Genomic DNA, 115343 nt, shown 5'->3' on the forward strand with positions numbered 1-115343 from the left:
GAGTGCGGTCTGGTAAGGCGCATTGTCCAGGCTGTACAAGGACTGGCCTTGCTTCACACGCCCCCCTTCGGTGAATAAACGCTTTTCGATAATGCCGCTCACCCGGGCGCGAATTTCCACTTCGCGAATGCCGCTGATCTGGGCAGGGTATTCATAGGTCAGGCTCAAGTCTTTGGGTTGCACTTCCACCACAGGAACGGGCATGGCCTGGCCACCAGGGCCGGCCGCTGGGCCTTGCTGTCCGCCCTTGCCGCAAGCGGCCAATGCCAGTGCCATGGTTGTGATCAATACCCAATGTTTGTTTTTATTCAGTGACTTGCTATGCATGTGAGCCCCGTCTGTGGAGAAAAGAAGCCTTGCCCTCTTGTGAATGGCATGCTCCAAAATTCATGTTGCCTTAATGACCAAGAAGTCAGATAATACATACATACACGAGTGTATGTAAACAATTTTGCAATGTTGCGTCGGAAAAATTGTGGTCAGAAAAACCAAGGAAGAAGCCCAGGAAACACGCCACCAAATTCTGGATGCGGCTGAAACAGTGTTCTCGGAAAAAGGCGTTTCCCGCACCACGCTGAACGACATCGCCCAAGCTGCGGAGCTGACGCGGGGTGCGATTTATTGGCACTTCAAGAACAAGGCTGATCTGCTGGATGCCATGATGCGCCGGGTCACGCTGCCCATGGATGAATTTTTGGCGACAGCCGATGCCGACCCGGAAGTGTCTCCGCTGAACTACATTCGCGAACGCACCCTGCATGTGGTTCGCGTGTTGGCTGAAAGCCCGCAAACCCAGCGGGTGTTCGACATCGTGATGCACAAAACAGAACTGGTGGACGACATGCTGCCCATTCGGGATCAGCATCTGGAGGCCCGTCAGGGTTGTATTTCAGACATTCAGGGTGATATTGAACGGGCCATTCGCAAAGGTGAACTGCCAGCTGCATTGAACGCCTTGCAGGCCGCCATTGGCATTCACTCGCTGATTGACGGTCTGTTTGCCAATTGGGTACTCAATCCCAATTTTGACCTGGTTCAACAAGCGATGTTTGACATCGACAACTACCTGCACGGCTTGAAACATCGATGTTAGCGGCACCCGCCCGACCAGCGCGGGTCATTGATGTTAAACACCCGGGGCTTCATGTAATCCATGGGGTCGGTGAGGTAATCCAGCGCAGGTGGGCTGGGTAGGCTGGCCACCGCCTCACGCCAGGTTTGCTCATACGCCTTTGCTCCACCGCCAATGCCGGGTGCCCAAGCATCGTGGTGTGTGGGCAAGGCCAGCTTGGGGTGGGCTGCAGCCACATAGGCCAAGGCATCGCGGTAGGCGCTGGTCACCATGCCAAACCCCACGATCGCATTCAGCTGAACGTCCACACAACCGGGCAAGCGTGCTATCGCTTGTTGAATGGCCAGGCTGTCTGGGTTGCCGGCCTTCATGACCCCGGCTGAGTCGTGCCAAAACAGGGTGAAATCACCAAACTGAAAGTGGTAAGCCCAGGTGCCGCCATCCGGCTGGCCCACACCGCCATCGTCGCGCAGGCTGCCCAAAAATGCAGCCGTCTCTTGGGGGCTGGTGTTGAGATAGGTGGGGTAAGTCAGCACATCGGGAATGAATACCAAGGGGCGCCCGCCACTTAACAGATCCGTCGGCTCTGCCGCCGAATGGGTGTGGCGCAGAATGGTCACCTCCGGCAGGTCTTCCCACAATTTTAGGCTTTGTAAACTGCCAGGCTGGGTATTGGTGTCATCGCCCAGGTTCACGCAAGGGAAGGTGGCATTCAAGCCAGCATCGGCTGCGCGCTGGCGCGCCAGGTCACACACCGTGCTGCCCGCCACCACCACCGCACCGCTGTGCCCCGCCACGTAGCCCACATCGGCCGCATGGTCAAAATGGCCATGGCCCACCAAAATTGCTTCCGGCTTGATCGCAGCCAACTCCTCGCGCCCGATCGGCACATAGTTGGCATGCAGCCCCACAATTTCCCAGGCGTCGAGCAAAAATACATGGCCCTGCCCCGCCACAATAAAGCTGGAAACCCCCACCCACCACAATTTCACAGTGCTTTGATCGACAGCATTGGGGCCTAGAATGCGGTCGCGGGCAGCCTGCGTGACAGGGTCCACCTGGGGCGCTGCGGGCAAGGGTTTGAAGTTGTTCACCCCAAACACCTGTGGACGGGTTTCTGCGGGCTGAATATTGGCAGACGGCTGCTGCGCGCCCGGCGTTGTGCTGCCGTCCATGCAAGCAGAAACAGACCAGAGCGCCATGGCAGCGAAACAGGACAAAGCGAGGCGGGCGAGAAGCATGGTTGGATTGGCCAGGTGAATTGGATGTTGTACCCGACAGACCCGATAACGGATGTTGCCAAGCCAGCGCAGGGACCGCCCCCTTCAGATTCGACAGGCTACCTCAAACCCGCCCCACCACCGGAATACCGGCGCCGTGAATATCACGTGCGGCATTGGACAACAGAAACGCGATGACTTCGGCCAATGATTGGGGCTGCACCCAGGTTTCAGGATCAGCATCGGGCATGCTGTCGCGGTTGGCGGGGGTGTCGATGATGCTAGGCAGCACCGCATTCACACGGATGCCCAGTGCCTTGTTTTCTGCGGCCAGGCTCTCAGTCAGGCGCAACACAGCCGACTTGGCGGCCGCGTACGCAGCCATGCCCACGCCACCCTGTGCGGCAGCGGCCGAGCCCACATTCACAATGACTCCGCTTTGCTGAGCCTGGAATTGTGGCAATACGGCTTGGCACAGGTTGACGGCTGTGTGCACATTGGTTGCAAACAGGCTGCTCCAGGTGTCGAGGCTGCCCTCCGCCTGGGTTTCCCAGGCGAAACCTCCCGCAATATTCACCACCGCATCAATTTGACCGAAGTATTCCCAAGCCTGACTCACCACTTCCTGAGCATGCTCCGGCAAGGTCAAGTCCACATTGCCGATCGACACGGCATCGGTCTCGCCATCCCAATCGGGTTGGTTCAGGTCCACCAGCAGCAGCCGGTAGCCCGCCTGTCCCAGGTGGGTGGCAACGGCCTGTCCCAAGTTACCGGCCGCACCGGTGATGATGGCCACGGGGTTGTTCACAGTCCTCTCCTTGTCGTCTGAATGGGGTGCGCTCACAGGCGCGATGGGCTGAATTGTGACACGTCTGCCCACCCAGCAGCGGTTACGAAATCCCTTCATGCCCCCTCAGACGGGCCTCCCCATTCCGGGGCCACACCGCTTCGGGCAATGCGCCTGGCCAAGCGCCCCGCCGATGAACCTTCATGAGGAACGAATGTGGGGACCGACCATGTGGAGCGGATTATTTTTTGGATTGATCAGCCTGTTTACACCCCAGGCCTCGTTGCCCGACACCCAAGCCCTGCAAGGCGAGTTGCAGCAATTTGCACAGTACTTCCAGATTGATGCCCAACGGGTGAAGTTTCGGGACAGCCTGCTGAAAAACCCATCGCCGTTTCTGACTTATGGCGGCAGCAAAGCCTGTGTGGTCCACATCAACCACAACGACGATGCCAAGCGCGTGTGGTCTCACTTCGTGAACGCGGGGGCGGAAGGGGCCAGCCAGGCTTTTCTCGCCTTCTCCAGCGGGCATGAACTCACCCATTGCATGCTGGCAGAGCCCGGTCGCCGAGCCAGCGCCCGGCAAGCGCTGGAACAGCAATTGGGGGTGATGTTTTCCAGCAATACCCAGTTTGAAGAAACCCTGGCTGACTTGGTAGGCCTGGCTTATGTGGCCAAGGTCATGCCCGAGCAATACGCCGCCGTGCTGGACCGGTTGAGAGACATCCGCCAGGATTTCTCCGCCAGCGACCCGGAGCACAACAGCAGCAACAGCCTGCGTGGCGACCATGTGGCCTTTGCCGAGCAGTTGGTCGCACGGTCTGCAGCCAAGGGGCTTCAAGTGGCCCAGGCTCAACCCTAGAGCCCGAATCTGACAGCGTTGTCGGTAACTTTACCCTCCACCATTTGAAGGAAGCCCAAGGCGTTGAATTTGCTTCATACTGTTTCCACAATAAAAGGAGAGAGGGATGGAGCACACATTCACACGCTTGCTGCTGGCCACTTGCGCTGCAGCAGCTTTTGGCCATGCACAGGCAGACGACACCGGCCTGCTGCTCACCACCAGTTTTGACAGCCTGAAAGGCAAATTTGGTCAGGCCCGCGAAACCAAGGCCAGGTCATTCACGGTGGCTGCGACCTACGTGGGCGACGACTACCGGGCATCGGTGTATGTACCTTACATTTCCCTGGAAGGCCCCGGTACTTTTGTGGGCGGCACAGTGACTGGCAATGCTGGCAACGCCACTCGCAAGGTGAGCGGTGTCGGCGACATGCTGGTGAGCTTGTCCAAAGACCTGGTCGGCGGCATTTCTTCAAAAGGCTATGCATTGGCTGCCACGGGCCTGGTGAAATTGCCCACGGGCAACGAACAGGAAGGCCTGGGCACCGGCAAAACGGACTATGCCATTCAGGCAGACAACACCTACCGGTTCGACAGTGGTGTGGCCATCACTGGCACACTGGGCCGCCAGTATTATGGGCAAACGCCCACGCTGCCCCTGCAAGACGGCAACTACCTGACCCTGGGCACCAGCTTCCCACTGACCAACAGCGTAATTTTCAACCTGAATGCCAGCCGGCGAGACCGCTTGCTCAAAACCTCGGAAGAACGTCGCGAACGGTCGGCCTCCTTGATTTTTGCTGCCGGGAAAACCTCCGCATTCCAGTTGGGTTACACCACAGGCAGCACCACCGCCAGCCCGGACAGCGTGTATTCCTTCAGCTACATCGGTCAAATCGATTAAACAGGCTTTTGCACAGCACCGCCCAGTGTTGCACTGCGCTACACTGGGCACACTTCACCTTCGACGAGTGCCCTGTGCCCAAAGACCTCAATCACCTCTTGGCGTCCAACGCCGAATGGGCCACCGCCCAGGTTGACCGCGATCCCGATTTCTTCAAGCGTCTGCAAGACCAACAATTTCCCGAGTATTACTGGATTGGCTGTTCAGATAGCCGAGTGCCAGCCAACACCATTGTGAACCTGCAACCTGGCGAAGTGTTTGTTCACCGCAATGTGGCCAACCAGGTATTCCACGGCGACCTCAACGGGCAGTCCGCCACCCAGTTTGCCGTGGAAGTACTGCAGGTAAAGCACATCATCATTTGTGGCCATTACGGCTGCTCCGGGGTACGCATGGCACTGCGGGGTGACCGCATTGGCCTGGCGGATGCCTGGATTCGCCCCATCCACCAAATTGCACGGCACCATGGCCTGACCACCAACACCCCTGCCGACGAGCAGCGCCGTTTCGACCAGTTGTGTGAACTCAACGTGATTGAGCAAGTCAAGCGCATGTGCGAAAGCACCCTGATTGAAGACGCCTGGGAGCGTGGACAAGACTTGACCGTGCACGGCTGGGTTTACAGCTTGAAAGACGGGTTGGTGCGCAATCTCCACATCTCGATCGATTCCAGCACCAGCATTGACCAGGCGCACGCAAATTCCCTCGAAGCACTCAAAAAACGTTACAGCTGAGCAATTCTTCGACTAGAATGGGCTGAATAATTCAATCGTTTGTTTGAATTGTTGTTCATTCCAATTTCTAGGAGACAAGACTCATGGCATTTTCTACCCAATCCAAACTGGGCGACCTGCTGGACAACGACGCGACCAAAGCCATTCTGGAAAAGCACATGCCCGGCATTTCCACACACCCCCAGATCGGCATGGGCAAAGGTTTTCCATTGGCCGTGGTGGCCAACTTCTCTGGCGGCATGATCACCCCTGAAATGCTGGAAAAAGTCGACGCTGACCTGGCAGCACTCGGCTAATTCATGCGCCGATGGCCGACACGCCATGCTCAGAATTGACTGCGCAGGCTGGGACATCAACGGCGAGTGGGCCAAGCCCATTCGCCGTTCTGTTTTTATTGACGAGCAAGGCATCCCCGAACACGAGGAGTGGGATGACAGCGATGGAGTGAGCATGCATGCCATTGCTTGGATCAACGGACAGGCGGTGGGCACTGCACGCTTGTTGCCCGAGGGCAAAATTGGCCGCATGGCCGTGTTGCGCGAACACCGAAAGCACGGCATTGGCGCAGCGTTGTTGAACACATTGATCGGGAAGGCCCGGGCACAGGGTCACCCCACGGTGCGCCTGAGTGCGCAAGCACATGCTGTTGCCTTTTATGCACGGCATGGGTTTGTCACCAGTGGCGCACCACACGAGGAAGTGGGCATCCCCCACCAATGGATGGAATTGAATTTAAAACCTCAAAGGCATTGAACGTGGCAAAAACCAGCAAAGAACAGAAAGGCGATGACGGGCGTCGGGGCGAAATTGTTCGCGCCGCTGCCAAGTTGTTTCGGGACAAGGGTTACGATGGTGCCAGCATGCGCGCCATCGCCAACGCAGTGGGCATGCAGTGCGGCAGCCCCTTTTACCACTTTGCCAGCAAGCAGGACATTCTGGTGGCCGTGGTGGAGGAAGGCCTTCGGCAAGGCCTGGAAAAAACACGGGCGGTGGTGGACCCTTCGCTGCGAGCAGAGGCTCAATTCGCAGCCTTGGTCAAGGTGCACCTCAGTATCATTCTGGAACCGGGCAATGATTTCATTCCGGTAATGCTATACAACTGGCGCTGCCTGGACGCCGTGCACCAACGCCGGTTGATTGCCACCAAGGACGAATACGATGCCATTTGGCAATCGGCTGTCAACGGCTTGAGCGAGGCGGGACACTTGGGTGCTGACACCAAGTTCGCACGCCTGATGGTTCTGGGTGCGATGAACTTCATGGTGACCTGGTTCAAACCCCGCAAGGGTGAGAACCTTGACACACTCACCACCAAAGTGGTGGAGTTTTTCCTGTCTACTTGAATGAAAAAACCCGGCACACAGGCCGGGCTTTCTCAGGGTGCTCTGCATCTCAGCGCAACAAACCAACCAGCGATGTGGGGCGGGATGCCACCACGTTCTGGATCACGCTCGACGTTACGGCAGTCAGCGCGCTCAACTGACCAGCGCTCATCAGGCTGGCTGTGGTGCTGAGGTTGCCAGCGGCATTCAGGTTGGCCAAACCAGCCACATCCAGTGAACCGCTGCCAGCCGCATTGGCAGCCAAGTTCATGCCGCCCATTTGGTCGGCCAAGCCTTGTGCAGCACCCAATACTTTGTTGGTCACACCCTCAACCATGGCACCGCCTGTTTGGTAAGCTTGATCCAGCTTTGCCGCAGCAGCGTTCATGCCATCGCCATTCAATTCCAGGCTGGCGGTCAGGTTGGCTGCTGCAGAGGCGGAAGCCTGTTTTGCGGAATCTTGACCAGCATCCGAAGCCTGCTTGGTGCCCTGCTCTGTTTTTGCAGAGTCGGGGGTGCTGGGCGAATCGGTTTTGGCGGGTGTTGAATCCGCTGTGGGTGCAGGCGCTGGTTTGGCCTCAGGGGCTGGGGCGGGCTTTGCATCGCTGGTTGGCGCCGGTGCGGCTGGGGCACGAACAAAACTTACTTTGAATTCTGCATTGCCAGAACCTTGTGCAGCCGCCTGCTGACCTTGTGCATAGGCATTGGCAAAGGCGCTGCCCCAGCCCATCAGGCTGGCTTCAGCGGCGTAGGACACGGTGGGCAGTGTGAAAGCAGAAATGGCGGCAACCAAAGCGATTTTCTTGAAAGTCATGATGTGATCTCCGTTGAGTGGTGGTTCAGGCCCTGCGTTTGGCCCTACAGACACTTCAACGGAACCACTGTGTAGGAAAAAGATAACTAAGCTGAGGGGGCGCACATCCGGGGCTCTCCCCCCAACTGCGGGAGGATGCCCCCGAGAAATTCAATTACCGCGAATTCATTGTATGGGCATGGTGAGCACCACCTGTGCCATGGCCTTGCCCAATGGGTCGTTTCGCATGGAGGCCATGCCACCACCGTCCAGTGCACCTTCTATAACGAGGTTAATGGCCTGAACTTGAGGACACTCATAGAGGTGAATGGGTCCACCGACCCAATGCGCGAGATAAGCCTGTACACGGTCTGGGCGTGCCACGTATTTCAGCAGTTCATACCAAGCTGGTTTTCGGGCCACCAAACCCACGTTGCTGGTGTTGCCCTTGTCGCCGCTACGACCATGGGCAATCATGATCAGCGGCTTGCCCTTCAATTCCGCTGGAATGTCCACGGATTTGAATGTTGGGCTCACAGCATGAGCCTGTATACCAGCGACGCTGTTGACGGGATGATCGGGTTCTTGATAGTCCAACACCACATCACCAACGCTCACCTTGGGTACTTGCAAATGCTTGGGAACGAAGGTGCTGAACAGTTTCACCAAAGGCACCACATTGGGCCGACCCATGCCAAAGTTTCCGCTGGTACCGGGTGCATAACTGGTGCCTGCCGGAGCCACTTCGCGCGAAAAAATGGACAAGGCTTTTTTGTCCATGTGAGTCACTGCCACACGCAATACAGCTTCATGCCCCGCTGGTGTCTTGCTGTGGGGGCCGAGATCTGTCTCGGTGCCCAGCACTTCAATGTGAGCGCGGGTATAGTCTGCCAGGCCTTGTCGCTTGAACATGGCACGGGTACGTTCCAGAATCGCTTCGCCGGTGCGTCGCGCTTTGGCTGCGGCATCAAAACCCGATACAGACAGCAATCCGATGCAACGAAAACCCTCGGGATAGGTGGCGCACACTTTGTACAATTCACTCGGTGCAATGCCTTTGGCACCGGCAATCCGCACCCGGTTTTCGGCAGTCTGTGTCATGTGGACCGACGTGAAATCGCACACCACATCCGGCAACGCGTAGCGGGCTGGATCGTGAATTTCATACAACATTTGCTCGGTCGCCACAGCCACATTCACCAAGCCACCGGTGTTGTCCGGTTTGCTCAATTCAAAGCTGCCGTCCGCTTGCACATCCACCACCGGGTAACCAATATTCGCCCAATCAGGCACTTGTTCCCAGTCGGTGAACAGACCACCGGTTGCCTGCGCACCGCATTCCACCATATGCCCAGCCAGGCTGCCCTGCGCCAGCTGATCCAAATCCTGTGGCGTCCAATTGAATTCATGCACCAAAGCACCCAGCACCATGGCACTGTCGACCACCCGACCCGTAATCACGATGTCAGCGCCGGCTTTCAATGCTGCCGAAATCGGAAACGCACCCAGGTAGGCGTTGGCTGTCAAAAAAAATGGCGGCGCTGCCTGCCCAGTGTGCTGATCACGCAGTTCTGCGCCATCCCTGCGCAACTGTGCCAGTGTGGTGGATGCATCGTCGCCACTCACAACGCCAATCGTGACCTCGCAACCGGCGTCGCTCAGCGCCTGTTTCAGTGCACCGGCACAAGCCAGCGGATTCAATCCACCGGCATTGGCGATGATACGAATACCGCGAGCCTTGGCAACCGGTAGCGCTTTCTTCATCAACTCGACAAAGTCCAGCGCATACCCATGTTCCGGGTTTTTCATGCGCATGCCCGCCATGATGGCCAGGGTCAATTCCGCCAAATAGTCGTACGTGATGTACTGAATACCAGGCACGTTCAGCAACTGCTCGGTGCCCAGGCTGCTGTCACCCCAAAAGCCGCAGGCGCCGCCAATCTTGATGGTTCGGGTCATGGTGATTCCGAAAAAGTGCAAACAATGAAATCGGGAAGTTGTATCCTCAGCAAGGCATCCCCGTTGAATCGTGGTTAGAATAACAATCAAACGTTCGTTTGAATAGTTGTTTGCTGTTTCCTCAAACGATATTCCCGCACACCGCATCCACTCATGCATTCATTGAGGCCACTGTGAATCAATTTCAATCCGTCTTCAGACCCGGACTTTTTGAAAGTCAAACCATTCTAGTGACTGGCGCCGGCTCCGGCATTGGCCGCTGTACGGCTCATGAGCTGGCCAGCCTGGGGGCCAACCTGGCACTGGTGGGCCGTAAAATTGAAAAGCTGGAAACAGTGAAAACGGAAATTGCACGAACTTGCAAAGTCAAAGTGAGCATTCACAGTTGCGACATCCGTGAGGAAGAGCGCGTCAAGGAGACCGTGGCAGCCGTGCTGGCCGAGCATGGCAAAATCAACCACCTCATCAACAATGCTGGTGGCCAGTTTCCGTCACCGCTAAACATGATCAGCGGCAAAGGCTGGGAAACTGTCGTGCGCAACAACCTAACCGGTGGCTTTTACATGGCCCGCGAGGTGTTCAATCAGTACATGATGCTGCACCTGGGTGAGGTGGACATGTCCATCACCAACATCATCGCCGACATGTGGAATGGCATGCCCGGCATGGGGCACTCTGGCGCTGCCAGGGCCGGCATGTTGAATTTTTCCGAAACAGCATCCAACGAATGGGCGCCTGTGCGCGTTAATGCCGTTGCGCCTGGCTTCATTGCCTCCAGCGGGATGGACACCTATCCTGAACCCATGAAGCAAACCATCATGCAGCTGGACAAAACCATCCCGCTGCAACGCCTGGGTCTGGAGGATGAAGTGTCCTCGGTGCTCACATTTCTGTGCAGCCCGGCAGCGGCATTCATCTCGGGCAGTTGCATTCGCGTAGACGGTGCAGCACCGAATGCACGCCGCATATGGCAAGTGGGTACTGGAAAACCCAACCCGCCATTCCAAAGCTTTCATCTGGGCGGTATTCCAGAGGTGATTCAGCGGCGGGATGCGGCACGTCAAGTCAAGTCCTAACACTTTGATCAACGCGGTCCAAGCGAATTGACTTTCAATCGGACTGCCTTGAAAATCAAACAAACGTTTGATTTTTTTCGGAACTCCCCATGCCCATTCTCGAATCCAGTATTTCAACCAACACGCCCGCTTTTCAGGCCAATGCAAACACGATGCAAGCGGCCATCGCCGAATTGCGCGCACTGGAGCAACGCACCCGCGATGCCTCGGCCAAAGCCGCACCCGCATTTGCCAAACGCGGGCAGCTGTTGCCACGCGACCGGGTGGCCTTGCTGCTGGATGCTGGCTCCCCCTTTTTGGAATTGAGCACCTTGGCGGGCTACCAGCAAGACGGACAGAAAGCGGAGAAAAGCATTCCGGGTGGCGGCATTATTGCGGGGTTGGGCTTTGTGGCCCAAACCCTGTGCATGGTGGTGGCCAGCGATTCGGGCATCGAAGCCGGCGCCTTGCAAGCCATGGGCATCGAAAAGATGCAACGCGCGCAAGACATTGCACTGGAAAACAAACTGCCCTTTGTCAACCTGGGTGAATCGGCTGGTGCGAACCTGCTGAAATACAAAGTGGAACATTTTGTATTGGGCGGCGGCAATTTTTACCGGCTGGCCAAGCTCAGTGCGGCGGGTCTACCCGTCATCAATGTATTGCACGGCTCATCCACGGCGGGGGGCGCCTACATTCCCGGCTTGAGCGACGTGGTGATCATGGTGCGTGACAGGGCCCGTGCGTTTCTGGCTGGGCCGCCATTGCTCAAAGCCGCCACGGGTGAAATAGCGACTGACGAGGAGCTGGGCGGGGCAGACATGCACTGCTCGGTGTCCGGTCTGGGTGAGTACATCGCCGAAGACGACCGGCATGCGATTGCCATCGCCCGTGAAGTGATGCAAAAAATGGACTGGCAGTCCAGCAACCGAACGGCCATGCCAGCGCTGGATGCTTGCGCTCCCCCGCCTCGGTATCCCGGTGAAGAATTGCTGGGCGTCATGCCTTCAGACATTAAAACACCAGTGGACATGCGTGAAGTCATTGCCCGAGTTGTGGATGATTCCGATTTCCTCGAATTCAAAGCCAACTATGGCAGTGCCACCCTGTGCGGCAACGCCAAAATCATGGGTCTGGCCATCGGCATCATTTCCAACCTGGGGCCCATCGACACGGCGGGTGCCACCAAAGCAACGCACTTTATTCAACACTGCTGCCAAACCCGCACCCCGATCGTGTATTTGCAAAACACCACCGGCTACATGGTGGGCAAAGATGCCGAGCAGGGCGGCATTATTAAGCACGGCTCCAAAATGATCCAGGCTGTGAGCAATGCCACAGTGCCCCAGATTACGCTGCTCTGCGGCGCCAGTTTCGGCGCTGGCAACTACGGAATGTGCGGCCGCGCCTTTGGTCCGCGTTTTGTGTTTGCATGGCCCAACAGCAAGACAGCCGTGATGGGGGCCGAACAAGCCGCAGGCACCATGGCAACAGTGATGCAGGCCAGCGCGGCACGCAAGGGCATGGAAGTGCCGGAATTCATGCTGGACAATATGAAAAAGCAGATTGTGGACACCTTTGAGTCCCAAACCAGCGCGTTCTACACCAGTGGACTGTTGCTGGACGACGGCGTGATCGACCCTCGAGATACCCGACAAGTATTGGCCTTGGCTCTGATGGCCTGCCTGCAACAGGAGCGCAGCGTTCAAACCATGCAGTTCGGCGTGGCGCGCATGTAAATCCACAACAAAGCAAAAAGGCACCCCTGGTGGGGTGCCTTCTCGCATCGAAGCGGGGGTCGGAGCCCCGCACGATTGAGGTCGATCAGATGGGCAAACCGCCGGCGGGCAACTGGCTGGTCAACGCATCCAGTGGGTTGGCGTCGGTCGAGATCGGCAGGTTGGCCGGGTTCAACAAGGCGGTCACATCATCCAACGGCGTTCCAGTGCTGGGGAAGCTTGGCAAGCCGCCAGCGCCACCGCCCAGGGCGTCAGCCACGGGGCCCAATACCGCATCCAAAGGTGTTCCAGTAGGGCCATCCGAAGCGCCACCGGAGGGCAGCGAAGGCAGGCTGGAAGGATCCAGCAATGCAGTCACCTGATCCAAGGGGGTGCCAGTCTCGGGGAAGCTGGGCAATCCACCTGCTCCACCGCTGGGCAGGGAAGGCAGGCTGGAGGGGTCCAGCAGTGAAGTCAGCTGATCCAGCGGGGTACCCGTGGTTGGGAAGCTGGGCAAACCACCGCCAGCGCCACCACCCAAGCCACCATTGAGTCCGTCAATCAACGGGGTGGTTGCTGGTTCCAGTGCAGTGAACAACTGGTCAATGCCACCAGCCAGGGGTTCAGACACCATGGGCAACGCATCAGTCGCCTGGCCCAGACCATCAAACAGGGGCTGAGCAGCACTCGCCAACTGGGCCAAACCATCATGCAGAGGCCCAAGTGCAGGGTCCAGTGCGGCAACCGCCTGTCCAAGCCCATCGGCCAGCTGTGGCGTGATCATGTCCAAACCGCCACCCAACTGCTCAGCAATCACACGCAAATTCACGGGCAGGGTATCGGCAGCAGCCGTCACCATGCCACTCTCATCACCAGCCAACACATTGGTCAATGGCGACAGTGCAGTGTCCAGTGCATCGGTAATGGGCGACACATTTTGATCCAGCGCGGTGGTCACCGGCGCAAGGCCAGTCAGTGCATCCGTACCAACGGTATTGACCGGGTCGAGAATGGGCGACACAGCGTCCGTTACTGGGGCCAGCTCGCCGGTCACCGGCTCCAGGGCATTGGTCACGGGTGCCAACGCTTGCAGTGAAGACTCAGCGGGGGTCGCCACTGGATCCAACACGCCGGTATACACGCCAGTCACTGTGGGGTCTAGCGGGCCAGTGGTGCTGGCCACGGTTTCAACAGGGGCGGGAACACCCACCACATCACCATTGGAGCCAGAACCGCCGGTGGAGCCGCCATCACCATTGTCGTTGTTGCCGGCAATCACGAATGCAGCGCCAGCCGCAGCGGCCAAGGGGCCAGCCAGTCCACCCGCCAACATGCTGGCGCCAAACAGGCCCATCATGCCACCGGTACCAGCAACAGCCACCACTGGATTGTTGGTTTCGTCAGACGTCACTTCAAAGTCGCCCTGCGCCACTTCAAACTGCGCACCGGCGTCGGTGTCTTTCAATGTGGCCTTGGAATTGGCCTGCAAAATGCCTTCCGTGGCGTTCTTGCCATCGGCGGCGGGAAATTCGATGTAGGCAGAACCTTCCGCGCCCGTGGTGATGGTGTCACCGGCCGCAATGATATCGCCTTCTTTCAGTGCAACTTGTTCGCCATCAGCGCGGGTAACAGTGACCTCGCCCAGTACGCTTTTGATAATTCCAGTGATGTTAGCCACAGTACATTCTCCGACAATGGTGTGTGATTGCACGGCGAAAATCGCCGCGTTGTATGGGTTTTACTGAACCAAGCAGCGAAACAGATGCGATTTTTACCTACAATTTAACTATTGTTAACAATTATTGAAGGGAAAAGTTTTCGCAGGCAAATCCAGTGCTGCGCTGTCAATGTTTGCTGCACACCAGCGATTCACTGGCGTGACATTACCGTGCGTAAAGTGTACCTCTTTCGAGGGATCAATGCGGCCCCACTGACACCATCAAACCACCCATTCACCACCCCAACTGGCGAATAGCCAACTCCTTCATGATTTCTTCTGCGCCACCCCCAATGCACATCACTTTGACCTCCCGGTAGATGCGCTCAATGGCGCAGCCACGCATGAAGCCCATCCCCCCCAAAATCTGGACAGCCTCATTGGCACAGTGCTGCAAGGTCTGGGTGGCCTGGTTTTTCAGCAAGCAAATGTCGGCCACCAGGGTTTGGTCAATGTCGCCGCGGTCAATCCGCGCAATCGTTTCATCAAACCACGCTTCGGTCGCACGCACCTTCATGCGCATGTCAGTCAGCTTGTGGGCAATCACCTGATGATTGATCAAATGTTTACCAAAGGTTTCACGATGTTGTGCCCAATCCAGTGCGTCTCTCAAACAGACTTTGGCAAATCCCACACAAGCGCCAGCCAGCATCAACCGCTCGGTATTGAAGTTCTCCATCACAATGCGGAAGCCCTTGTTTTCCTGGCCAACCAGATGGCTGGCGGGCACCTGTACACGGTCAAAATGGATGGCAGCGGTGTCACTCATCCACCAGCCGGTTTTCTTCAAGGGGGTTCGGGTCAAACCCTGGGCAGTGCCGGGCACCATCAACACCGAGATGCCTTTGGCCCCAGCCTCACCTGTGCGTACAGCGACAGTCAGCCAATCCGCCCGAATACCACTGGTGATGAACACCTTATCGCCGGTGATTTCATAGTGGGGCTCACCATTGACCATCACCAAGCTGGCCCGGGTTTTAAGATTGGCCACATCAGATCCGCCAGACGGTTCAGTAATGGCCAACGCACTGATGGCCTCACCCTTCAAGACCGCCGGTGCAATCATGGACACCAATTCATCTGAACCGTGGTTGATCAGCGGCGGCAAACCGATGTTGTGGGAAAACAGCCCCGCCAGTAGTCCGCCCGAACCCGCATCACAAATCAGGTTGGACAGGCGCAAGCGATCAGACAGGCTGCACTCAAAGCCGCCGTATTCTTCGGGATACCCCAGGCCCAACAGGCCCAGGGCACCGGCCTCACGATACAGGTCACGTGGAAACTCGCCAGCCTCATCCCAGTCATTGATGTTGGGCCGAATCCGCTCATTGACAAACCGCTCTACACTGCGAAAGAAATCATCCATCCCGGTCTCCAAAAGAATTCAGGCTCATCGGATGAGCCTGAATTATGTTTGCACTGCATCGCGGTTTTTATTGAACAGGTTTTAATAGCACCAGGGTCTGGTTCAAACCCATCTGGTCACCCACCTGCACAACAACCTGGTCTACCACTGCAACCACTTTGGCTGCAATCCGGTGTTCCATCTTCATGGCTTCCAGGCACACCAACACCTGACCAGGCTCTACAGTTTGTCCAGGCTGAACCAACACTTGGGTAATTTTTCCGTTCATCGGACTTTTCACCAAGGGCTGAAATACACCATCGCTGGCGCTCGCCGTGCTCACCAAGGTGTTGTCCTGCACACACAAGGCCTGCGGATTCAAATGACGCTTCACCCAGAGCGCCGTTGCCTGCTTTAAGAGCAGGAAACGATTGAACTGCCCATTGATCAGGCAACGAACATCCACGCCATCTGCCACTGGTGTGGCCACCCAATTGCTGACCACCAGGGGATCACCATCGATCAATCCAGACAAGGAAAAGGCCCCCGCATCCGACAGTGGCGCCACACGCACCTGCAACACCCGACCTTGCGTCTCTAGTCGCAATGGTCGAACCAAGGCGCGGGTGCTGGAAAAGCCAGCCATGCTGGCTGGCCAACACTGTTCAGTCCCGCTGCCTTGGGCCAGATACACGGCCGCCACAACCTGTTCCTCCAGCAACGCCTGAGGAGCCAGCAAATCATCGGCATGCTCGGCCAGAAACCCGGTGCCAAACTCACCCGCCTGAAAAACCGGGTGACTGCAAATGCGCTGCAAATACAACGCATTGTGTTCAAAACCAACCAGCACAGTGCGGTTCAAGGCATCGGCCAGGCGTTCACAGGCCTCCAACCGGCTGGTTGCGTGCACAATCACCTTTGCCAACAGGCTGTCATACCAGGGGCTTACCTCCCCCCCCACCGTCACGGCATGGTCAGTGCGAGCGTGATCATCGGGCTGCCAAGCCAGCACCGGTCCAGTTTGTGGCATGAAATCCCGCGCAGGGTCTTCTGCACAGAGTCGGCCTTGAATCGAATGCCCGGTGAACCTGACATCGTCTTGCTGCAGGCTCAAGCGCTCACCCGCTGCAATGCGCAACTGCCACTGCACAATGTCCAGCCCGGTAATCGCCTCGGTCACACCGTGCTCCACTTGCAATCGGGTGTTCATCTCGATGAAGTAAAACGCACCGGAGGCGTCCAGCAAAAACTCCACCGTGCCCGCACCCACATACTGTGTTGCTTTCACCAACTTCAATGCGGCCTCGCCCATGCGTGCTCGCAACTCGGCATTCACAGCTGGGCTGGGGGCTTCTTCCACAATCTTCTGGTGACGGCGTTGCACCGAGCAGTCCCGCTCACCCAAGTGAATGGCATGACCATGCGTATCGGCCAACACCTGGATTTCAATGTGCCGTGGGTTGAGAATTGCCTTTTCCAGCATCACGCGGTCATCGTTGAAGGCATTTTTGGCCTCCAGTTGGGCTGAATGCAATTGCGATGCAAATTCGCCTGCGGTCAACACCAAGCGCATACCGCGCCCACCACCCCCGGCCAACGCCTTGATCATCACTGGATAACCGATGCGTTCTGCAGCCTGCATCAACGCTTCCACCGAAGCGGTTGGGTCGCTAAATCCTGGAATGCACGGCAAACCAGCAGCTTGGGCAATCTGCTTGGCTCGGGCCTTGTCGGCCATGTCTGCAATCGCCTGGGCTGTGGGGCCCACCAACGTGATGCCCGCCTCGGCGCATGCAGTGGCCAGCATCGGGTTTTCCGACACAAAGCCATAACCTGGGTGAATGGCGTCAGCCCCACAGGCTTTGGCAACCTCAATCAGCTTGTCAATGCGCAGGTACGAGTCCAGAGACGGCGCAGGGCCAAGGCAATAGGCCTCATCGGCCTCCTGCACATGGAGTGCCTTCGCATCGGCTTCGGAATAGACGGCCACGGTGGTCATGCCCAGCGGGCGGGCAGCGCGCAATATGCGGCGCGCAATTTCGTTGCGGTTGGCAACCAGCAGTTTGCGGATTCTAGGCATTCTTTTTCTTGCCCGGCAAAATGCCCATGAATTTGCAAATGATGCCCAGCATCACTTCGTCTGCACCGCCGCCAATCGAAATCAAGCGACCATCGCGATACAACTGCGACGCTGGGTTTTCCCAGGTAAAGCCCATGCCCCCCCAAAACTGCAGGCATTTGTCGGCCACTTCGCGCACCAGACGACCGCTTTTCAACTTGCACATGCTGGCCAGCTCGGTCACATCACTGCCAGCCACATAGGTTTCTGTGGCCTGCCACACCAATGCACGAAGCGCCTCAATTTCGGTTTTCAGCTCGGCCAGGGTGAAATGCACCACTTGCTGATCCAGCACGGTGCTCCCAAACAACTGACGTTGCCGGGTGTAATGGATGGTCTCATTGAGCACATGCATCATGCCTTCAATGCTGTTGGCAGCGCCCCACAGGCGCTCCTCTTGGAACTGGATCATCTGATACATGAACCCAGCCCCTTCCACGCCAATCAGGTTGCGCTGCGGCACCCGCACATTGTCAAAATGGATGAGCCCAGTGTCAGAGGCCCACATGCCGATTTTGTGAATTTTTTTCTCAATCGTGATGCCGGGCGTCTTCATCGGCACGATAATCAGACTTTTGTTCTGGTGGGGCTTGCCATCGCTGGTGTTGGCCAGCAAACAAATCCAGTCAGCCTGCAGGCTATTGGTAATCCACATCTTGCTGCCGTTGATCACATAATCACCACCATCCTTGCGGGCCGTGGTTTTTACACCCGCCACATCCGAGCCTGCACCAGGTTCCGACACGCCAATACAAGCCACCATGTCCCCGGCAACTGCCGGGGCCAGAAACTCTCGGCGCAGCTCATCTGAGCCAAAGCGGGCCAGTGCCGGTGTGGCCATGTCCGTTTGTACACCAATGGCCATGGGCACCCCACCACAATGTATTTTCCCCAAGGCCTGTGCAGCCACCACCGAATAGCTGTAATCCAGTCCCATGCCACCAAACTCCACCGGTTTGGTCAGCCCCAGCAAACCCAGATTACCCATCTTCTTGAAAAGATCATGCGCCGGAAACATCTGTTCCCGCTCCCAGGTTGGGATGTGTGGGTTGATCTCGTTCTCGACGAAGCGCTCAATGGTGCGCTGCAGTTCCTTGTGTTCCTGGGTGATGATCATTCAAGTGGCTCCGTGGTGCTCGAGGCTGGGTATTTTCACCGCAGCAAATAAATCAAACGTTCGTTTGAAATTAAAGCATAACACAGACCATTAATTTGTCACTCATTTGGGAACTGGTGCAGCAGCATTGCCGAAAAAAATCCCCTACGCCTCATAAATTGAGAGTAGGGGACTCATACAATGAACAGGAACTAACGCAGCGATCTATGGCTAACAGTCACTGCCGCTTGATGTGAATTTCACAGAAAACGTTAAACATGCTTTCGACTGCAACCCTTGGGTATTACGACTGCATAATCTTTTGGCTGCTCTGTGCAGCAACCGAAATAACTTTATCAAAAGCCCCCGTGTTGCTCTGCATCACCATGCCTAATCTACTTAGCGAAGCCTGCAATGTCATCAAGCCAGCCAAATCCGAAGTTGATGTCGCTGCTGCTAAGTTATAGTCACCCTCACAAAGCTGCACATTGACTCCGATTCTCTGCATCGCTCCAAGCAATCCAGTTTCGCTGACTTGCTGATACAACGCATTTCGCAGTGCAAGATCGCCTGAAGAAAACTCGTTAGCATCTGCCCTGAATCCCGTAATACCGGAACTTTGTTGATTGATTACTAGATCTCCAGAGTGCGTTGTGAGCTGCCCATTCGCACCCAGATTAAAACCATCACCGTCGGCCAAAGCCGCATCAATCGACGCAGCCTGACCTGTGAACATGGTGTGTTTCAAGTCACCCAAACGATTCTGACTAATTCCATCGACCAACATGGCGTCGTTACCATAAGTCACAAGAATACGGCGCACCACAAACATGTTGGCATTGCCCTGCCATGGCTCGGTTTCAAATGTGATTTTACCGCCACCTTCCAAATTGAAAGTGGTCTGGTTCCAGAAGTCAAAATCATTGGTACCGTCGTTGTTCAAGTCGACGTGTGGATCGCCCCAAATTCGCGTCGAACGTCCACCCGTCAAGTTGTTCTGAATGATGATCTGAGAGTTCTTTTCATCAATGAATAAAGTCCACTGACTCCCAAGATTTATGGTCAGCATATTAGGGTCTGTTGCTGAAGGCACTGCGCTGATTGAATTGATTCCCATGGTTTCCCCCATATATGCACTTGTCATTATCAAGAGGCCATCAAAGCTTGATGCAATGTTTGGCTTAAATTTTGAGCCGAGTCCTTGGTCCGCTGAATTTCATCCAGTATTGCCTTGAGGGAACTGGAAAGGCCCTCTACATTCTGTCCATGCATCACCGCGTTACGGACGTCCAGAAAATAATTTTTCATCCGCATGATGTCACCTTGGCTCATCTTGTCACCATTTAAATACCGGTTGATGTAGTCAATACCCTCATCTTGCGCATAGTCGAATGCAACGCGAATGTCCCTTCGGTAGCCGCCGGAGCCTCGGCCTGCGGAATACACCGACCACGACCCGTTGGATACAATGCGCGCACGCCCAGCTCTAATTTCAGCCTGCACATTTGCGGGCACTAAGGACATTGCATCGGATGGCCTTTGTGCAGAAGACCCTGGCCCTCTGTAAACTGTAAAAGTTTGCTCTCTCGGAGTGGATAAGCGCTGACGTCCATTCCACACATATCGGGCCACATCAGGATCGACTGCATTACTGCCCAATCCCAACACCAGACCGAGTATTTTATTGATATCCGTCATTTCGGATACATTTTGGTCCTTGTTGGACAATGCCGCCAACGCGTTATCAATGTTCTTCAACATGGTGTCCAAGGCACCGTACCACTTCACCTTGTTGTTCATGTTCGTCTGGTCCTGTTGCAAATAAAGCAACTTCAGAATCAGACAGGCTTTAACCATGCCCATGGTGTCGCCGTTGGCAGCGGCAGTGAATACATCAATCAGTTTTTGTCTAATTTGGTCAGCGGGAGGAGAAGGATCAACATCTGGCGGGCGCGATACAGCAGTACCACCGACATCCACTGTTTGGGTAGAAAAGATTGAAATGGTCATGGCCTACACTCCTTTTTATTCAAGCAGAAATTGCACCGTTTACCACACTGCCCAAACCATAGTTTTTCTGATAGGCCTCTAAAATGGCCTGATACGCCCGGGTGACAAATTGCGCATCGGCTTCTTGATCTGCAGCCTTTCGTTCCATGATTGCAGTGGGTACCTGACCAGCAGACTGACCCAAGCCTGCAAACAAGTTTGCAATCTGAATCGTGGCGGTGCCGTTGGATACATAGCTATCCCCGTCTTTACCCAAACGACCGCCTTTCATCAAGTTCCAATAACCGTAGCTACCAAACCCTAAGGCCGCAGTGGAAATCACCAAACTACAGATTGCTCCTGCTATCTGTCCCCACATGCGATCCCGATTTGCATCCTTTTGAACCCGCATAATCTCCAGATTTAACTTGTCAAGAAAGTGCTGCATGTTGACACCGCTACGCTCCATGAACCCCAAAATCTCATACAGCAAAGCCATGTCTGGGCGGAATGACAAAGCAGATACAAAAATGCGAAACTCCTGTACAGAGCCAAAACCTTGAGCTGGCAGGCTCGCTGTGCCTGCATTGTTGTTTGCTCCAACTGAGGGTACAGACATCATGACTCCTTTAAGCATGGATGGGGTTGAGTTGGCCAAGGGTTGAGTCAATTTGACCAAGGCGCTCATACTCACGCTTCAACCCGTTTTTAATTTGCTCGCAAAGATTGGCCACAAAATCCGCCTCGGCAGACAGATCCTCAACTATCTTCATTAATTTCGCGATATCGATTTGATTGACAGAGCCAGCAATGTCTACGCCAGACTTGGCCGCAAAGCAGGTGTACTCCAAAAGATCGATAAAATACGGCAGGCTTTTACCACTCAGAAGTTCTTTAACAGCAGCACACATTTTGTCGCAAGACTCTGCGATGGCTGTTGTGATTTCCTTCATCTTGTCACCCAAGGCAGATTGGAGCTTGGCCAAATTGCCCAAGTTAGATGCGGCCGCTTCTGCGGCACCTCCAGCTTCTGCTGCAACCTTCGCAGTATCTTTTGCAACCTCTGCCACTTTGGAGGCCGTATTGGTTGCGGCCGATGCGCTTCTGCAAATAACCACAGATAACACCAGAATGATGACCAAAATCACAGCGCCCATCGCAGCGCCAAGCTTCTCACCCATTGCGCCAATCAGTGACTTCATCAGTGCATTAATAGCTTGCATCATCAACGGGTCTTTTCCACAAGCTTCAGAAATATACATATCCATCGCAACGGCGATGGTGACCGCCAGCAGTACAATTGCAGTGGGATTGCAAGTCACCAAGGCCCCAATAAAGCCCAGCGCAACCCCAATCGCCATGAAGATTTTCATCAACAAGCCCAGCAGCCCGCCTTTCTTCTTTTTATGCATCTGATCCAGTTGCTTCTCAGTCTCCTTGATTAAGGTGTCTGCTTTAATTTGATCAACTTGCGCCAAAACCTTGGAAATGGTCTTGATCAAATTGCGCACGTAATGCTGAAGAATCAGAATCGACTCATCGGTCAAAATGTCCAGACGAATATCCTCGAACTCTCCAGTAGCCATTAACATGGATGCTTGGTCTACCGACAATGTCGCAGAATGGCCAGTGGTTGTACTGAGGGTGATCAAACCGCTTTGTCCCATCGAATTCTCCTTCAATGCTCTAGCGCGATTGGCGATTAAACCAAGAGCACTAGAGCCGAGTACAGTTAAGCGCTGGCCAAAGCCTTGTTAACAGCCGCATCCTTTTTGTTCAAGAAAGCCATCAATACCTGATATAACTCCGAAAGGTTTTGATTAAGATCCTTAATCCGTTGATCGATCTCACTCAAACGCGAGCTGATCTCACTTTTGCGCTCTTCGGTTGTACCTCGTTGGGTCGATTCATTTCTGAGGAGAGTTTGCTCCGACACCAGAACCGCAATTTGCTGGTTCATCCGAGAAAATGATGACAATTGACGAGCCCAGAATTCGTTGTAGTACAGATTGGCGTTGCCCAATTCGGACAGTTGGTTCAGGTTTTCGGCTGCATTACTATCGATTCCATCGAATACGGTATTGAACTCAACAAGACCTAAACCAATCACAAGCGGGTTGGACGAATTGTTGGTTAGAGCCAGCGAGATGGCAAACATGTCTATTTCAGACTGTCGGTTTGTAGCGCTACGGTATGTGGATAAACGATCCCGCGCGATTTTATTAGGCAAACCGGGCTCATTAATGACGGTAGCTGCGTAATTTCCCAACACTCGAATCAGCAAAGTTGCTGGCACATACAAGTCGGATTGATTTAACAGGTTCTGCATCAAGACCAATGCCGAGTATGCATTCGACGGGACCACCATCAAGTCATTACTGGGGTCTGCATCGCCCGTTTTGGTGGGATCATCCACATCAAAAAAATAAGTGAAATAAATTTTGAATGAATCAACCTGGGGGGAACTGTGTAGTTCGTTCAAATTGGCATTTAAGGTACCAACCAGTGCGCGCTCGAATGCATCCAAGCGTCCGCTGGGGTTCAGACCCGTTACATTAAGGCCAGCCAAACTGCCGGTGACACTTGGTAGCTCGCGACCAGTCCGCTTTGTGATCAGTGCGGCCACTGTTTCCAAACGTTCCTGGGCACCCATTTCCATGCCAGGAATTCCATTGGCCAGCCATGCTTGTTCAGATGATGTGCCATACGCAGCAATAAACCCAGAAAGCGTCGCGTTGTAGAGCACCTTACCAATTTCTGTTGCCTCGGCAGGTTGCAATACACCCTGCCCCTGTAGGCTGTAAACCATAGATGCCAAAGCCTGTATGGAGGATGGGAAACTACCTGGCCTATTTGCGATTAAGGCCAGGCGGGCAGTGAACTCTGCGACGTTCAAGCCGTCAGTGGCACTGAAAGTGGCCAACAAGTTGATTTTATCCAGCTGCGAAATTGAGCCGTTTCTGACCAAACTTGACAGCTCGTAGTTGAATCTTACAAATTGAACCAAGCGACTGTGATCACTGTCAGACAAGGCAGTCGGGTATTGCGCGTGAATCACATTCAGCAGCGCAATCATGGCATCGCGGTCGGCAGTAGATGCCACATAACCCGTGCTACCCGGGTTCGTTAACAGTTCTCGCAAAGCCTGGATATTTGGCGGAGTTTGGCCAAGCGCGGAAATCATGGAATTCAACTGGCTGGCGTTAATACCACCTCCACGCAGCACAGAAAACATTGCCGACAACACTGCCACCAATGGGCGTAGGTTATTGAGCTGATTACTTAAATTCAAGTTGCCACTGGTCGCCTGAGCAAGCAAAACCAGCAGCTGGCCAATTTGGGCCACCAGAGAAGAATCTGTACTAGACCAACTCCGCTTCTGCAACCATGCGGTCAACGAAGCCAGAATATCGTTAGAAGACCCTGCCCCACCATTGGCCAATAAAAAAGCGAGCAATGCCTGTGGATTGTTGTCAAATTGTGCCAGCAACTTGGACACAGTCTCTTCATCCCAACCTTCAATTGAATGCTTATTTGCCTGAAGGCCCGCCTGAGCAAGACCAAATATGGCCTCCACCGTGCTTGATCCCATGGTATACCCCAATAAGTTTTACGAATGGTTGCAGCCCGATTCAATGTGTTAAGCCACCGGGCTGCAAAGCCAACACCCGACGTATTAAGACTGCATAATTTTTTGTGCGGCTTGCTGCTGTGTCGAAATAATTTTGTCCACTGTGGCGGTACAAGCCTGCATTTTCATGCCCAACAAACTGAGACCCGCCTGCAGCTTCATTAAACCTGCCAAATCCGTGGTCGCCTCACCTGCTTTATCGTTGTACTCTTTCTCGATTTTGCCGAGACTTTCAATACCCTTATTAATTGCTGAATTCATATTTACTGGATCTGCCATGGTAAATCTCCTGAATAATTAAACTGAAAAACGATTCACAACATCCTGCAGGTTTCTCATGGTGTCCCGCACCACCGTTTCTCCAAAGTTACAACTGATTTTTGCGATGTCTCCTTCTGAAGGGGGGTCATTGGGATCTATTGTTAAAGTACCAAAATCCACTGGCGGTATTCCATAGTCTTGAAGCTTGTTTTTCCAGTACGCTTCGTATTCCGCACGGTGTTGTGTACGGTCTGGTTCTGGGCCTGTTACTGGCATTGCGCTCTCCCAACAATGAATGTTTAAGGGGGTTAACGATTCACGATTGTTTTTAGCGGCGCAGTGAGATCGTCCACAATTTTCCCAGCCGCACTCCAGGAAATTCCAACCACACTCATTTGAAACTGGGTGGCCAACAAATCACCAATATCGCTTCCAAAATCCGGGCTGGTCATCTTTTCGCTGATGAGTGCCATTTTTTTATCCGCCTGGGAAACAGTGGCTGTTGCAATTTCATAACCATTCATGATGTAGCTCCATGACATTCCTTTACTGTTGACGAATCAATCCTTCAAATGCCTCAGCCGACTTGGACCCGACTTTGGAGGCAAGCTGGAGGCCCACCGCGGCATTCGCACCTTCATACTGAGCAATCAATAAGTTGCGAATATCTTGAGCATCCTGAACTTTGCTGACACTTGCTTTGAGGTGATCTGTTTGGGCGACGTATTTTTCTTCAGCCGAACCAACCAATTGGTTGAGCGCAGAAAATTCATTGGATTTGATAGGAGACACACTCGGAGTACTGCTGCTCTGCAAGAGCTGATTGAATTGCAACACATCTGAGCTGTGAGGCCGACTTGGCTGCGAGAAGCCACTGTCTTGAAACGTACTTTGACTGGGTTTCGCTGATATCGACTGGATGATTTCATTCATTTTTTGATCCGGTTTCGACTTCTCCTGTAAATTAAGTGGATCAAAAAAAGAATTAGTTCGTTGAGTTCAACTTATTTGGATTCTTAGATCAACGCTGAGTCGCGTTTTAAGGCCTGCCTCAATGATGGATGCGAATTGCTGAATGCCTTTTTTTTGAGCCATTGATTCCGTCACCAACTCCAAAATCCAGCAGCTATCCTGTTTTTTAACGCGAATGGTCAGTTGGCCATATTGAGGGTCTGTCAGTTGAAACTCTTCAAGAGTCGCATTGGATTGTTTGTCTGCATGAATCGTGCTTTCCTCAGCCAAGTACCTTGTTGGTTCTCTCCCGCCAATCGATTCACCATGCTCACGTGGCTGCTCAGCACCCTTGTTGTCGGCGCTCCATATCAAGCGCTTTCGCATTTCAATCACCGCATCAACTGATTCCTCTCCGCCATTACCATGGCTATCATGAGATGAGCTGCTTTGAAACAACAGCGACTGGAACAAACCGGCTGCAGATAAAGCCTCTGCATGGTTATGGGTAGATCCATCCGGTCGATCATTGACTTGAGAAATTTTCACATTTCTCTTCTCACCCTTGGACCAATCAACACACGGTCGGTCAAGTCTTTTGCGCTCTTTCAGTCCCCAAACGTCACTTTCAACGATAGAGTCTCGCTGGTCTGACACCTGCTGAGCCTCTGTTTCAAGTGCTTTGTTCAAGCGCTTGTTACCCATGACCGATAACCTTTGATTTGGATTGATTGAACTCATCGATACCCCTGCTCTAGCTCAAACCCAAAAGTGTTAAGAGCCTGCTCAGCACTTTTTTTTGCATCGCTGGGCTGGGCAAATAGCCATCGTGATTAAACCTCAAAAGCAACGTTGGTGGGTTGGATTCGTACCATGATAAGAACGTCAATTCATCAATCATATCAATACAATCTGCACCAAATTTTTCAACACTCAGACGTGCATCATCTGGTAGCGAAGTGGCTTCGGGATCGTATATCAGCAAATACGAACGCTCATGGAGAGAAGAATTAGCGTCATAAAAATGAGCGTCAAAAAGCGCCCAGTCTGCAACATGGCACACCACATCCGGTAGGTGAGGGCCCTCACGATTCATGTAACGAAACCTTAAAAACTTCCGGAATGCACATATGCTTGCTGGGCAAGTCCCATCATTTCAGTCAGCACCAGCAATCGTGAGCTGTTCTCTTTCCACCTCGACGGTGAAACTTGCCGAAGTGCATTTGTGGTCATGGTCAAGTAGACAGCGCGCATTTTCGGCTTTGATATTGAACGGGCGAAGTCCCGAACTGGCGATGAAGATGGCGAATCTTCTTGGTCAATCAGTCTGCAGGCTGCGGCGAGCTCATGGGCATCCGCTGGCAAGCGATCTGCCCCCTTTTTTCGGAGAAGTTCTTTAGATTTTCTCGCTGCATGATTTAATTTTCCAATATCAGCCAACACTTCAATTTGCGATAAAAATTGGTTGATGAGAATGGGATTGCTGAACTGTCGGGATAGCTTCCGATCTCTTTTGAATGCTGATTGCAAAACTTGGATCAATACATGGATGTTCTCTGTAATTCTTTTTGAATCCATCTTCACGACCTGATCAACCAAAGGAGACATTCGATTTATATCCGTTAGCATTTTTGAATAGATAGCAGCAAAGTTTCTAGGGCTCATGTTTAACCTGCTACCTACCTCAGTGGCCATCAAAGCGGCTGTTATCTTCGCCTGCAGATCCACAGGGTCAGCTTGAAGGCGCATCGACATGGCCCCCTCTATTTTGGCGAATTGCTCTGAATCTAGACTCAGAACACTCTCCGAACTCGCTGCAAGGGCGTACTGCTCGGCAAGAAAGTACCTTAGATTTCGTTGAGCCTCGCTTTCATCGCGATACCCATCGGACTCATCGCGCTGATTGAAATCATCATTTCGGATGATTTTGCTGAGTGTGTAATGTAGAACCACGTCATCATCGACAATCAGCTGCTTAAATAAATCTGCAATTTGCTTTCTATTCAGCCTGTGTCCAAAAATGGCACCAGCAACGCCAGCTTGTTGTTGTGCGAAAGCCTGATGCGTCATCACCTCCACATCATTGGATGCCAAGGCCTCTGCATTTCCATACGGACGAGTACTTACCGAGGGTTGAGCCTGCGAATCGACTCCTTTGCCAACAAGCCCTGCCAGCATTCGCTTTGCAGCCAAGCGCTGGGCGACATGGGCGTTTTCGACACTGGGCTGAGCCGCCGCAATAGACGGCACTGACTGAAGGTGAATATGGTCTGTCATGGATTTGCAATGATTTTCATCGACGGGTTGTACTTAAGCCCATTGGTACCGCTCGCCCCCTCGAGCAAGCGCCTTTGACGCATTGGCAATACTCTTGGCGCATCGCCTGTGGCAGTTGGCTCTTGGTTTGAATTTTCAGGAAGTACCACCCTTGGCGTAATCATGAATAGCCGAGATACCTTTTGCGATCGATTCTCATTGGACTGCATTAGTTTTCCGATCAACGGTAGATCCCCAAGCAACGGTACTTTGTATTCATTTTTTTGAGTGGTTTCCCGGTTATAACCCCCAATCAAAATCGCTTGATTCTGAAGAATGACGGCCTGAGTACTAATTGAACTGTTTTCAACTTGTGGCAGCTCAATTCCTTGTGAGTTTTTGAGTGAGCCGTCTTGAATATCAACTTGCAGGAAAATTTTCCGATCACCATTTTCCTCAATGACTCGCGGCAACACTTTCAAAAGGCTACCGGCTGTCACCGGCACTACATCAGCAACCCTTTCGCCCACCACCCTGACATACAACGTTTGCGTTAAATCAATAAACGCACCCAAATTGTCCTGGGTTAGAATGGTGGGTCGCGCCAATACTTTGGCGTCTTGGTTGCCTTCCAAAGCACGAATTTGGGCCAAGAACTTGCCTTTGTTGTTGATCACCGCACCATTGGCGATGCTGTTGTTATTGAAGGTAGAAGGGCGGCCTGCACCTTCCCCAGGAAAATCGTAAGCCAGCGAGTTGTTGCGAAACCCAAATTCAAAACCCAATTCATCCAATTTTTTTTGATCAATATCGATCAGCATGGCTTCGATTTCGATCATTGCCAGCGGGACATCCAATTGATCGATCAAGGTTTTGTACTGTGTGTATCGACTTCGATCATCACGAATAATGATTGTGTTGCTTCGGGGATCCCCTTGTACGATGGGGGACCGATTGGCCTGCCCGCTTTCCGGGATGACTGAAGAGCCTGGCTGTCGAAGCATAGTAGGACTTCCCGGAGGCTCATCACGGCCTGCGTTGCCGCCACGGGAGTCGTTTGATTGCATTGCACTCGCTTTACCCAATAAACCGCGCTGCGATTGGTTTTGAGGCTGATTTACTTTGCTTGCAGTGCCTTTGTTCTCGATAACACCCCGAAGCACACTTAAAACACCTGGTGTTACCACTTTCTGATCGCGGAAATTAAATTCACGATCATCAACGCTCGCGTGCTTTAGCTTGAATACCATGAGGTCGAGAGACTCATTCCGGCCTCCAAATCTCGACAGATCCTCGGGATTGGCTTGGAAAGCTTGACGGAACAAATGGATGTAGGACCGCGGCGCCGTAACCAGGACGGCCTGCCCACCCGGCTGTTCAATCACTTTAAATTTCTCAATCGAAAGATCAGCAGATTTAAGCTGCTCATCCCAACCAGCAGACGGCTTGACAACCGGAATTGATTCGGTTGTCCAATCGGATGATTTGTAGATGTATAAAACCCCGGCGCTGATGTACCAGTCGAAGCGATAAGCACGTGATAGGTCCTGCAATGCCTCAGTTAGACCTCGGCCTGATATTCTGGATGATATGGGGTCTCTGTAACCCGTACTGCCGCTGACTCTATAACCAAATGAGGAAGCAATACTACGAATGACATCGTCTGGCATTTCCTGTCGAGCAACATACAGGAACGGTGTTTTATCGCCACTGGCGTCTGCCGACATAGCACCGCCGGAGTTAAGGATCAAGCTCAGGCCAATCACCGCTGCCAGTGTATTTAATGGCAACTTGATGAATGTTATCCACTCACGCTTCATTTCATTCATCGTGCCATTTCCTGGTTGACTCAATCAGATTCTCAACGAATTCAGCGGCATCGACTGAAATTCGAGCTCCGCCAGGAAACTCCAGCGCGACCTCAGAGGCCTTGATTTCAGATGTTTCCACGACATTCAATTGGGCGAGATGCCCTGCTATCCGACTATTGGCTATTGCCTGCTGTAATCCATCGGACTGACCGTTGCATACCAGCCATTTGATTGCAAACCGATTAGACTGTGTTTTAGCCATCTGTGTAACCGCATGGTTTAACTGGTTCCATTGATCAGTCTGCAAGGAGAAACTTTCAAGTGCATCGCCCAACATCTGCATGACAATTTTTTGGAGATTCCCTTCCAAATCGCAACGGTAGTTTTCGATTTTCTGGATCGCGTCAAAAAATGCCGACTTCACATCTTGATAGGCTTCGATACGGGCTTGCTTCCGAAGATGGTTTGCCTCTTGATGCGCAATTTCGAGCGCCGCTTGACATTTGGCTTTTACCTGGGTTGTGTAGTCTTCCAGACGATGTAATTGATTTAGGTCCTCACAAGAAAAATAAGGAATTGACAAATCAATGTCAGCTTTCTGGGGTATGTGTCTAAGTAAGGGACTCATCAAACTTCCTCACCTTCCAGGGCCGCATCACCTGAGTGAGCAGAGCTCATCAATTCCTCCGAGAAGCTTTTGATTAAAAAATCAAAATCATGAGGAGATACATCCTTTGAAAACGTATCAAACTCGGCCAAAGTCGCCAACTCTTCTACCGCTTCTAAGAATCCGTCGACAAACTCAGGGGTGTTTATGTTATCGATATGCGGCCTTTCCTCAAGCCCGAACTCAACATGTAACCGACGCGCCAAATTCGGATATTTCTGCTCCAGGTGGTGATGAATAATCAACCCCATATTCAATCCTTTGACCACCTGCTTTCTCAGTGATTGAAGGAAGTCGGTTTTCTTGGCTCGCCAAAATAGCAATGATCGAACCTGGTCAGCCCCCACATTTGGAGCGATCGTTCTCCATCGCCGTAGGGGCCACGAATTCACAGAACCATCAGTACTGAGCGCCGTGAGTAGCGATACCAATCCCACCCGAAGTGGTTGATTAAGACAAAACCCCAAAATCCAATTGGGGTAATTACAGCGATCTGGATATTCAGGCCAGTCGGTTAGGTTGCACAATACTCGGGCTGGGCACCCGTCACCAGAGTCATGACTTGACGGAACTGCCCCCCACCATTGCCACCAAGAAATCCAGCGATAGGTGTCTGGGCTGAATACAAAACCAGTGTTGTGCATCATCAGCGCCTCTGATTGCTCGATGGACTCGCAATTCACTATTTTTTCAAGGCTGTCTTCCATTCGCTCATCCTCGCTAGAAACCATTGAGGTTTTCTCAAGTAGATGTAAAGAACCGATGGCAATAACAGGATCCCGGCGCAAAGTACAGCCAATAATATTTTGAAGAGCACCACGGATTGGCGAAGAATCCCCACACCGAAGACCCACTCCACGTCTTGCTGGGGCGTAACGATGGCCTGTGAAGGTAAGGCAATGACGCTCACTGAATCGGGTGAATCTGTCGGTAAACCAGGTATGCTGTTAAACACCAACTGGCGAACCTTGGACACATACAAGCCAAAGTCAGTATCAGCCCTGTGCTTGATAAACACTGCGGCCGAAGACGGGGTGAGCGGCCGCCCAGGGGCCGGCTGATCGGGCAGCACGACATGTACCCGGGCTGATATCACCCCATCAATTGTCAGTAAGGTTTTTTCCAACTCTTGTGACAATGCGTACAAGTACCGGGCCCGCTCTTCAAGCGGAGAAGAGATCATGTTCTCTTTTTTGAATACCTGTCCTAAGCTGTCAGTACGCGTTTTTGGCAGACCCTCCTCCCGCAGTACCTCAAAAGACTTCTGCGATTCATCTTGCGACACCGTGACGCTATAGCCCTCCTTATTGGAAATTTTTCGAGGCGCCAAGCCACGGCTTAATAAGGCGGAGTAAATTTCATTGGCCTCTGGCTCCGATAATTTTTCGTAAAGCGTGACTTGTGATTCACAGGCCACCAGCAGCATGCTTAAAGCAACAGCGGTGGCAAATCGAAGCGTTTTTCTTTTCATTGCCCATGCCCGGTTAGAGTCGGCAGTTCACCGTGATTGATACAGTTTCGCAATCTCTTCTCCAGATGAATCGGCCTTACGGCCAATGGATGACTCCAGAATATTCAACTGTATTGAGTGAAACGACATGCTGGTTAGCTCGGAAACCGTGAGATCCCCCTCAGTTTGAGCAAACTGCCGAATGGGCAGATGTAGTTTTTCCAGCGTTTTGCTTGCAGCATCGAGACCAGTGACCAGCTTTTCCCACGCGGTGCCATCTGTTTCTTCAATTGATTGGCGGGAGAACACAGGCTCACTTGATCGATTGGCGTGATGTGCACCATCCACCAAACTCGAAAAGAGCTGGACATCCAATGCATCGGGCTGCACGTATTGGTTGGGGGCAGGGCCAGACATGCGCTCTGGCTGTTGTATGAACGAGATCGACAGTGTGGACATGGGGACTTTAACCTGAACCGGGTATAAGCTGAGTACCTCCCTATTGTCAAAAGTTCTTTTAATTCGGGCTATGGCTCTTGCGGGTTAGAGCGGAGAGCCATCAATTCCCTAAACACCTCTGCAGCCATCTCCAAATGCCCTCGTTTGAGGTATTGATCAACATCACAGTCTCTGTATATCGCTCTTGCGAGTCGAACGTTGCGCACAATGGGGACACCCAATTTCACGGCTTCCCTTCGGAGTTCGGCGGCATCAAGATCCTCAGTGATGGCAAGGATATATGGCAGATCATGCTTGCCCGGTTCATAATCAAGCGCCACGGCAATGTGGGTGGGATTCGTCACCAATACCTTGGCCGAAGGTAATCGGGTCAGCGCACTGTCCAGCAAACTCTTGTGCATTCCTTTTCGATGACTTTTCATCTCCGGATTGCCTTCCATCTGTTTGTACTCTTCCTTGACCTCGTGCTTGCTCATTCGGAGGCTCTTCATATGAAACCGATGAGTCACAAACCAATCGATGGCCACCAAGGCGATAAAGACCAACAATGTTGGCCAGATCAGTTTTTTGGCAAGCTCCAGCCAAAGGTTGTAAGCACCAGAAAGTCCGCCTCGTGGTGCATGCAAAATTTCACTCCAGTGATCTTTTAAAACATAGTATCCAACTACAATAAAAATGATCACTTTTAGCAGGGACAATAGAATTTGTGAAATGGACTTCCAAGAAAGCATATTTTTGAAATTACTGATGGGGTCCATTTTTTTAAATGACGGTTTAACCGCTTCTGGGGCAAACAAGATGCCAACCTGAACCCACACTGAGATGATCGCTGCGATCGCGCCCCCCCCCACAGTGATGACCATCATCAGCAAAAAGTCAGAGGCAATCGTTCTGAGCAAATGTTCTACAGGTACGTCTCCGGAAATAAATACTTGGGCCAAAGCATTTTCCATCAGAGACAATGCTGAATGGCTCACTACAGAAGATGCTCCGAAAAAAAATCCAAAAAAGAGAATAAGCTTTACAAGAACGGTGACGTCCTTACTCTGTGAAACTTGACCCTTCTCTCGAGCATCATCGAGTTTTTTTCGTGTGGGCTCTTCCGTTTTTTCTTGACTCATTAAACACCTGCCAATGATTTATTGAGCCACTGCAATTGGATATTGAATGATCTGATCATTTCATCCGATGCATACTCCAGCACTAAATAAAGCACAGCAATCACAATGAGACTGCGCAACGCATATTGCAGGGAGTAGACCTGAAGGTTTGGTGCAAATGCGCTGATGACCGACATTGCCAATTCGGACAACATCGTCACAATCAGCAGTGGAGCACTCAGCAGTAAAGCCAACGAAAAAAAATTGGCAAAAAGTCTGATGAGACCATCACCCCATTGACTCAAGGAATCACTATGAATCATTCCAGGGGGCATCACAATAAAACTCTGATACAAGGCTGTGATACTCAATATCAGCATCGGGCCCGATACGAAAAGAATCATGTAGAAATAGCCCATCAGTTCTTGGGCGGGCAATACTTCCTCACTTTGTACTGGGCTGCTCATCGCAGCAAAAGTTGCGCCTCGATACACATCGGCGAGGGCACCCAAAGTCATTAGTGCGTGGTAGGGCAGGGATAATGTCAACCCCATGAATAGACCCAGACACGCTTCCGAAAAGGCTGTCAAAACCAAGATGCCTGGCTGATTAAATACGTGGCCGGCAATGTGAAAATAAAATTGGGCTGGGACAAAGCTCAACGCAGAGGCGATCGCAATACGCGACATCGTGGACGAATAATTTTTGGAAAACAGTGGAATAAAACCAATAAAAACCATGGTGCGTGGCATGAACCACATAATTGCTGCGATTAAGTCACCAATCGCACCGGTTTGACTGTTTAGCTCTTGAAGCATAACTACAAGGTTGGCATTGATGGAATGGAAGCAAAGAGTGACTCTGCAAATTGAACCAGCAATTGGCTCATCCAGCCGCCCAATATCAAGAAAATGAAAACAGTGCCTACCAACTTTACGGCGAACGGTAGTGCCTGGTCTTGAAGTTGCATAACAGCTTGCAAAATTCCAAGTACGAGGCCGACGATGACCGTCATTAGAACAACAGGTGCACTGATGTATAACGTAATTAACAGTGCCTGTTTGATGTAATAGCTGAGCATGATCGTCCTACATGTATGAGCCCACAAGGCCTTGCAGGATTTTCAACCAACCTTCGATGGCCACAAAAAGCACCAATTTGACAGGTAGCGTGATCGACATGGGTGAAACCATCATCATACCCAAGGCCATCAAAATGGAGGATACGACCAGATCAACGACGACAAACGGCAGAAATATGGCCAAACCAATTTTGAAGGCTGCTGATAATTCAGAGATCACGAAGGCAGGCATAACAACCGACCAGTCATCTCGAAGGGGTGGGGGACCACCATACTTCGTTTGAAATTGCTTTGCTGTGTCATGAATTTGATCAACATAACCAGGCTGTGAATGGCGAGTCATAAACTCCTTGAAAGCTGGGGCCGCTCGTTCAACACCAGCCAAGATTTCTGTTCCTTTTGATGGCCATTCGTCCTGTGATTTGAATGCATCTGCGGCTTTTCCAAAGATTGGGCCCATGACCAGTAAAGTCATCACCATGGATACGCCATAGATAGCCATATTGGCTGGCACCTGCTGAAGACCGAGTGCAGTGCGCAGGATCAATAACACCGACGATATCTTCAAGAATGCGGTGGACGTAATCGCCAGAAAAGGAATAAATGACAGTGCGGCGATTGTGACGATTAAGCCGATCGGATCATACGACTGCATGATTACTTTCGCTGTTCCTGTCAGATGGATTGGACTCTCTACCGAGCATGGAAATCTGAACTGCAACTTCTCCGTTGAAGACGACCAACTCACCACGCCCGATCATTTCATGTCCACTCAAAATATCCACCATGGGCCAGTCTGGTGAACTGATACACAGCCGGTCACCGGGTCTCAATGTCGCCAAATCTGCCAGAGAGATGTTTTCACCTGCTAACCTAAAAGACAGGCTGTGAGTAGAACTCAGTAATTCTTCTGTGATACGAACATTTTCTGAATCTTTGATAAATTCCACTTCGTGTTCCTTGACTTTGATTTCAACATGGCTGGCTACTTGATGCTGGGCATTCAGAACCGCCTTTAAAATGGGTTGGTCAAATTCAGTTCGCTGGATGAGTCGAAGCAAACCGCCTGTTTCCAAATGTTCTTTATCACTGGGCCGTAAGGGCCAAGAAAACAAGCGAAGCTCATACTGCAAGCGCAAAAGTGGAGCCAGTGCAGCACAGTTCCGCGACCATTCAAGTGACTTACGATTGATTGAATGCCAAATACGATCCAGTCCTTCTCGAGAAATTCGGAAGTTTAAAATTGGATCAGACAAGAGTGAATCAACAGGGTCGAAAACGGATAATTCCAAAAAACTGCAATCCGTCTGCGAATCCACATCGCTAGATTCATCGTCCAGTTCAACGCCTTCTATACCAATGTAAGACGGATCAATGATCTTTAAAAATGGCTGCAAGAAATCTCCGACCAACATATTCAGTGCTGAGAAATGATCCCCTGTATCGCTTGAGATTAGTGTGGACGGTAATGAAATACCCACTTGCTGAAAAAACCAGTCACGAGACACAGTGCATGACAATCGGCTTGAAATTCCAAAAACAAGCTCAGCCTTGCACGGATTCATGGGCTTGGGGCATGCAGTGTCTACAACCAGTTTGAATGACGTTCCGCTTTCCTCGAAAGTTAAAGTCCTCGGACCATAATCTGTCGTATGAATTTTTCGCAGATGATCAATGACTGAGCACATGTCGTCACCACAATGATTGTGTTGATTTTGCATACCTTAATCCCTATCACCATGCTGAGGTGAAAGGTCTACAGGCTCAACACCGACTTGGGTTAACTCGTTTGCTGGAGTTTCATCAAAACCTGGATTCGCCATTGATCCACTCTTCAATTTTCATTTCTTTTTTCTGAAACTCACACAATTTGACCTCTTCCTGGATAACGCTCGCTTTCGCCTGCAGGAGAGACTCACGGGCCCCGCGCAACTCGACATACATTCCGTGCTGTTTTTTCAGCCAGTTGTGGGAGTTCTGTTGATAGCGAAGCATGTCCAATCCGGTGGCCAATCCCAGTTTTAACTCGCCAAACATATTTTTTTTGTGCTCAAGGCGTTTCTCTTGAATCTCGTGAAGCCTTGTCTGGCATTGATCGACTTGCAATTCCACTGCATCGTGCTTCACGCGCTCAATGTGAAGCGTCCGTCGTTGAATACGGGTTCGTAGCCTACGAAGTTCGAGAATCTGATCGATTTGTGTATCCATGCTCACAGGTAATGTTCAAAAGGTGCGACCAGATTTATGAGCTTTGATTTCATGGCAGAAAATGCCTCCAGGTTCGAACGCGATTGCTTGAAAAAGTGATCCAATTTGGGTTTAAGATCAATCGCAAGATCTGTTTTGGGATCAGAGCCTGTCTTGTATTCATTGAGCCGCAGCAGCAATTCAACCTGTTCGTATTCATCATAAATACTGCGAACACAGGCGCTAGCAGTCTGATGATCCTGATCAGTGATGTGGTTCATGACCCTGGACAAGCTGCTCAACGGATCAACAGCAGGAAACTGATTCCGATTGACCAGCTTTGGGTTCAAGATCAAATGGCCATCCAAAAGGGACTTTGATTCGCTGGCCACCGGATCGGTGTCAATTTTTGAGCCCTCCATCAATACGGTATAAATAGCGGTTATGTTTCCAGAAGGCGTACGGCCCGCACGTTCGATCAATTCCGGAAGAATGGTGTACACCGAGGGTGTAAAACCGGCCTGGGTACTTGGCTCTCCTGCCATGAGTCCTATCTCGCGCTGTGCGCGGGCAAGCCTTGTGATGGAATCAATCAACAGAAGGACATTTTTGCCCTCATCCCGAAATTGCTCAGCCAAAGCCGTCGCTGTGAAAGCAGCCCTCACCCGCTCGTATGGAGACCGGTCAGATGTTGCGCAAACGAATAGGCTGCGGCTTCGGATGGATTGGTCAATCTCCCGATCCATGAACTCACGAAGCTCACGACCTCGTTCACCCACCAAACCGAATACGATCACGTCAGCCTCGCAGCCCCTGGCGATTTGGGCAATCAAGGTACTTTTCCCACAGCCGGGTGGGGCGAATACACCGACCCTTTGACCAATACCCAAGGTATTCAGGCCATCGATCACGCGGACTCCTGTCGAAAATATATGTTCAATGGGTGGACGCTGCGTTGCCAATGGCGCTCTGCTGATGACGGGTTTCGCTTCGATTGAAAAATCGAGTGCGGAAGGGGCCTTAGGGTCCAGGTAATCCAGGGGTCTACCCAGACCATCAAGCACACTCCCAAAAAGCTTTTCACTGGCCAATACCCGGTGATTGGTTCCGAGCGGATAAACTCGAGCGCCTCTGTTGATGCCTTGCAGAGGCTCTAAACAGGAGACGTGCACTTGCTCGCCCTCGAATGCAAAAACTTCTCCCAACACTCTATGGTTTTGATCACCTTCAGACTGGATTTCCACCATTTCGCCAATTTCCGCCGCGGGTAGACGACATTCCACCTGATTAATGAGTACCCGATCCACCAGCCCACTGCGACGTGGTTGCTGCAGTCGATCTAGCGTCTTTTTCCAACGAGTTTGGAGAACCTGGAATTCCAAAAAAGCCCCTTAGATCAAGCTGACATACATTTGCTCACCCTTAAACTCCAGTTTGTCAAAATTAATCGAACTGAGCGTAAGGCCGTGATAACTGCTTCCTGCAAACAGCGTAGTCCCATCATTCAAGATGACAAATGGCATATTGCCCATAACGACCTGTCTAACTTCGATTTCATCGACGATCTGTTGCTCTGTATTCAGAGAGACTGTGGCTTTGATCTGCAATCGATCACCAAAATCTGAGCTGAGCTGCGCGATAGATTTTTCTAAAATCTGAATTTGCCGCCGACTTAATCGGGCCTCAATGGTTAGCTGATTGCCCTGAATAGTGCTCTCGAATAATTCTGCTTTGTTGAGCTTCCTCTGCGTATCTTGCAATACTTCGTTGATGGATTGAATCACTCGAGTGGATGGCTCCTGCACACTCATAACACCCGAAATAACCGGGGGACCGTTGTCGGGAAGCTGATCAACGCCCAGCTGATTCTTCATATCCATTCTTTGATACTCAGCCAGCTCAGCCTTGCTTAGATTGCGAGCTGACACAAAACTGCTTGCCATAAAGAACACTGTGATCGCCAACCCTATAGCGATGGACGCCATCACATAAATATTCTTTTTCCGACCACCATCATTCAAATCAGATTTTTTTTGACCTTTTTCCTGATGAAGCAAATTCAGGAATTCATCAGACCCTTGTAATTCATTGTTGTTGGTTTCCAGTACCAATGACATGCGTAGCGATGGATGTTCAAAATACAGACGCCCCGGAACCAGGTCATCAACCTCCAGTAATTTTTGATTGTCAGCCTTCAAACATGAATCATCGTCAAGATAAGTAACCTTCCAGTGTTCCGCTTGTTTTTCTAAAATCAAAACCTCGTCAGGTACCCCAGAATCACTGATAAATACATCAGCATGCTCACTCGATCCAATCTTCAGGCAATTGCCGTGTATGAGATGCTCTGCACCCTGGTGAAGTCCAGACTCAATGTGAACCTTGATGTTCATGCGGCCTCCTGTTCCTCAGCATATTCAAGGGTAATTTCACCCAATGTTTCAAATCTAATAAAACTGGAGATTTCATTGAATGACAGAACGGGCAACCAGAACATGTTGTCTTCAAGCAGACGGCGCAAATGTCTACGGCAATCGGCACTGCAGACAATCACAGAACCTTGTTCTCCACGACGTTTTGCATCGATGACCGGAGAAATTGCCTTAATCATGGATTCAGCACCCGTGGTGTCAAAATCTAGGATCACCCCAGTTGCGGTTTGACGGATAGCCATGCGGATGGTCTCCTCAAACTCCGTATCGAGCAGGTACCCCCTGACGATCCCGTGATCGGACATCGAGTGGCTGATTTGATCCCGCAGAATCCAGCGAATTTGCTCTGCAATTTGAACAGGGTCGCGTTCTTTTTGAGCCCATTCAATCAGGCCAGTCAAAATGGTTTTGAAGTTTTTTATTGAGACGCGCTCTTGCAATAGACGCTGAATAATTTCCAATACTTTCAGGTTAGGCATTAGCCGCTCAAGCTCTTTAAATTGTTCAGCGAGTACGCTTGCCAGCTGTGTACTGTGACTGGAATACTCAGCCAAGGAATACAAATCCTTGATCTTTTTCAGCACGAGCGATTGGAGCATCACAATCAGCCGTTCTTGAACTCCCTCGGGCGCAAGTCCAATCTGAATCAGCTGTTCCCGAAATTGGTAATCCACCGCAAGCAGTGGAACACCGGAAATCGCTTCATTGACTGCTTTAAAAGGAATTTTTTCCTTGTTTAAAATAGCCTCTGAACAACACACCCATAATTGATTCATTTCTTCTTTCAGTTCAATGAATGGGACACCAAAAATCTCAATGGATAAATGTTTTTGTTCTTTGGATTTTCGAAATTGAATAGGTGGTATGACTGCACCAAGTTCCGATATCAATTGATTTCGGGCATACCGGGCTGCATATTGAATACCTGAGCAAAATTCTTCTGTCTGATCAGCAGGCAAAACGACACAGAGGGGTTGGGCAAGCTCTGTGGTCATGATGTCCTCTAGAACAGCCATGCTGGGTGCGTCGAACTGCGGTTTTAAATTGGCAAACGGATCTTTTTCCACCTTGATCAGCTGATCTTTACCACCTCGGAGATACCAGATCGCGGCCAAACCGACCGCCATGCACATAAAAGCGATTGAAGGCATTCCAGGCACCGCAGCGAAGAGTATTGCCACGCAAGCACTAATCAGCAGTGCTTTTGGATTTCCACCTAGCTCATTTAACAAATCCCTCGCAATACTGGAGTCGTTACCCGCCTCTTTTGTAACGCGCGTGACAATAAAGCCAGATGAGATGGAGATGAGTAGAGCGGATATTTGACCCATCAATCCGTCACCAACGGTGAGGATGGCGTAGCGGTGACCCGCCTCACTGAAAGTCATGTCGTGTTGAGCCATTCCAATGGCCAGACCTCCAATCAGGTTGACTAGCGCAATGATGAGCCCTGCGATTGCATCACCCTTGACAAACTTGATCGCACCATCCATCGCACCATATAGCTGCGTCTCTCGTTCCAGAACACTCCGGCGCTTTTTTGCTGTTGCTTGATCAATCAGACCTGCGCGAAGGTCTGAGTCAATTGACAGCTGTTTCCCAGGCATCCCATCAAGACAAAATCGCGCGGCAACTTCAGCGACGCGCTCCGATCCTTTGGTGATGACGATAAAGTTAACAATCGAAATAATCGTGAATAGAATCAAACCAACCGCAACGTTGCCGCCAACCACAAATTCTCCGAAAGCTTCGATAATGTGACCCGCGAAACCATCCAGCAAAATGAGCCGTGTTGTTGATATGGTCAATGACAATCGGAATAGTGTCGAAATCAGCAGAATGGCGGGAAACGAGGAGAACGACAGTGGTGATGACAGCAGGATGGAACTGATGACCAGCAACACCGAAATTGTGATGTTCAAAGCAATCAGTACATCCAAAATTCGGCTATCGATTGGGATGATCATCATGGCCACGATGAAAAACAACATCACCGCTGCAAAAATATCTGATCGCTTGGAGGCAATACTTCCCAAGTGTTCAAATAGTTTAAGCATGGTCTGGCCCCTTCACTTTGATTGCTGTCGATAGAACGCCCAGTATTGCTTGGTGGCAAGGTTGGTTTCAGGGTTCCATAGACAGGCCACTTTATTGCGGGATTTTCTAATCCAGACAGGTTTGGGAACAGTCAGGCGGCAATGTTCAAGACTGAACATTGACAGGTAAAATAAAGGCGCTTCCCTCGAGAGAGGTAAGCGCCTGTGTGACCCCCTACAAGAATAGGGGGTATCTCGGATTCAGTCGGATTGTGACTGTACTGCTATCCCATCACTGGAGACAACGCCTTTTTCAACTCCGCCTCATCTCGTCCTGAGAATTGCCGAAGGGCTTGAACCTGATCCTCGCCAATCGTCCCCACATTGAAGTAATCACTTTCAGGGTTACTGAAGTAAAAGCCACTCACACTGGCCGCTGGGCTCATGGCCAGGCTTTCAGTCAAGGTCATGCCAATTTCACTGGCCTGAAGCACTTCAAACATGGCCCGTTTGATGGTGTGCTCGGGGCAGGCGGGGTAGCCGGGTGCCGGGCGAATACCCTGGTATTTCTCGGCGATCAAATCGTCATTGCTAAGGGCTTCGGATGGCACATAACCCCACAGGTCGGTGCGCACGCGGTGGTGAAGGCATTCGGCAAAGGCCTCGGCCATGCGGTCAGCGATGGCCTTGAACATGATGCTGCTGTAGTCGTCGTGCGCTTTGAGAAATTCTTGTTCTTTCTTGTCCACGCCGATACCAGCCGTGACTGCAAACAAACCGATGTAGTCATCGCCTTGCCCTTTCGGGGCGATGAAATCGGCCAGTGATTTGTTGGCCACGCCTTCGCGCTTTTCACCCTGTTGGCGAAGTGGGCTGTAGGTAAACAATACCTTGCTGCGCGTGTCGTCTTCATACACTTCAATGTGGTCGTCGCCCACGGTGTTGGCAGGGTAAAAGGCCACGGCCGCGTTGGCTTGCAGCCAGCGGCCCTCGATGCATTTTTTCAGCATGGCTTGGCCGTCTTCAAACACGCGGCGTGCCGCTTCGCCCACCACCTCGTCTTGCAAAATGCGGGGGTACCCGCCGTGCAAATCCCAGGTTTGGAAAAACGGAGTCCAATCAATGTACTGGGCCAGGTCGGCCAAGTCGTAATTCTTGAAGTGACGGCGACCAATGAACTTGGGCTTGGGTGGTGTGTAGTTGGCCCAATCCACTTTCAGCTTGTTGGCGCGCGCGGCTTCCAGGCTGATGAGGGGCTGTGCCTTTTTGTTGGCGTGTTGTTCGCGAACACGTTGGTATTCTGCCTGCAGATCGGCCTTGAACTGGTCGGCTGCTTCTTCAGACAGCAGGTTGGAGGCCACGCCCACCGATCGACTGGCATCACTCACATACACCGTGGGGCCATCGTAATGGGGTGCAATTTTCACCGCCGTGTGAACACGGCTGGTGGTGGCACCGCCGATCAGCAAGGGGATGCCACGGTCGCGGAAATAGGGGTCGCGCTGCATTTCACTGGCCACATAGGCCATTTCTTCCAAAGACGGGGTAATGAGGCCCGACAAGCCAATGATGTCGGCGTTGATTTCCTTGGCCTTGGCGAGAATTTGCTCGGCAGGCACCATCACACCCATGTTTTCCACTTCAAAGTTGTTGCACTGAAGCACCACGGTGACGATGTTTTTGCCGATGTCGTGCACGTCACCTTTCACGGTGGCAATCAAGATTTTGCCTTTCGCTTTGGCGTCGCCACCAGCAGCCACCAATTGCTTTTTCTCTTCTTCAATGAAGGGGATGAGGTGGGCCACGGCTTGCTTCATGACACGGGCGCTTTTCACAACCTGGGGCAAAAACATTTTGCCAGCGCCAAACAGGTCGCCAACCACGTTCATGCCGTCCATCAATGGGCCTTCGATCACATGCAGTGGGCGACCGCCTTTGGCGGCAATGGCTGCTCGGCATTCTTCGGTGTCTTCGGTAATGAACGTGGTAATGCCATGCACCAGCGCATGGGCTAACCGCTTTTCAACCGGCTGGTTGCGCCATTCCAGGTTTTCTTCCGCTTTTTTGCCACCGGCTTTCAGCGTGGCGGCAAATTCAATCATGCGCTCGGTGGCAGTTTTGCCAAAGTCAGGGTCGTTGACCGGCAGCTCGGGCTGGCGGTTGAGCACAATGTCTTCCACCCGCCTTTTGAGTTCAGGCTCCAGCTCATCGTACACGCCCATCATACCGGCGTTCACAATACCCATGGTCATGCCATTTTTAATGGCGTGGTAGAGGAATACGGTGTGAATGGCTTCACGCGCAGGTTCATTGCCACGGAATGAAAAACTGACGTTGGACACGCCCCCGGAAATCTTGGCATGGGGCAGGTTTTTCTTGATCCAGCCCGTGGCCTCGATGAAGTCGTTGCCGTAGTTGTCGTGTTCTTCAATGCCAGTGGCAATGGCAAAAATGTTGGGGTCGAAAATAATGTCTTCTGCGGGGAAACCCACTTCATTCACGAGGATGTTGTATGCCCGTTCGCAAATTTCAATTTTGCGCGCATAGGTGTCGGCCTGGCCTTTTTCATCGAAGGCCATCACGATGACCGCAGCGCCGTAGCGCTTGCACAACTTGGCCTGGCGCTTGAATTCCTCAACGCCTTCCTTCATGGAAATGGAGTTGACCACGGCCTTGCCTTGCACGCACTTCAAGCCCGCCTCAATCACCTCCCACTTGGAAGAGTCGATCATGACCGGCACGCGGGAGATGTCGGGCTCGGAGGCCATGAGGTTCAGGAAGCGCACCATGGCGGCTTTGGAATCCAACATGGCTTCGTCCATGTTGACATCCACAATTTGCGCACCGTTTTCCACTTGCTGACGGGCCACACTGAGCGCCTCGTCGTATTGCTCGTTCAAAATCATGCGGGCAAAGGCTTTGGAACCGGTGACGTTGGTTCGCTCGCCCACGTTGATGAACAGGCTGTTGTCGTCGATGTTCAAAGGCTCGAGCCCTGACAAACGGCACTTGGGCTCGGCCACCGGAATGACGCGGGGCTTTTGACCTTCCAGCGCCTTGGCAATGGCGGCAATGTGGTCGGGCGTGGTGCCACAACATCCACCGGCAATGTTCAGGAACCCTGCTTGCGCGAATTCCTTCACCAGGCTGCTGGTGATGTCGGGCGTTTCATCAAAGCCCGTGTCGCTCATCGGGTTGGGCAAGCCGGCGTTGGGGTACACACAAATCGGTGCATCGCAAATTTTGGACAACTCGGCCACGTAGGGGCGCATGAGGGTGGCGCCCAGGGCGCAATTCAGGCCGATGGTGATGGGCTTGGCATGGCGCACAGAGTTCCAGAAGGCTTCCACGGTTTGACCCGACAAAATACGGCCCGAGGCGTCCGTCACCGTGCCAGAAATCATGATGGGCAGGCGGTTGCCGGAATCTTCGAAATACTGGTCAATCGCAAACAACGCAGCCTTGGCATTCAGCGTGTCGAAAATGGTTTCGACCAGCAGAAGGTCAACGCCGCCTTCCACCAAGCCTTGGGTTTGCTGGTAGTAGGTGGCCACCAGTTCATCAAAGGTGATATTGCGCGCACCCGGGTCGTTCACATCGGGGCTGATGGAGGCGGTTTTGGGCGTGGGGCCCAGGGCACCGGCGGCAAAACGGGGTTTGTCGGGCGTGGAGTATTTCACGCAAGCGGCCTTGCAGAGGCGAGCCGCTTCGCGGTTCATTTCGTCCACGAGGTGTTCCATCTCGTAGTCGGCCTGGGCCACGGTGGTGGCACCGAAGGTGTTGGTTTCCAGAATGTCGGCACCCGCAGCCAGGTACTGCTCGTGAATTTCAGTCATGATCTGCGGCTGCGTGAGCACCAGCAGTTCATTGTTGCCCTTGATGTCGCGATGAAAATCGGCAAAGCGGTCGCCCCGATACTGGGCCTCGGTGAGCTTGTAGCGCTGGATCATGGTGCCGGTTGCGCCGTCCAGAATCAAAATGCGCTTTGCGAGCAGGTCACGGAGTTGGGCTTCGACTGCAGGGCCGTTGGCAGGCGAAGAAGCGGGGCGCGTGTTCATCGCGGGGCCTCTTGAATGTGCGTTGGAAAATGCGTTACTTCAGGTAAGCCCTGATTTTAACAGGGTTTACACCCAAACCAGGGACTGCTGCGGCGGCCGCGGCGGGTGTCTTGTCAACACCCTTGGCAACACCTATTCCCGGCGCAGCCGCCACAAACCCACCACAGTGGCCCCGGTCAGCACCAGCATGGTGATGCACAGCTCCCAGGAGTTGAACAGAAAACCATGCAAACCCCACATGAGGTTGCTCACCAGAGTGGCTTTCCGCATACCCACATTGCTGAGGACAAAAAATGACCAGGTGCCAATGAGTGTGGCAACCAGAGGGAGGCTGCTGGACACCCAACCTTGCCAGGTGAGCGCAGTGACGATACAAGCCAATGCGGTGAAAAACCATGACAACCGAAGACGGCACTTGAAAGGCCAGTGAAAGGTGTAGGCGCTGAGCGCTTGACGGATGGCCGCCAGCACCATGATGCCCATGCCAGTGTGTACGCCGTTGAAGCCGTACTGAACAGCCCAACCGGCCGATGAGGCCGCCAGCAAGAGTTTGGTGCGCCGTTCATCAATAACAACGAAGCCCAAGAGGTTGAGGATGAGGGCAAGTGCGCCAGCCAGGCGAGGCGCAAACTCAAGAGCCCAGGAAGTCATGCGTGCGTGCAATCCGGATCAATGTAGCGTGAGGATACCGCTTGAATGTGACAACCCGACAGTGTTTAGTGCGCAGTCAGCGCTTGAACAACCTGTTTTTTTCGGCTCAGTTCGGGTTTGCCCATGGGAGATTGATTTGTTAAATTGGGTGGAATTGCCACTTCAACCGAGGGCGGGCTTGCCCATGCTCAAATACATCCGCCAGTCCAGCCTGTCCACGCGCCTGGTACTGGGCAGTCTACTGTCGCTGGTTGTGTTGTCGATTCCGCTGACACTGACTGGCTATTCCGTGCTGAAAAAGCAAACCATTGAACAAGCCGGCCTTGCGGCCAAGGCTCAAGCCGAGCAAATATCCTGGTCGGTGGATCGCCATCTGAAACAACACCTGAAGAGCCTGGTGTACACGGCCCAGGTGCAGGAGGCGATCGGGGACTTCGCACCAGTGCAGCTGCAGCGCATGATCGACTTGATGCGCAAAAACACCCCAGGCTATCTGTGGGTGGGCGTGGCAGCACCAGATGGCAGCGTGCTGGCTTCGGTGGACAATTTGTTGGTTGGAAAGAATGTCGGCAAGCGACCCTGGTTCCAAAAAGGATTGACCAAATCGGCAATCATGGACCTGCACGAGGCGGCCATGCTGGCGGCGCTGCTGCCCGAGCGGGCTTACGACAAGTACCAGTTCATTGATTTCACCACCCCCCTGCACAACCCGGACGGGACGACCTTCGCGGTGATTGGCATTCATTTGGACTGGAAATATTTTATCAATGAGGTGGAGCAGGACATTTTCAGTCAACGCAAGGTGTCCATGCCCACAGTGATTTTGGCGGGCGATGGCAGCGTTCGATTGGGAAACCGGGCTGAGCTTGCAGACCTTCACGAGAAAACGCAATGGAGTCAGTTCTCCGGCTTCAAGCTTGCACAAGCTGGCACCACGAATTGGTCGATTGAACGCTTGGCCGACGGAAAACAGTATTTGTTGGCTTTCTCCCCAGCCAACCAGTCGGTTGAAGTTCAAGGCTTGGGTTGGGTGGCTGCAACAGTGACACCCCTGACACTGGTTGAAAAACCGATTTCGGACGCCTTGCTGTATGCAGTGGTCGCCCTGCTGCTGGGCACTGCAGCCACACTGACCCTGGTTGGGGTGTTGGGCCGAAGTGTTTCGAAATCGGCCACACGCTATGTGGACATGGTTCGCAAAGGCGATTCTCCGGCCGTCAGGGCATCCATGGCCGATCTGCCAAAAGAACTTCAACCACTGTCCCGCGAAATTTTCAACCTCACCCAAGACCTTCAGGCTCAAAGTATGAGCCTGACAAAGGCATTGACACAAGCCAAGGAAAGTTACTGGGTGGTGGAGGCACTGATTCGCCAGGCACCACTGCCCATTGCCATGTTTGACATGAACATGTGCTATGTCGCAGCCTCTGGCCAATGGGAGCTAACCTTTTGCCAAAACTCGGGCAGCCTGACAGGACGCTCACACTACGATGTCGTACCCAATATTCCCGAAAACTGGAGAGCAGCACACCGCGCTGGCATGGAGGGCCGCAGCCTGATGGCCATGGCCGATGCGTGGACGGCACCAGACGGGACCCAACTGCTGCTGGACTGGGTCATTGAGCCCTGGAACCGGCCCGATGGCGAACGCGGCGGTATCATCATCATGTGTCGCGATGTGACCGAGGACGCGCGCTTGCGCGGCGAGTTGGCTGAAAGTGAAGAGCGTTTCAAGTTGGCGATGGAGGGATCGTACGACGGGCTGTGGGACTGGAAAGTGGGCGAGGAATCCATTTACTTCTCACCCAGCTGGAAGCGCTTGCTGGGCTATGAAGACCATGAGCTGGAGAACCTGTTTTCGACCTGGGAACGTTTGACGGTTCCAGAAGATGCACAGCGCGCCAAGCAGGAACTGCAAGCCAGCTTGGACGACGCGTCTTCATCCGCATTTGAAAGTGCGTTCCGGATGGTGCACAAATCCGGGCAGTTGGTGGATATTCTTTCCAGGGCATTGATTGTTCGAGACGCCCATGGGAAAGCACTTCGCGTGGTGGGTACCCATTTTGACCGCACCAAGGAGTTGGCACTGGAGCAACGCGCGCGCGATGCGTCTGTGGCTGCGGAAGTGGAACGCGAGGCCAACGCGGCCAAGAGTCGGTTCCTGGCAACCATTAGCCATGAGATTCGTACCCCCCTGAATGGTGTGATTGGTTTTGCCAAGCTGCTTCAAATGGACTTGCCCGATGGGCCGCAGCGTGAGCATGCCGGCTATTTGGTGCAAACAGCGGAAACACTGTCAACCATATTGAATGACATTCTGGATTTCTCAAAACTGGAATCGGGCATGCTGGCGTTGTCCAACAACCCGTTCTCGCTGGATGACGTGTTGAAGAGCAGCTCGGAGCTAAGCCGCCTGAACTGCGCAGCCAAGCAGATCGACTTTGAATTGGTGACGGCCATGGAGCCCGGTTTGGTGTATCTGGGCGATGCCGGGCGACTGCGCCAAATCATCCAGAACCTGCTGTCCAATGCGATCAAGTTCACCGAGCAGGGCAAAGTTCAGCTGGTGGTTCGCATCGAATCGACCGGGCCAACATCCGACGCCATTGCATTCGAAGTACGGGACACTGGCCGTGGCGTGCCAGCCGACAAACTGCCCCTGCTGTTCAAGCCCTTTGTTCAGGTTCACAGCGATGGTGAAAACAGGCTGGGTGGCACAGGATTGGGTTTGTCGATCGTGAAAAACCTAGTCCAGGCCATGGGTGGCGACATTCACATGGAATCGACCGTGGGTGAAGGCACCGTGGTGAAATTCCACATTCCGCTATCCCGGGTGGACAAGCAAGCCCAAGCGATTGTGGAGCGCATTCAACCTGCCCGAAGTCTCAACCTGCTGGTGGCTGATGACACCCCGTTGAACCTGAAGTTGCTGACGCTGTTTCTGGAAAAAGATGGTCATGTGGTACACAGCGCCACAGACGGGATGGAAGCCCTGAGACTGGCGGAGCAATCGCGGTTTGATTTCATATTGCTCGACATTGACATGCCAAAACTGTCTGGCCTGGACGTGGCTCGCAGAATTCGCGCTGGCAGCGGACCGAACGAACACACCCCGATTGCCGCATTGACCGGTTATGCCTTTGAAAGCGACCGGATTGAATCTGAACAAGCCGGCATGAATTATCACTTTGCCAAGCCCATTCAGTTCGATGCCTTGCTCAACCAATTGGCCCTGCATAGCGGCGCAGGGCAAACCACGTAACAAGCCCAGCGGATGTGTTTACAGGTGACCGGGCTGGGCCACTGGAATCCAGTGCCCGTCCTTTTTGACCACCTCGTAGCGGGCCCACCGCTTGAAAGATTCCGCGGAGCTTAAGCCTGTGTCATAGAGGTTGGCGCCCGCGACATTTTTGTAAATCACCTGCTGCGTGGCGGCATCTTTGTAGGGGGTCACGAGGGACATGTCCAGCAGTTCCCGAACACACCACCGATAACCCACTTGACCATTGCTGTAGAAAGAACCGACGGTGAGTGTTTGTGGGTGCAGCCCCTCTTTTTCTGAATGCTGGACCGCATGCTCAAAAAGCTCGGACAAGACATCCGTGCTAACGTCGACAAACGACTTCATGTGAGAGATGGCGTATGCAAAATCCTCATGGGTGAGCGAAACCCCGGCTTCATCGGCTGTTTCAATGTGGACCTTCTTCGCCCGTGAAAAATGGTGAGGATACCGCCGCCAGGGAAACAGCGCGTTGAACAACACCCCCACGGTGAACAGTGCAGCCACATTGAACCAGACCGGGTTGAATACATACCCGTAACCCAGGTGAGTAACTGCAGGGCCGCCGATCACTGCGGCCAGTGCTGTTGCACCACCCGGTGGGTGGATGCAACGGGCAAAGTACATGGCCGAGACCGACAGACCCACTGCCAGCGCAGCAGCCAACAACACGTGGGGAACCCACCGGGCACAGGTGACACCGATGATGGCCGCCAGGGTATGACTGCCCCAGACCGCCCAGGGCTGCGACAGTGGACCATGCGGAACCGCGAAGATGAGCACAGCCGACGCGCCCATGGAGGCCACCACCAACAGGTTGGGCGTACCCCCCATGAGCAGGCTGGAAGTTAGCACCACCGCCAAAATACCCAAAAATGCCCCCAAACCGGATATGAGCTTCTCGAGGTGGCCAGTGGTGTTGGATTCCAAACCGACGACGGACCGGAACAGTCGAACCGCGGGTTGCTGCTTGAAGGCAGAAATTTTCATGACGACAGGATTTTTTTACAGTGTTTGACATTGTGGCGCATTGTGCACCGAATGGGTGCATTACGGAACTGGTTGATTCCCGAACGGTGGGGGAATCACCCGGCTTGGCTTGCGGCACAATGGCGGTTTACTTGTACCCCTCGCTGGAGACGCCATGGAATTGTTGATGGACCCGAATGTGTGGATCGCTTTTGCGATTCTGACGAGTCTGGAAATTGTGTTGGGCATTGACAACGTGATTTTCATCACGGTGCTGGTGTCGAAGTTGCCAGCCGATATTCAGGACCGAGTACGTCGGTTCGGGTTGATGTTTGCCATGGTTACCCGGGTGGGACTGCTGTTCTCACTGTCGTGGATCATCGGGCTGACAGAGCCGCTGTTTCAGGCTTTTGGCAAGGCTGTCACCGGCAGGGATTTGGTGTTGTTCTTTGGCGGACTGTTCTTGCTTTGGAAAGCATCCAAAGAAATCTACCTGCAAGTGGAGGTGCCCAACCACACGGAAGAGTCGGCCGGAACAGCCAAAGTGGCCGGGAAAACCGGTGCAGCATTGTTTTGGGGCTCAATTGTACAAATCGGCATTCTCGACATCGTGTTTAGCCTGGACTCCGTGATCACGGCAGTCGGCATGGTGGACCAGATTGAAGTGATGATTGCCGCGGTGATGGTGGCGGTCGGTGTGATGATGGTTGCCGCCAAACCGATTGGCGAGTTTGTGGAAAAGCACGCCTCGGTGAAGGTGCTCGCCCTGTCGTTTCTGATGATGGTTGGCATGCTGTTGATTGCTGAAAGCTTTGGGGTGCATGTGCCCAAGGCATACCTCTACAGCGCCATGGGTTTCTCGCTGCTGGTGGAGTTGCTCAACTTGCGGTCTCGGAGCAAAACCAGCGGCACTTGAGCACCCCGATTGATATACACTGTGCAAAAGAAATTCAGGGGCTTGTATGCGGTGGTTGTTGGGTGCGCTGGGATCATTGCTGGGTACCTTGGCCATACTCCTGATTGCCATGGGTGTGTCTGCCGCCTTGGGTACCAGCCACTCCAGTGAATCGACCCAGAAATTTGCGCCGGGTGTGCATGCCATCATGCGGCATGCCTCGTCACCCGGTGCTGGCGACCCAGCCGCGTTTACTTTGCAGCGCTGTGACACCCAACGCAATTTGAATGTCCGGGGTCGAGACCAGGCGGTCTTGGTCGGAAAATATTTCAGGGATCATCCGTTTTATTTCACTGCGGTGTATTCCAGTCAATGGTGTCGCTGCAAGGACACAGCCCTGCTCATGGGCTTGGGAGCCTCAACGAATTTGCCGGCGCTCAACTCGTTTTTCAATAATGAGGGGGCCGGGGGACCGCAAACACAGGCATTGCGACAGTTCCTGATTCAACTGGGTCCGCGGGACAAAGTGCTGCTCGTCACCCATCAATTGAACATCAAGGCCCTCACGGGGGTGTACCCACAACCCGGTGAAATCGTTTTCTTCACCATACAGCCCACCGGAAAGGTGACCGTGGTAGAGCGCCTTAAACCCCAGGCGATGGTTCAACACGGGTAACCAGCGCTATGCCCAACACCACAGGTACAATCCCGATGAAATCAAGCGGGTGCAGCGGCTCATCCAGCAGCAGGTAGCCTGCCACCAAACCCAGGGGAGGCGTTAAAAACAGCCACACGCTGGCGGCGCTGGCGCTGCCTTTCTCCAGCATGTTGAACCACAGCAAATAACCAGCGATCGACACCACCAACACCATCCACGCCAGCGACACCAAAAACCGGGGGGTGACCTGTACAGCCGACCAGGGTTCCATCCAGATGGCCAACGGCAGCAGGGTTAAACCAGACAACACAATCTGGAAACCCGTGGCGGCAACCACCCCCATGCTAACCGGGTACTTTTTGTAGAACACCGTCCCGCTGGCCAAAGTAAACAGGGCCAGAAGCACCAGAACAAAACCGTGCAGTGAATCGGCTGGCCCACCCACCCGACTTCGAACAATGAAGGCCACCCCGGCAAAACCCAAACACAATCCCAGCCATTTGGTTCGAGACAACGGTTCTTTGAGCCACAGGGCCGACAGTGCAGCCACCACAATTGGGTTGGCACTGATGAGAATGGTCGCCAACCCGGAGCTGAGCGAGCCCATGCCAGTCCAGCTCAAGCCCAGATACAGCGAATGATTGCACCAGCCCAGCACCAGCAAAATCAACCACTCCCGGCCTTTGGGCCACCGCAAATCACCGCGCAGGGCTGACCACGCCATCAGCAAAGCGCCCGCAATCAGAAAGCGCACACTGAGAAAGAGCAGCGGTGGACTGTCCATTAAACCAAGCTTGGCGGCGGGAAATGCACTGGTCCAGATGAGGACAAAGGGCAACGCGAGAACAACGATTGGCATGGGATTAAATTCTCAACAGAAATAGACCGAGGGTGACCAAGCCGGCGGCACACAGTCGCCGGCGCGAATGGGCTCGCTCCTTGAACACCCCAATAGACAACAGCGTTGCGAAGACAATACCCGCATTGCTGAACGCCACCGCCACCGCCGCTGGCAAAACCCGCATGGCATGAATAACCAACACATAGGCCAAACCAATGCACAGGCCGCCCACGGCAATCATCCAGAGGGGAGGCCGTGCGGCGGGAGACCATCGACCAGTGCGGTGCTTCAGATCAACGCTGAGCACCAGCCAACCACAGGCATAGCCAAATGACACATAGCCCAGAAGAGCGGAGAATGAGTGCAGGTGTTGTGTGGCTTGCTGGTCACTGAGGGAGTAAATGCTGGTGCACAGCATGGACAAGAGCGCCCATGGAACGGCACCCTGCTGACCTGTGGAGCGAATGCCCACCGTGAGCAGCAGCAAGCCGGCAACCCCCACCAAGAGCGCAAACCAGGCGTGCCCGGGCAACTGTTGGTCAAGCAGCAGACTTGCCCAAACGGCGATCAACAGTGGAGAACTGCGCACCAGTGGGTAAACCAGCGCCACGGGCGCCTGGCGATAGGCACGGGTCAGCCCCAGGAAATACACGGCATTGGACGATGCCGAGAGCAGCAGACAGCCCACCAAATGACCTGACCATTGAACTGTCTTGAACCATTCGATGAGCCCCCAAGGCGCGAGCAGAACGCCATGGCCCAACAGGACCCACCACAGCAAACCACGCGCAGGGGGCTGCTGACGGGCCATGAGGTTCCACCCCACGTGCATGAACACCGACAGGGCCACCCACAACAAGGCTTGATCAAATTCAGACAACAAGACAACAACCCGCTGGGAAAACCAACAGCTATAGCCCAAGCAAGGCGACAGAACAACTGGGGTTTGTGTGGGGGCGCGCCACTGCGTACGTGGATTGGCTATGATGCAGCTTGGTGCTTTCGATCAGGCGCAGCAGATTGTCATGGGTAAATCCTCCAACGCCGGGGACGGCAAAGCAGTTCCGTCCGGACGCCTGGCCCGTCTGTCGAAATTCGGTGCGTTGGCCACCACAGTGGCCGGGTCCGTGGTCAAGAACGGGACCAAGCAACTGGTGCAGGGCAAGCGCCCCAAACTCAGCGACCTCCTGTTGACCCCAAAAAATGCAATGCGTGTGGCCAACCAATTGGCCCAGCTTCGGGGTGCCGCCATGAAATTGGGTCAACTGATTTCCATGGACGCCGGAGACATCCTGCCGCCGCAACTGGCCGATATTTTGGCCCGGCTGCGGTCAGATGCACACCACATGCCCAAGGCCCAGCTTTATCAAATGTTGTCACAGGAGTGGGGCGACAATTGGCAAAGTCGCGTCGCGCGATTCGATGAAAACCCTGTGGCGGCGGCTTCGATTGGTCAGGTACACCGCGCCATCTCGCTGGATGGCCAACCCCTGGCTGTCAAGATTCAATACCCCGGCGTTCGAGAAAGTATCGACAGCGACATTGACAATGTGGCGTCCATTTTGCGATTCACCGGATTGGTACCGGACACTCTGGACATTCGAGAACTGTTGCAGGAAGCCAAAAAGCAGTTGCATGAAGAGGCTGATTACCAACGGGAAGCCGATTGCCTCGAACAATTCAGAATGGCCATGGGCGATTGGCCGCACTGTGCCATCCCCGGCATTCACCGCGACCTGAGCACCCGCCGCATACTGGCCATGGACTTTGTGGAAGGCGAGCCGATTGAAAGCTTGACAACGGCCCCGCAAAGCGTTCGGGATGGGGTGTTGAGCACCCTGTTCACCCTGATGTTTTGTGAACTGTTCCACATGCGCCTGATGCAGACAGACCCCAACTTTGCCAACTATTTGGCAAGGCCGACAACACAGACCGTGGTGCTGCTTGACTTTGGCGCGACGCGGCCATTCACACCCGAGTTGGTGGCGGGTTATCAGGCTGTGGTGGCGGCAGCTTTGGCTGGCAGCCGACCGGGGCTTGAAGCAGCAGCCCTGCAAATTGGTTACTTCGACGACACCACGCAGCGCCACCACCGCGAATTGGTGCTGGACCTCATGGAACTGGCCTGTGAACCCCTGTGCAGCGCAGAGGCTTATGATTTTGGCCAGGCAAACCTGGCTGAGCGCTTGCGAGACAAAGGCCTCCGCTTGGCGGAGGATTGGCAGTTTTGGCACACCCCACCGGTGGACTGCCTATTTTTACACCGCAAAATGGGTGGCCTGTTTTTGCTGGCCACTCGGCTGAAAGCACGCGTGAATATTCAGCGCTGCCTTCAGACGGCAGCGGGTGTCAACGCCCCTTAGTCCACCAGGATTGACACTTGCTGGACTGCATTTCAAAGGCCATGCTCATGACACAAAACAGGTCATCATGGCTCAAAGGCACATCCTTGTAGCGCCTCAATTCATCCTGCGACAATTGAAAGTGCTGACCAGTCCAGACAATGGCCGGCACATGGACTTGCGCCCGAGGAGCGATTGCCTTGGGTGCCCCATGCAGGTACATGCCAAATTCACCCAGGCTTTCACCGTGGTCGCTCACGTACAGCATGGCTGTTTCATGCGAGTGGTCGTGACGTTTCAGAAAACCGATCACCTGGGCCAGAAAGTGATCGGTGTAGAGGATGGCATTGTCATAGGCATTGATGATTTGTTCATTGCTGCAGTTGGACAATTCATTGGTTTCACACACTGGCTTGAAGCGCTCAAAAGCTTTGGGATAACGCTTGTAATAAGCAGGCCCGTGGTTGCCCATTTGGTGAAGCACAATCAAGATGTCTTTGTCAGCATGCTGCTTCACATAAGCATCCAGGCCATCCAGCATGCCAACATCGCGACATTCATCGTCGCATTGCTTGTTGGTGGCCGGCGTTTTGAAGTCTTCATAATCTACCCGCAGGGCCACACCCTTGGAGTCCGAATTGTTGTCACGCCACAGCACCTGAACACCGGCGGCTTTCAAGGTGTCCAGCAGGTTGGTGTGCTTCAGCCCCTCGTTGCTGGAGTACTGGTCCGCACCCAAGCCGGAAAACATGCAGGGCACGGACACCGCGGTCGAAGTGCCGCACGAGGTGACGTCTGAAAAACTCAACACATTCAGCATGGACAATTCTGGATTGGTGTTGCGTGCATAACCATTCAGTGAAAAGTGGTCAGCCCGGGCTGTTTCCCCCACCACCAGAATCACCAACTCCTTGTGGTCGGCTTCCTCAACGATTTTTGCATCGGGTGCAATGGCCGCACGAACAGCCGGTGCAGTCGAATTCAACGTTTGCGCGGCAAACTTCATCAGCGAGGTGACTGGATAACCCGGATTGGCGTAATAACGGATGCTTTTGTGTTCGCGCAGGAACGACGCATACTGACTGGAAAACGGGGCCACCGCCAACAGCACCGTCAACACGACACCGATCAGCGTCACACCCAATGATTTGAAGTGACCTTTCCATGTTGGCGGCGTTGACATGGTGCGAACAAGCCAAGCCGCGGGAAGCAAGCCCAACAGCAGATACCCCAACATGCGCAGGTTCAACAGGTCGGAGGCTTCGGACACATTCGTCTGTATCAGGTTCTCCAGCATGGAGGTGTCAATCACCGTACCGTAGTGGTCCATGAAATACGCCGATGAAGCGCCGGCAAGTAATACCGCAGCCAGCCACCAGCGCGCCGCACGGCCGTGCGCAAACACTGCCAGCAGCAACACGTGCAGGGCAGTGAAAAAAACAGCCACAGAGACCAGAAAACCCAGCTGCGACAAACCAGGATAGACTTTGAGCAGGGCCTTGAAAAAAGCCAGATTCATGAACAGCGTCATGAAGACAGCGATTGCAATCAATCGCCGGTGCAGCGCGCTTACATGCTTGAACATCCGTGAAGGCTCGAGAAATGTTGAGAACAGAGTACTGAAATGTACCATGCGTTGAAATTCAGCAAGGTCGATGATGGCAGGTCGATCTTAACGAAACATTAAGGCCTGTTCACCAGCACAGGCCGAGAGACTGCAGGAGAGCTGGGCTGGGCACCCAGTTCATGGAACGCCCCACCATGAGGGCAAGCCCCAGTAGAATCATCACACCGCTGGCCCGGTTCAGGCTGTGCTCGGGGATGCGGGTTGCCGACAGTTGACGCAACCGGGCCACGGCCTGCATGCCCACACTGGAAACACCGGCAAAAACCGCCATCAACAGCGCGCCCTGCAAGGGGCTGCCACCCAGAAATGCCAGCATGAGCGCCGACCACAGCACAGCACAGGGAAGCAGTGGCCACGCCAGCCCAGCCAACCATGCAGCAGCCCCTGTGCGGGGCCGAGGTTTCAACAATCGGGCCAGTGCTGGCGACAACTGAATGACGGCACTGCCAGCTTGCACTGTTAACGGTGTTCCACGCAGCACCAGTGCAATGGCCGACATGGCCACCACCGCCATCAACATGCCATGGAAAGCTTTGAATATGAAAGAAACCTGCCAGGCCAACTGCACCAGCGCCATGGATATACCACCAGCCAGCGCCCCAGCGACGGAGTAAGACACCAAGCGGCCAGCCAGGTATCGCCAGGCCAAGCCAGGCTGTCCCATCCAGGAACGGGCCAAACCACACGCACACATGGTGACGCAATGCGGGCTGGACAGCAGCCCCAGTGCAAGCGCAGACAGGGTGAGGGAGAGACTGACCATGTCAGAGGAGCTTGCTGCGCTCAATCTGCGGTCGACCCGCATAGGCGTCGAAACACATGGCCATGGGCCGAATGAACAGCCAGCCCAAATCCGTGACGCGAACGCCGTCTGGACCAAGCATTAGCAAGCCAGCATCCTCAAACGGGCGCAGCAAGCCCAGTTCGAGGGCGAAGTGCTGGGGGAAGTCAATCCAGAACGCTTGGGAAAAATCACTGAAATGGATTTCGCCTTGACACAGCAATGCCATGATGGCTGCGTGACGCAAGCTGTCTTCGCGTGTTCCCTCGTGTCCCCGAAAAACCGCCAGCTCACCGCGCCCGATTCGGTCTTCATACTCAGGCAATTCACGCACATTCTGCACCAGCAGATTGCCCACCTTGCTGATGGCACTCACACCCAAGCCGATCAGATCTGCATCCGGCTGGGTGGTGTAGCCCTGAAAATTTCGGTGCAAACGGCCTTGGCGTTTGGCCACAGCCAGGGGGTCCTGCGGCTTGGCAAAATGGTCCATGCCGATGTATTCATAGCCCGCCGCCTGCATGCGCTCGATGGCCATCCGGAGGAGCATCACCCGCGTGGCTGCATCGGGCAAATCTGCGTCGTGAATGCGCCGTTGTGGTTTGAAACGGCTAGGCAGGTGGGCATACCCGTACAGCGCCAAACGGTCTGGGGACAATTCAATCACCCGGTCCAAGGTGGTGGAAAAACTGCGCAAGGTCTGTTTGGGCAAACCGTGAATCAAATCCACATTGATCGACTCGAAACCCCAACGCCTGGCCGCGTTTAACAATGTCGACACACTGTCAACGGATTGCTCGCGGTGAACGGCTTTTTGCACAGCGGGATCGAAGTCCTGCACCCCAAAACTGATGCGGTTAAACCCCAGGCTGCGCAGGTGGAGCAGGCGGTTTTCATCGACCGTGCGAGGGTCCACTTCAATGGACATTTCGGCCTTGGCTGAAAACGGAAACACCCGCTTCAGCCCCTCGACCAAACCCAGCAGTTCAGAATCGTTCAAAAATGTGGGTGTACCGCCACCCATGTGAAACTGGGTGACCGGGCTTAAACCGGTGGGCGCAATGCGGGCCACCATCAGGGCCTCTTTCTCCAAGCGGTTCAGGTATTGCGTCGAACGGTCGTGTTTTTTGGTCACCACCTTGTTGCAAGCGCAGTAGTAACACACCGACTCGCAGAACGGAACATGCACATATAGGGACAACGGGCGCTTCAAGCCACCCACGCAGCGGGCCTTCAGCGCATCGGTGAAAGCCGCTGCGCCCACCGATTCCACACACTGGTCAATGGTGGGGTACGACGTATAGCGGGGGCCTGGTCGATCAAACCGGGTCAAGAGTGACGACAAATCCCCGTTGATCGGCCATTTGGTCGATGCGGGGGCCGGGTAGAGTACTGGGTTGAACGGAAGAATGTCGGCGCTCATGGGGTCATCAATTCATGTCAACATGAACACTGTGCACGACATTTCAATGCCGCATCTTGATCTGAATCAAGGGCTGAGTACAATGACCTTACACCACACCACCGAGGGCACCATGCAAGCGGACCCCTGTCGTGTCACTTTGACCGAATTGAAAAACAACTGCTCAAATTGCAATCTGCGCGATTTGTGCATGCCGGTGGGTTTAAAGCCCGCCGAACTGGAGCAGTTGGATCAACTGGTGAGCGCACGTCGCCGGGTCCACAAAGGCGAACACCTGTTCCGCACAGGTGACAGCTTCCACAGCATGTATGCCGTTAAAACCGGCACCTTCAAAACCGTCATCAACAACGCGGATGGCAGCGAGCAGGTCATTGGCTTTCAAATGACCGGTGAAATTTTGGGTCTGGACGGACTGGGTGCCGGCCAACACATGTGCGATGCCGTGGCCCTGGAAGACTCCGAGGTCTGCAATATTCCTTACGATTCGCTGGATGACCTGTCGCAGCAGTTCCATACACTGCAAATGCATTTTCACCGCATCATGGGCCGAGAAATTGTCAAAGACCAAAGCGTGATGCTGCTCTTGGGCAGTATGCGTGCCGAACAGCGGCTAGCCGCTTTTTTGGTCAACTTGTCTGAACGCCAAAAAGCCCGCGGGTTTTCCAGCCGTGACATGGTGCTGCGCATGACCCGCGAAGAAATGGGCAGCTACCTCGGCCTGAAAATTGAAACCGTGAGCCGCACGCTCAGCAAGCTCCAAAAAGATGCACTCATCCGCATCGAACAAAAAAATCTGTCAATTCTGGACACAGCCGGTCTTCAAGCCCTGGCCACAGGGCGGCTGCACTAACCCGGTTTTCTGATTGCTGGATGCGGGCTTGGCCGTGACGGTAAAGCCCACTTTGGTGTGGGGTTCGCTCACGATGGTTTCCGGGTGGCTCATGGCAATCCACAAGGTCACAAAACCTGCGATGACCACAGCACCCGGCAGGCACAGTACCAGCAACATCCAGGGCTCTTTCCAGAACGGTTGACTTGCAGTGTTTGAGGTCATGGTGTTCTCCTGAACAGGGTTTAATGGGGCGCCAAAAAAGTGGCTTGCTCGGTCACGGGTTTGATGCCGTCACCTTGTAACTGGAATTGAAAGTGGTTGGCACCGGCCAGCAACACATCGGGGTTGCCTTGCACACGCACCACCACCCAACGGCTTTCTGAGGGCAGTACCTCAAAGTGGTCCGCTTCGACCACGCGATATTCACCATCGCCCTGGGCTTTGACATTCACCTGCAAAGGGTGTTCGGTGGTGTTCATCATCATCAAGCGGTACACGTTCTCAATGCGGCCATCGTCCACCATGCGGTAGTTCACCGAACGGTCCCGCACAACGTCCACCCGCAACTCAGGCCGCATGGCAATGCCGGCGACCAATGCAGCAATCAAGCTCCACAGTACAGCGGTGTACACCAGCACCCTGGGGCGCAATGCGCGCTGTAACATCTGCCGGGCGCTCCAACCCTGCTGTAAGGCATTTTGCGTGCTGTACTTCACCAGCCCGCGGGCGTAGCCCATTTTGTCCATCACCTGGTCGCACACATCCACACAGGCTGCGCATCCAATACATTCATATTGCAAGCCCTTGCGGATATCAATGCCGGTGGGGCACACCTGCACACACAAGGTGCAATCCACACACGCCCCCAAACCCAAGGTGGCGGGGTCTGCCTTCTTGCTGCGGCTGCCGCGGGGCTCGCCGCGCTGGGCGTCATACGTAATCAGCAACGTGTCTTTGTCAAACATGGCACTCTGGAAGCGGGCGTAAGGGCACATGTACTTGCACACCTGTTCGCGCATAAAGCCGGCGTTGCCATAGGTGGCCACACTGTAAAACGCAATCCAGAACAGTGACCAACCACCCAATTGCAAAGCCAGGGTGTCGTGCCACAAGGCACGAATGGGCGTGAAGTAGCCCACAAAAGTAAATCCTGTCCAAACCGCAAACACCATCCAGCTGAATTGTTTTGCTGCGGTTTTGACCGCGCGCTCTACGGTCCAGGGGCCTGAGGACAATCGCAGGCGGGCGCTGCGATCCCCTTCAAAGGTTCGCTCAAACCACAGAAAAATTTCGGTGTACACGGTTTGCGGGCAGGCATAGCCGCACCACACGCGGCCTGCCACGGCAGTAAACAGAAACAGGCTGAGTGCGCTCACAATCAGCAAGCCGGTCAGGAAGATGAAGTCTTGCGGGTAAAACACCAAGGGGCCCAACAAAAAGCGGCGGGACTCCACATCGAACAGCACTGCTTGCCGACCATTCCATTGCAGCCATGCGGTGCCGTAATAAGCCAGTTGCGTCAACCACACCATGACCCAACGGGCCCGGGCGTAGGGCCCATGCACCGTGCGGGGCACCACCTTGTCATCGGCTTTGAACAGGCTCACCACCTGAGCCTGGGGTTCTGGTGTGCTGTGCATGGTCATTCCTGGTGGGAGAACCGCCACACATAGCTGGCCACCACACGGATTTGCTCGGGGGTCAATATGGTGGCGTGGCTGGGCATGTGGTTTTCACGACCGTTGCGAATGGTCTCCAAAATCACTTTCTCACTGCCGCCGTACAGCCACACGCGGTCCGTCAGGTTGGGGGCACCCAGCGCGGGATTGCCCTTTCCATCTGCACCATGACAGGCCGCGCAAATTTCCTTGAATTTGGCGCGACCCAATTGGGCGCGCAGTGAATCATTCTCGCGACCGGACAAACTGAGCACATACTGCGCCACAGCGCGCTGGTCTTCACTGCTGCCCACCGCAGCCGCCATGGAGGGCATAGCGCCGTTTCGACCCTGCTCAATCGACACACGAATGGTTTCGGGTTCGCCGCCGTACAGCCAATCACGGTCCGTCAGGTTGGGGAAACCCTTGCTGCCCCGGCCGTCCGACCCATGGCATTGCGCACAGTTGTTCAAAAAAATGCGCTGCCCCATGTCCATGGCCTTGGGGTGCTTGGCCATGTCTTCCAGACTGAGTTGGGCAAATTCTGCAAACAAGGGGGCGGCCTTGGCCTCCACGGCAGCGCGCTCGCGGGTGTACTCATCTTTGGATGTCCACTTGGATGAACCCTCCACCACCACCAAGCCCGGATACCAAGCGAGGTAACCTGCTGCAAACAGCAAGGTGAGCACAAACAGGCCCATCCACCAACGCGGCATGGGGTTGTTCAACTCCTGCAGGTCTTCGTCCCACACATGGCCGGTGGAGTTGGACTGCACATCCAGACTCACTTTCAGCTTTTTCTTGGCCTGAGAAAATAAAAATACGCCGCAGGCCAATATACTCAGCACCGTCACCGCCGCAACAGCCCAGGCCACGGCCTTGATTTGAAAGTCGTTCATGAACGGCCTCCACCGGTGAAATCGCTGTCGTCGTCGTGAATGACCCGCATGGACACCTCTTGAAACTCGGTGTTGCGTTTTCGGCTGTAACTCCACATCACAATGCCGACAAACAGGCCGAATGCACCCACGGTGATGACTTCACGCCAGAACATCACGTCACTGAGCATCACGTCACTGAGCATCACACCATTGAACAGGCTCATGGCTTTACTCCTTGGTTTTGTTGCGCCTGGGCAGTTTGAACAGGCTGGCGAACCCCCATGCCTTGCAGGTAGGCAATGAGTGCATCCAGTTCCGACTTGTCTTTCAGCATCTCGGGTGCCTGGTCAATGTCGGCATCGGTGTAGGGAACACCCACCTTGCGCAGTGCCCGCATGTGGGCTTGCATCTCGTCCGCATCCAATTTTTTTGTTGCCAACCATGAATAGGCCGGCATGTTGGACTCGGGCACCACATCGCGCGGGTTGTTCAGGTGAATGCGGTGCCACTCGTCGGTGTACCGTCCGCCCACACGGGCCAAGTCCGGGCCAGTGCGTTTGCTGCCCCACTGGAAAGGGTGGTCGTACACAAATTCGCCAGCGGTGGAGAAGGGCCCGTAGCGCAGGGTTTCTGCACGGAAGGGTCGGATCATCTGCGAGTGGCAGTTGTAGCACCCTTCTTTCAAATACACATCGCGGCCCGCCAAGCGCAGAGCGTTGTAGGGCACGATGCCAGGTTCGGGCTGTGTGGTGGATTGCTGGAAAAACAGCGGCACAATTTCCACTGCCCCGCCAACGGATACCACCAGCAATACCAGCAACAGCATCAGCCAGGAGTTGGTTTCTATGTGTTCGTGATTCAGGCTCATGGTTTGATCCTCAACAAATCAGTGGGCAGGCACTGCATGGGCCAGGCTGGACAGGGGCGGAATTTTCGCATTCACTGCGCGCCCGGCTCGAATGGTCATCCACACGTTCCAGGCCATCACCAACATGCCCGTGACATACAACACACCGCCCAGAAAGCGCACCACATAGTAGGGGTAGGTGGCTTTCACACTTTCCACAAAGCTGTAGGTCAGCGTGCCGTCGGGGTTGAGGTCGCGCCACATCAGGCCTTGCATCACACCAGCAATCCACATGGCGGCGATGTACAGCACAATGCCGATGGTGCTCACCCAGAAGTGCACTTCAATGGCTTGCTTGCTGTGCATGTGGATTTGACCAAACAGGCGGGGCACCATGTAGTACAGCGAACCCATGGTGATGAAGCCCACCCAGCCCAAGGCACCGCTGTGTACGTGGCCAATCGTCCAGTCGGTGTAATGCGACAAGGCATTCACCGTCTTGATGGACATCATGGGGCCTTCGAACGTGCTCATGCCGTAGAACGACAGGGATACAATCAGGAAGCGCAGAATGGGATCATCGCGCAGTTTGTGCCAAGCACCACTCAAGGTCATGATGCCGTTGATCATGCCACCCCAGCTGGGGGCCAACAGAATGAGCGAGAACACCATGCCGATGGACTGTGTCCAGTCGGGCAGGGCGGTGTAATGCAGGTGGTGGGGCCCCGCCCACATGTAGGTGAAAATGAGCGCCCAGAAGTGAACAATCGACAGGCGATAGGAATAAACGGGACGCCCCACCTGTTTGGGAATGTAGTAATACATCATCCCCAGAAAACCCGCAGTGAGAAAAAAGCCCACCGCATTGTGGCCGTACCACCACTGCACCATGGCATCCTGCACACCGGCGTACACCGAGTAGCTTTTCATCCAGCCAGCGGGAATGGCTGCGCTGTTGACCACATGCAATAAGGCGACTGCAATAATGAATGCACCATAAAACCAGTTGGCCACATAAATGTGCTTGACCTTGCGAATGGCCAAGGTGCCAAAAAAAACAGCGGCATAAGCCAACCAGGTGAAGGTAATCAATACGTCAATCGGCCATTCCAGCTCAGCGTATTCCTTGCCCTGGGTGTAACCCATGGGCAATGAAATGGCCGCAGCCACAATCACCAACTGCCACCCCCAGAAATGAAATGCGGCCAACTTGTCTGAAATCAGCCGTACATTGCAGGTGCGCTGCACCACGTAGTAGGACGTGGCAAACAAGGCGCAACCCCCAAATGCAAAAATCACGGCGTTGGTGTGCAAGGGGCGCAGGCGACCATAACTCAGCCACTCCACCCCCTGCCCCAACTGGGGCCACGCCAGTTGGGCTGCAATCCAGCAGCCCACGGCCATGCCCACCACGCCCCAAAGCACAGCGGCCAGCGCAAACTGGCGCACCACCGTGTAGTTGTATTCTGTGTGTTGTGAGGAATTGCTCACGGAAAGCTCCGCCATCGGAATTCAGGAGCTTTCAGGATGCGCGCTTTGGTCCAAACGCGCCTTGACCTACATCAAGGGTTGTCGTCGTCTTTCAAAATGGAGCGCGCTTCGTCGTCGCGCACCTCAAACTGGCCCGACTTTACCGCCCAAAACAGCGCCACACCCACCACCAACAGCAGGGCCACACTCAGCGGGATCAGCAACAATAAAATGTTCATGCAAAACCTTCTGCCTTGGGGGCTCGCAGCCGCAATGCATTGGCCACCACCACCGCACTGCTCAAGCCCATGCCCAGTGCGGCCATCCAGGGTGACAGCACATTGGACATTGCCAAGGGCAAGGCCAACGCGTTGTACGCCATGGCCCACAACAGGTTTTGCAAACTCAAACGGTGCGCCTGTTTGGCAATCGCCAACAAATCCACCAAGGCCTGCAAGCCAGGTCGCATCAGGAGAAAATCGGACTGTTCGGCACTCAACGTGCTGGCGCTGCAGGCTGCAACAGAAATATCCGACTGGGCAAAGGCTGCTGCATCATTCAAACCATCGCCCAGCATCAATATCCGGTGCCCCATGTGTTGTTGCTGCGCAATCCAGCGCGTTTTTTCCTGGGGTGTGAGGCCACCCAAACGTACATCGAACTTCAGATTTGGCTGCCAGGCGTTGACGGTGTCGGGTTGATCACCCGATAACAGCATGAGCCGATGGCTTGTGGACAGAGCATTCAGTTCACGATCCAGACCCGGAACAGGCTTCAACATCAATTCAAACTGTTGCGCAGCCAGCACTTTGAATGTTGCGAGATCTGGGTTGGGATCACCGGACAGCACTGCGACGTACACAGCACTCCCCGGTCCATCTGCAGAGTACTGCTGAGCCTGGTTCACTGTCAAACCCACAAACGGTGCCGACCCCAGGCGTATCACAGCAGTTTGACCATTCCATTGAACATCCGCTGAGATGCCCTTGCCGATCTTTACTTGAACATTGTTTAGTTGCATGGAGAGGTTCAGGCTCAAGCGATGAGCCTGAGGTAACAGCACCTGAACCAGCGCTTTGGACAAGGGGTGTGTGGAATATTGTGCCAAACGAAAAGCCACGGTATTCAACAGTGTCTCCGGCCAGTCATTGTGCTCAATCAGGCGAATACTTTGGCTTAAAACAGCCTCACGCGTGGTGAGCGTACCGGTTTTGTCCAAGGCGATCGTGTCCACGGCATGCAGATGGTCCAATGCCTCTGGAGAGCGGACCAACACCCCCCTGTCGGCCAACGCTCGAATGGCAAATAAACGCACCAGTGGCAGGGCCAGCGCCAAGGCGCAGGGGCAAGTCACCATCAACACCGCCACCACGGCAGACCAGGCTTGCGTTGGCTGCCCTTTCACCAGGCCCCAGTACACACCACTGGCCACGGCACAAACTGCCACCATGGCTACAAAGAGGGGAAGCAGCCCATCCAGCAAGGCGCGGTGGGCTGGCTTGTTGCTCAAGGCTTTGCGCAACAGTTGGCCCAGTTGCCCCAGGCTTGAGTCGGAATCCAGGGCCAATACGCTCATCTCCAGTGCATCGGCGAGGTTTCGGCTGCCTGCATACACCGTATCGCCAGGCTGCTTGGTCAAAGGGACCTCCTCGCCTGTTCGCATGGCCTCGTCCACTTGCACCACCTCACCAGCAAACCCCAACATGCAGCCATCCACCGGACTGACCTGGCCGCGCCGCAAACGAATGACGTCGTCCCGTTTCAACTGAACCACCGGCCGGGTTTGCCAGGTCCCATCCGACTTGACATCCACCGTCAAGGGCATATCGGGCTGCAGGGCACTCAGATGCTTCAATGCCTGGGCCGTGTGCAGGTTCATCCACCATTGCACCCCCAGCAGCAGTGTCAGCAACATGGCCACGGAATCAAACCACACGGGTAGGCTCACATCCGTCAACCGCAGGCTGCTCAAACCAAAAGCCAACACCACTGAAATCGACACCAATTGGTCCATGACCAAGCGGCCTTCCAGCACAGCTCGCCAGGCCCGCTGGTGGTAAGGTAGCGCGCAATACAGCATCAAAGGCAAGGCAATCACCCACTGCGCCCAACGCAACAGCAAAGTTTCCGCATGGCCAATGTCGGACGTGGAATAGACATACTCGGGTGCGCTGTACATCATGATTTGCATCATGGCCAACAAAGCCACCAAAAACCGCAGCAAATGCGAACGGGTTTGGTGTAGCTGGCGGTCACTTCCGGGATTGTTTGGGTCAGTGCCCGAACTGCTCAGCGAGTAGCCCATGCGGAGGGCACGGTCTGCCAGTTCATCGATGGCTGGCGCTCGGCCGGCCACCCAGTTGGCCCAACCACTGGCCGGGTTAACGGAAAATTCATCCAGACCCGCAATACGACCAGCAACCTGCTCCAGTTCCACAGCGCAGGCAGCGCAGTCCATACCCGTGACACGGGCGAAACCGGCCCACCGACCGTCCGCCTGGCGGGTTTGAATGGTTGACAGTAAAACGGCTTGCTGCATGCGCACCGGTGGCTCGAAGTGATTCAAACCACAGCTTACGCCCGGGACACTCCCTGGACCTTGATCTGGATCAAGGCTTGGATACCTGCACGGTCACGTGGGTCAGTGGCAGGTGGGACTGTTCAATGGCCCGGTGAACATCGGCCACTTGAAGGCTCTCCGACTCCAGCCAAGTGGTGGCGGCAAACTTGGCCGAGCCCACCCGCCACACACGGAGGTCTTTCACTGCAGTGCCCGGCAGCGCAGTCAGAATGCCACGCAGTTGTTCAACCACAGGGTCGTTCATTTCACGGTCCAGCAGCACGCGGGCGGATTGCACCAGCAACCCTTTGGCCCACACAGCGACCAGCACTGCGCCCACCACACCCATGACAGGATCCAGCCAATTCAGCCCGTAAAACCAGGCGCCCAACAATGCAACAATGGCCAGCACCGAGGTCAACGCATCCGTCAGCACATGGATGTAGGCCGCTTTCAAATTGAGGTCATGGTGCTTGTGTCCATGCTCATGGTGGTGATGGTGTTCATGACCCTGGTGATTCAGAATGAGCGCGCACACCACATTGATGAGCAAACCCACCACAGCCACTGCCACCGCCTCAGCGTAGTGAATGGACTGCGGCTCAATGAGGCGCTCCACTGAGCCCACCACCATCAACACCGCCACACCAATGAGGAACACCGCACTGGCAAATGCAGCCAGTACCTCGATTTTGTAAGTACCGAATGCAAAACTGCGGTCGTTGGCCAAACGGCGTGAAGTGGCGTAGGCAAATGCGGCCAGGCCAATGGCCAATGCGTGCGAACTCATGTGCCAGCCATCGGCCAGCAAGGCCATGGAGTTGAACCACAGCCCTGCTGCAATTTCCACCACCATGGTGGCCAAAGTGATCCACATCACCCAGCGGGTGCTTTGTTCCGCTTTCTCACTGCCAGCGTGAAAGGTGTGTGGATGGGGGTGATCGTGATCGTGGTGGTGGTGTGACGTCATTTAATGCAAAGTGACGCGGGTCTGCATCCAGGGTTTGTAACCTTCAATGAATGCCTCAATGTCATCCAGATCAGGCTCCTGCTTGGCCAGGTGTCGAACCTGTTCCCGGAAGCGGTCGGCTGCGTCGCCATGCAAAAACAACTCCCGCTGGTTGTTCTTGTCTACAATTTCGATGCCGTAGCTGGGTTGCCCCTCACTCAACACCAAGTCGACCACGCAGTAGTACGGGCTATCAATCATCATCAGCATGACAGTTCCTCCCTGATCTCATTGTTCAATGGATATATCGGGTGCGCAAGCCAAAATTCAAGGGCTCACCCATCATTGCCTTCTTTCAACAACACTTCACTGAACCAGGGTTGCCATTGCGGCTCGCTCAGCAAGGCTTGAACTTGCGTGACATGGCTTTGGGAATCCAGCTCCAGAATCAACCAATCGGGCTGGTTTAAACGCAGAGTACGGCCCAAATGGGTGGACAACAGGAGCTTGGAGGAACAACAGGCGCAGCCCGGTGCCAGGCGCAGCAGGTGAATGCCCTGCGCTTTCAAGGCTTGGTCGGCTTCAAACACCTGTGCCTGCTCCTCCACCGACAGCACTGAAAACAATTCGCTGTTGGCCAGCAGGGTGGTTTTACCGTGCACCGGGCGTTCATGCAGCAAGGTATCAATGGCCTGTGCGCGTGCTTTCGGGTTGCGGCCTGCCACCAGCCAGAGCAACGTTTTGTTTGCGGTGGGGCCTGCCATGCCAGTCTGCCTTATTTGCGCCAAAAGGCGGGGGTGAACAACACCAGGATTGGCAACAACTCCAAACGCCCCAACAACATGGCAAACGTGCAAACCCAGGTTTGAACATCCGTGAGCACCTGAAAATTCCCGGCTGGCCCCACAGCCCCCAAGCCCGGGCCCAAGCAGTTGATGGAGGCGATGATGGCGGAGAAAGCCGTCACCGGATCCAGCCCGGTGAACATGAGCAACATGGACAGCACAATCACACTCAGGCCATACATCAGCATAAAAGCCAGCACGCCGAAGATCACTGCATTTTCCACTGGCACGCCACCAATCCGCACCGGGTTTACCGCGCGGGGGTGCAGGGTGCGGGACAACTCCCGAAATGCCTGCTTGATGAGGATGACCGCCCGCATCATTTTGATGCCGCCCCCCGTGGAGCCTGCAGCACTGGCCAGCATGCTCAACAACAGCATCAACATGGGCGCAAAGGCCGGCCATTGCGCATAATCGGTGTTGGCAAAACCAGTGGTGGACGCCACCGAGATGGTGTTGAACACTGCGTAGCGAAACGCCTCGGACACCTGCATGTACTGCCGGTTGGCCAACAGGTAGGCGGTGATCAACAACACTGCACCGGCCAGCAAGGCCACTTGCCAGCGGGTCTCGGGACAGGTGAGGTAGGGTTTGATGGAGCGCCCACGCCAGGCCAAAAAGTGAATGGAAAAGTTCACCATGGCAATCAGCATGAACACCACCGCAACCGCCTCGATGGCCGGAGAATTGAAGTGTGAAAAACTGGCATCATGCGATGAAAACCCGGTGAGCGACATGGTGGAGCCCGCATGCATGAAGGCATCCAGCCAGGTCATTCCAGCCCATCGGTAGGCCAACACACAAGCCAGTGAGATCACCAGGTAGACCAGATACAAGGCCCGTGCAGTTTCGGTGATGCGTGGGGTGAGTTTGCTGTCTTTCATTGGACCAGGTGTTTCTGCCTTGAACACCTGCGATCCGCCCACCCCCAACAGTGGCAAAATGGCCACCGCCAAGACCAGAATACCCATGCCACCCACCCAGCACAGCAAATGCCGCCACATGTTGATGCTGGCCGGTAGTGTGTCGAGCCCGGTCAACACGGTGGCACCGGTGGTGGTCAATGCCGACACCATTTCAAAATAAGCATCCGTGAAACTCAAGTGCGGTAGGTACAACATCATCGGAACGCAAGAGACTGCCGGGATCGCGGTCCACAGGGTGGATACCATGAGAAAACCATCTCGGGGTTGGAGCTCCCGCCGATAGCGGCGGGTCAACATGTGCATCAACACGCCCGTCAAGAAGGTGATGAGAAAGCCCGCCAGAAATGCGGACACCGTGGGCTCCGCGTGCAGCACGGCATACGCCAGCGGTACCAGAAAAGTGACTGAAAACAGCGCCAGGGCAAACCCGAGCACGGCCAGTACCGGGAAAAGGGACCGTTTCATAAAAAGAAACCCCGCTTTAGAAGAAGGCAACGCCCACCTGAAACAGCTTTTCAACTGCAGGCACCAGTTTGCGGTGTTCAACAAAGGTGATGACATGGTCATCGGCCAACACCACCGTGTCGTGGTGCGCCATGATGACCTGCTCACCACGCACAATCGCACCGATCACCGCACCTTTCGGCATGGGAATGTGTTCAATGGCACGGCCCACCACTTTGGATGACTTGGCATCGCCGTGGGCAATCGTCTCAATGGCCTCGGCCACCCCGCGCCGCAGGCGGTGCACAGCCACCACATCGCCGCGGCGAATGTGTTTAAGCAATTCGCTGAGTGTGGCATTGGACGGTGCCATGGCAATGTCGATTTGCCCGCCCTGCACCAGCTCGGCGTACACCTTGCGCTGAATGAGCGTGATGACCCTGCCCGCACCCATCTTCTTGGCCAACAGTGAACTCATGATGTTGTTTTCATCATCACTGGTCAACGCAATGAACAAATCGGCATCCTGCACATTCTCATCGGCCAACAAATCTTCATCGGTGGCATCACCCAACAACACCAGGGTGCGCGAATTCAATTGCGTGGCCAGGCGCTCACAGCGGCCATGGTCGCTTTCGATGATTTTGACCTGATAGTCATTCTGCAAGGCCAGGGCCAGGCGCAAACCAATATTTCCACCGCCGGCAATCATCACCTTGGTCACCGGCTTGAGTTGTCGGCGAAACTCTGCCATCACCGTGCGCACATGGGCCGTCGCACACAGGCAAAACACCTCGTCACCCGGCAATATGGTGGTGTACCCATCCACCGGCACGTGCTGATTATCACGAATCAGGGCCACCACGCGCACATCCACCCGAGGCAGGTGCGCCTTCAACTGTTCAATCGCTTGTCCAACCAAGGGGCCACCCGCAAAGGCGCGCACCGAGACCAGCATTACCTGCCCGTTGGCAAACTCCAGCACCTGCAGAGCACCCGGGAATTCAATCAGCCGCTCAATGTGGTCTGTCACACTTTGCTCGGGGCAAATCACGTGGTCGACATTGAAGCCATCGTCGCCGTGCAACCGGGCCTGCTCCACCAGCTCGGGTGCGCGCACGCGGGCTATGCGTCGCGGTACATTGAACATCTGCGCGGCAATCCGGCACGCCACCAAATTGATTTCATCGCTGCGGGTTACCGCCACCAGCATGTCCGCATCCTCTGCGCCAGCCTGCTTCAGCACACTGGGATAAGCCCCGTTACCCTGGACGGTTTGAAGGTCATACCGGTCCTGGAGATCAGCCAAAATTGACGGATCCGGATCAATCAACGTGATGTCGTTGTGCTCGGAGACGAGATTTTCGGCAAGGCTGGCGCCCACGCGCCCAGCCCCCACGATGATGATTTTCATGCCATGGATTTGCGGGCTGTACGGCCCACTTCTACACCCAACTGCTTGAGCTTGCGGTACAGGTGCGTGCGCTCAATGCCAGTGCGTTCGGCCAAGCGGGTCATGCTGCCATTTTCAAGGCGAAGATGGTATTCAAAATACACGCGCTCAAAGGCGTCCCGGGCGTCCCGCAGGGGGGCGTCCAGGTCCAGGGTGGAGAGTTCGGCCATGGCCATGCTCAGCGGCGTGGTTTCCACATCGGCAGGCTGAACATTGGCGGCCACACCGGGTGTTCCGCCCACAGCCTGAGTTTTTGTTTGGGCCTGCATCAGCGCACGGGCCGATTGCACCATCTTGCCCCGAGTCAGTCCTTTTTCAACTGCGCCCAACAGCTTCTGCAGGCTGATGGGTTTTTCCAGAAAGTCCAGGGCGCCAATGCGGGTGGCCTCCACCGCGGTGTCGATGGTGGCGTGGCCGCTCATCATGATGACCGGCATGGTGAGCTGCCCCTTCACAGCCCATTCTTTCAGCAGCGTCACCCCATCGGTGTCGGGCATCCAGATGTCCAGCAGCACCAGGTCCGGTGCGGACGATTCGCGCATGTTCCGGGCCTGGCTTGCATTTTCGGCCAGTAAAACCTCATGACCTTCATCGCCCAAAATTTCAGACAACAGTTCACGAATTCCAATTTCGTCATCAACAACGAGAATGGTCGCCATCTTGCAGTGTTCCTTCCTCTATGCGGCCTGAGTGTGTTCGATTGGCTTTTCGGTGCCGTTCAGAACTGGAAACGTGATTTCCACAGCAGCACCGTAAACATGTCCTTGTGCATCAACCCTGTTGCGAATGGCAATTCGCGCCTTGTGCTCGTCCGCAATTTTTCGAACAATGGCGAGCCCCAGGCCAGTGCCCTTGGTTTTGGTCGTGATGTAAGGCTCAAAAGCCTTGTCCAGCACGTCAGCCTTGAAGCCTGGCCCATTGTCGGCCACCACCAGCTTCACACCCACCAAACCATGTTGCTCGCCCTCCGGAGATTTCACCCCCTCGGTTCGAATCTCGATTCGGGGCGTCTCGCTTTCTCCACAGGCATCCAGTGCATTTTGCAACAAATTGTGGATGACTTGGCGCAACTGAGACGAATCTCCAGCCACACCGGGCAAATTTTTCGTGAGTTTCGGAATCAGGGTAGAGTCGGCGGTCACCCCCAGCTCAACATGAATGTCATACAGGGCCAGTACATCGGCCACCAGTTCATTCAAATCCAGTGGCTTCAAATCGGCTGGTGGCAAACGGGCGTAGTCCCGAAAATCATTCACCAGTTTCTTCAATGATTCGACCTGGTTCACAATCGTCCGCGTGGCGCGCTCCAAAATCCCGCTTTCGGGCTCCACCAGTTTGTCCGCCAGTTTCATCTGCAAACGCTCGGCCGATAACTGAATGGGCGTAAGCGGGTTCTTGATTTCATGGGCCAAGCGACGTGCCACCTCACCCCAGGCCACCGTACGCTGCGCTGAAATCAGCGCGGTAATGTCGTCACACACCAGCACATAGCCCCCCTTCTCGCCCGGCAAACGTGAGCCGCGAACCAGAATCGACTTCGAACTTTGGGAGTCAAAGGCGCGGGGTATTTCCAGTTGCTTTTGCCAAATGCCACCGTCATCCAGATTGTCACCGGGGTTGTCGGCCACACTGGCCCGAACCGCCATGGCAAAGCCTTTCAGTCCATCCATGTCGTCCAGGGGTTTGCCAATGTTGTCTGACAGCGCACGGTCAAAAATTCGAAGCGCACCCTCGTTGTACATTTTCAACCGCAGCTTGTGATCCAGCACCAACACACCGGCTGACAAACTGCCCAGCAAACTTTGCAGAAAGTCGTTGTTGGCGGCCAACTGCGCCTGGTTGGCTTGCAAGCGGCGCTGAGCCTCCGACAGTTGCTGCGTCATGGTGTTGAACGATTCGGTCAGCTCCCGCAGTTCATCATCAGCATTCACCGGTTGCATGGTCTTGAAATTGCCACTGGCCAGGGCCTTGGTGCCCTCGGCCAGCCACAGCAAAGGCGCTGAAAGCCGGGTGGACAACCAGAACGCTGCCGCCACCGACACAAAGACCGTGAGCAACAAAGCCAGCGTCAGCGTAATGCCATAAATTTTTCGCAAACCGGAACGGGACAACTGCAGCTCTTGATAATCCCGATACACCGACTGCACCGCATTGGCCCGCTGCGACAGTGACAGGGGCACGGGCTGTAGAATTTGAACATAGCGCTGGCCCAGATCAAAACTGGTCAGGGGCGGCGCAATCGGCACCACCACTCGCATGATGAGCCGCGTGTCCGGGTCGGACGGATCAGGTTCAATTTGTTGAAAAGGACGTGTCATCAGCGCCTGGCGCAGCATTGATGGCGCTGGCAAGCTGGGCAGCAAATTGTCCAGCGAGCCGCCGGAGCTGCCAATCACCTGGGCTGTTTCTGTCAGCAGGGTCAACTCTTGCACGTTGGCTGCATCGCGCAGGCGGCTCAACTCCAACAGTTGCTGGCTGGGAGTCGCCCGTGACAATTCCAGCGAAATCGACTGCCCTTTTTGGCTCAGTTCATTAACCAGGCTGTCCAACGCGGTCTGACCCAGATTCAAGCCCGACTCCAGCGCGCCATCCACCCGCACATCGAACCAGCTGTCGATACTTTTGGCCAGAAACTGCACCGACACCACATACATCAGCAGGCCCGGAATCAGCCCCATCAGCGCGAACGAGAGGCTCATGCGCAACATGAGGCGTGAGCCAAAAACGCCCGCCCGATAACGGCGAACCATTCGAACCACCAGCACCATGAGAATGCTGAACATGCCCACCGCGATCATGCCGTTGAGTGAAATCAGCAGCGGGTAATTGGATTCGAAAAAATCCGTGTTGGAAGAGGCCGATGCCAGCACGAATAAGAAGACGCCGCCCAAGCCAGCCAGAATCATTAAGGTGTAGCGCAGCCAGCGGGTATTTTCGAGCCACGGGTTCATTTCAGCAGCTCCTGGCGGGGCGTGAATTCAAAGCTCAGCCATTCGGAGGACAAGTCCCACTCACTGTTAACCAAGGCGCTGATCTGGAACGGCTTCGGAAGTTCGGTCAGCACCAGGCGGAAACGCACCTGTGCCGTGTAGGGTTCACCCATTTTGACCTGGTCTTTGCGCAACACCGGCCAGTCCACCACCCGCACCATCTGGGCCAAGGCATCTTCATAGCGAGCCACGTTGTACACACCGGAAGGCATGGCCAGGCGGTATGTGCGGGTCAGTGCGTTGTAGGACAGGTTCAGCGTGTAACTGGCCGAGGCAGTCTCCTCGTCCATCCAGTACCAGCGGTTCTTGGTCAGCTTGAAATCCACCGCAAACTGCAACGGCAAACCACGGTCCAAGGCCTCGCGCAGGCGCTGCCCCAACTGAATATCGAACTCAGCTGCCAGGTTCCAACCCGGGTGCTGGGCATTGCGGGCTGGTTCCAGCTTGACTGCTTTGATGCGCGTGAAGGAGTCCTGCTGGGCATGCACCAGGGCTGTGTGCCCGATCAGTGCGCAGGCCAGCACCAGCCACAACAATGCTTGCCATGCGCGGTGCAGCGTGAGGTTTGCCTCCAGCAGTTTCAAGGCAACTCCTCAGGAATGGGCGCGTTTGCGAAATTTGGCGTAGAAAAATCCATCCGGAGAAGTGGCCGCGTCGGCCAGCGGATACACCACACCCGGCGCATCCAGCGGCGTTGCATCGGGGTGTTTGTCAGTGAATGCCTTGGTCAGCAAAGGACCCTCTTCTCGAAAGATGGAACAGGTAACGAGCAAAAGTGTACCGTTGGGCTTGAGGGTCGACCACAAAGCATCCAGGATAGTGTGTTGTATCCGCGACAAGTTGGCCGAATCGTCCGGTCTGCGCAACCAGGGAATGTCGGGGTGGCGGCGCACAACCCCCGAACCGGTGCAGGGCACATCGGCCAGAATGGCATCAAACGGTGTGCCGTCCCACCAATCGTTCAACGCTTCAGCCTTGGCGGCCGTCATGTTGAAACGCCAATCGCCATCCAGCGTTGGCGCAATGCGCTCCACGTTATCGGCTACCCGGTTTAAGCGGGACTCGCTGCTGTCCAGCGCCAGCAAGTCAATATTGGCCAGTTCCAGCAAGTGGCCGGTCTTACCACCCGGTGCAGCACAAGCATCCAGCACACGTTGGCCATTCTGCAAGTCCAGAAGGGGTGCCGCCAGTTGGGCAGCGCTGTCCTGCACCGACACTTCCCCCTGCGAAAACCCGGGCAATGCATCCACCGGGCAGGGTTGCGCCAGCAGCACCGCCTGCGGACCGATCACACGGCCAGTCATGCCATTTTCAGCCAGGTAATCCACATACTGTTGGGCTGTACCAATGCGGCTGTTCACCCGCAACACCATGGGTGGGTGCTGTGCCGCCTGGTTCAACAGCGCCTCACCTTGAATAGGGTGCTGGTCCATGACCTTGCGCACCCACCAACCTGGCAGGCTCCAGCGGGCCTGCGGGTTTTTCAGTGCCTGGTTCACCCAGTGGGGCGTATCCCGCAAAAAATTGCGCAGGCAAGCATTGACCAAGCCTTTGCCGGCCACCAACGTGGGCTCGGCCGCACATGCATTCACCAGTTGATTAACCACCGTGTGGGACGGATACTTGGGCGCATCGCTGGGCCATAGCAGACCCAGGCCCAGGCCCAAGGTGGTTTCCAGCAGTGGCGGGTTCAAACCAGGCTTCTGGGTAAGTATCTGCACCAACACCTGTGCACGGCCCCACTGGCGAATGCCGTTGGTGGCCAAATCACGAACAGCCCCGCGAACGGCAAACGACTGTTCGTTGCCCAGGTTTTGGGTCAAGGCTTGGTCCAGGGAGCGTCCATGGTGCAGCACGGCAGTCATGGCTTTGGCGGCCAGCAGCAAGCTGTAAGCCAGGTCGGTTTCCTGCAACCGCAACAACGGAGCGGCAGGGGACGTGGGGGCGGTGCGGCCTCGCGTGGGGCGGCCGCTCACTGCAAACCGCCGCGAGCAGGCTGCTGCTCGGCAAGTTCCATCAGGCGAGCAACACGCTCTTCAGTGGGCGGGTGGGTTGAAAACAGGCTGGCAATACCGCCTCCGGACAAGGGGTTCATGATCATCATCTGTGCAGTTTCCGGATGGGCTTCGGTGGTTTGAAAAGGAATGCCTTGGGCATACCGGTGAATTTTGTCGAGAGCACTGGCCAGTGCAGCCGGGTCGCCGCTGATTTCGGCACCCCCGCGGTCGGCCTCAAACTCGCGCGCGCGGGAAATGGCCATTTGAATCAGCGAGGCGGCAATCGGTGCCAACAACGCCACAGCAATACTGGCAATGGGGTTGGCCGGGCGGCCGTTTTCATCGCGACTACCAAACAGCATGGCGAAATTGGCCAGGGCCGAGATGGCACCGGCCATGGTGGCGGACACCGTAGAAATCAAAATGTCGCGGTGTTTCACGTGGGCCAGTTCATGGGCCATCACACCCCGCATTTCACGGGCGGACAACACCTTCAAAATGCCCGTGGTGGCGGCCACAGCCGCATGTTCCGGATTGCGGCCGGTGGCAAAGGCGTTGGGCGCCGGGTCGTTGATGAGGTACACACGGGGCATGGGCAACTCGGCGCGGCGCGCCAGGTCAGCCACCATGTTGTAAAACTCCGGTGCATTGCTGGCATCCACCTCTTGCGCGTTGTACATGCGCAGCACCATTTTGTCCGAGAACCAATAGGCCCCGAAGTTCATCACCACGGCAAAGGCCAGCGCCATCAGCATGCCGCCGCGCCCGCCCAGCATACCGCCCAGCACCATGAACAGCGCCGTGATGGCGGCCATCAGCATGAAGGTTTTCATCCAGTTGAACATGTCGTCATTCCTGTGAATTCAAAGTGCTTGTCAAGAGTTTTGACCTGTCAGGCGGCCAAACAGTTTCCAGCCTGAAGGCCCATGGCCTGCGCCACTTGTTGAGCTGGCGCACGGCGTGACCCTGCTTTTTGCAGGGTGGCCACGCACAGCGCCCCTTCGCCACACTGCACCACCATGCCCTGCGCATCCACCGCCAAAACAGTGCCGGCTGACGCCTGCCCACGAGCACTGTGGGCAACCACCGGGTCAAAACATTTTAAAAGTTCGCCACCAAATTGCGTACTGGCCCCGGGGAAAGGGTCGAATGCGCGCAGGCGGCGCTGCAACACAGCAGCCGGCTGGGTCCAGTCAATCTCGCCTTCGGCCTTGCTGATTTTGTCAGCATAGGTAACGCCCTGTTCGGGCTGCACCTCAAAGTGCAGCTCGCCCTGGGCCAACTGTTGCAGGGCTTGCACCATCAGTCGCCCACCCAAATCGGCCAGTTTGTCATGCAGGGTGGCGGTGGTGTCGCTGGGCAAAATCGGCAAAGCCTCGCAAAGGCCCACAGGGCCTGTGTCCAGCCCGGCCTCCATCTGCATGATGCACACACCCGTCTGCGCGTCACCCGCTTCAATGGCGCGGTGGATGGGCGCCGCACCACGCCAGCGCGGCAACAGGCTGCCATGAATGTTGAGGCAGCCCAAGCGCGGTGCATCCAACACAGCTTGCGGCAAGATCAGACCATAAGCCGCCACAATCAACACATCCAGTGGCTGGCCATCTGCAGACATTTTCAGGGCCTGCAAGGCTTGCTCGGCCTCATCCCCTTTTTTCAGGCTGAGGGGTTGTAACACGGGAATGCCATGTTCCTGTGCCAATTGTTTCACTGGGGAGGCTGTTAGCTTCATCCCGCGCCCGGCAGGGCGGTCCGGTTGGGTCAGCACCAGTTTGACCGGGTAACCCGCATTCAACAGGTGCTTCAGCGCCACACGCGCAAATTCGGGTGTGCCGGCAAAGCCCACATTCAAGGTGTTGGAATTCATGGCGTGTGCGGTTCAGGCGTTGGCCCGTTCCTGCTTTTTCAGTTTGTTTTTGATGCGGGTTTGCTTCAGCTGCGAGAGGTATTCCACAAACACCTTGCCATTGAGGTGGTCAATCTCATGTTGGATGCACACGGCCAACAAACCATCGCAATCGATTTCAAAAAACTCGCCTTTCACATTTTGAGCCCGAATGCGCACTGTATCGGGCCGGGTCACGGTTTCATAAATGCCGGGTACGGACAAACACCCTTCATCATAGTCCTTGGCTTCATCACTGGCCTGAATCACTTCGGGATTCACAAACACGATGAGACCGGATTTGTCCTCAGACACATCCACCACCACCAGCCGCTTGTGGACATTCACTTGTGTGGCAGCCAAGCCCACGCCGGGGGCTTCGTACATGGTTTCGGCCATGTCCTGTACCAGCCTGGCAAGCTTGTCATCAAACTGGGTGACTGGGGTGGCAACCGTTTTCAGGCGCGGATCGGGGTAACGCAAAATGGGAAGCAATGCCATTGCAATGCACTCGTACTGACTTCAATAATGGAAGGATACCGCTTCTGTGCCCAAAATGCTTCGAAGGTTCGCTCGGAGTTGCCCTTGAACCCGCTGCTAACCGCCCTCAACATCGCCTACAACACCCTGGTTCCGCTGCCCCAGCGGCAAGCGGCTGCCTTCGGTCAGGCGAGCTTTCATGGCTGGCCGGAACACGCGCCCATCCACACCTTTTATGAGCGGGCACAGCGGTGGCTCGATGAAGGCCCCAACCGCTTCTGGCTGGCCCCCGGCAGCACCGGATACCCCGACAGCTTGAAAGCATTGCCCAACGCGCCGCTCATGCTGTTTGGGCATGGTCAGGCTGAACTGTTGCACACCCGCAGCATTGCACTGGTGGGCAGCCGCAATGCCACCCGGATGGGCCTTCGCACCGCGCAGGACCTTGCCGCCAGCCTGGCAGGCCACAACTGGACCATCGTGAGCGGGCTGGCAGAGGGCATCGACGGTGCCGCCCACACCGGCGCTCTGGACGCTGCAGGCGCGACCATCGCCGTGCTGGGTTGCGGGCCTGATGTGGTCTACCCCAGCTGCCACCACCGGCTGGCGGCCAACATCCTGGCGAGCCAGGGGCTCATCCTGTCGGAATACCCCCCGGGAACGGCCCCCATGTCGGGCTTTTTCCCCCAGCGCAACCGCATCATCGCCGCCCTCAGCGACGCGCTCGTGGTAGTGGAGGCGGCGGTGCGGTCGGGCAGCTTGATCACCGCGCGGCTGGCGGGCAATCTGGGCAAGCCGGTGCTGGCCATTCCCGGCTCCATCCACAGCAGCCAGAGCAAAGGCTGCCATGCCATGATCCGCGAAGGTGCGATTCTGGTGGAAACAGCCCAGCAAGTGCTGGATGAGGCACTGGCCCAATTACCACCGGGCAAACCGGGGCCCAGGCACAGCCCGGGGGTGTTGTGTACAACCGACAACGACGGGGTCTTGGCCGCCGGGGAGTCTGCAACGGCCAGCAGCCCACAAGCCAGCGGATTGCTGAAGCACTTGGACACCCAGGCCCAAAGTGTGGATGAACTGGCCCAGTTGGCGGGTTTAAGCCCTGAAGACACCCTGTGCGCCCTCACAGAGCTTGAGCTGGACGGCCTTGTACTGTGCGAAGCCCACGGTCGATGGATTCGGGTCTGAATTGGAGGATCTCACCCAGTTCAAGCGGAAAGCCTTGATTTGTCCAAGGCATGGCACTTACACTTCGGCGCACATGGCTCCAAAAAGTAAACGAGCCCCATTGATGCACTGGCACCCACAAGAGACCCCAATTGAGTAGCGATAGCCCCAAGAAGTTGATCATTGCAGAAAAGCCCTCGGTGGCTGCTGACATCGCGCGTTCGCTGGGGGGCTTCACCAAGCACGACGATTATTTCGAAAGTGAAGACTACGTGCTGTCCTCAGCCGTGGGGCACTTGGTGGAAATCAAGGCGCCCGAAGAATTTGAAGTCAAGCGCGGCAAGTGGAGCTTTGCCAACCTGCCGGTGCTGCCACCGCATTTCGACCTGAACCCCATCGCCAAGACCGAATCCCGCTTGAAGGTGCTGAACAAGCTCATCAAACGCAAGGATGTGGTTGGCCTGATCAACGCCTGTGACGCGGGCCGCGAAGGTGAACTGATTTTCCGTTTGATTGCCCAGTTTGCGAAAAGCAACAAACCGGTAGAACGGCTGTGGTTGCAGTCCATGACCCCAGCGGCCATTCGCCAGGCCTTTGAGCACCTGCGCACCGATGCCGAAATGCGCCCCCTGGCCGATGCGGCCCGTTGCCGCTCGGAAGCCGACTGGCTGGTGGGCATCAATGGCACACGCGCCATGACGGCATTCAACAGCAAGGAAGGCGGTTTTTACCTCACCACGGTGGGCCGCGTGCAAACCCCCACGCTGACGATTGTGGTGGAACGGGAAGAGAAAATCCGCAAGTTTGTGCCCCGCACTTACTTTGAAGTGAAAGCCAGTTTTGGTGCGCAGGCCGGTGCGTATGAGGGCAAGTGGTTTGACCCCGGCTTTAAGCGCAGTGACGACCCCGAGCAACGAGCCGACCGGCTGTGGGACGAGGCCAAGGCCAAGGCCATTGTGGAAGCCTGCGACGGCAAACCCGGCACGGTGGAGGAAGAAAGCAAGCCGACCACCCAAATTGCGCCCCAACTGTTTGACCTCACCAGCCTGCAGCGCGAAGCCAACAGCCGCTTTGGCTTTTCCGCCAAAAATACGCTGGGCCTGGCCCAGGCCCTGTACGAAAAGCACAAGGTGTTGACCTACCCGCGTACCGACTCCAAGGCCTTGCCTGAAGACTACATGGGCACGGTGAACCAGACCTTGAAGTCCTTCGTCGGCCTGGATCGTGGTCACATTGCAGCCGCGTATGGCCCGTTCTGTGAAGAAATTCTGAAGAACAACTGGGTGAAGCCCAACAAGCGGGTGTTCGACAACAGCAAAATTTCGGACCACTTTGCGATCATCCCCACGCTGCAAGTGCCCAAAGCACTCAGCGAGCCGGAACAAAAACTCTACGATTTGGTGGTCAAGCGCTTCCTGGCCGTGTTCTTTCCGGCTGCGGAATACAACGTAACCACCCGCATCACCACCGTGGAAAACCACCGCTTCAAAACCGAAGGCAAAGTGCTGGTCAAACCTGGTTGGCTGGCCATTTATGGCCGTCAATCGGCTGGTGATGACGACAGCCTGGTGCCTGTGAACGCCGGTGAAAAAGTGAGCACTGACGAGATTGAAGCACTCCGCCTGCAAACCAAACCACCCGCCCGCTATTCGGAAGCCACCCTGCTGTCGGCCATGGAAAGCGCTGGCAAAATGCTGGACGACGATGAACTGCGCGACGCCATGGGAACCAAAGGCTTGGGCACACCAGCCACCCGCGCCGCCATCATTGAAGGTTTGCTGGTTGAAAAATACCTGGTGCGCGAAGAACGCGCCCTGGTGCCCACCGCCAAGGCCTTCCAGTTGCTTACACTGCTGCGCGGCCTGGATGTGGAAGAACTGACCAAGCCCGAATTGACCGGCGAATGGGAATACAAGCTGTCCCAAATGGAGAAGGGCGAACTCTCGCGCGATGAATTCATGCACGAGATCAAAAAAATCACCCAAACCATCGTGGACCGGGCCAAGAACTACGATGAAGACACCATTCCCGGTGATTACGCCACACTAAAAACGCCTTGCCCGAATTGCGGCGCGGTGGTGAAAGAAAACTACCGCCGCTTTGCCTGCACCAGCTGCGAGTTTTCCATCAGCAAGGTGCCCGGTGGGCGACAGTTTGAAGTCGATGAAGTGGAAACCCTGCTGCAAGAGCGTGAGCTGCCCATGCTGGATGGTTTCCGCAGCAAAATGGGTCGCCCATTCTCGGCGGTGCTGCGCTTGAGCAGCGAGCACAAACTGGAATTCGACTTCGGCCAAAGCCGGGACGATGACGATGCCGAGGAAGTGGATTTTTCAGGCCAAACCCGCCTGGGTCCTTGCCCCAAATGCGCAGCCAGCGTGTTCGAAATGCCCACCACCTACGTCTGCGAAAAATCGGTGGGGCCCAACAAGTCCTGCGACTTCAGGTCGGGCAAGGTCATTCTTCAGCAGCCCATTGAGCGCGAGCAAATGGAAAAGCTGTTGTTGGACGGCAAAACCGACTTGCTGAGCCGCTTCGTATCCTCCAAAACTCGCCGCGCTTTCAAAGCCTTTTTGGTGAAAAAGCCTGACGGCAGTATTGGCTTTGAATTTGAGCCGAAAGGCGAGAAGAAGCCTGCTGCGAAAGGCGCTGCCGGGAAAACGGCCAGCAAAACCACCAAGGCCAAAAAAGCAGCCACCAGCGAGGAATAACCTGTTCTGGTTTTGTCGCGATTCAGGCTCAAACCTTGAGCCTGGATCGTGGTGTGAGCCTGCGTAGCAATGGGTTCTCGGGTGGACATTGTTCGATCCAGTCTGCCACCAACTCGCCGCCCAGTGCGGCCCAGAGCAAGCCGCGGGATGCAAACCCAGTGGACAAATACACATTGTCCAAACCCGGCACCGGGCCGATGGCAGGCAAGCGGTCGTGCCACACAAACCGCAGCGCGGTTCGCTGGTCCAAACGCTCGCCCAATGGCCAATCTGGCAAGGCCGATTGGAATCGCCGAAGGTTGTCAGAATCGGCTTCATCGGTGCAACCCATGTGCGTGACTGGGCGTTCATACGTGGCACCCAGCAACATCCAGTCATCTTCAGGCGGTGAAATCGCGTAGGTTTCGCCACTGAGCACATGCGGTAACCGTTGCCCGTTCTGCAGGGCGTGCCGCGTAATTTGCCCTTTCACCACACCCGTGGCTGCACCGGGTACCGGTGCCAAATCCAGGCTGTGCTGTGCACACGCCACCACCACCGATGAATAGGCAGTCAGTTCATCCAGGCTTCCCACTGCGTGCTGACTGTGCAGCGTTAATTGCTCACCACAGGCCTGCAAATTGGCTTGCACCCACCGTGGTGGCTTCACCCAGCCGCCTGTCGGGAAAAAATATCCGGCGTGGGGCGAAGGCAGGTGCTGGCCGGGTTCAGACCATTGCACCTCGTCACTTGGGCGCTGCAGCAGGTGCAACGTTTCTTTTGCGCGGCCGGCCTCCGGGCTGGGAATGGTGAGCAAATGGCCTGGGGTGTCCCAATCGGTGCCACGTGCCAGCAAACCCTGTGCGGTCAGTTCACCCAACGCGTTCAGGGTGGCTTGGAATCCCAGGCGGGAGAGCTGCGACAACGGGGAATCCCCACGCGTGACGTGGGGGTGAAAAGCCCCCACCCAGTTGCCCGATGCACCGTGCGCTGGCTGTTCCGCTTCAAACAGGTCCACAGCCCAACCCCGTTTGCACAAAGCCAAGGCAACAGCGCTGCCGGCAATGCCCGCGCCAATCACGGCGACGCGACTCATGTCGATTCGCTGGCTGGGCTGCGTCGCCCAAGGAACTTCAACAGGGTCTTGGACAGCATGCCCAGGTTGACTGGTTTGGTCAGGTAGTCGTTCATGCCGGCTTCACGGCATGCCGCTTCGTCTTCCTGCATGGCAGCGGCTGTCAGTGCAATGATGGGCAATGTGGCTGCCGAGCCGGGCAAACGGCGAATGTCCCGTGTTGCATCCAGACCGTTCATCACCGGCATGTGCACATCCATCAACACCAGTTCAATGCTGTGATCATTTCGAACCGCCATGACAGCCTCTTGCCCGTTCTCGACCACTGACACGCGAATGTTCATGCGGCCCAGCAATGCTTTGATGACCTGTTGATTCAGCCGGTTGTCCTCGACCACCAACACATGGCGATTGTCCAACGCCCCGGGGGCACTCGCATCGTCACCGTGGGTCAGCAGACCAGACGGCGCCTGCACCGCATGCACGTGCATGCGGCATGTAAAGCGGAAGCAACTGCCGGCCCCCGGGGTTGATTCCAGCGACAAGGCGCCGCCCATCAACTCGATCAGCTTGTTGCCCAAAGCCAAGCCCAGGCCCATACCGCCATATTCGCGGGTGGCCGTGTTGTCGACCTGTTCAAACGGCTGAATCAAGCGGGGCAACAACGCAGGGTCCAATCCAATCCCCTGGTCGCGCACTTCGGTCATCAACGTGATGCTGGAACCTAGATTGCCCTGAATACTGATGTGCACGTGGACTGTGCCCTGCCGTGAAAACTTCAGCGCATTGCTCAACAAAATATTAAGCACCTGCCGATAGCGAACGGGGTCACCCTCCAGCGGGTCTGGCACCGCTGGGTCCAAGGTCAAGGTCACCGGGACACCCTGCAGCTTGGCCTCACGCTCCAGGCTTTTTAGCACATGGGCCATCAGGTCCCGCAGGCTGAACTGGCTGGGTTCCAGCTTCAGGGCACCCGACTCAATCCGGGTGAAGCTCAGCACGTCATCGACCATGGCCAGCAGTCGACGAGATTCAGCCTGGCTTTGCAGCAGTTTTTCGCGGGTTTCTGCATCCTGGTTTTGGCCCAGCAACAAACTGTTCAGGCCGATGATGGCATGCAACGGGGTGCGGATTTCATGGCTCATATTGGCCAAAAACTGGCTTTTGGCTTGGTTGGCCATTTGCAGTTCCCGGGTACGTTCCAGCACCAGGTCCTGAAGTTTGAGTCGGTAGTGTTCCAGTTCCCGCTCATTGGCCTGTCGCAAGGTGATGTCGTGCACCACACATTCCACCGATTGCAATTGCCCATCGGGGCCCACCACGGCATGGATAAACCCCTCCACCACACGGTCGTCCTGGTCTGGTGTGACCACGTCGCGAATGAATTTGGAGTTGACCCGATTGGCCAATGTAAGCCCGATGGCCTTGGCCAGTTCGCTGCCCGGTGCCGTTTCGTGAATCACGGACAGCACCTGCTCACCCAGCGCCAGGTCAGGCAGACCCAAGAGGTTTTTCAGTGTGGGGCTGAGATAAGTCACTCGGCCATGGGCATCCAGGCGCAAAAAAGCAAACTGGCTTTGCAAGCCTTCCACCAGCCCGGTGAACTTCGCTTCGCTGGCTTGCAACGCTCGATTGTGACGATCCAGCAAACGCCGCTGGCGGGCCAGGGAGGCAATGCTTGCGAACAACAGCGCATCAATCAGCGTGCCAGCAATCAACACCAAGCGAGGCGTGTTGCTAGGCACCGACGCCAGCAAAGCGGGCGTGGCTTCATACACCACCAGCCAGGTTCGACCGGGCAGCTCCAGGTTCTCTCGGTGTTCCAATCGTTGGGCAACGGGCACTTGGTCAGCACTGTCAGTGGAGTCGTACAAGAGGTGTTCCGGTGCCTCCACCGCATCGTCATACAAACGGAAGTGAACTGCGGCGGCCTTTTGAAGCCCCAGTACACCGGTCATCAAATCCTTGGTGCGAAAAGGGCTGAACACATACCCCTGAATCGCGTGGCGGCGTTCATCGGGAGTGGCAAATGGTACATTCTTCCGATACACCGGTTGATACATCAAAAAACCCGCCTGTGGATCGACACCATTTTCCTGTCTCAATTGCACCAAGCCAGACACCGCGGTGCTGTTGCTGTCCATGGCTTTGTCCATGGCCGCCTTGCGGACCGGATCGGAATACATGTCAAAGCCAAAAGCACGCTGGTTGCGCACATCAAAAGGCTCCAGAAACACGATCGAACTGTAATGGTCCCGTTGGCCAGGCGGCGTCACGGTGTAATCGGGGAATCCCTCCGAACGCACGGACTGTATGTGGCTGTCCAGCTCCCCGGGCTTTAAAAATGCGGCATACCCGAGCCCCTGGATACCGGGCAGTACAGCCTGCAACCTCAGGTTTGACACATAGTCGGCCCATTGCTGCCGATTGACTGTGTCCATGGTTTTGAAGAGGGCGGCGCCACTACGCAAGGCTTGCTCGTAGTCCCGCATGCGGGTCTGAATGCGGATGGTGGCATCCTGGGTTTCGAACTGGAACCGTTCCGCCAAGTTGCGTTCCACGGCTTGTCGGGCCACATACCAGCCAGCCACGGTAATGCCCAGCGACATGGCCAGTACGATCCAGGCCGTCACCTCATTGTGAACGATGTCCACCAATGCATGCTTGGCACTGGTGCGTCGGGAAGGTTTACTCATCAAGACCGCGAATTCAAGGATTTTGGCCGCTCTGCGCAGCCAACCCTAGTATGCTGGAATAAGGTCGGGCGTGCGCCTTAAAAATTAACTTTCTTCCACGCTTGGAGAACTGTCAGGGAAACACCATCCCGGCGTGCAAAAGCCTGCAAACGCGTGATGGTGCGGTCCAGATGATCCACCAGCTCCGGCATGGGCCGAAGCGTTTGCAGCGCCCCCCCCTTCATCAGGGGGAGGGTGAAATCGTCCCAATGAATCAAGTACACCGTTTTCGCACCCGTGTCCTTGACCATTTCCTGCCAATATCGGGCTGCATGCTCCTCGTCCAGTTTGCCCAGCCCGCCAGTGCCCAAAAATACAACCGGTACTGTCAAACCGGCGTTTTGACCAGGCACATAACCGGCACTGGGCTGGATCAACGCCAGGGGTTGAGCGCCAGTGCGTTGGTGATACACCACAAAACTGTAGCTCATGCCTTCTTTGAAGGCCAAGGCGTGGGCCGGTAAGCGAAGCGGTTCATCATTGTTGCCGCCCGTAAACCCGGTGGGCGCATGCGCTGAGCCCAGGACGCGAATGGTGAAGTCGCCCACCGGAATACTCTGTGGGATGTTCAGCAAACTGATCTGGTGAGCGGGCACTTGCTGACCCAGCGCAATCTGACGGGTGGATGCAGAGCCATACAAACGAGATGCTGGCTGTTGTTTGACAAGGTAAGGCGCATCCAGTGCGTGGTCGTAATGGGAGTGGGCAACAAACACGGCCGAAAACTCCGCTGGCGTGCCCAGCACAGTGAATGCACGGCCCAAGGTGCTGTTCACACGGTCTTTGTTCACATCCAACCGGGAGAACATCACCTCGAGCAGCGAAGGCCTGGAAAAAAATCCATCCAGCAGCCATTGGGTCTTTCCATCGGTCCACAGGAATGAGGACGTGCCCAGAAAAAGCGCGGCAATGCCCTGTGACGGGGCTGGACCCACAGGCTGCAGGACTGCAGTGTCATTGTCCACCTCGGGTAGCGGAGGATAACGATTGGCCTGCACGGCGATGAAACCGCCCAACACAGCCAGCAGCACCAACAGGGTCAACAAGAATTTCTTCAGCATGTCCGGTTCAATCCAGGAAAAAATCCCGCTGAATCTGCTGGCTGCCCGGCACAGTGGCGTAGTGATCAAAATTACTCACGCCCGCTTGCCGCAACACGGCTTCATCAATAAAAAACTGGCCAGTTCCATCGGGATCGCTTGCTGTACGCTGCAGAATGTGCACAGCGGCATCGGCCATGATGGCGGGCTCTCTGCAGTGCTCTGGCAACACGCCAGGAATCATCTGCATGGCAGCGGTGTAAATCGCGGTTTGTGGCCACAACGCATTCACCGCAATTCCCTGGTGCTTGAATTCTCGCGCATGGCCCAGCACGCACATGCTCATGCCATATTTGGCCATGGTGTAAGCCACATGCGGCGCAAACCAGTTGGGGTTCAAGTTCAGCGGTGGCGACAGGTTAAGGACGTGCGGATTGCGCCCGGCCTTGCCCGAGGCTCGCAGATGCGACAAGCACGCCTGCGTGCTGGCATAGGTGCCTCGCACATTGACGCCAAACATCAAGTCGAACCGCTTCATGGGCGTCATGTCCGTTGGCGTCAGGTGTATGGCACTGGCATTGTTGATCAACACATCCAAACCATTGAAATGCTCGGCAGAACGGTTCACTGCCGCCTGCAGTGCCAGTTCATCACGAATATCCACCTGAATGGGCAAACAACGACCACCAGCCGCTTCAATGGCGGCTGCAGCGGTGTACAACGTGCCCGGCAGCTTGGGGTTCGGCTCGGCGGTTTTGGCAGCAATCGTGATATTGGCCCCTTCTTGGGCCAATCGACAGGCAATCGCAAGCCCAATACCCCGAGACCCACCCGTTACAAACACATTTTTTCCGGACAGTGAACGGTCCATGCTTACTCCTCCAGCAAGCTCAGGGCCAAAGGCCACACGGCTTGCTCCATGCTTTTGCGAAAAAATCCGAAATGTCCGATGCGTTTGAGTTTTAACTCGGCCGGGTCCAGGCGACGGTGTTCAATGCGGTTTTGAGGATACATCTCGAAGATGTCTTCTGTGTTTCGGGCCGACATCAACTCATCATCGGTAAAGCTCAACACCTTGAACGGCAATCGCATGGCCTGGTATTGCGCACGGATGGCCTCGCCCTCCACGCCAGCCAGGTAATACCGGTTTAAGCACCAGCGCCGCCACTGGTAGGCCACCCGTGCCGGCAAATCCGCCACCATGTTCACCGTGTTGCCGGGAAAATAACCAAACAGCGGGGTCAAGGTTGGCACCATCACCAGCCACAACAACCAAGCCTTGGATTTCAAGGCCCAATCCGCGTGCAACCAGTATCCGGTTCCCGTGGCGATACCGGCCATTTGATCAATCAGGTGTCGGTCCGGCATGGTGCCCACAATCTGGCAACCCAGGCTGTGGCCCAGCCAAATCAATCGACCAGCGGCTTGCGCCTTGGCATGTTTCAACACCGAATTGGCATCCTGCAGCATCCAGGTGGTGATGTCTGTGTCAACCGTTTTGACGTTGTTGGTGCCTTTCTCCATGCCCCGGTAATCGAAGCAGTACACCTCAAACCCTTGACGCGACAACCAACTGGCAAATGGGTGATAAAACGACTGCGGAGCGCCCATGGCCGCTGAAATAACCACGGTGGCTTTGGCCGGTTGTTGCGGACTGAACCGATTGACCTGAAGGGCATAGCCATCGGGCGCGCTCACGGTTTGAGCCTGCGCGATATGGGCTTGAAAATGGGCATTCATGGATGTCTCCGTGGCGGTCGCACCTCTTGGCGGGCGCGTGTGAGCACATCATAGACCGAGAATGGGTTGGTATCGGGTGACCATAAAAAAACCGCTCCAATTGGAGCGGTTTTTCGCAATCGACTCACAGCCGCGGAGGCTGCAAGCGAACCCGGATTACTTGGTGACCAAGGCCGCCAAGTGGGCTTCTTCCACGGACATTGCCACTTTGCCAGCGTGGCCATCCAGCAGGGCAGCTGCCTTGCGGGTGTCAAAGTATTTGTCGTAGTGGAACACAAAGTCTTTGTCAGCCAACGGCATGTGGCAACCGCGGCAAGTGGCGTAATCCACTTTGGCGGGCTCACCATTGGCTTCAAACGCAGAGTACACCCAATCACCAGTCTTCATGCCTTCAGGCGCGGTTGTACCCCAGTCCTTGCCTTTGTACATCACAAACACCTTTTCCAGGTTTGCTTTGGCCAGTTTGCCATCCGCACCTTTGTTGGCTTTGTAAATTTCCATCACGCTGACGGTGCCGTTGGGGAACGCTTCGCCCTTCTGGGCCGATGCACCGGTTTTGTTGATGTAAATGTCCCGAATGTGACCGGTCGGCTTTTCAATACCCGCCAAAAACACGGGCCATGTCGAGTAATCCGATGGTTTGGCCAGTTCACCGTCCTTCGGTGCGGGTCCAAACATGCCTCCGGCGGCACAGCCCGCCAACACAACGGCAGCAGAGGCTGCCAATGCAAATTTTTTCATTGTTGTATTCCCCCAAGATTGTCCATGCAATAGCCATGGATACTTGGAAACATAGCGCCCACGCGGTTTCTTGGCAACTGTTGTCTGGACCGAAGTCCAGATGCAAGGGTAAACCCTAATCGCGACGTCAGGCCATTACCCTGTTTATGTGACAGCTCGCATGACAAATCCATGAACTGTCACTTGGAGCCGCACGCCAAAAACCAAATGCGCACTTCCACAGTAATAAAGCTGTCTTCATGTTGTTGATATTGTCTCGCCATGCCACTTCCCACACCCAATTCTCACCGCCGCACGCTGCTGAAAACGTTTCTGTATGGCGCCAGTGCCAGCACGCTACCTTGGCTGACTGGTTGCGGCAGCGACGGTACTTCACCCGTGGCTGCTGGTGGCACTGTCACACCGTCGGGCAGCAACCGGTTTGGTGGCACTGCGGTGAACACCGCCCAGTTCCGCTTCCGCAACATCGGCCCCTTGGGCGAGGCCGACGCAAACGGCGTGCGTGTGGCACAAGGCTTTACCACCCGCGTGGTCGCCATCAGCAACATGCCACCAGCATCGGGTGCCACACCCTGGCACATTTTCAACGATGGCGGCGGCGTGGTGCCTCGAGACAATGGCGGCTGGATTTACTGCTCCAACAGTGAAGTACCCGGCGTGGGCACCCTGGGCTTTCAGGTACCCCAGTTGGCCCCCTTGGCCAATCCGATTGAAAACCTGGTTCCCGGCCTGGGCGGTGCCAGCGCCCTGGTGTTCGACCCGGATGGCACCGTGGTGGACAGCTATCGGATCCTTACCGGTACCACCTTCAACTGTGCTGGCGTGATCACACCCTGGAAAACCTGGTTGAGCTGCGAAGAAATTCCCACTGGACTGGTGTGGGAATGCGATCCATTCGGGCAAAACGCCGCTCGCTCCCTGCCCACACTGGGGCTATTCAGCCACGAAGCAGTGGCCATTGATAGCAGCCGCAAACTGATTTACATGACCGAAGACATGCCGGATGGCCGTTTTTACCGCTGGGTGCCTGCAGCCAACGACTGGCCATCGGGCGCGGCACGCCCCATGTTCAACCAAGGCTTGCTCCAAGTGCTGAAAGTGGGTGGTGCCGGTGTGGAAGGCGCATTGAAGTCACCACAGCCCTACACCTGGGTGGCTGCAGCCAACCCTGGTTCACCCCAATCGGACAACCGCCTGCCTGACACCACGGTGTTTGATGGTGGTGAAGGGGTGTGGTACCAGAATGACCGCGTATTTTTCACCACCAAAGGCGACGACCGCTTGTGGATGTTGAACACCAGCGCCCAAACCATTGAAGTGGCTTACGACCTGTCGACGGCCAAAGCGCCGAACAACATCCTGTCGGGTGTGGACAACATCACCATGACGCCATTTGGCGAGGTCCTGGTGTGCGAAGACGGCGGCGACATGCAAGTCGTGGTGGTGTATCCCGACGGAGTATTGGTGCCATTGCTTCAAATCGTGGGGCAAGACCAATCTGAAATTGCCGGTATTTCGTTCAGCCCCGACGGCAAACGCATGTACTTCACCAGCGACCGTGGCGGCCCCAATCCCGCGGGTGGCTACGGTCTGGGCTTTGGCATGCTCTACGAGCTTCAAATTCCAGACAGCGTGCCCAACGTCATCCTGTAACCCGATTCGCCAGAGAAAACACCATGTCCGCACCACGACGCAAACGCACCCGTGCACTCAAAAAACCCGGGCTCACCCGACGAGCCTTTCTGCGCGGTTTGGGTTTGGGCGCCGCCACCATGGCGGGTGCCACTGCACTGAGTGGCTGTGGTAGCGACAACAACAGCACCCCTGTTGATGCGCGCACCAACCCCAACGAGGTTCCAACACAGAAAGTGTCGTTCTTGCACAGCGTGGCCAGTGGTGACCCCACCGCCAACAGTGTGATGCTGTGGACTCGGATTACACCCGAAAACACCAACCGCAGTGTGGCGGGCCAGGTGGATGTGTTCAAGGATGAGGCCTTGACACAAACGGTTAAAACACTGCCATTTCAAACCGATGCCAGCCGCGACTTCACCGTCAAGCTGGACTGTACCGGCCTGGAGGCCGACACCATTTATTTCTACCAGTTTCTCAGCAACGGCGTTCGCAGCCCCAAAGCCCGCACACGCACCATGCCCAGTACAGCCAGCAAGCGTGCGCTAAATCTGGGTGTGGTCAGCTGCTCCTCATTGGGCCATGGGTTTTTCAATGCCTATGCGCAACTGGCCAAGCGCAACGACTTGGATGCCATCGTTCACCTGGGCGATTACATTTACGAATACGGCACCAATGAATACGGCAGTGTTCGGCCCTATGAACCTGCAAACGAAATCACGACGCTGGCCGATTACCGCATGCGCCATGCGCAGTACAAACGCGATGAAGACCTGGCTGCCCTGCACTTAAAGTTCCCCTTCATCACGATTTGGGACGACCACGAATCGGCTGATAATTCGTACACCGAGGGGGCCAACAACCACACCGAAGGGGCAGAGGGCAAGTGGGTGGACCGCAAGGCCTTTGCACAACAGGCCTACGATGAATGGATGCCCATCCGACTGCCAGAGCCCGGCAACCGCAACAAGATTTTCCGCCACATTCCACTGGGCGGTTTGGCCGATCTCTTCCTGCTTGATACCCGCCTGTACGATCGGGATACTCCTGCCGGTACGCCGATCAACCCAGCTGAAGGGAACACCTCCAGCACGGATCGACACATGATGGGTGAAGAGCAATACAACTTCCTCATCAACGGTTTGCGCCAGTCACAAACCCCTTGGAAACTGGTGGGTAACCAGGTGGTGTTTCACCAGTGGATTCTCAAACCCGGCGTGAACAATCCCGCGCCCGGTCCGGTGAATGATGTGCTCGGCCCCTCCGGACTGAATGGCGACGCTTGGGATTCCTACGGTGCCGAACGTCAACGCATCATCAACGCACTGAAAGGTGCCGATGGCGGCGCTGCCGTCAACAATGTGGTGATTTTGACGGGCGATGTGCACAGCGCCTGGGTGGCAGACATCACGGACAACCCAAACCTGCCCATCAGCCAGGCGGGCGGTTACAACCCACTGACTGGCGATGGCAGCGTTGCGGTTGAGTTTGTCGTCACCTCGGTGACCTCGCCTGGTTTGCCCATCCCCGATGAGGTGGTTCAAGCCATTCGGCTTACCAGCCCGCACATCAAGCACGTGAAAATGAGCGAGCGCGGCTACAGCCTGCTGAAAGTTACCGAAGACAAAGTGACGTGCGAATACTGGGCGGTCAGCACCATCACCGAGCGTGGTGGTAGCGAACAACTGTCCGCCAGCTTTGATGTGATCAAAGACAGCAACCGGATCCAGTCCGGCCTGCCAGGGCTTCCCGGACCGTTGGCAGGACTATTGGGCTAGCATGTCGGGTAAGATCCGGTTTCACCTGTATTGACGGCAACCGGATCTTCCAACATGGCCTTGTCCAAGCTTCTACCCAAACACTTCACTGGCATTCTCACGGTGGTCCTCATGACCACCTGCATCACATTCTGGTTTGTGGTCATGCTGCCGTTCATCGTGCTGCGTTTGGTGCCCCTGCATGCCATGCAGCGCTGGGCCTCAGGCTGCTGTGTTGCCATTGCCACCTGGTGGGTGGGCAGCAACAAACAAATCTACGCACTGATGCATGGCGGCCAACAGGCCACTGTCAACATCCAGGGCCAGTTCAAACCCCACAGCAGCTATTTGGTGGTCAGCAACCACAGCGCTTGGGCCGACATCGTCGTCCTGTTTGACGTGCTGCATGGACACAGCCCGTTTGGGCGTTTTTTCCTGAAGCAACAACTGATGTGGGTGCCTATTGTGGGCGTGGTGTGCTGGGCCATGGATTTTCCCTTCATGAAGCGCCACAGCCGCCAGGCCATCGCCAAAAACCCAGCCCTGGCCACGCAGGACCTGGAAACCACTCGACGGGCCTGCGCCGTTTACAAAGAAAGCCCGGCCACCGTCATCAACTTTCTGGAAGGCACCCGCTTCACGCCAGCCAAACAGGCCAAAACCAAATCACCATACCAACACTTGCTCAGCCCCAAGTACGGCGGTCTGTCGGCTGCATTGAACGCCATGGGTGAACAGTTTGCTGGTTTGGTGAATGTGACCATTGCATACAAGCCCGTGCAGGGCAACATCACCTGGTCGTGGCTGTGCGGTCAACAGGTTGGCATGCACGTCGAGATTGAAATTCTGGACATCCCAACCGACATGATTGCTGGTGATTTCGGCGGCGACCCAGTTTTCAAAGCGGCGTTCAAGCAGTGGGTCAACGGCTTGTGGGCCGACAAAGATGCCTTGTTAAGCCGCTTGAAGCAAGGTCAGTGACTTTCTTCGACCCGCCCCGTGCCTCAGTGTTGATGAGCCCCGCTTGCGGCACCGGCAGGGCCTCGCACCGTCGCTTTCACGGGCATGTCGATTTTCGTGCCATCGGGTTTCTCAAACAGCAGGTTCAAGTCCACTTGCTGCCCGGCTTCCACAGCCCCCTTGAGGGCCATTAGCATCAGGTGGTTACTGCCAGGCTTTAATTCCAGTGCCTTGCCCGGTTCAATCTCCAGGCGTTCCAGCATGCGCATGCGCATCACATCACCATCCATGCGCATTTCATGAACTTCAGCCACTTCAGCCACCGGGGTAGACACGCCCACCAAAGCCAGCTTTTCGGACGATTGAATGGTTAGGTAACCGCCGGTGGCATCCTGCTCCGCCAGCGCAGGGCGCACCCAGGCGTTGCTCACCGTGATCGGTCCCTGCGTTTGCGCGTCCGCCGGTGTGGCCACCGCCACAGTACCCCCTGCTGATGCAGCGTGTTCATCGTGCCTGGAACAGGCTGCCAACCCCAGGATGGACAGACCCGTCCAACAAACCAAAGCCACTGTCGTCTTCAAATCCATCTCAACCACCAAACACTTTTTTCAAAATCGAGGCGCCCGCCGCGGCCGGGTTGGCGCGAATTGATTTTTCCTCTTCTGCAATCATGTGGTACAGGCCATCCAGTGCCTTGCCTGTCACATACCCATCCAGATTGGCTTCCTCCGGTTTTAACAAACCGAATTTGCTGCCTTTTTCGGCCAGTGCATTGTATTGCTGGGTCACGCCCACTTGCGCTGTTTTGGCCTTCACAATCGGCATCAACAGGGTGGTCAAGTCGGCCTGTGTTTTGCTGCGGAAGAAATCGGTCACCGCCGTGTCGCCACCTTGCAGCACCTGCTTGGCATCCTGCACGCTCATGTTCTGAATGGCCTTTTGCAACAGGGTTTTGGCTTGGGGAACGGCCGCCTCAGCGGCCTGGTTCATGGATGTTTCCAGCGTGTCCAGCTGGCCGCTCATGCCCACCATCTTCAGCATTTTCTTGCTACTTTCCACGGCAGGGGGCAGGGGAATGTGCACGGCCGGATTGTTCAAAAAACCACCGCTTTTGCCCAGGCTGGCCACGGCAGACTCGGCACCCTTGCTCAGGGTGGTCCGCAAGGCCGAGGCCGCATCGGTGTTGCTGATGCTGCTCAAGTCTGCAGCAAAAGCCACGCTGGATGCAGTCAGCATGGCGACGAATGCGGCGCAACGGCTGGTTGCCAACAACAGTTCAGTGATTCGGGGCATGGCGGGGTCTCCGGTGTGATCAACCCTGTCAGTGTAAGGCATGCACAACCCAACAAGTCAGGGCTTTGCCATGCCAACGGCTTGCGCCGCTAAACGTTGACGGCTGCTGGCAATCGCCTGCTGAATTTGCGGCACCATGCCCTGCGCCACCCGTTCGCCCTCCAGCAGAAACTCATGGCGCTGGTCTAGGTTCAGCGCATCAGCATGTTGAACACTGGGTTGAATCACCACATCTGCACGTGCCAACTCGGCCTTGATGGCCTGCTGACTCAAGATATTGATGCTTTGGTCCAGCAAACCCCACCACCCCATATTGCCAACACCTTTCTTGGGTCGGGCCGAAATATCCACGGCAATCACCACATCGGCGCCCATGTCGCGGGCTGTGTTCACCGGCACAGGGCTCACCAAACCGCCATCCACGTACTGGCGGTTGCCAATCTGCGTGGGTAAAAACACGTTGGGAATGCTGCAGGAGGCACGAACCGCCTGCCCGGTGTTGCCGTAGTTGAACACCACCTTCTCGCCACTGGCCAGGTCGGTGGCCACGGCCGCGTAACGCAAAGGGAAAGCCTGAATCGGCTTGTTCTTCACCTGCACATTCACAAATTGCTGCAATTTCTCGCCGATCAGGAAGCCTTTGCTGCTCAAAGTCAGATCTCGAATGTCGTTTTCGGTCATGTTCAGGGCCGCGCGCTGCAATTCAAATGCACTCATGCCACTGGCGTACAGGGCACCCACAAAGCTGCCTGCACTGGTGCCCACCACGATCTGCGGTTTAATCCCCTGGCTTTCCAGCACCTTGATCACGCCCACATGGGCAAAGCCTTTCACGCCACCGCCGCCCAGCACCAACGCCACCACGGGTTCACGCACCTTCACGGGCTCGGCCACTGGCGCAGCAGGCTCGGGTGTGGGGTCGCGATTGAATGCTGCGCAGGACGCCAGAAACAATGCCGACAAACCCAGCGAAAACAGCGTGAACACCTTGATTTTCATGACTTTTAGGGGAATTAGACCTGTTGGGCCGGAAGTTTACTGCAGTGCAGCAGCAGCGTGTGGATACGACCCACTAATGTGCACAAGGTTCCACTTGCCGCAGGCCGAAAGCCCATTGTAAGCTGACCATGGCTTGATCAAAGCCCCGCAACGGAGTATCCAGCATGTCCCGCGTGATTCCGGTGGTGCCGATTCCACAGCACCCTGCCCCCCCCACACCGCCCGTGCGGCAGGGTCCCAAAGGCCGCCAGCCCGATGCGCTCGCGCTGGCCCACGTGCAAGCCATATTGAACACCCCAGTGCTGCGGCGGGATCACCTCATTGAATACCTGCACAAGCTGAATGACCACCATGGTCACCTGGCCCCACGTCACATTGCAGCCCTGGCCCACCTCATGAACCTGGCGCAGGTGGAGGTGTTTGAAGTGGCCACGTTCTACCACCACTTTCAGGTGGTGGACCATGACCATGGTGTCGCCCCCCGCGCCATCGTGCGGGTTTGCCAAAGTCCCAGTTGTCGCATGGCAGGCTCGGCGACCTTGATGGCTGGCATAGCGCAAGCCCTGCCCACCGACTGTCGGCTCGAGGCTGTGCCCTGCATCGGCCGTTGCGAACAAGCCCCGGCTGTGGCGATCGGTCAGCATGAAATGGGGCACGCCCAGTGTGAAACGGTGCTGTCGGTTTTGCAGCAACAAACCATTCAGGCTCAAGCGTTGAGCCCGGAATCCTTGAGCGATTATCTTCAACGACACGGGTATTCCAGCTGGCTTTCGCTGAAGTCTGCGCAAGTGTCCCCGGAATCCGCCATCGAACTCCTCGAGCAGAGTGGTTTGCGTGGTTTGGGGGGCGCTGGTTTTCCGGCGGGTCGGAAATGGCGAATTGTTCGCAATCAGCCCGGCCAACATTGGCTTGCTGTGAATATCGACGAAGGTGAACCCGGCACCTTCAAAGACCGCACCTACCTGGAGCAACACCCCCACCAGTTTCTTGAGGGTGTCTTGATCGCAGCCGAAGTGGTTCAAGCCCAACAGGTCATCCTGTACCTGCGAGATGAATACCACGCGCTTCGACACCGGCTGACCCAGGAAATCGCGGCGCTTCAACACCACTGGCGTGGGCATTCGCTCCCCAATATCGAGCTTCGCCGCGGCGCTGGCGCTTATGTGTGTGGCGAAGAAAGCGCCATGCTGGAATCGATTGAAGGCAAACGCGGTGTGCCACGGCAGCGGCCACCGTATGTGGCACAGCAGGGTTTGTTCGGCCACCCCACACTGGTCCACAACGCTGAAACCCTGTATTGGGTGCCCAAACTGCTGCGCGAGGGAACCGATTGGTTTACCCGCGCGGGTCGACATGGTCGCCAGGGGCTGCGTTCCTTCTCCGTCTCAGGCCGGGTGGCCAAACCCGGTGTTGCGCTGGCACCGGCTGGGATTACCCTGCGTGAACTGGTGGATGAATACTGTGGCGGCATGCAGACCGGGCACACTTTGTATGGTTATCTGCCAGGGGGAGCCTCCGGCGGAATGCTGCCTGCCGCGCTGGCCGACATTCCACTGGACTTTGACACCCTGCAAGAGCATGGCTGTTTTATTGGTTCTGCCGCCGTGGTGGTGTTCTCCCAAATGGACTCAGCCCTGGACATTGCCCGGCATCTCATGAACTTCTTTGTGCATGAAAGTTGCGGACAGTGCACCCCGTGTCGCAGTGGCACCGAAAAAGCCAGCCAGTTAATGCAGCAAAACCACTGGAACATTCCATTGCTCCAGGATTTGTCGCAGGTCATGCGGGATGCCTCCATTTGTGGACTGGGCCAGGCGGCCCCCAACCCGCTGGACTGCCTGCTGCGCCACTTTCCTCACGAAGTGCCCAAGGCGGGAACCGGAGAGGTCGCATGAAGCCAATGGCACCAATTTCATTTCAACTCAATGGCCAAACCATTCAAGCGCAGGCCGGCGAAACCATTCTGGATGCCGCCCTGCGGCACCACATTCATATTCCGCATGTGTGCCACAGTCCTAACCTCACGCCCGCTGGCAACTGTCGGGCCTGCGTGGTCGAGGTCGACGGCGAACGTGCCCTCACTGCATCATGCTGTCGATTGGTTGAACACGGCATGGTGGTGCACAGCAACCACGGTCGGGCGCTAACGGCCCAGCGCTTGGTCATGGAGCTGCTAGACACTGACCAAGGCCAGGTCGGCCAACGCTTTCCGGTCCGCCCACAGCACGCGGTGGACACATCACACCCCGCATTCACATTGGATTTGAATGCCTGCATTCAATGCACCCGCTGCATTCGCGCCTGCCGGGACGAACAGGTCAATGACGTGCTGGGTATGGGCTGGCGGGGTGCTCACGCCCAGGTGGTGTTTGATCAGAACGACCCGGTTTCTCAATCCACCTGTGTGGGCTGTGGCGAGTGTGTGCAGGTCTGCCCCACCGGTGCCTTGAAAAATCGCTCTGAAGCTAACCAGCCGGATATTCAGGCTCACACGGTGAGCTCGGTTTGTCCGTATTGCGGTGTGGGGTGTCAGGTTGAGCTTCATGTGTCGAACAACCAGGTGCTCGAAGTCACCGGCAAAGCAGGCCCAGCCAACCAGGGTCGTTTGTGTATCAAGGGCCGTTACGGATTTGATTACATTCACCATCCCCAACGCCTCACCACACCCCTCATCCGCAAAAGCCAGGCACCGAAACATGCACACCCGTTGTTGCCCGCTGAACGCTGGATGGATGAATTTCGACCCGCCACCTGGGATGAAGCCCTGCAATTGGCGGCAGACCGGTTAACCGCCATCAAACGCCGGCAAGGGGCACAATCCCTGGCTGGGTTCGGCTCAGCCAAGTGCACCAACGAGGAGGCCTACCTGTTTCAAAAACTGGTCCGCACCGGGTTTGGCAGCAACAATGTGGACCACTGTACCCGGCTGTGTCATGCCTCCTCTGTCTCTGCATTGCTCGAAGGTGTAGGCTCCGGGGCGGTGTCCAACCCGGTTCGTGATGTGGCCCAGGCTGAGGTGATTCTGGTGATCGGCGCCAACCCGTCGGTCAACCACCCGGTGGGGGCCAGCTGGATCAAAAATGCAGTGAAGCAGGGTGCCACCCTCATTGTGGCCGACCCGCGACGAACTGACCTGGCCCGCCATGCACGCCATGTGTTGCAGTTCAAGCCCGACACCGATGTGCTCCTGCTCAACGCCATGCTGCATGTGATTGTTCAGGAAAACCTGGTGGACCACACCTTCATCGCCGATCGCGTGGAAGGTTTTGATGAACTGGCTGCCCACGTCAACGCCTACAGTCCCGAACGGGTAGCGCCGCTGTGCGGCATTCCTGCAGACCTCGTCCGCACGGTTGCCCGAACCTATGCAAGGGCAAAGTCCAGCATGATTCTGTGGGGCATGGGCATCTCCCAGCATGTGCATGGCACCGACAACGCCCGCTGCCTGATTGCGCTGGCCATGATCACGGGTCAGATTGGCCGCCCTGGCACCGGCTTGCACCCCTTGCGCGGTCAAAACAACGTGCAAGGCGCGTCGGATGCGGGTCTCATTCCCATGATGTACCCCGACTACCAGCGAGTGGACCATCCTGATGCGCGGGCCAAATTTGAAACCTTGTGGAACACCCGGCTTGACCCAAAGCCTGGCCTCACTGTGGTGGAGGTGATGCAGGCCTGCCTTCAGGGGCAAGTTCAAGGCATGTACATTGTGGGCGAAAACCCCGCCATGTCCGACCCAGATGTTCAGCACGCACGGGATGCATTGGCTGCCCTGGACTGTCTGATTGTTCAGGACATTTTCCTGACCGAGACCGCATCACTGGCCGACATTGTATTGCCGGCCACGGCGTTTTATGAAAAAACCGGCACCGTGACCAACACCGACCGCCTGGTCCAAATGGGCCGCAAGGCCGTCGACCCACCTGGGGAAGCCAAGCCAGACTGGTGGATCATTCAGGCCTTGGCTCAACGCATGGGACTACCCTGGCGCTACCCGCATGAGGCGGCGGTGTTTGACGAAATGCGGCACGCCATGCACAGCCTGGAGAACATCACGTGGGATCAGCTGGAACAGCAGGGCAGCCAGGTCTACCCCTGCAATGCAGCGCACCCCTTGGGCCAATCGGTGGTGTTTACGGACCAATTCCCAACGGCCACCGGCAAGGCTCGGTTGGTGCCTGCGCACTTCAACCATGCAGGCGAATTGCCAGATGCCGACTATCCATTTGTGCTGATCACCGGGCGGCAGCTGGAACACTGGCACACCGGCAGCATGACCCGTCGGTCTGCGGTGCTGGACGAACTGGAACCCCAACCGTATGCCTGCCTGAATCCTGAAGATTTGCGCATGCTGGATGTGGCCGTGGGCCAGCGCATTGAAATCCTGTCCCGGCGGGGGCAAGTGCAACTCCCGGTTCGGGCCGATGCCGGCAACCCCCGTGGCACTGTGTTCATTCCGTTCTGTTACCACGAAGCGGCTGCCAACGTGTTGACCAACCCCCAACTGGATCCTGTTGGCAAAATTCCCGAGTTTAAATTTTGCGCTATTGCGGTGCACAAATTTCCAGGGTAAACCCGCGTTTTTGTCAAAATTTCCGGTTTGAGCTACACCCTACGGGTGACACCTCATTGTGAATTTTTTGCAACTGAATCAATCCGTGCCATGTTTGATGCATCAACACGATGCGAAACGCACCAGTTTCGTGCACGGAGACTCAACGTGGCTTTGGTTCAATCCGCTACAGTTGCAACACCCATTGCGTCCTCTTTCCTGAAGGAGGCCGAATCTCGCGTCGCCAAGAAAAACGGTTACACCCGCAACCAAGGCAATGAGTTCCGCAAGCGCGCCTGGTGGGAACGTTTCAACGAGTGGGGCAGCAAGGGCAAAAACCTTCAAAGTTGCATCCGGGGTCACTATGAATCCAGCCACTACGTGTCGGCGGCGCTCATGCGGGAACAGCGGGCATTGGAAAAACGAAGCGCCAGCCATGCGCCAGTGTCGATTTGGGATTCCTACAAAACCAATGCGCATTTTCAAGCCCGCATGCAACGGCAGGATTATGTCCGGACGCGCATGGACCTTCTGCATGACCAAGATCACGCCCGACGCGCTGCCGCCGTCGCCAAAGGGGTGATGGGCCTTTGTGAAATGACCTCGGCGCCCACTGGCTTTACCTATCGAATGGTGAAAAACCTGTTCATGCACAAGATGAGTGACAACAGGCCCAGCCACAAAGCATTAACCGCTTTCATCTCGTTGCCCATCGGCATGCTGTCTTCGTTCATTTTGATGTTGTCCCGCGCTGGCGCGGCGGACACCTTACAGAAAGTGGGTGGAAAATTGTTGCTCTCTTTCGCAGCTTTTTCAGCCTTGTTCGGGCTTGCCTCCACCGTGTCTGCCAGCATATCGCAAACTGCCATGCGCACCATCGACTTAAAGCCCGACCACAAAGCCGCCATCGAAAAGGAGATGGCCAATACCCTGCGCAAAATCAACAAGCTCATTCTGCATTTCAAAGACAAACCGGACGGTCGGCTGCTACTGGCCCGCGCCATGAACCGATATGTCGGTGCTGATTTCCGGGGCGGAAAAATTCAAACCCACAAAAAAGATCAAATGCCCGTGTTGATCGAACAACTCGAAGCAGCTCTCGAACCGGAAACCTCACCAGAAGCGATTGACCGAAACCTGGTCAAGGCACAACAAGTCATTGGTGATTACTTGGGCGAGGTTCCCGATCCACCCGCAGGTGCCAGCGCATGGACCAATTATCAACACCGCAAAGCACTGCAGCGCCGAGAACTGCACTTTGCAACACTGGCGGGCCTGGTGGAACATGGCGATATTCAATTGGGAACCATCAACACTTCACCCGACGGAAAAACTAAGCTGAACCAGGACAGCACGCTCAAGGAATCCGCGCAGGACAGCCGCACTTGGATGGAAGGCAAAGCCCAGGACTTGAACACGCTCATCCTCAAAGCGTTGATTGCACCAGCCTCTAGCCTTGATCGGCTGATTGGAACACGCTGGGCGAAAACCCTGAAATATTGGACCGACGCCGACTATGAGAACATTCGCAAACAAAAACTGGCGGACCCGAAACGTGCGGCACGCAATGCCAGCAAAGGCGAATACATGAGCCAGAACATCCACCAATACGGGCCAATAACACGGTCATTGATCATCCTGAGCGACACCTTGCACGCCATCAACTACAACTTCGTGCTGGCTGTGAACGGATCGGCATCCAGGCTATTCAACTGGGCTTTTAGAACGGTCCAAGGCATGCTGACATCCGACCCAGCGTCCCGAACCGTGTGTAGTTCAGCGGGTCGATTTGCTGGCGGTGCAGCCGTCACCGCCATGTATGCCTGCGGGGTTGCAGGCGTTGCAGACATTGCTGCAATGACTCACTCACCATTTGTGACCAGTGTTGGCGTTGGCGCCAGCAAACTGGATATTCTCAGCACGGGCACCGTGATGACCGGCATCGGCACACTGGCAGTTATCGCACTGGGGCTGGCGAAACTGTCAGCAAACCTGGGTGGCTGGAATGGCAATCTTCAACCCAACCGCCCGAATGTATCCCGTGGCGAAAAACTGAAAGTGATTTAAATCAATCGTCTCAAACGGGCACCGGTGCACCTGCAACCACCCGGCGCAACACAAAGCTGGTGTGCACGCCCGTCACCCCTTTGATACGGGTAATGCGGTTCAACAGCAGCACCTGGTAGGCATCCATGTCTTGCACAATCACGCGCAACTGGTAGTCGGCTTGCTGCCCGGTAATCAACAAACACTCTTGCACTTCGCCTATTTTTTTAATTTCGCTTTCAAAATTCGCAAAGCGCTCGGGCGTGTGCTGGTCCATGGAAATGTAAATCAGCGCCTCCAGTGCATAGCCCAGTTTTTTGGCATCCAGCACGGTGCGGTAACCCACAATCAAACCTGCTTCTTCCAGTGCACGCACACGGCGCAAGCAGGGCGAAGGTGACAAACCAATGGCATCGGCCAATTCCTGGTTACTCACCCGGCCATTCATTTGCAGGTGTTCCAATATCTTTCGGTCGTAGCGGTCCAAACTCACTTTTTCTGTTTTCATGGTGTTTTATTGCTCATGGATTATCTATTAAGCAATTTAATATCAACACACCGTTATTTCAAGGCAAACAACGCAAGCACCTGCCAAGGGGTTTTGCATACACTGGTTGCATTGAAAACACACATACCCCAGCAGGCCCACACCATGATGCTCGCCAACCCAGCCACCAAATACCGCCGTGCCACCACCGTGGACATGACCAATCGGCAGTGGCCCAACCAGCAAATCGAGAAGGCCCCGGTGTGGTTGTCCACCGACCTGCGCGATGGCAACCAGGCCATTTTCGAGCCCATGAGCGTGGCCACCAAATTGCGGTTTTTTGATGAATTGGTGAACGTGGGTTTCAAAGAAATTGAAACCGGTTTTCCCGCTGCTTCACAAATTGATTTCGACGTCATCCGCACCCTCATTGACGAGGGCCGCATACCCGATGACGTTACCCCCATGGTCATGACACAGGCCCGTGACGATCTCATAGAGCGCACTGTGCAATCGGTGATCGGCGCCAAACGCGCCATCATCCACATCTACAACTCCACCGCACCAGTGTGGAGGAATACGGTGTTTCGCATGACTGTTCCCGAGGTGATCGACATGGTGCGCCAACGCGTGCAAACCGTGAAGCGCCTTACCGACGCCCATCCAGAAACCGAGTGGGTGCTGCAGTACTCGCCCGAGTGCTTCAACATGACGGAACTGGATGTGGCCCTGCAAGCCTGCAACACGGCCATTGACACCTGGAACGCCGGGCCAGGCCGGCCCATCATCATCAACTTGCCCACCACCGTGGAGTGGAGCACACCCAATGTGTTTGCCGACCAAATTGAATGGATGAATACCCGCTTGAACCGCCGTGCGCATGTGGTGTTGTCCGTTCACCCCCACAACGACCGCGGCACCGGCGTGGCCACAGCCGAATTGGCCATGATGGCCGGTGCGCAACGCGTGGAAGGTTGCCTGTTTGGCAATGGTGAGCGTTGCGGCAATGTGGACATTGTGACGCTGGCCTTGAACATGTACACCCAGGGCGTGCACCCGGGCTTGGACTTCTCCAACATCAACGCCATTGCCCGCGTGGTGGAAGAATGCACGCAGTTGCCCATTCACCCCCGCCACCCGTATGTGGGCGATTTGGTGTACACCGCCTTTTCAGGCTCGCATCAGGATGCCATCAAAAAAGGGTTCGACAAGCAGATAGACGGCGGCATATGGGAAGTGCCCTATTTGCCCATCGACCCCAAGGATGTGGGCCGCACCTACGACAGCGTGATCCGCGTGAACAGCCAGTCCGGCAAAGGCGGGATTGCCTACATTCTGGAACGTGAGCATGGCGTGGTCATGCCTCGGCGCATGCAAGTGGAATTCTCGGCCGTGGTCCAGCAAGAAAGCGAACGCACCGAAAAAGAGGTCAGCTCTACCGAGTTGTGGAGTTTGTTTCAGCGCACCTACTTAATTGCCACCGAACAGGGTGCGGTGCAAACCCGTTTTAACGAGCAGGGCGGCCAAACCCGTGCGGTGCTGAAATGGCAGCAGAGTGGTGAGGCCATATCGGTAGAGGGCACCGGCAATGGCCCGGTGGATGCCGCCGTGAATGCCCTGCAACAGCAGTTTGGCCCATTCAATGTGGTCAGCTACGAAGAGCGTTCACAAGGGCAGGGCGCACAGGCCAAAGCGGTGTGCATCATTGAGGCCAGCTCACCCGACATGCCCGCTGGGCGCTTTGGTGTTGGTATTGATGACAACATCGTGATGGCCTCGGTAAAAGCCTTGATGAGCGTGGTGCACCGCTTGGGTTTGCAAGCCACGGTACACTGTGCTCATGACTGACGAACAACTTCAAGCCGCTTACGAGCGCTATGTGCAAAGCCGGGGCGATGCAACGCCCTTGCCTTATGCACAATGGAAAGAAGACGAACTGCGGGCCCAACAGCGGGGCGCAGCACTGGCTGGAAAACCGTGGTTTGTAGCTGCGGTGGTTGCAGCCTTTGTGGTGTTTGCACTCTGCATGCTGTAATAGCTTAATCCCCCTCGCTTTGACAGCCCCAGTGCTTTGGGCTATGGTCTAGTCCATGCACAAAGCCTTTCTCCCACACAGTTGTTTGCCAAACCGCGCTGCTACATCGGCGCGGGCGCAGCAGCGTGCCTGCGCCACACTCACCCCAGCCCGGCGAGGCTAAACCCTTTCATCTTTTTCGACACCACACTGTTCTCTCGCCGGGCCCCACCGGTGATGTATTCAAGGAGAACGGCTGTGATCAACCACACCCACAACAAATTTTTATCCACTGAACGTGTATTAACCGAACTGGACCATGCACGCCTGCGCAAACTGCCCACCTTAAACCCACACATCCGTTTAAGCGACCTGCTGGACAATGCCGACACCGTTCCGTCACGACAGGTGGCCGCCAACGTCATCACCATGTATACGCAATTCTGCTTGCTGGATTTAAAAACTGGCCAACGGATGGTGATGGCCCTGTGTTACCCGAAAGATGCAGAACCCGCTGCTGGTTTTGTATCGGTGTTGTCGCCCTTGGGCATGGCGTTGATTGGTTTGAAAGAAGGGGATGAGGCTCACTGGTTGAGCCCAAGTAGAGATGTGCTAAAAGCAGTGATTGAAAAAATTCTGTTTCAGCCAGAAGCCAGCGGTGATTACTTCACTTAATGGGTTTTCAGGTCTGCTGAAAGTGCAGCAGCATGTGTTCAATCACACGGATGTCGGGCCGCACAGGCCCGGCGAATACCTCAATGCTGTGTAGCCCCTGCTGCTTAAAAACCCGCAGGGTTGGCAGGTTTTCAACATCAACGCCCGCGCAGGCATCTTCATCGTCTTCAATGTCCAACCATTGCCATTGCCATTCGGGGTGGCTGCTACACAGTTGTTGATAGTCCGCTTTGAAGGTGCGGCACACGCCGCACCATTCGGCGCACAGGAGTTGGATTTTCAAGGCCATGTTGGGGGGTGACTGCTTTCAGTTTGCACACATACCCATTTTGACAGTGAATAGCGTGAAACATACGCTTGGTTTTTGATTTGCATTTTTAAACGATGAAGAAGTTTTGGCCAGTTCCTGAATGGATATCCACGTACTCATACAAACAAAGTCCTCGAAGCTTTGGTTCAAAAAGGTCCGCAGGGCGTACTCACGCTGGATGCGATTTGTACGCACCACTTGGCTCACCAGTACTTGCGATTGCTGCTGGTCGGGTCATTGAATCCTGGAAATTTTATTCCGGCACCTTTCAAGTTACGGTAGACCATGGCGCATTGGGGGTTGTGCGATATGGGGAAGTGGAAGAAGAAGGCATTCCAAGTGTCGGCACCACTGTGCAAGCAGGTGAACAAATTGGTCGAATCGGAAACTTGGGCCGAGGTTTGCATCCAATGCTTCACCTTGAGCATTACTCGGGCCAGGCCAACGGGCCACTGAGTAATTTCAAGAATCCGCCTTATTTGCGGCGTAGTGACCTCCAAGACGCAACTCTATTGCTCGACTCACTTTTATGTTTGAGAGACAAAACATGCACAAAAAATCAAATCTCTTAATACTCGGTTCGTGTCTGTGCTTTTCAATCACTGCTTGCAATCAAACAAGCTCAAAAACATCATTGGGGCTTTCACCACTCAGTGAAATCACTCCAACAAAAATGATGTTGGGCAAGAAGCAAGGGGCTGCTGCCGAGCGATGCGTGTATGCAGTGCGTGTAGACAATGCCAAGTTGGCTTGCCAGCACAACAATTGTGCTGTTCAAGTATTTGACTCTGCTCCGCAGACGCTTCAAAACGGACAACGCGGTTTGTTGGTGGGTAATTGCACGAACGACGGTTCGTTGCCAACTGGAGACCTCATCGCCGACCGAGGACAAACTGGCGATTCCGGAATCATGATTTTGCAAAACAGACGGCTTGGAGATTCACTCTGGAAGCAAACGGTGTTGCCGAATGGCGATTACGCGATTGAATTGGGAACCGAGGCCGCCTTGGGTACTCTTCGTTTTGAACAGGGCAAATACCGGTGGGATGAAGAAGCGGACTAACAACTGAAATGGGTTAGATCTAGTTAGCGAATATTTTTGAGAATGTCGTTTGCTTAGCTTCTTTCCAAGACTTTGGAAGATCCCCATTATTTTCGAGGGCTACGTAAATTTGCCGAATCAGTTCAGCATCAATCACCTTTGCCGAACGCAACTTATCCAACAATTGAAACCCGTGCCAGACTTTAAGGTCAAAATCGCTGGCCAACGCATGCATACCCAAATCATCTGTGACCACGATCGCTTCCCTGACCTGACCCAAGGCGAGCAAAAAGCAATCAGCAGGACTGGGGGGTGAGCGACCGTTCGAACTGTACCGAACAACATCGTCCAAGACCGATTGGTGCAACACGCTTTGTGCCGCAGTCACTGAAGCTTTTTCATCTTCTGATAGACGAATTTGTTTGGCCAGCCGCTCTTTAACAAACTCCTCTCCATCAAACCATGGAAACAGGGATTTGAGACGAGGGCTATTGTGCACCTCGTCTTCGACCAATTTGTGAATGGTCAGAACGTAACCCTTTTGTCCAAACTTGATGCCGATTGCAGGCCTAACCCGCTTTGCCAAACGAAGGTATGCGTTCGTATCCAGCAGAACCAGCGTCAATCGCTTAGTTCCTTGACCAAACTAGCAGCATCTTGCATTGAAATGTCCATTACCTGTTGTACATACCCAGATCCAACTCCGTTGGCTTTAATCATGGCCTTAAGCGCGGCAAAGAAAGCGCTTCTAAACGTGTTGGCAGTGGCAGCAATATACTCTGCTGGCATCGGAGGTAAGGGGTCAAAAAGAATTTCGCTGATCAACTTACCCCGTTCTGTATTGCGAATTGCATGCACGTCTTTCTCTGCACAGCGCAATCCGGGCAAACGGTGGGTTTTGGAAAACCGTTCTACCTCTGAAAACACACTGAATAAAGAAATGCTGTATTCGCTAGCGTAGCGCTTTAAAACTTTCAGTTCACCGTTGCTGTCCACTTGCTTTTGAGTTGCAACATAGGCTGCCTCAGCAATGGCCTGCGGAAACAACAAGGCACCGGCAAGCGCGTCAGCGAAGTCTTCACCAGCCTCTGTGCCCGCCAAATCGGGGGTGTACACATGTGCAAGTTCATGCGCCATCCAGAACTTAAAGTCCTCTAACCGAGTGTCCAAGTTTAGGAAAATAAAGGTGATCTGCTCTTTTGGTAACAGAATGTGAAGGGCATTTTTGTGGTTACGTTTCTCGCCCCACATCACTGGCGCGATCACTGCACCATTCACATAAAACTGTTCAATCAGATGTTCATAGCCCAACACGGCTTTGGCGCCAAGCCCGATGCGTTGGCGAATCTCTTTTGCTATCGCCTGCAAGGCCTCATAACTGGTCGAAGGGTTGGCGATGGTGGACCGCAGCGCGTTTACGCCAGGCAGAAACGGCACGAGTGGTTTTAACAACGAACCCATGGCGATTGCTTTGGTGATGTGCTCGTCCGTTGTTTTTGCTGCGCCCTTTTTGCGAAAAGCAATCACTGGTTGGTCTTCACTGGACGAAACTACTAATGCTGAAAATGTCAGCTTTAGCGCAGTTGCCAACTTTAGCAACTTGTCTGGCCTTGGAAAATCGATTCCTTTGAGCCAATTGGTTATGGCTTGCGGAGTGACGTCCAGTTGGGCGGCGAGGTCCTTCTGTGTCCAGCCTTTGGCCTGCAAAGCTGACTTGACGTTTTCGCTGTTGAGCAGTTTTTCCATAGTGGCCGAATTATTACCCGTATGCGGGTAATAATCAAGTTTAATCAAGTTTCAGGGGTTCGAAGATTCGGGGCAGGTCACATGACCAGGGCTGCTTTGCGCTTGGTTGCCCGCGCTTGATGTCGTCGTTGATTTTTATGCTCATCGGTGAATTCCTCTTCATTATCACCTGAGCAGAATTTCACTGGGTCATTACAAAGTGGGTCAAAATTCAACCGGCGTTGACCGTTAAAAACACTTTAAACGGCAAAACAATCAATTAGCAATCTAACATCCCAGCAAAACACCAAATCCACTATAAATATCATTTTTAATAAAAATTAAAAAATAAATGCCTCATCCACTCAACTTTCTCCACTATAATTACCGTTTATTGAAACCAACTGCCCCAACGCTTTTTCCAACGATACGGCATCAGTGTACGACTTAATAAAAAAATCTATTTTCGGCGGCCCATACTCTCGACATCTAATGCTCAAAATTATCTCACCTGTATTTTTTCTTAGCACCCCAATACAAATTGACTCCTCCTCAGCACAAAAACTCTGCTCCCCCCTAGCTTCATTAAGACAGGCTCTAAATATCTTTTCAAGCTCGATCATATCCGACACAGTAAAATCTGCATTTAGATTTAAATTTACACTAGGAGCCTTCAAGTCGATTAATACACCCAGCCACTCCGCATCGCTTTTATCAGCTGAGTTTTTATTATTGAGACCTATGACTTCGATTTTTAATATCCCATATTCAAAATTTATTTCGACGATTTTAGCCATGACCATTCCTATTGTGGGTACAGAGTTTTTACAGAACCGTTTGGATTTAATATGACTTTAAGTTCGTCTGTCCTATATATGCTTGCACCGTCACGTCCAGAAGTATAGGTTCCACTTCTAATTGTATATTCCACTGCCGACGGAGTAACACCTCTGCCTTGCATTCTATCCAGAGCGTGCCCTGTGTAATAACGCCCATTAATCACTGCTGGTATATTTGTTCCTGGTTCGACATCTAAAGGCGATCTTGAACGCCCCACAGGAGCAGAGGAATAATTGCCGGAAGCACCGAACGGTTGTCCTCCAATCCTTTCCCCAGGATCTCCACTTCCATCAAGCCCAAATTTATTAGGCTCGATATTCATAGCCAGTTCAATTCGCGCGTCGAGCACATCTACTGGTTGGTATGTTCCAGACAGTGTATTTGGCGAACTTAACATTTTATTGTACAAATACCCAAAAGCTGCTGTTACTGCGCCGTTGGCAAATTTCCCACCACCAAACACCGAGACCGTTCCGCCAGCCACCGTGGCCGCCACCAGCCCCTCTGGCCCCCCCCAGCTGGCCGGCGTGTTGTTGGTAACGTACTTGCCCGCCAGGGCTACCGTGGCGCCTTGTTTGCAGTCTTCGCCGCTGAGCGAACTTGATATACATCCTGCCGTGGCATGTGCCAGATAACGTGAAATGCTGTGAGCTTGATCAAATGTTCCGGCATATCCAAAAGCGCCACCCGTTAAGCCGGCATACAGGGCTGATTTCAAGTCACCCCCCGATCCAATCAGTCCAGCAGCCAAGCCACTGCCTACGCCCACACTGACTTTACCCAACCCGGTCAAGGCACCTGCACTGGCCCAACTGCCGCCTGCGCCCAGTAGCCAGTCACTAAGCTGATTGCCTGTGTAGTACCCCACCGCTATCGTGACTGCTGCTCGCAGAATATTCCCACCAAACAGCTTCTTCAGAAAGTACCCGCTGGGGTCTGTATAACTTAGTGGGTTGTTGTTGACATACGCGTACCGGTTATAGTTTTGGAGATTCCCCGGTTGTGCAATAAACGGGTCTGCACTCATGAACCGGCCGGCGCTGGCGTCATAAATCCGGCCATTCATGTGTACCAACCCAAGGTGGTCCAGTTGTTCGTGACCTGTGTACCCGCGGTCGGTTGTGCCCAACAGATGTCCACCGTTGGCGGTGTAGTCAGTGCCGTCCGGGTTTCTGCGCTTGCCCCAAGCATCGTAGTTGTAGCGCTCTTGTACTCCGCCCGTGCTGTATTGCCTTCAATAGCTGATCATCAACCTGATCTAAGTGCCGTCGTTGAACAATCGCTGCAAATCCCTCAATCATGAAATCCCAGGATTTTGGGTAATCTTGGCCAGATGAGGATCGCAACGACAACAGCCACTGGGAGCCCTGCGTATAGCAGAGCTTCATTCTCAGAAACACGTAATCCGAACTTCACCAATATTGCAGCAACGGCGCCATAAAAAATACCTGTTCCAATTGCAATACAAGTAACAGCAGTCCATTTTCGAGCGTTATTAAAAAGGTGTTTAACGTTCATCGTTAATCTCAATCGCTACCAAGTCCGTATGCCTTCCAAAGCGCAGAACCTGCCAGAGTAGCCCTATTCAAAATTTGGCCTACCTGCCCCGTCACAGAATTCGCGAATGCAAATGGAGCATCCCATCGGCTTGTTGTTACGCCGAACAGAGAGCTTGCTCGGGTAATGCCATCCGTAACCCCGACGTACAGTGGCACTCGGGCAGCCAACGCAGCAGCACTAAACGCGAGAGATGCCGAGTCGTACACTAATGTTCCCGCATTTGGAAGCAGTCCCGTAACTCCAACTTTCAATGGATTGAACCCCTCAGAAGTAACTCCTCTCACAGCATCAACCAACATCGTAGCCCCCTCTGTGGCATCGCTAGCGCCAAATGCCATCATGGGCCCTCCTGCTAAACAACCGACACCTGTAGTTCCACAAATGGTGGCACCAGTGCTGACGGTAAGGGTACCGCCAACCATCTTTGTTGCACCGATAGCGCCCTGTTTTAGGCATTCGTTCAGCATGCAATTAAAGAGATACCCAAACGCTGCTGTTACTGCGCCGTTGGCAAACTTCCCGCCACCAAACACCGAGACCGTTCCGCCAGCAACTGTGGCCGCTACCAGCCCCTCTGGCCCCCCCCAGCTGGCTGGCGTGTTGTTGGTAACGTACTTGCCCGCCAGGGCTACCGTGGCGCCTTGTTTGCAGTCTTCGCCGCTGAGCGAACTTGATATACATCCTGCCGTGGCATGTGCCAGATAACGTGAAATGCTGTCAGCTTGATCAAATGTTCCGGCATATCCAAAAGCGCCACCCGTTAAGCCGGCGTACAGGGCTGACTTCAAGTCACCCCCCGATCCAATCAGTCCAGCAGCCAAGCCACTGCCCACGCCCACACTGACTTTACCTAACCCGGTCAAGGCACCTGCACTGGCCCAACTGCCGCCTGCGCCCAGTAGCCAGTCACTAAGCTGATTGCCTGTGTAGTACCCCACCGCTATCGTGACTGCTGCTCGCAGAATATTCCCACCAAACAGCTTCTTCAGAAAGTACCCGCTGGGGTCTGTATAACTTAGTGGGTTGTTGTTGACATACGCGTACCGGTTATAGTTTTGGAGATTGCCCGGTTGTGCAATAAACGGGTCGGCACTCATGAACCGGCCGGCACTGGCGTCATAAATCCGGCCATTCATGTGTACCAACCCAAGGTGGTCTAGCTGTTCGTGCCCGGTGTACCCGCGGTCGGTTGTGCCCAACAGATGTCCACCATTGGCGGTGTAGTCAGTGCCGTCCGGGTTTCTGCGCTTGCCCCACGTATCGTAGCTGTAGCGCTCTTGTACTCCGCCCGTGCTATTGCTCACCAACACCACGCTGCCCAGGTGGTCTTTGTGCAGGTACTTAATTTCGACACGGCTTGGTGCAGCCGATGTGCCTTCTTCAATTCTCAGAACTCTGCCGGCTACATAGTATTTGGCCTGCGTGGTGTTAGTGGCCGCATTGTACTCAAGCTCAAAATCATCAAGATACCAAGTGGTTATATTCTGACCATTGTAGGCTGCAGTTTGTTTGACGCGTTGGTGTTCTGGACCATATAAAAAACTACTGCTTTGGCTGCCTCTGGCGAGGCTCTTCACCATGCCAAAACTCGTCCACGATATTGTGGCGCCGCCACCCGTTAAAATGTTTCCTGCGGCATCGTAGGTGTAGCCTGGGTTGGTAACACCATGAATACTTCCAGTAATTTGGGTTAGTTGAAGCGGTTTGCTTACATTTCCATAAGTGTAGGTGACGCCATCCTTGGTCAGCAGGTTACCGTATTTGTCGTATGTGATGGTTTTTGACGGTAAGCCCGTTGTGCTTGACACGCCAGTCACTCGGTTCAAGCTATCGTAGCTAAAATCCTCGCTACGATTGGTGAATGATCCGTTACTGGAATAGGCACGCCACGACCTTTTGGTCAGATTACTTTCGCTGTCGAACGAGAACCCGTCATACTGAAAAAAACTATTTAGTGCTGGGCCAGTAAGGTATAGAACAGCACGCCCATTTGAATCTGTGTAAAGCTGATCAATCAGTTGATTACCCAGAGTTACTTTCTCGACACGACCAGTTCCATTCGCTGCAACGCTATTCAGTTCCCACAACAATGTGTTGTTGGCTTGATTTTTCTGTCGAATCAACCCAATCGGGCTGAATTCATTGGCTACAGCGAAACCTGCCACGGGCGCAACGTTGGCTGTAGGCGCCGGGTTAGGCTGTACGCGTGCAGGGTATATGCGCTGTAGCAAACGATTTGACCCGGCTTCGTACAACTGCCCACTCCAGAATACCTTTCCATCCATGGCCACCCGCTGAGCAATTTCCCGCCCCAAACTGTCGTAACAATGAATGCGTTCATATCCCGTGCTGGTGTAAACACGGGTGGGTTTGCCTTTCGCCGTGCTCGGTGCAGCTGCGCACGCAGATTGCTGGGTGTCGTAAACCCAAGTGCTGATTAAATCGGCTTCACGCCGTTCTATAGGACGGCCGGCTTGGTCATACGCTGTAGTGGTTAGCTGACCTTTGCTGTTTTGTTGAAGGCGCAACTCACCCAGGGCATTGTAGCGATACAGCCATGTCCCCTGGGTTGGCTCAGTCATCGACAATTTACGGCCACGGAGGTCATAAGTGAAGGTGCTGACAATGCCCGCAGCATCGGTTTTGATGAGGTTACCTGCTGCATCATAGGTATTGCTGATGATGTTGCCTTGTGCATCGGTGGTGGAGGCCAACTGACCTGCCACATTCAAGGTCTGTGTGGTTGTTTGCCCTTTGGTGTTTGTTAATACCGTCACTAAACCAGCGTAGGTAGTGCTGTTTGTGAAACGGCCGTTCACTCTGTTCGCAGCATTTGTAGCGCTGGGATCTTCGATGTCCTCTCGAATTAAACGACCCAATAAGTCATAGGCGAAGTATGTCCAAGAGGGCGTTTGCGCGGCAATATGGCCAGTGGCGTCACTTAGGTACACATTGCTTTTTTTGGCTATTCGCCCCCAGTTGTCGTAGCGGGTATCTTGTGTTTTCCACGCAAAGGCCGACGGAGAAACAGCAATCTGTGTTTGTGATCGAATCGGCCTATTCAGTAGGTCGTAATAGGTTCTGGTAACAGCGCCAATTTGGGCGTTGCTACTATTCACATCGCCACTGCGTACCACATAGTAGGGCGCAATTCCTGCCACATCAGTCGGGCAGCTACCCACAGGTGCCGAACCACAAGGCAAGTACTCCCAATAAGTCCTACTACCGTCAGCGCGGGTCTCCAGTATTTTTCGACCCAGATCGTCATATGTCCATGTTGTGCTTAGTCCGTTGGGGCCGGTCTTCTTTGTCACACTTCCGAATCGGCCATCAAATTCCTGAGTTTCCTGGTGACCTAACTCGTTGGTATTAAGGGTTGGGTACTGTCCTGCAACAGCATTAACACCGTTGGTTCCATAGGTACTTGACCTTGTACGAGTAGTAAATTGGGCGTAGTTACTCGATGTGGCTGCAGTCGTTGGAGGCGCTGGTGGCGCACTGGCCTCTACGCCAACACCTGGAATAGCTTGA

The 115343-nt window shown here is 54.8% G+C and carries 106 protein-coding genes and 1 pseudogene (2 of these 107 running past the window's edge); 27 read left to right on the plus strand and 80 right to left on the minus strand.

Translation table 11 applies throughout. From position 1 onward, the window contains the following. Positions 1-276, minus strand: partial view of an efflux RND transporter periplasmic adaptor subunit gene (locus NQT62_RS03535; RefSeq protein WP_256763190.1) — the beginning only. It extends 882 nt beyond the left edge of the window; 276 of the gene's 1158 nt are visible here — the first part of the coding sequence; the start codon lies at positions 274-276; the stop codon falls past the left edge of the window. A gap of 199 nt (positions 277-475) precedes the next feature. Here NQT62_RS03535 and NQT62_RS03540 point away from each other — a divergent pair, with 199 nt between their 5' ends. Continuing rightward, entirely contained in the window at positions 476-1093 is a 618-nt protein-coding gene (locus NQT62_RS03540) for a TetR family transcriptional regulator (RefSeq protein ID WP_256763192.1), read from the plus strand. Here NQT62_RS03540 and NQT62_RS03545 read toward each other — a convergent pair. Continuing rightward, positions 1090-2313 (minus strand): MBL fold metallo-hydrolase, encoded by a 1224-nt coding sequence (locus NQT62_RS03545; protein WP_256763193.1) that lies wholly within the window; start codon positions 2311-2313, stop codon positions 1090-1092. The genes NQT62_RS03540 and NQT62_RS03545 overlap by 4 nt on opposite strands. Before the next feature lie 103 nt (positions 2314-2416). After that, positions 2417-3100: an SDR family NAD(P)-dependent oxidoreductase gene (locus NQT62_RS03550; RefSeq protein ID WP_256763194.1), complete on the minus strand. Its 684-nt coding sequence runs from the start codon at positions 3098-3100 to the stop codon at positions 2417-2419. A 193-nt stretch (positions 3101-3293) separates the two neighbouring features. On the opposite strand from NQT62_RS03550, the gene NQT62_RS03555 reads away from it, so the two are divergent. The 6 genes from NQT62_RS03555 (at position 3294) to NQT62_RS03580 (ending at position 6901) form a co-directional block, all read left to right on the plus strand. Then, positions 3294-3941, plus strand: a complete 648-nt coding sequence (locus NQT62_RS03555) for a hypothetical protein (protein WP_256763195.1) — start codon at positions 3294-3296, stop codon at positions 3939-3941. A gap of 106 nt (positions 3942-4047) precedes the next feature. Continuing rightward, a complete protein-coding gene (locus NQT62_RS03560; protein ID WP_256763196.1) occupies positions 4048-4824 on the plus strand; it encodes a hypothetical protein in 777 nt (258 codons plus the stop codon). Positions 4825-4898: 74 nt separating this feature from the next. Beyond that, a complete protein-coding gene (locus NQT62_RS03565; protein ID WP_370569120.1) occupies positions 4899-5558 on the plus strand; it encodes a carbonic anhydrase in 660 nt (219 codons plus the stop codon). An 83-nt stretch (positions 5559-5641) separates the two neighbouring features. Continuing rightward, a complete protein-coding gene (locus NQT62_RS03570) occupies positions 5642-5854 on the plus strand; it encodes a hypothetical protein (RefSeq protein WP_256763197.1) in 213 nt (70 codons plus the stop codon). A gap of 25 nt (positions 5855-5879) precedes the next feature. Continuing rightward, on the plus strand, positions 5880-6311 hold the full coding sequence (locus NQT62_RS03575; RefSeq protein ID WP_256763198.1) for a GNAT family N-acetyltransferase: 432 nt from the start codon (positions 5880-5882) through the stop codon (positions 6309-6311). 2 nt (positions 6312-6313) lie between these two features. Next, complete coding sequence (locus tag NQT62_RS03580; RefSeq protein WP_256763199.1) at positions 6314-6901, plus strand: TetR/AcrR family transcriptional regulator; 588 nt, start codon at positions 6314-6316, stop codon at positions 6899-6901. Positions 6902-6950: 49 nt separating this feature from the next. On the opposite strand, the gene NQT62_RS03585 is transcribed toward NQT62_RS03580, so the two are convergent. Both NQT62_RS03585 and NQT62_RS03590 read right to left on the minus strand, forming a co-directional pair. After that, entirely contained in the window at positions 6951-7694 is a 744-nt protein-coding gene (locus tag NQT62_RS03585) for a hypothetical protein (RefSeq protein ID WP_256763200.1), read from the minus strand. A 165-nt stretch (positions 7695-7859) separates the two neighbouring features. Continuing rightward, positions 7860-9632 carry an acyclic terpene utilization AtuA family protein gene (locus tag NQT62_RS03590; protein WP_256763201.1) on the minus strand — a complete coding sequence of 591 codons (1773 nt, stop codon included), beginning with the start codon at positions 9630-9632 and terminating at the stop codon, positions 7860-7862. A 173-nt stretch (positions 9633-9805) separates the two neighbouring features. On the opposite strand from NQT62_RS03590, the gene NQT62_RS03595 reads away from it, so the two are divergent. Next, on the plus strand, positions 9806-10708 hold the full coding sequence (locus NQT62_RS03595; RefSeq protein WP_256763202.1) for an SDR family oxidoreductase: 903 nt from the start codon (positions 9806-9808) through the stop codon (positions 10706-10708). An 89-nt stretch (positions 10709-10797) separates the two neighbouring features. Beyond that, positions 10798-12426: an acyl-CoA carboxylase subunit beta gene (locus tag NQT62_RS03600; protein ID WP_256763204.1), complete on the plus strand. Its 1629-nt coding sequence runs from the start codon at positions 10798-10800 to the stop codon at positions 12424-12426. 85 nt (positions 12427-12511) lie between these two features. Here the strand turns inward: NQT62_RS03600 and NQT62_RS03605 are convergent, their stop codons facing one another. The 32 genes from NQT62_RS03605 to NQT62_RS03760 all read right to left on the minus strand — a co-directional run bounded on the left by NQT62_RS03605 (position 12512) and on the right by NQT62_RS03760 (position 45702). Next, complete coding sequence (locus tag NQT62_RS03605) at positions 12512-14083, minus strand: FecR family protein (RefSeq protein WP_256763205.1); 1572 nt, start codon at positions 14081-14083, stop codon at positions 12512-12514. Between the two features lie 274 nt (positions 14084-14357). Continuing rightward, positions 14358-15488 (minus strand): acyl-CoA dehydrogenase family protein, encoded by a 1131-nt coding sequence (locus tag NQT62_RS03610; RefSeq protein ID WP_256763206.1) that lies wholly within the window; start codon positions 15486-15488, stop codon positions 14358-14360. A gap of 67 nt (positions 15489-15555) precedes the next feature. Beyond that, positions 15556-17547: an acetyl/propionyl/methylcrotonyl-CoA carboxylase subunit alpha gene (locus NQT62_RS03615; protein ID WP_256763207.1), complete on the minus strand. Its 1992-nt coding sequence runs from the start codon at positions 17545-17547 to the stop codon at positions 15556-15558. After that, on the minus strand, positions 17540-18703 hold the full coding sequence (locus tag NQT62_RS03620; protein ID WP_256763208.1) for an acyl-CoA dehydrogenase family protein: 1164 nt from the start codon (positions 18701-18703) through the stop codon (positions 17540-17542). The genes NQT62_RS03615 and NQT62_RS03620 overlap by 8 nt, the downstream gene beginning before the upstream one ends. A 283-nt stretch (positions 18704-18986) precedes the next feature. After that, positions 18987-19799, minus strand: coding sequence for a DUF1521 domain-containing protein (locus tag NQT62_RS03625; protein WP_256763209.1), 813 nt, complete (start codon positions 19797-19799; stop codon positions 18987-18989). 29 nt (positions 19800-19828) lie between these two features. After that, entirely contained in the window at positions 19829-20692 is an 864-nt protein-coding gene (locus tag NQT62_RS03630) for a hypothetical protein (protein WP_256763210.1), read from the minus strand. Positions 20693-20711: 19 nt separating this feature from the next. Next, positions 20712-21293: a hypothetical protein gene (locus NQT62_RS03635; RefSeq protein ID WP_256763211.1), complete on the minus strand. Its 582-nt coding sequence runs from the start codon at positions 21291-21293 to the stop codon at positions 20712-20714. Positions 21294-21300: 7 nt separating this feature from the next. Continuing rightward, positions 21301-22338, minus strand: a complete 1038-nt coding sequence (gene sctE, locus NQT62_RS03640; RefSeq protein WP_256763212.1) for a type III secretion system translocon subunit SseC family protein — start codon at positions 22336-22338, stop codon at positions 21301-21303. Positions 22339-22403: 65 nt separating this feature from the next. After that, a complete protein-coding gene (locus NQT62_RS03645; RefSeq protein WP_256763213.1) occupies positions 22404-24263 on the minus strand; it encodes a hypothetical protein in 1860 nt (619 codons plus the stop codon). An 84-nt stretch (positions 24264-24347) separates the two neighbouring features. Then, entirely contained in the window at positions 24348-24581 is a 234-nt protein-coding gene (locus tag NQT62_RS03650) for a hypothetical protein (protein ID WP_256763214.1), read from the minus strand. Between the two features lie 18 nt (positions 24582-24599). Then, positions 24600-24839 (minus strand): hypothetical protein, encoded by a 240-nt coding sequence (locus tag NQT62_RS03655; RefSeq protein WP_256763215.1) that lies wholly within the window; start codon positions 24837-24839, stop codon positions 24600-24602. 32 nt (positions 24840-24871) lie between these two features. Further along, a complete protein-coding gene (locus tag NQT62_RS03660) occupies positions 24872-25087 on the minus strand; it encodes a hypothetical protein (RefSeq protein WP_256763216.1) in 216 nt (71 codons plus the stop codon). 22 nt (positions 25088-25109) lie between these two features. Then, complete coding sequence (locus NQT62_RS03665) at positions 25110-25496, minus strand: hypothetical protein (RefSeq protein ID WP_256763217.1); 387 nt, start codon at positions 25494-25496, stop codon at positions 25110-25112. A gap of 66 nt (positions 25497-25562) precedes the next feature. Continuing rightward, on the minus strand, positions 25563-26255 hold the full coding sequence (locus tag NQT62_RS03670) for a hypothetical protein (RefSeq protein WP_256763218.1): 693 nt from the start codon (positions 26253-26255) through the stop codon (positions 25563-25565). Positions 26256-26268: 13 nt separating this feature from the next. Then, entirely contained in the window at positions 26269-26610 is a 342-nt protein-coding gene (locus NQT62_RS03675) for a hypothetical protein (protein WP_256763219.1), read from the minus strand. An 11-nt stretch (positions 26611-26621) separates the two neighbouring features. Continuing rightward, the gene (locus tag NQT62_RS03680) at positions 26622-27791 is read right to left on the minus strand and encodes a hypothetical protein (protein ID WP_256763220.1); all 1170 of its coding nucleotides are present in this window, start codon (positions 27789-27791) and stop codon (positions 26622-26624) included. Then, positions 27788-29599 carry a type III secretion system outer membrane ring subunit SctC gene (gene sctC, locus NQT62_RS03685; RefSeq protein ID WP_256763221.1) on the minus strand — a complete coding sequence of 604 codons (1812 nt, stop codon included), beginning with the start codon at positions 29597-29599 and terminating at the stop codon, positions 27788-27790. Before sctC ends, NQT62_RS03680 begins: the two co-directional genes overlap by 4 nt. Continuing rightward, the gene (locus NQT62_RS03690) at positions 29592-30209 is read right to left on the minus strand and encodes a hypothetical protein (protein ID WP_256763222.1); all 618 of its coding nucleotides are present in this window, start codon (positions 30207-30209) and stop codon (positions 29592-29594) included. Before NQT62_RS03690 ends, sctC begins: the two co-directional genes overlap by 8 nt. Further along, positions 30209-30955 carry a hypothetical protein gene (locus NQT62_RS03695; RefSeq protein WP_256763223.1) on the minus strand — a complete coding sequence of 249 codons (747 nt, stop codon included), beginning with the start codon at positions 30953-30955 and terminating at the stop codon, positions 30209-30211. Before NQT62_RS03695 ends, NQT62_RS03690 begins: the two co-directional genes overlap by 1 nt. Further along, on the minus strand, positions 30931-31719 hold the full coding sequence (sctJ, locus tag NQT62_RS03700; protein ID WP_256763224.1) for a type III secretion system inner membrane ring lipoprotein SctJ: 789 nt from the start codon (positions 31717-31719) through the stop codon (positions 30931-30933). Before sctJ ends, NQT62_RS03695 begins: the two co-directional genes overlap by 25 nt. 27 nt (positions 31720-31746) lie before the next feature. Continuing rightward, positions 31747-32115, minus strand: a complete 369-nt coding sequence (locus NQT62_RS03705; RefSeq protein WP_256763225.1) for a hypothetical protein — start codon at positions 32113-32115, stop codon at positions 31747-31749. Between the two features lie 110 nt (positions 32116-32225). Beyond that, a complete protein-coding gene (locus NQT62_RS03710) occupies positions 32226-33278 on the minus strand; it encodes an EscU/YscU/HrcU family type III secretion system export apparatus switch protein (RefSeq protein ID WP_256763226.1) in 1053 nt (350 codons plus the stop codon). After that, the gene (locus NQT62_RS03715) at positions 33278-34075 is read right to left on the minus strand and encodes an EscT/YscT/HrcT family type III secretion system export apparatus protein (RefSeq protein ID WP_256763228.1); all 798 of its coding nucleotides are present in this window, start codon (positions 34073-34075) and stop codon (positions 33278-33280) included. Before NQT62_RS03715 ends, NQT62_RS03710 begins: the two co-directional genes overlap by 1 nt. A gap of 2 nt (positions 34076-34077) precedes the next feature. Continuing rightward, positions 34078-34338, minus strand: coding sequence for a type III secretion system export apparatus subunit SctS (gene sctS, locus NQT62_RS03720; RefSeq protein ID WP_256763229.1), 261 nt, complete (start codon positions 34336-34338; stop codon positions 34078-34080). Positions 34339-34345: 7 nt separating this feature from the next. Beyond that, a complete protein-coding gene (sctR, locus tag NQT62_RS03725; protein ID WP_256763230.1) occupies positions 34346-34993 on the minus strand; it encodes a type III secretion system export apparatus subunit SctR in 648 nt (215 codons plus the stop codon). Next, complete coding sequence (locus NQT62_RS03730) at positions 34980-36059, minus strand: FliM/FliN family flagellar motor switch protein (RefSeq protein ID WP_256763231.1); 1080 nt, start codon at positions 36057-36059, stop codon at positions 34980-34982. Before NQT62_RS03730 ends, sctR begins: the two co-directional genes overlap by 14 nt. 82 nt (positions 36060-36141) lie before the next feature. Further along, positions 36142-36546, minus strand: a complete 405-nt coding sequence (locus NQT62_RS03735) for a hypothetical protein (RefSeq protein WP_256763232.1) — start codon at positions 36544-36546, stop codon at positions 36142-36144. Positions 36547-36548: 2 nt separating this feature from the next. Next, positions 36549-37907: a FliI/YscN family ATPase gene (locus NQT62_RS03740; protein ID WP_256763233.1), complete on the minus strand. Its 1359-nt coding sequence runs from the start codon at positions 37905-37907 to the stop codon at positions 36549-36551. A gap of 9 nt (positions 37908-37916) precedes the next feature. After that, positions 37917-38918 (minus strand): FHA domain-containing protein, encoded by a 1002-nt coding sequence (locus tag NQT62_RS03745; protein WP_256763234.1) that lies wholly within the window; start codon positions 38916-38918, stop codon positions 37917-37919. Next, a complete protein-coding gene (locus tag NQT62_RS03750; RefSeq protein ID WP_256763235.1) occupies positions 38915-41014 on the minus strand; it encodes a flagellar biosynthesis protein FlhA in 2100 nt (699 codons plus the stop codon). The genes NQT62_RS03745 and NQT62_RS03750 overlap by 4 nt, the downstream gene beginning before the upstream one ends. 263 nt (positions 41015-41277) lie before the next feature. Continuing rightward, entirely contained in the window at positions 41278-45051 is a 3774-nt protein-coding gene (gene metH / locus NQT62_RS03755; RefSeq protein ID WP_256763237.1) for a methionine synthase, read from the minus strand. 132 nt (positions 45052-45183) lie between these two features. Next, complete coding sequence (locus NQT62_RS03760; RefSeq protein ID WP_256763238.1) at positions 45184-45702, minus strand: YgjV family protein; 519 nt, start codon at positions 45700-45702, stop codon at positions 45184-45186. A 184-nt stretch (positions 45703-45886) separates the two neighbouring features. Between NQT62_RS03760 and NQT62_RS03765 the strand changes: the two genes are divergently transcribed. Then, complete coding sequence (locus NQT62_RS03765; protein ID WP_256763239.1) at positions 45887-48964, plus strand: ATP-binding protein; 3078 nt, start codon at positions 45887-45889, stop codon at positions 48962-48964. 18 nt (positions 48965-48982) lie between these two features. On the opposite strand, the gene NQT62_RS03770 is transcribed toward NQT62_RS03765, so the two are convergent. Beyond that, on the minus strand, positions 48983-49972 hold the full coding sequence (locus NQT62_RS03770; RefSeq protein ID WP_256763240.1) for an HPP family protein: 990 nt from the start codon (positions 49970-49972) through the stop codon (positions 48983-48985). 154 nt (positions 49973-50126) lie between these two features. Here NQT62_RS03770 and NQT62_RS03775 point away from each other — a divergent pair, with 154 nt between their 5' ends. Together NQT62_RS03775 and NQT62_RS03780 are read left to right on the plus strand one after the other, a co-directional pair. Then, entirely contained in the window at positions 50127-50867 is a 741-nt protein-coding gene (locus NQT62_RS03775; RefSeq protein WP_256763241.1) for a TerC family protein, read from the plus strand. A gap of 46 nt (positions 50868-50913) precedes the next feature. Next, the gene (locus NQT62_RS03780) at positions 50914-51522 is read left to right on the plus strand and encodes a histidine phosphatase family protein (protein ID WP_256763243.1); all 609 of its coding nucleotides are present in this window, start codon (positions 50914-50916) and stop codon (positions 51520-51522) included. Here NQT62_RS03780 and NQT62_RS03785 read toward each other — a convergent pair. Both NQT62_RS03785 and NQT62_RS03790 read right to left on the minus strand, forming a co-directional pair. Continuing rightward, on the minus strand, positions 51491-52363 hold the full coding sequence (locus tag NQT62_RS03785; RefSeq protein WP_256763245.1) for a DMT family transporter: 873 nt from the start codon (positions 52361-52363) through the stop codon (positions 51491-51493). The genes NQT62_RS03780 and NQT62_RS03785 overlap by 32 nt on opposite strands. A 4-nt stretch (positions 52364-52367) precedes the next feature. Then, positions 52368-53228, minus strand: a complete 861-nt coding sequence (locus NQT62_RS03790) for an EamA family transporter (protein WP_256763246.1) — start codon at positions 53226-53228, stop codon at positions 52368-52370. 100 nt (positions 53229-53328) lie between these two features. On the opposite strand from NQT62_RS03790, the gene NQT62_RS03795 reads away from it, so the two are divergent. Then, the gene (locus NQT62_RS03795; protein WP_256763247.1) at positions 53329-54708 is read left to right on the plus strand and encodes an ABC1 kinase family protein; all 1380 of its coding nucleotides are present in this window, start codon (positions 53329-53331) and stop codon (positions 54706-54708) included. On the opposite strand, the gene NQT62_RS03800 is transcribed toward NQT62_RS03795, so the two are convergent. The 3 genes from NQT62_RS03800 to hemN form a co-directional block, all read right to left on the minus strand. Further along, the gene (locus tag NQT62_RS03800; protein WP_256763248.1) at positions 54695-56272 is read right to left on the minus strand and encodes a phosphoethanolamine transferase; all 1578 of its coding nucleotides are present in this window, start codon (positions 56270-56272) and stop codon (positions 54695-54697) included. The genes NQT62_RS03795 and NQT62_RS03800 overlap by 14 nt on opposite strands. A gap of 109 nt (positions 56273-56381) precedes the next feature. Then, positions 56382-57077, minus strand: coding sequence for a sulfite exporter TauE/SafE family protein (locus tag NQT62_RS03805; RefSeq protein WP_256763249.1), 696 nt, complete (start codon positions 57075-57077; stop codon positions 56382-56384). A 1-nt stretch (position 57078) separates the two neighbouring features. Then, positions 57079-58452, minus strand: coding sequence for an oxygen-independent coproporphyrinogen III oxidase (gene hemN, locus NQT62_RS03810; RefSeq protein WP_370569136.1), 1374 nt, complete (start codon positions 58450-58452; stop codon positions 57079-57081). A gap of 148 nt (positions 58453-58600) precedes the next feature. Here hemN and fnr point away from each other — a divergent pair, with 148 nt between their 5' ends. Then, a complete protein-coding gene (gene fnr, locus NQT62_RS03815) occupies positions 58601-59368 on the plus strand; it encodes a fumarate/nitrate reduction transcriptional regulator Fnr (protein WP_306173522.1) in 768 nt (255 codons plus the stop codon). On the opposite strand, the gene NQT62_RS03820 is transcribed toward fnr, so the two are convergent. The 20 genes from NQT62_RS03820 to def form a co-directional block, all read right to left on the minus strand. Next, positions 59315-59572 carry a hypothetical protein gene (locus tag NQT62_RS03820; protein ID WP_256763251.1) on the minus strand — a complete coding sequence of 86 codons (258 nt, stop codon included), beginning with the start codon at positions 59570-59572 and terminating at the stop codon, positions 59315-59317. The genes fnr and NQT62_RS03820 overlap by 54 nt on opposite strands. 20 nt (positions 59573-59592) lie before the next feature. After that, positions 59593-60996, minus strand: a complete 1404-nt coding sequence (gene ccoG / locus NQT62_RS03825) for a cytochrome c oxidase accessory protein CcoG (protein ID WP_370569121.1) — start codon at positions 60994-60996, stop codon at positions 59593-59595. After that, positions 60993-61907, minus strand: coding sequence for a cytochrome-c oxidase, cbb3-type subunit III (gene ccoP, locus NQT62_RS03830; protein WP_256763253.1), 915 nt, complete (start codon positions 61905-61907; stop codon positions 60993-60995). Before ccoP ends, ccoG begins: the two co-directional genes overlap by 4 nt. After that, positions 61904-62113: a hypothetical protein gene (locus tag NQT62_RS03835; protein ID WP_256763255.1), complete on the minus strand. Its 210-nt coding sequence runs from the start codon at positions 62111-62113 to the stop codon at positions 61904-61906. The genes ccoP and NQT62_RS03835 overlap by 4 nt, the downstream gene beginning before the upstream one ends. Beyond that, positions 62110-62757 carry a cytochrome-c oxidase, cbb3-type subunit II gene (gene ccoO / locus NQT62_RS03840; RefSeq protein ID WP_256763256.1) on the minus strand — a complete coding sequence of 216 codons (648 nt, stop codon included), beginning with the start codon at positions 62755-62757 and terminating at the stop codon, positions 62110-62112. Before ccoO ends, NQT62_RS03835 begins: the two co-directional genes overlap by 4 nt. Before the next feature lie 18 nt (positions 62758-62775). Then, positions 62776-64242: a cytochrome-c oxidase, cbb3-type subunit I gene (ccoN, locus tag NQT62_RS03845; protein WP_256763258.1), complete on the minus strand. Its 1467-nt coding sequence runs from the start codon at positions 64240-64242 to the stop codon at positions 62776-62778. Between the two features lie 56 nt (positions 64243-64298). Beyond that, positions 64299-64445, minus strand: a complete 147-nt coding sequence (ccoS, locus tag NQT62_RS03850) for a cbb3-type cytochrome oxidase assembly protein CcoS (RefSeq protein WP_256763260.1) — start codon at positions 64443-64445, stop codon at positions 64299-64301. Next, on the minus strand, positions 64442-66745 hold the full coding sequence (locus NQT62_RS03855; RefSeq protein WP_256763261.1) for a heavy metal translocating P-type ATPase: 2304 nt from the start codon (positions 66743-66745) through the stop codon (positions 64442-64444). Before NQT62_RS03855 ends, ccoS begins: the two co-directional genes overlap by 4 nt. 70 nt (positions 66746-66815) lie before the next feature. Then, positions 66816-67736 (minus strand): CDF family Co(II)/Ni(II) efflux transporter DmeF, encoded by a 921-nt coding sequence (gene dmeF / locus NQT62_RS03860; RefSeq protein WP_256763262.1) that lies wholly within the window; start codon positions 67734-67736, stop codon positions 66816-66818. Continuing rightward, entirely contained in the window at positions 67737-67985 is a 249-nt protein-coding gene (locus NQT62_RS03865) for a BTH_I0359 family protein (protein WP_256763264.1), read from the minus strand. A gap of 65 nt (positions 67986-68050) precedes the next feature. Beyond that, the gene (locus NQT62_RS03870; RefSeq protein ID WP_256763265.1) at positions 68051-68479 is read right to left on the minus strand and encodes a GTP-binding protein; all 429 of its coding nucleotides are present in this window, start codon (positions 68477-68479) and stop codon (positions 68051-68053) included. An 11-nt stretch (positions 68480-68490) separates the two neighbouring features. Continuing rightward, positions 68491-69951, minus strand: a complete 1461-nt coding sequence (locus tag NQT62_RS03875; protein ID WP_256763266.1) for a TrkH family potassium uptake protein — start codon at positions 69949-69951, stop codon at positions 68491-68493. Between the two features lie 16 nt (positions 69952-69967). Then, positions 69968-71344: a Trk system potassium transporter TrkA gene (trkA, locus tag NQT62_RS03880; RefSeq protein WP_256763267.1), complete on the minus strand. Its 1377-nt coding sequence runs from the start codon at positions 71342-71344 to the stop codon at positions 69968-69970. Further along, a complete protein-coding gene (locus NQT62_RS03885) occupies positions 71341-72042 on the minus strand; it encodes a response regulator (RefSeq protein WP_256763268.1) in 702 nt (233 codons plus the stop codon). The genes trkA and NQT62_RS03885 overlap by 4 nt, the downstream gene beginning before the upstream one ends. 18 nt (positions 72043-72060) lie before the next feature. After that, complete coding sequence (locus NQT62_RS03890) at positions 72061-74334, minus strand: ATP-binding protein (protein WP_256763269.1); 2274 nt, start codon at positions 74332-74334, stop codon at positions 72061-72063. Further along, positions 74331-74957, minus strand: coding sequence for a DUF4390 domain-containing protein (locus NQT62_RS03895; protein ID WP_256763270.1), 627 nt, complete (start codon positions 74955-74957; stop codon positions 74331-74333). Before NQT62_RS03895 ends, NQT62_RS03890 begins: the two co-directional genes overlap by 4 nt. Positions 74958-74966: 9 nt before the next feature. Further along, entirely contained in the window at positions 74967-76349 is a 1383-nt protein-coding gene (rsmB, locus tag NQT62_RS03900; RefSeq protein WP_256763271.1) for a 16S rRNA (cytosine(967)-C(5))-methyltransferase RsmB, read from the minus strand. After that, positions 76346-77215 (minus strand): zinc metalloprotease HtpX, encoded by an 870-nt coding sequence (gene htpX, locus NQT62_RS03905; protein ID WP_256763272.1) that lies wholly within the window; start codon positions 77213-77215, stop codon positions 76346-76348. Before htpX ends, rsmB begins: the two co-directional genes overlap by 4 nt. Positions 77216-77262: 47 nt before the next feature. Further along, positions 77263-78222 (minus strand): methionyl-tRNA formyltransferase, encoded by a 960-nt coding sequence (gene fmt / locus NQT62_RS03910; protein WP_256763543.1) that lies wholly within the window; start codon positions 78220-78222, stop codon positions 77263-77265. 27 nt (positions 78223-78249) lie between these two features. Beyond that, positions 78250-78756 carry a peptide deformylase gene (gene def, locus NQT62_RS03915; RefSeq protein WP_256763273.1) on the minus strand — a complete coding sequence of 169 codons (507 nt, stop codon included), beginning with the start codon at positions 78754-78756 and terminating at the stop codon, positions 78250-78252. Between the two features lie 84 nt (positions 78757-78840). Here def and dprA point away from each other — a divergent pair, with 84 nt between their 5' ends. Further along, positions 78841-79923: a DNA-processing protein DprA gene (gene dprA, locus NQT62_RS03920; protein ID WP_256763274.1), complete on the plus strand. Its 1083-nt coding sequence runs from the start codon at positions 78841-78843 to the stop codon at positions 79921-79923. 131 nt (positions 79924-80054) lie between these two features. Next, complete coding sequence (locus NQT62_RS03925) at positions 80055-82610, plus strand: DNA topoisomerase III (RefSeq protein ID WP_256763275.1); 2556 nt, start codon at positions 80055-80057, stop codon at positions 82608-82610. 28 nt (positions 82611-82638) lie between these two features. Here the strand turns inward: NQT62_RS03925 and mnmC1 are convergent, their stop codons facing one another. The 6 genes from mnmC1 to NQT62_RS03955 all read right to left on the minus strand — a co-directional run bounded on the left by mnmC1 (position 82639) and on the right by NQT62_RS03955 (position 89920). Next, entirely contained in the window at positions 82639-83685 is a 1047-nt protein-coding gene (gene mnmC1, locus NQT62_RS03930) for an FAD-dependent 5-carboxymethylaminomethyl-2-thiouridine(34) oxidoreductase MnmC1 (protein ID WP_256763276.1), read from the minus strand. Beyond that, entirely contained in the window at positions 83682-86360 is a 2679-nt protein-coding gene (locus tag NQT62_RS03935) for a CHASE domain-containing hybrid sensor histidine kinase/response regulator family protein (RefSeq protein ID WP_256763278.1), read from the minus strand. The genes mnmC1 and NQT62_RS03935 overlap by 4 nt, the downstream gene beginning before the upstream one ends. A gap of 77 nt (positions 86361-86437) precedes the next feature. Then, on the minus strand, positions 86438-87460 hold the full coding sequence (locus NQT62_RS03940) for an MBL fold metallo-hydrolase (RefSeq protein ID WP_256763279.1): 1023 nt from the start codon (positions 87458-87460) through the stop codon (positions 86438-86440). Between the two features lie 7 nt (positions 87461-87467). After that, positions 87468-88310, minus strand: coding sequence for an SDR family oxidoreductase (locus NQT62_RS03945; protein WP_256763281.1), 843 nt, complete (start codon positions 88308-88310; stop codon positions 87468-87470). A 2-nt stretch (positions 88311-88312) separates the two neighbouring features. Beyond that, complete coding sequence (locus NQT62_RS03950) at positions 88313-89179, minus strand: alpha/beta hydrolase family protein (protein ID WP_256763283.1); 867 nt, start codon at positions 89177-89179, stop codon at positions 88313-88315. Positions 89180-89335: 156 nt separating this feature from the next. After that, entirely contained in the window at positions 89336-89920 is a 585-nt protein-coding gene (locus NQT62_RS03955; protein WP_256763284.1) for a cytochrome P460 family protein, read from the minus strand. Between the two features lie 261 nt (positions 89921-90181). Between NQT62_RS03955 and NQT62_RS03960 the strand changes: the two genes are divergently transcribed. The 3 genes from NQT62_RS03960 to yihG are packed head-to-tail and all read left to right on the plus strand — an operon-like array spanning position 90182 to position 94290. Beyond that, entirely contained in the window at positions 90182-91573 is a 1392-nt protein-coding gene (locus NQT62_RS03960) for an alkaline phosphatase PhoX (RefSeq protein ID WP_256763285.1), read from the plus strand. Positions 91574-91596: 23 nt separating this feature from the next. Next, a complete protein-coding gene (locus NQT62_RS03965) occupies positions 91597-93330 on the plus strand; it encodes an alkaline phosphatase D family protein (protein ID WP_256763286.1) in 1734 nt (577 codons plus the stop codon). Positions 93331-93384: 54 nt separating this feature from the next. Further along, on the plus strand, positions 93385-94290 hold the full coding sequence (gene yihG, locus NQT62_RS03970) for a 1-acylglycerol-3-phosphate O-acyltransferase, YihG family (protein WP_256763287.1): 906 nt from the start codon (positions 93385-93387) through the stop codon (positions 94288-94290). Positions 94291-94313: 23 nt separating this feature from the next. On the opposite strand, the gene NQT62_RS03975 is transcribed toward yihG, so the two are convergent. From NQT62_RS03975 to NQT62_RS03985, 3 genes are read right to left on the minus strand one after another with little or no spacing between them, the layout of a single operon-like run. Beyond that, entirely contained in the window at positions 94314-94856 is a 543-nt protein-coding gene (locus NQT62_RS03975) for a copper chaperone PCu(A)C (protein WP_256763288.1), read from the minus strand. A 1-nt stretch (position 94857) separates the two neighbouring features. Beyond that, positions 94858-95562 (minus strand): DUF4197 domain-containing protein, encoded by a 705-nt coding sequence (locus tag NQT62_RS03980; protein WP_256763289.1) that lies wholly within the window; start codon positions 95560-95562, stop codon positions 94858-94860. Between the two features lie 57 nt (positions 95563-95619). Continuing rightward, entirely contained in the window at positions 95620-96561 is a 942-nt protein-coding gene (locus NQT62_RS03985) for a patatin-like phospholipase family protein (protein WP_256763290.1), read from the minus strand. A gap of 164 nt (positions 96562-96725) precedes the next feature. Between NQT62_RS03985 and NQT62_RS03990 the strand changes: the two genes are divergently transcribed. The 3 genes from NQT62_RS03990 (at position 96726) to NQT62_RS04000 (ending at position 103180) form a co-directional block, all read left to right on the plus strand. After that, a complete protein-coding gene (locus NQT62_RS03990) occupies positions 96726-98456 on the plus strand; it encodes an NADH-ubiquinone oxidoreductase-F iron-sulfur binding region domain-containing protein (RefSeq protein WP_256763291.1) in 1731 nt (576 codons plus the stop codon). Beyond that, positions 98453-101134 carry a formate dehydrogenase subunit alpha gene (gene fdhF, locus NQT62_RS03995; RefSeq protein ID WP_256763293.1) on the plus strand — a complete coding sequence of 894 codons (2682 nt, stop codon included), beginning with the start codon at positions 98453-98455 and terminating at the stop codon, positions 101132-101134. The genes NQT62_RS03990 and fdhF overlap by 4 nt, the downstream gene beginning before the upstream one ends. Before the next feature lie 147 nt (positions 101135-101281). Then, positions 101282-103180, plus strand: a complete 1899-nt coding sequence (locus tag NQT62_RS04000; protein WP_256763294.1) for a hypothetical protein — start codon at positions 101282-101284, stop codon at positions 103178-103180. A 10-nt stretch (positions 103181-103190) separates the two neighbouring features. Here the strand turns inward: NQT62_RS04000 and NQT62_RS04005 are convergent, their stop codons facing one another. Beyond that, positions 103191-103667, minus strand: coding sequence for an Lrp/AsnC family transcriptional regulator (locus NQT62_RS04005; protein WP_256763295.1), 477 nt, complete (start codon positions 103665-103667; stop codon positions 103191-103193). Positions 103668-103814: 147 nt separating this feature from the next. On the opposite strand from NQT62_RS04005, the gene leuA reads away from it, so the two are divergent. The 3 genes from leuA (at position 103815) to NQT62_RS04020 (ending at position 106335) form a co-directional block, all read left to right on the plus strand. Next, complete coding sequence (gene leuA, locus NQT62_RS04010) at positions 103815-105494, plus strand: 2-isopropylmalate synthase (protein WP_256763544.1); 1680 nt, start codon at positions 103815-103817, stop codon at positions 105492-105494. Continuing rightward, entirely contained in the window at positions 105487-105681 is a 195-nt protein-coding gene (locus NQT62_RS04015; protein ID WP_256763296.1) for a hypothetical protein, read from the plus strand. The genes leuA and NQT62_RS04015 overlap by 8 nt, the downstream gene beginning before the upstream one ends. 237 nt (positions 105682-105918) lie before the next feature. Further along, a complete protein-coding gene (locus NQT62_RS04020; protein WP_256763297.1) occupies positions 105919-106335 on the plus strand; it encodes a GreA/GreB family elongation factor in 417 nt (138 codons plus the stop codon). A gap of 7 nt (positions 106336-106342) precedes the next feature. Here the strand turns inward: NQT62_RS04020 and NQT62_RS04025 are convergent, their stop codons facing one another. Then, entirely contained in the window at positions 106343-106624 is a 282-nt protein-coding gene (locus tag NQT62_RS04025) for a thioredoxin family protein (protein WP_256763298.1), read from the minus strand. A gap of 95 nt (positions 106625-106719) precedes the next feature. Here NQT62_RS04025 and NQT62_RS15475 point away from each other — a divergent pair, with 95 nt between their 5' ends. Both NQT62_RS15475 and NQT62_RS04030 read left to right on the plus strand, forming a co-directional pair. After that, positions 106720-107217, plus strand: coding sequence for a M23 family metallopeptidase (locus NQT62_RS15475; protein ID WP_370569122.1), 498 nt, complete (start codon positions 106720-106722; stop codon positions 107215-107217). Next, positions 107193-107708: a hypothetical protein gene (locus NQT62_RS04030; RefSeq protein ID WP_256763299.1), complete on the plus strand. Its 516-nt coding sequence runs from the start codon at positions 107193-107195 to the stop codon at positions 107706-107708. The genes NQT62_RS15475 and NQT62_RS04030 overlap by 25 nt, the downstream gene beginning before the upstream one ends. 19 nt (positions 107709-107727) lie before the next feature. Here the strand turns inward: NQT62_RS04030 and NQT62_RS04035 are convergent, their stop codons facing one another. From NQT62_RS04035 to NQT62_RS04060, 6 genes and pseudogenes are all read right to left on the minus strand, one after another. Next, the gene (locus NQT62_RS04035; protein WP_256763301.1) at positions 107728-108312 is read right to left on the minus strand and encodes a PIN domain-containing protein; all 585 of its coding nucleotides are present in this window, start codon (positions 108310-108312) and stop codon (positions 107728-107730) included. Then, positions 108309-109481: an XRE family transcriptional regulator gene (locus NQT62_RS04040; protein WP_256763302.1), complete on the minus strand. Its 1173-nt coding sequence runs from the start codon at positions 109479-109481 to the stop codon at positions 108309-108311. Before NQT62_RS04040 ends, NQT62_RS04035 begins: the two co-directional genes overlap by 4 nt. A gap of 296 nt (positions 109482-109777) precedes the next feature. Beyond that, positions 109778-110209 (minus strand): WapI family immunity protein, encoded by a 432-nt coding sequence (locus NQT62_RS04045; protein WP_256763304.1) that lies wholly within the window; start codon positions 110207-110209, stop codon positions 109778-109780. Between the two features lie 8 nt (positions 110210-110217). Then, positions 110218-111435: pseudogene (locus tag NQT62_RS04050) on the minus strand (RHS repeat-associated core domain-containing protein); the annotation flags it as partial. Positions 111436-111545: 110 nt separating this feature from the next. Next, positions 111546-111770, minus strand: coding sequence for a hypothetical protein (locus NQT62_RS04055; RefSeq protein ID WP_256763306.1), 225 nt, complete (start codon positions 111768-111770; stop codon positions 111546-111548). 8 nt (positions 111771-111778) lie between these two features. Next, on the minus strand, positions 111779-115343 hold the 3' portion of the coding sequence (locus NQT62_RS04060) for an RHS repeat domain-containing protein (RefSeq protein ID WP_256763307.1). 230 nt of this gene lie beyond the right edge of the window; the window shows 3565 of its 3795 coding nt (coding positions 231-3795); its start codon lies beyond the right edge, outside the window — the gene reads right to left on this strand; its stop codon occupies positions 111779-111781.

The organism is Limnobacter humi (genome assembly GCF_024518835.1).
Taxonomy (GTDB): domain Bacteria; phylum Pseudomonadota; class Gammaproteobacteria; order Burkholderiales; family Burkholderiaceae_B; genus Limnobacter; species Limnobacter humi.

Excerpts from the sequence above, each read along its gene's own strand:
- NQT62_RS03545 (WP_256763193.1), bottom strand. The coding sequence starts at position 2,313 with ATGCTTCTCGCCCGCCTCGCTTTGTCCTGTTTCGCTGCCATGGCGCTC.
- NQT62_RS03555 (WP_256763195.1), top strand. The coding sequence starts at position 3,294 with ATGTGGGGACCGACCATGTGGAGCGGATTATTTTTTGGATTGATCAGC.
- NQT62_RS03560 (WP_256763196.1), top strand. The coding sequence starts at position 4,048 with ATGGAGCACACATTCACACGCTTGCTGCTGGCCACTTGCGCTGCAGCA.
- NQT62_RS03570 (WP_256763197.1), top strand. The coding sequence starts at position 5,642 with ATGGCATTTTCTACCCAATCCAAACTGGGCGACCTGCTGGACAACGAC.
- NQT62_RS03575 (WP_256763198.1), top strand. The coding sequence starts at position 5,880 with ATGCTCAGAATTGACTGCGCAGGCTGGGACATCAACGGCGAGTGGGCC.
- NQT62_RS03585 (WP_256763200.1), bottom strand. The coding sequence starts at position 7,694 with ATGACTTTCAAGAAAATCGCTTTGGTTGCCGCCATTTCTGCTTTCACA.
- NQT62_RS03590 (WP_256763201.1), bottom strand. The coding sequence starts at position 9,632 with ATGACCCGAACCATCAAGATTGGCGGCGCCTGCGGCTTTTGGGGTGAC.
- NQT62_RS03600 (WP_256763204.1), top strand. The coding sequence starts at position 10,798 with ATGCCCATTCTCGAATCCAGTATTTCAACCAACACGCCCGCTTTTCAG.
- NQT62_RS03610 (WP_256763206.1), bottom strand. The coding sequence starts at position 15,488 with ATGGATGATTTCTTTCGCAGTGTAGAGCGGTTTGTCAATGAGCGGATT.
- NQT62_RS03615 (WP_256763207.1), bottom strand. The coding sequence starts at position 17,547 with ATGCCTAGAATCCGCAAACTGCTGGTTGCCAACCGCAACGAAATTGCG.
- NQT62_RS03620 (WP_256763208.1), bottom strand. The coding sequence starts at position 18,703 with ATGATCATCACCCAGGAACACAAGGAACTGCAGCGCACCATTGAGCGC.
- NQT62_RS03625 (WP_256763209.1), bottom strand. The coding sequence starts at position 19,799 with ATGGGAATCAATTCAATCAGCGCAGTGCCTTCAGCAACAGACCCTAAT.
- NQT62_RS03630 (WP_256763210.1), bottom strand. The coding sequence starts at position 20,692 with ATGACCATTTCAATCTTTTCTACCCAAACAGTGGATGTCGGTGGTACT.
- NQT62_RS03635 (WP_256763211.1), bottom strand. The coding sequence starts at position 21,293 with ATGATGTCTGTACCCTCAGTTGGAGCAAACAACAATGCAGGCACAGCG.
- sctE (WP_256763212.1), bottom strand. The coding sequence starts at position 22,338 with ATGGGACAAAGCGGTTTGATCACCCTCAGTACAACCACTGGCCATTCT.
- NQT62_RS03645 (WP_256763213.1), bottom strand. The coding sequence starts at position 24,263 with ATGGGATCAAGCACGGTGGAGGCCATATTTGGTCTTGCTCAGGCGGGC.
- NQT62_RS03650 (WP_256763214.1), bottom strand. The coding sequence starts at position 24,581 with ATGGCAGATCCAGTAAATATGAATTCAGCAATTAATAAGGGTATTGAA.
- NQT62_RS03655 (WP_256763215.1), bottom strand. The coding sequence starts at position 24,839 with ATGCCAGTAACAGGCCCAGAACCAGACCGTACACAACACCGTGCGGAA.
- NQT62_RS03660 (WP_256763216.1), bottom strand. The coding sequence starts at position 25,087 with ATGAATGGTTATGAAATTGCAACAGCCACTGTTTCCCAGGCGGATAAA.
- NQT62_RS03665 (WP_256763217.1), bottom strand. The coding sequence starts at position 25,496 with ATGAATGAAATCATCCAGTCGATATCAGCGAAACCCAGTCAAAGTACG.
- NQT62_RS03670 (WP_256763218.1), bottom strand. The coding sequence starts at position 26,255 with ATGAGTTCAATCAATCCAAATCAAAGGTTATCGGTCATGGGTAACAAG.
- NQT62_RS03675 (WP_256763219.1), bottom strand. The coding sequence starts at position 26,610 with ATGAATCGTGAGGGCCCTCACCTACCGGATGTGGTGTGCCATGTTGCA.
- NQT62_RS03680 (WP_256763220.1), bottom strand. The coding sequence starts at position 27,791 with ATGACAGACCATATTCACCTTCAGTCAGTGCCGTCTATTGCGGCGGCT.
- sctC (WP_256763221.1), bottom strand. The coding sequence starts at position 29,599 with ATGAATGAAATGAAGCGTGAGTGGATAACATTCATCAAGTTGCCATTA.
- NQT62_RS03690 (WP_256763222.1), bottom strand. The coding sequence starts at position 30,209 with ATGAGTCCCTTACTTAGACACATACCCCAGAAAGCTGACATTGATTTG.
- NQT62_RS03695 (WP_256763223.1), bottom strand. The coding sequence starts at position 30,955 with ATGGAAGACAGCCTTGAAAAAATAGTGAATTGCGAGTCCATCGAGCAA.
- sctJ (WP_256763224.1), bottom strand. The coding sequence starts at position 31,719 with ATGAAAAGAAAAACGCTTCGATTTGCCACCGCTGTTGCTTTAAGCATG.
- NQT62_RS03705 (WP_256763225.1), bottom strand. The coding sequence starts at position 32,115 with ATGTCTGGCCCTGCCCCCAACCAATACGTGCAGCCCGATGCATTGGAT.
- NQT62_RS03710 (WP_256763226.1), bottom strand. The coding sequence starts at position 33,278 with ATGAGTCAAGAAAAAACGGAAGAGCCCACACGAAAAAAACTCGATGAT.
- NQT62_RS03715 (WP_256763228.1), bottom strand. The coding sequence starts at position 34,075 with ATGCTTCAAGAGCTAAACAGTCAAACCGGTGCGATTGGTGACTTAATC.
- sctS (WP_256763229.1), bottom strand. The coding sequence starts at position 34,338 with ATGCTCAGCTATTACATCAAACAGGCACTGTTAATTACGTTATACATC.
- sctR (WP_256763230.1), bottom strand. The coding sequence starts at position 34,993 with ATGCAGTCGTATGATCCGATCGGCTTAATCGTCACAATCGCCGCACTG.
- NQT62_RS03730 (WP_256763231.1), bottom strand. The coding sequence starts at position 36,059 with ATGCAAAATCAACACAATCATTGTGGTGACGACATGTGCTCAGTCATT.
- NQT62_RS03735 (WP_256763232.1), bottom strand. The coding sequence starts at position 36,546 with ATGGATACACAAATCGATCAGATTCTCGAACTTCGTAGGCTACGAACC.
- NQT62_RS03745 (WP_256763234.1), bottom strand. The coding sequence starts at position 38,918 with ATGAACATCAAGGTTCACATTGAGTCTGGACTTCACCAGGGTGCAGAG.
- NQT62_RS03750 (WP_256763235.1), bottom strand. The coding sequence starts at position 41,014 with ATGCTTAAACTATTTGAACACTTGGGAAGTATTGCCTCCAAGCGATCA.
- metH (WP_256763237.1), bottom strand. The coding sequence starts at position 45,051 with ATGAACACGCGCCCCGCTTCTTCGCCTGCCAACGGCCCTGCAGTCGAA.
- NQT62_RS03760 (WP_256763238.1), bottom strand. The coding sequence starts at position 45,702 with ATGACTTCCTGGGCTCTTGAGTTTGCGCCTCGCCTGGCTGGCGCACTT.
- NQT62_RS03765 (WP_256763239.1), top strand. The coding sequence starts at position 45,887 with ATGCTCAAATACATCCGCCAGTCCAGCCTGTCCACGCGCCTGGTACTG.
- NQT62_RS03770 (WP_256763240.1), bottom strand. The coding sequence starts at position 49,972 with ATGAAAATTTCTGCCTTCAAGCAGCAACCCGCGGTTCGACTGTTCCGG.
- NQT62_RS03775 (WP_256763241.1), top strand. The coding sequence starts at position 50,127 with ATGGAATTGTTGATGGACCCGAATGTGTGGATCGCTTTTGCGATTCTG.
- NQT62_RS03780 (WP_256763243.1), top strand. The coding sequence starts at position 50,914 with ATGCGGTGGTTGTTGGGTGCGCTGGGATCATTGCTGGGTACCTTGGCC.
- NQT62_RS03785 (WP_256763245.1), bottom strand. The coding sequence starts at position 52,363 with ATGCCAATCGTTGTTCTCGCGTTGCCCTTTGTCCTCATCTGGACCAGT.
- NQT62_RS03795 (WP_256763247.1), top strand. The coding sequence starts at position 53,329 with ATGATGCAGCTTGGTGCTTTCGATCAGGCGCAGCAGATTGTCATGGGT.
- NQT62_RS03800 (WP_256763248.1), bottom strand. The coding sequence starts at position 56,272 with ATGTTCAAGCATGTAAGCGCGCTGCACCGGCGATTGATTGCAATCGCT.
- NQT62_RS03805 (WP_256763249.1), bottom strand. The coding sequence starts at position 57,077 with ATGGTCAGTCTCTCCCTCACCCTGTCTGCGCTTGCACTGGGGCTGCTG.
- fnr (WP_306173522.1), top strand. The coding sequence starts at position 58,601 with ATGACCTTACACCACACCACCGAGGGCACCATGCAAGCGGACCCCTGT.
- NQT62_RS03820 (WP_256763251.1), bottom strand. The coding sequence starts at position 59,572 with ATGACCTCAAACACTGCAAGTCAACCGTTCTGGAAAGAGCCCTGGATG.
- ccoG (WP_370569121.1), bottom strand. The coding sequence starts at position 60,996 with ATGACCATGCACAGCACACCAGAACCCCAGGCTCAGGTGGTGAGCCTG.
- ccoP (WP_256763253.1), bottom strand. The coding sequence starts at position 61,907 with ATGAACGACTTTCAAATCAAGGCCGTGGCCTGGGCTGTTGCGGCGGTG.
- NQT62_RS03835 (WP_256763255.1), bottom strand. The coding sequence starts at position 62,113 with ATGAGCCTGTTCAATGGTGTGATGCTCAGTGACGTGATGCTCAGTGAC.
- ccoO (WP_256763256.1), bottom strand. The coding sequence starts at position 62,757 with ATGAGCCTGAATCACGAACACATAGAAACCAACTCCTGGCTGATGCTG.
- ccoN (WP_256763258.1), bottom strand. The coding sequence starts at position 64,242 with ATGGCGGAGCTTTCCGTGAGCAATTCCTCACAACACACAGAATACAAC.
- ccoS (WP_256763260.1), bottom strand. The coding sequence starts at position 64,445 with ATGAACATTTTATTGTTGCTGATCCCGCTGAGTGTGGCCCTGCTGTTG.
- NQT62_RS03855 (WP_256763261.1), bottom strand. The coding sequence starts at position 66,745 with ATGCAGCAAGCCGTTTTACTGTCAACCATTCAAACCCGCCAGGCGGAC.
- dmeF (WP_256763262.1), bottom strand. The coding sequence starts at position 67,736 with ATGACGTCACACCACCACCACGATCACGATCACCCCCATCCACACACC.
- NQT62_RS03865 (WP_256763264.1), bottom strand. The coding sequence starts at position 67,985 with ATGCTGATGATGATTGATAGCCCGTACTACTGCGTGGTCGACTTGGTG.
- NQT62_RS03870 (WP_256763265.1), bottom strand. The coding sequence starts at position 68,479 with ATGGCAGGCCCCACCGCAAACAAAACGTTGCTCTGGCTGGTGGCAGGC.
- NQT62_RS03875 (WP_256763266.1), bottom strand. The coding sequence starts at position 69,951 with ATGAAACGGTCCCTTTTCCCGGTACTGGCCGTGCTCGGGTTTGCCCTG.
- trkA (WP_256763267.1), bottom strand. The coding sequence starts at position 71,344 with ATGAAAATCATCATCGTGGGGGCTGGGCGCGTGGGCGCCAGCCTTGCC.
- NQT62_RS03885 (WP_256763268.1), bottom strand. The coding sequence starts at position 72,042 with ATGGCGACCATTCTCGTTGTTGATGACGAAATTGGAATTCGTGAACTG.
- NQT62_RS03890 (WP_256763269.1), bottom strand. The coding sequence starts at position 74,334 with ATGAACCCGTGGCTCGAAAATACCCGCTGGCTGCGCTACACCTTAATG.
- htpX (WP_256763272.1), bottom strand. The coding sequence starts at position 77,215 with ATGTTCAACTGGATGAAAACCTTCATGCTGATGGCCGCCATCACGGCG.
- def (WP_256763273.1), bottom strand. The coding sequence starts at position 78,756 with ATGGCATTGCTTCCCATTTTGCGTTACCCCGATCCGCGCCTGAAAACG.
- mnmC1 (WP_256763276.1), bottom strand. The coding sequence starts at position 83,685 with ATGAGTCGCGTCGCCGTGATTGGCGCGGGCATTGCCGGCAGCGCTGTT.
- NQT62_RS03935 (WP_256763278.1), bottom strand. The coding sequence starts at position 86,360 with ATGAGTAAACCTTCCCGACGCACCAGTGCCAAGCATGCATTGGTGGAC.
- NQT62_RS03940 (WP_256763279.1), bottom strand. The coding sequence starts at position 87,460 with ATGCTGAAGAAATTCTTGTTGACCCTGTTGGTGCTGCTGGCTGTGTTG.
- NQT62_RS03945 (WP_256763281.1), bottom strand. The coding sequence starts at position 88,310 with ATGGACCGTTCACTGTCCGGAAAAAATGTGTTTGTAACGGGTGGGTCT.
- NQT62_RS03950 (WP_256763283.1), bottom strand. The coding sequence starts at position 89,179 with ATGAATGCCCATTTTCAAGCCCATATCGCGCAGGCTCAAACCGTGAGC.
- NQT62_RS03955 (WP_256763284.1), bottom strand. The coding sequence starts at position 89,920 with ATGAAAAAATTTGCATTGGCAGCCTCTGCTGCCGTTGTGTTGGCGGGC.
- NQT62_RS03960 (WP_256763285.1), top strand. The coding sequence starts at position 90,182 with ATGCCACTTCCCACACCCAATTCTCACCGCCGCACGCTGCTGAAAACG.
- NQT62_RS03965 (WP_256763286.1), top strand. The coding sequence starts at position 91,597 with ATGTCCGCACCACGACGCAAACGCACCCGTGCACTCAAAAAACCCGGG.
- yihG (WP_256763287.1), top strand. The coding sequence starts at position 93,385 with ATGGCCTTGTCCAAGCTTCTACCCAAACACTTCACTGGCATTCTCACG.
- NQT62_RS03975 (WP_256763288.1), bottom strand. The coding sequence starts at position 94,856 with ATGGATTTGAAGACGACAGTGGCTTTGGTTTGTTGGACGGGTCTGTCC.
- NQT62_RS03980 (WP_256763289.1), bottom strand. The coding sequence starts at position 95,562 with ATGCCCCGAATCACTGAACTGTTGTTGGCAACCAGCCGTTGCGCCGCA.
- NQT62_RS03985 (WP_256763290.1), bottom strand. The coding sequence starts at position 96,561 with ATGAAAATCAAGGTGTTCACGCTGTTTTCGCTGGGTTTGTCGGCATTG.
- NQT62_RS03990 (WP_256763291.1), top strand. The coding sequence starts at position 96,726 with ATGTCCCGCGTGATTCCGGTGGTGCCGATTCCACAGCACCCTGCCCCC.
- fdhF (WP_256763293.1), top strand. The coding sequence starts at position 98,453 with ATGAAGCCAATGGCACCAATTTCATTTCAACTCAATGGCCAAACCATT.
- NQT62_RS04005 (WP_256763295.1), bottom strand. The coding sequence starts at position 103,667 with ATGAAAACAGAAAAAGTGAGTTTGGACCGCTACGACCGAAAGATATTG.
- leuA (WP_256763544.1), top strand. The coding sequence starts at position 103,815 with ATGCTCGCCAACCCAGCCACCAAATACCGCCGTGCCACCACCGTGGAC.
- NQT62_RS04015 (WP_256763296.1), top strand. The coding sequence starts at position 105,487 with ATGACTGACGAACAACTTCAAGCCGCTTACGAGCGCTATGTGCAAAGC.
- NQT62_RS04025 (WP_256763298.1), bottom strand. The coding sequence starts at position 106,624 with ATGGCCTTGAAAATCCAACTCCTGTGCGCCGAATGGTGCGGCGTGTGC.
- NQT62_RS15475 (WP_370569122.1), top strand. The coding sequence starts at position 106,720 with ATGAAGAAGTTTTGGCCAGTTCCTGAATGGATATCCACGTACTCATAC.
- NQT62_RS04030 (WP_256763299.1), top strand. The coding sequence starts at position 107,193 with ATGCACAAAAAATCAAATCTCTTAATACTCGGTTCGTGTCTGTGCTTT.
- NQT62_RS04045 (WP_256763304.1), bottom strand. The coding sequence starts at position 110,209 with ATGGCTAAAATCGTCGAAATAAATTTTGAATATGGGATATTAAAAATC.
- NQT62_RS04055 (WP_256763306.1), bottom strand. The coding sequence starts at position 111,770 with ATGAACGTTAAACACCTTTTTAATAACGCTCGAAAATGGACTGCTGTT.